The organism is Candidatus Eremiobacteraceae bacterium (assembly GCA_035710745.1).
GTDB lineage: Bacteria > Vulcanimicrobiota > Vulcanimicrobiia > Eremiobacterales > Eremiobacteraceae > JANWLL01.
Window position 1 is genome coordinate 125,344 of record DASTCX010000018.1, and the last position, 115,343, is coordinate 240,686.

The 115,343-nt window shown below is 63.3% G+C and carries 113 protein-coding genes and 1 tRNA gene (2 of these 114 only partly in view); 48 read left to right on the forward strand and 66 right to left on the reverse strand.

All coding sequences use genetic code 11. The annotated features are described in order from the left end of the window. Together VFO25_07705 and VFO25_07710 are read right to left on the reverse strand one after the other, a co-directional pair. On the reverse strand, nucleotides 1–1,504 hold the 5' portion of the coding sequence (locus tag VFO25_07705; protein HET9342781.1) for a GAF domain-containing protein. Its footprint begins 233 nt before the window's first position; only the first 1,504 of its 1,737 coding nucleotides appear in the window; the start codon lies at nucleotides 1,502–1,504; its stop codon lies off the left edge, out of view. Nucleotides 1,505–1,598: 94 nt separating this feature from the next. Further along, the gene (locus tag VFO25_07710; GenBank protein ID HET9342782.1) at nucleotides 1,599–1,823 is read right to left on the reverse strand and encodes a glutaredoxin family protein; all 225 of its coding nucleotides are present in this window, start codon (nucleotides 1,821–1,823) and stop codon (nucleotides 1,599–1,601) included. A gap of 77 nt (nucleotides 1,824–1,900) precedes the next feature. On the opposite strand from VFO25_07710, the gene VFO25_07715 reads away from it, so the two are divergent. Beyond that, complete coding sequence (locus VFO25_07715) at nucleotides 1,901–2,284, forward strand: Rid family detoxifying hydrolase (protein HET9342783.1); 384 nt, start codon at nucleotides 1,901–1,903, stop codon at nucleotides 2,282–2,284. On the opposite strand, the gene VFO25_07720 is transcribed toward VFO25_07715, so the two are convergent. Beyond that, on the reverse strand, nucleotides 2,278–3,474 hold the full coding sequence (locus VFO25_07720; GenBank protein HET9342784.1) for a tetratricopeptide repeat protein: 1,197 nt from the start codon (nucleotides 3,472–3,474) through the stop codon (nucleotides 2,278–2,280). The genes VFO25_07715 and VFO25_07720 overlap by 7 nt on opposite strands. 156 nt (nucleotides 3,475–3,630) lie before the next feature. On the opposite strand from VFO25_07720, the gene VFO25_07725 reads away from it, so the two are divergent. The 7 genes from VFO25_07725 to VFO25_07755 all read left to right on the forward strand — a co-directional run bounded on the left by VFO25_07725 (nucleotide 3,631) and on the right by VFO25_07755 (nucleotide 10,397). Then, nucleotides 3,631–3,957: a carboxypeptidase-like regulatory domain-containing protein gene (locus tag VFO25_07725; protein ID HET9342785.1), complete on the forward strand. Its 327-nt coding sequence runs from the start codon at nucleotides 3,631–3,633 to the stop codon at nucleotides 3,955–3,957. Nucleotides 3,958–3,978: 21 nt separating this feature from the next. Next, entirely contained in the window at nucleotides 3,979–4,800 is an 822-nt protein-coding gene (locus tag VFO25_07730; protein HET9342786.1) for a DNA-formamidopyrimidine glycosylase family protein, read from the forward strand. Nucleotides 4,801–4,945: 145 nt separating this feature from the next. Further along, the gene (gene glnA / locus VFO25_07735; protein HET9342787.1) at nucleotides 4,946–6,397 is read left to right on the forward strand and encodes a type I glutamate--ammonia ligase; all 1,452 of its coding nucleotides are present in this window, start codon (nucleotides 4,946–4,948) and stop codon (nucleotides 6,395–6,397) included. Further along, nucleotides 6,369–7,181 (forward strand): PhzF family phenazine biosynthesis protein, encoded by an 813-nt coding sequence (locus VFO25_07740; protein HET9342788.1) that lies wholly within the window; start codon nucleotides 6,369–6,371, stop codon nucleotides 7,179–7,181. The genes glnA and VFO25_07740 overlap by 29 nt, the downstream gene beginning before the upstream one ends. After that, nucleotides 7,178–7,645, forward strand: a complete 468-nt coding sequence (locus tag VFO25_07745) for a GNAT family N-acetyltransferase (protein HET9342789.1) — start codon at nucleotides 7,178–7,180, stop codon at nucleotides 7,643–7,645. Before VFO25_07740 ends, VFO25_07745 begins: the two co-directional genes overlap by 4 nt. Nucleotides 7,646–7,814: 169 nt before the next feature. After that, nucleotides 7,815–9,164 (forward strand): hypothetical protein, encoded by a 1,350-nt coding sequence (locus VFO25_07750; protein HET9342790.1) that lies wholly within the window; start codon nucleotides 7,815–7,817, stop codon nucleotides 9,162–9,164. A 123-nt stretch (nucleotides 9,165–9,287) separates the two neighbouring features. Continuing rightward, nucleotides 9,288–10,397 carry an amidohydrolase family protein gene (locus VFO25_07755; protein HET9342791.1) on the forward strand — a complete coding sequence of 370 codons (1,110 nt, stop codon included), beginning with the start codon at nucleotides 9,288–9,290 and terminating at the stop codon, nucleotides 10,395–10,397. Here the strand turns inward: VFO25_07755 and VFO25_07760 are convergent. After that, nucleotides 10,394–11,431: an asparaginase gene (locus tag VFO25_07760; protein HET9342792.1), complete on the reverse strand. Its 1,038-nt coding sequence runs from the start codon at nucleotides 11,429–11,431 to the stop codon at nucleotides 10,394–10,396. The two genes, VFO25_07755 and VFO25_07760, sit on opposite strands and share 4 nt — an antisense overlap. Nucleotides 11,432–11,581: 150 nt before the next feature. Between VFO25_07760 and VFO25_07765 the strand changes: the two genes are divergently transcribed. The 5 genes from VFO25_07765 to VFO25_07785 are packed head-to-tail and all read left to right on the forward strand — an operon-like array spanning nucleotide 11,582 to nucleotide 17,066. Next, complete coding sequence (locus tag VFO25_07765; GenBank protein ID HET9342793.1) at nucleotides 11,582–12,556, forward strand: hypothetical protein; 975 nt, start codon at nucleotides 11,582–11,584, stop codon at nucleotides 12,554–12,556. Then, nucleotides 12,553–13,557, forward strand: a complete 1,005-nt coding sequence (locus VFO25_07770; GenBank protein HET9342794.1) for a DUF4129 domain-containing protein — start codon at nucleotides 12,553–12,555, stop codon at nucleotides 13,555–13,557. The genes VFO25_07765 and VFO25_07770 overlap by 4 nt, the downstream gene beginning before the upstream one ends. Beyond that, nucleotides 13,554–14,792 (forward strand): DUF4350 domain-containing protein, encoded by a 1,239-nt coding sequence (locus tag VFO25_07775; GenBank protein ID HET9342795.1) that lies wholly within the window; start codon nucleotides 13,554–13,556, stop codon nucleotides 14,790–14,792. The genes VFO25_07770 and VFO25_07775 overlap by 4 nt, the downstream gene beginning before the upstream one ends. After that, nucleotides 14,740–15,705, forward strand: coding sequence for a MoxR family ATPase (locus VFO25_07780; protein ID HET9342796.1), 966 nt, complete (start codon nucleotides 14,740–14,742; stop codon nucleotides 15,703–15,705). Before VFO25_07775 ends, VFO25_07780 begins: the two co-directional genes overlap by 53 nt. Before the next feature lie 5 nt (nucleotides 15,706–15,710). Next, nucleotides 15,711–17,066 carry a DUF58 domain-containing protein gene (locus VFO25_07785; GenBank protein ID HET9342797.1) on the forward strand — a complete coding sequence of 452 codons (1,356 nt, stop codon included), beginning with the start codon at nucleotides 15,711–15,713 and terminating at the stop codon, nucleotides 17,064–17,066. Nucleotides 17,067–17,479: 413 nt separating this feature from the next. Here the strand turns inward: VFO25_07785 and VFO25_07790 are convergent, their stop codons facing one another. Then, the gene (locus VFO25_07790) at nucleotides 17,480–18,454 is read right to left on the reverse strand and encodes a stage II sporulation protein M (GenBank protein HET9342798.1); all 975 of its coding nucleotides are present in this window, start codon (nucleotides 18,452–18,454) and stop codon (nucleotides 17,480–17,482) included. A 34-nt stretch (nucleotides 18,455–18,488) separates the two neighbouring features. Here VFO25_07790 and VFO25_07795 point away from each other — a divergent pair, with 34 nt between their 5' ends. The 3 genes from VFO25_07795 (at nucleotide 18,489) to VFO25_07805 (ending at nucleotide 22,275) form a co-directional block, all read left to right on the forward strand. After that, the gene (locus tag VFO25_07795; GenBank protein ID HET9342799.1) at nucleotides 18,489–19,250 is read left to right on the forward strand and encodes an RDD family protein; all 762 of its coding nucleotides are present in this window, start codon (nucleotides 18,489–18,491) and stop codon (nucleotides 19,248–19,250) included. A gap of 59 nt (nucleotides 19,251–19,309) precedes the next feature. Beyond that, a complete protein-coding gene (locus VFO25_07800; GenBank protein HET9342800.1) occupies nucleotides 19,310–20,743 on the forward strand; it encodes an alkaline phosphatase family protein in 1,434 nt (477 codons plus the stop codon). 104 nt (nucleotides 20,744–20,847) lie between these two features. After that, on the forward strand, nucleotides 20,848–22,275 hold the full coding sequence (locus tag VFO25_07805; protein HET9342801.1) for an alkaline phosphatase family protein: 1,428 nt from the start codon (nucleotides 20,848–20,850) through the stop codon (nucleotides 22,273–22,275). On the opposite strand, the gene VFO25_07810 is transcribed toward VFO25_07805, so the two are convergent. From VFO25_07810 to VFO25_07820, 3 genes are read right to left on the reverse strand one after another with little or no spacing between them, the layout of a single operon-like run. Then, nucleotides 22,272–23,258 carry a xanthine dehydrogenase family protein subunit M gene (locus tag VFO25_07810; protein ID HET9342802.1) on the reverse strand — a complete coding sequence of 329 codons (987 nt, stop codon included), beginning with the start codon at nucleotides 23,256–23,258 and terminating at the stop codon, nucleotides 22,272–22,274. The genes VFO25_07805 and VFO25_07810 overlap by 4 nt on opposite strands. Next, complete coding sequence (locus tag VFO25_07815) at nucleotides 23,255–25,726, reverse strand: molybdopterin cofactor-binding domain-containing protein (protein ID HET9342803.1); 2,472 nt, start codon at nucleotides 25,724–25,726, stop codon at nucleotides 23,255–23,257. Before VFO25_07815 ends, VFO25_07810 begins: the two co-directional genes overlap by 4 nt. After that, nucleotides 25,719–26,222, reverse strand: coding sequence for a (2Fe-2S)-binding protein (locus VFO25_07820; GenBank protein HET9342804.1), 504 nt, complete (start codon nucleotides 26,220–26,222; stop codon nucleotides 25,719–25,721). Before VFO25_07820 ends, VFO25_07815 begins: the two co-directional genes overlap by 8 nt. Nucleotides 26,223–26,392: 170 nt before the next feature. On the opposite strand from VFO25_07820, the gene VFO25_07825 reads away from it, so the two are divergent. From VFO25_07825 to VFO25_07835, 3 genes are all read left to right on the forward strand, one after another. Next, nucleotides 26,393–28,150: a DUF885 domain-containing protein gene (locus tag VFO25_07825; GenBank protein HET9342805.1), complete on the forward strand. Its 1,758-nt coding sequence runs from the start codon at nucleotides 26,393–26,395 to the stop codon at nucleotides 28,148–28,150. A 10-nt stretch (nucleotides 28,151–28,160) separates the two neighbouring features. Next, complete coding sequence (locus VFO25_07830; protein HET9342806.1) at nucleotides 28,161–29,096, forward strand: EamA family transporter; 936 nt, start codon at nucleotides 28,161–28,163, stop codon at nucleotides 29,094–29,096. Nucleotides 29,097–29,218: 122 nt separating this feature from the next. Further along, on the forward strand, nucleotides 29,219–30,067 hold the full coding sequence (locus tag VFO25_07835; protein HET9342807.1) for a fatty acid desaturase: 849 nt from the start codon (nucleotides 29,219–29,221) through the stop codon (nucleotides 30,065–30,067). A gap of 18 nt (nucleotides 30,068–30,085) precedes the next feature. Here VFO25_07835 and VFO25_07840 read toward each other — a convergent pair whose 3' ends face one another. The 4 genes from VFO25_07840 to VFO25_07855 all read right to left on the reverse strand — a co-directional run bounded on the left by VFO25_07840 (nucleotide 30,086) and on the right by VFO25_07855 (nucleotide 34,826). Then, complete coding sequence (locus VFO25_07840) at nucleotides 30,086–31,324, reverse strand: branched-chain amino acid ABC transporter substrate-binding protein (GenBank protein ID HET9342808.1); 1,239 nt, start codon at nucleotides 31,322–31,324, stop codon at nucleotides 30,086–30,088. A gap of 821 nt (nucleotides 31,325–32,145) precedes the next feature. Continuing rightward, a complete protein-coding gene (modA, locus tag VFO25_07845) occupies nucleotides 32,146–33,000 on the reverse strand; it encodes a molybdate ABC transporter substrate-binding protein (protein HET9342809.1) in 855 nt (284 codons plus the stop codon). Between the two features lie 16 nt (nucleotides 33,001–33,016). Then, on the reverse strand, nucleotides 33,017–33,997 hold the full coding sequence (locus tag VFO25_07850; protein HET9342810.1) for an ABC transporter ATP-binding protein: 981 nt from the start codon (nucleotides 33,995–33,997) through the stop codon (nucleotides 33,017–33,019). Continuing rightward, nucleotides 33,963–34,826: an ABC transporter permease gene (locus VFO25_07855; protein HET9342811.1), complete on the reverse strand. Its 864-nt coding sequence runs from the start codon at nucleotides 34,824–34,826 to the stop codon at nucleotides 33,963–33,965. The genes VFO25_07850 and VFO25_07855 overlap by 35 nt, the downstream gene beginning before the upstream one ends. Nucleotides 34,827–34,981: 155 nt before the next feature. On the opposite strand from VFO25_07855, the gene VFO25_07860 reads away from it, so the two are divergent. Next, the gene (locus VFO25_07860) at nucleotides 34,982–35,269 is read left to right on the forward strand and encodes a hypothetical protein (protein HET9342812.1); all 288 of its coding nucleotides are present in this window, start codon (nucleotides 34,982–34,984) and stop codon (nucleotides 35,267–35,269) included. 121 nt (nucleotides 35,270–35,390) lie between these two features. Further along, nucleotides 35,391–35,948, forward strand: a complete 558-nt coding sequence (locus VFO25_07865; GenBank protein HET9342813.1) for an NUDIX hydrolase — start codon at nucleotides 35,391–35,393, stop codon at nucleotides 35,946–35,948. 11 nt (nucleotides 35,949–35,959) lie between these two features. On the opposite strand, the gene VFO25_07870 is transcribed toward VFO25_07865, so the two are convergent. The 15 genes from VFO25_07870 to rpsF form a co-directional block, all read right to left on the reverse strand. Beyond that, nucleotides 35,960–37,477: an amidohydrolase gene (locus VFO25_07870; protein ID HET9342814.1), complete on the reverse strand. Its 1,518-nt coding sequence runs from the start codon at nucleotides 37,475–37,477 to the stop codon at nucleotides 35,960–35,962. Next, nucleotides 37,464–39,092: a peptide ABC transporter substrate-binding protein gene (locus VFO25_07875; GenBank protein ID HET9342815.1), complete on the reverse strand. Its 1,629-nt coding sequence runs from the start codon at nucleotides 39,090–39,092 to the stop codon at nucleotides 37,464–37,466. The genes VFO25_07870 and VFO25_07875 overlap by 14 nt, the downstream gene beginning before the upstream one ends. Continuing rightward, the gene (locus VFO25_07880; GenBank protein ID HET9342816.1) at nucleotides 39,089–40,732 is read right to left on the reverse strand and encodes a peptide ABC transporter substrate-binding protein; all 1,644 of its coding nucleotides are present in this window, start codon (nucleotides 40,730–40,732) and stop codon (nucleotides 39,089–39,091) included. Before VFO25_07880 ends, VFO25_07875 begins: the two co-directional genes overlap by 4 nt. Then, on the reverse strand, nucleotides 40,717–42,363 hold the full coding sequence (locus VFO25_07885; protein HET9342817.1) for a peptide ABC transporter substrate-binding protein: 1,647 nt from the start codon (nucleotides 42,361–42,363) through the stop codon (nucleotides 40,717–40,719). The genes VFO25_07880 and VFO25_07885 overlap by 16 nt, the downstream gene beginning before the upstream one ends. Continuing rightward, the gene (locus tag VFO25_07890; GenBank protein HET9342818.1) at nucleotides 42,351–44,015 is read right to left on the reverse strand and encodes a peptide ABC transporter substrate-binding protein; all 1,665 of its coding nucleotides are present in this window, start codon (nucleotides 44,013–44,015) and stop codon (nucleotides 42,351–42,353) included. The genes VFO25_07885 and VFO25_07890 overlap by 13 nt, the downstream gene beginning before the upstream one ends. A gap of 81 nt (nucleotides 44,016–44,096) precedes the next feature. Beyond that, nucleotides 44,097–44,169 (reverse strand) — tRNA-Thr (locus VFO25_07895). 85 nt (nucleotides 44,170–44,254) lie between these two features. Continuing rightward, nucleotides 44,255–44,590: a hypothetical protein gene (locus VFO25_07900; GenBank protein HET9342819.1), complete on the reverse strand. Its 336-nt coding sequence runs from the start codon at nucleotides 44,588–44,590 to the stop codon at nucleotides 44,255–44,257. Between the two features lie 564 nt (nucleotides 44,591–45,154). After that, complete coding sequence (locus tag VFO25_07905; GenBank protein ID HET9342820.1) at nucleotides 45,155–45,724, reverse strand: hypothetical protein; 570 nt, start codon at nucleotides 45,722–45,724, stop codon at nucleotides 45,155–45,157. 67 nt (nucleotides 45,725–45,791) lie between these two features. Further along, complete coding sequence (locus tag VFO25_07910) at nucleotides 45,792–47,666, reverse strand: hypothetical protein (GenBank protein ID HET9342821.1); 1,875 nt, start codon at nucleotides 47,664–47,666, stop codon at nucleotides 45,792–45,794. Nucleotides 47,667–47,799: 133 nt separating this feature from the next. Then, nucleotides 47,800–49,143 carry a replicative DNA helicase gene (dnaB, locus tag VFO25_07915; GenBank protein ID HET9342822.1) on the reverse strand — a complete coding sequence of 448 codons (1,344 nt, stop codon included), beginning with the start codon at nucleotides 49,141–49,143 and terminating at the stop codon, nucleotides 47,800–47,802. A 4-nt stretch (nucleotides 49,144–49,147) separates the two neighbouring features. Continuing rightward, entirely contained in the window at nucleotides 49,148–51,010 is a 1,863-nt protein-coding gene (gene lonC / locus VFO25_07920) for a Lon family ATP-dependent protease (protein HET9342823.1), read from the reverse strand. A 77-nt stretch (nucleotides 51,011–51,087) separates the two neighbouring features. Further along, nucleotides 51,088–51,534, reverse strand: a complete 447-nt coding sequence (rplI, locus tag VFO25_07925; GenBank protein ID HET9342824.1) for a 50S ribosomal protein L9 — start codon at nucleotides 51,532–51,534, stop codon at nucleotides 51,088–51,090. A 10-nt stretch (nucleotides 51,535–51,544) separates the two neighbouring features. Next, a complete protein-coding gene (rpsR, locus tag VFO25_07930) occupies nucleotides 51,545–51,799 on the reverse strand; it encodes a 30S ribosomal protein S18 (protein HET9342825.1) in 255 nt (84 codons plus the stop codon). Between the two features lie 22 nt (nucleotides 51,800–51,821). After that, a complete protein-coding gene (locus VFO25_07935) occupies nucleotides 51,822–52,262 on the reverse strand; it encodes a single-stranded DNA-binding protein (GenBank protein ID HET9342826.1) in 441 nt (146 codons plus the stop codon). Nucleotides 52,263–52,338: 76 nt separating this feature from the next. Then, complete coding sequence (rpsF, locus tag VFO25_07940) at nucleotides 52,339–52,620, reverse strand: 30S ribosomal protein S6 (protein ID HET9342827.1); 282 nt, start codon at nucleotides 52,618–52,620, stop codon at nucleotides 52,339–52,341. A gap of 257 nt (nucleotides 52,621–52,877) precedes the next feature. On the opposite strand from rpsF, the gene VFO25_07945 reads away from it, so the two are divergent. After that, nucleotides 52,878–53,384 (forward strand): TlpA disulfide reductase family protein, encoded by a 507-nt coding sequence (locus tag VFO25_07945; GenBank protein HET9342828.1) that lies wholly within the window; start codon nucleotides 52,878–52,880, stop codon nucleotides 53,382–53,384. Here VFO25_07945 and VFO25_07950 read toward each other — a convergent pair. The 7 genes from VFO25_07950 to VFO25_07980 form a co-directional block, all read right to left on the reverse strand. Next, nucleotides 53,320–54,639, reverse strand: a complete 1,320-nt coding sequence (locus VFO25_07950) for a polysaccharide biosynthesis C-terminal domain-containing protein (protein HET9342829.1) — start codon at nucleotides 54,637–54,639, stop codon at nucleotides 53,320–53,322. The two genes, VFO25_07945 and VFO25_07950, sit on opposite strands and share 65 nt — an antisense overlap. Continuing rightward, complete coding sequence (alr, locus tag VFO25_07955; protein HET9342830.1) at nucleotides 54,636–55,724, reverse strand: alanine racemase; 1,089 nt, start codon at nucleotides 55,722–55,724, stop codon at nucleotides 54,636–54,638. Before alr ends, VFO25_07950 begins: the two co-directional genes overlap by 4 nt. Continuing rightward, the gene (dtd, locus tag VFO25_07960) at nucleotides 55,721–56,170 is read right to left on the reverse strand and encodes a D-aminoacyl-tRNA deacylase (GenBank protein HET9342831.1); all 450 of its coding nucleotides are present in this window, start codon (nucleotides 56,168–56,170) and stop codon (nucleotides 55,721–55,723) included. The genes alr and dtd overlap by 4 nt, the downstream gene beginning before the upstream one ends. Before the next feature lie 7 nt (nucleotides 56,171–56,177). Then, nucleotides 56,178–58,361: a bifunctional (p)ppGpp synthetase/guanosine-3',5'-bis(diphosphate) 3'-pyrophosphohydrolase gene (locus tag VFO25_07965; protein HET9342832.1), complete on the reverse strand. Its 2,184-nt coding sequence runs from the start codon at nucleotides 58,359–58,361 to the stop codon at nucleotides 56,178–56,180. A 37-nt stretch (nucleotides 58,362–58,398) separates the two neighbouring features. Next, nucleotides 58,399–59,430: a GNAT family N-acetyltransferase gene (locus VFO25_07970; GenBank protein HET9342833.1), complete on the reverse strand. Its 1,032-nt coding sequence runs from the start codon at nucleotides 59,428–59,430 to the stop codon at nucleotides 58,399–58,401. Between the two features lie 103 nt (nucleotides 59,431–59,533). Then, a complete protein-coding gene (locus VFO25_07975) occupies nucleotides 59,534–61,363 on the reverse strand; it encodes an ATP-grasp domain-containing protein (protein ID HET9342834.1) in 1,830 nt (609 codons plus the stop codon). Next, nucleotides 61,364–61,885, reverse strand: coding sequence for an adenine phosphoribosyltransferase (locus VFO25_07980; GenBank protein ID HET9342835.1), 522 nt, complete (start codon nucleotides 61,883–61,885; stop codon nucleotides 61,364–61,366). Nucleotides 61,886–62,056: 171 nt separating this feature from the next. Here VFO25_07980 and VFO25_07985 point away from each other — a divergent pair, with 171 nt between their 5' ends. From VFO25_07985 to VFO25_08000, 4 genes are all read left to right on the forward strand, one after another. Further along, nucleotides 62,057–62,467 carry a PilZ domain-containing protein gene (locus VFO25_07985; GenBank protein ID HET9342836.1) on the forward strand — a complete coding sequence of 137 codons (411 nt, stop codon included), beginning with the start codon at nucleotides 62,057–62,059 and terminating at the stop codon, nucleotides 62,465–62,467. A gap of 143 nt (nucleotides 62,468–62,610) precedes the next feature. Then, nucleotides 62,611–63,891, forward strand: a complete 1,281-nt coding sequence (locus VFO25_07990; protein HET9342837.1) for a hypothetical protein — start codon at nucleotides 62,611–62,613, stop codon at nucleotides 63,889–63,891. A gap of 90 nt (nucleotides 63,892–63,981) precedes the next feature. Then, entirely contained in the window at nucleotides 63,982–64,590 is a 609-nt protein-coding gene (locus tag VFO25_07995) for a hypothetical protein (protein ID HET9342838.1), read from the forward strand. Between the two features lie 313 nt (nucleotides 64,591–64,903). Next, nucleotides 64,904–65,344 carry a hypothetical protein gene (locus VFO25_08000; protein HET9342839.1) on the forward strand — a complete coding sequence of 147 codons (441 nt, stop codon included), beginning with the start codon at nucleotides 64,904–64,906 and terminating at the stop codon, nucleotides 65,342–65,344. Nucleotides 65,345–65,952: 608 nt separating this feature from the next. Here VFO25_08000 and VFO25_08005 read toward each other — a convergent pair. The 6 genes from VFO25_08005 to VFO25_08030 form a co-directional block, all read right to left on the reverse strand. Continuing rightward, the gene (locus VFO25_08005) at nucleotides 65,953–66,252 is read right to left on the reverse strand and encodes a hypothetical protein (protein HET9342840.1); all 300 of its coding nucleotides are present in this window, start codon (nucleotides 66,250–66,252) and stop codon (nucleotides 65,953–65,955) included. After that, a complete protein-coding gene (locus tag VFO25_08010) occupies nucleotides 66,218–66,847 on the reverse strand; it encodes a hypothetical protein (GenBank protein ID HET9342841.1) in 630 nt (209 codons plus the stop codon). The genes VFO25_08005 and VFO25_08010 overlap by 35 nt, the downstream gene beginning before the upstream one ends. Continuing rightward, the gene (locus VFO25_08015) at nucleotides 66,844–67,101 is read right to left on the reverse strand and encodes a hypothetical protein (protein ID HET9342842.1); all 258 of its coding nucleotides are present in this window, start codon (nucleotides 67,099–67,101) and stop codon (nucleotides 66,844–66,846) included. Before VFO25_08015 ends, VFO25_08010 begins: the two co-directional genes overlap by 4 nt. Nucleotides 67,102–67,235: 134 nt before the next feature. Continuing rightward, nucleotides 67,236–67,595, reverse strand: a complete 360-nt coding sequence (locus VFO25_08020; protein ID HET9342843.1) for a hypothetical protein — start codon at nucleotides 67,593–67,595, stop codon at nucleotides 67,236–67,238. Continuing rightward, entirely contained in the window at nucleotides 67,592–68,800 is a 1,209-nt protein-coding gene (locus VFO25_08025; protein HET9342844.1) for a hypothetical protein, read from the reverse strand. Before VFO25_08025 ends, VFO25_08020 begins: the two co-directional genes overlap by 4 nt. A gap of 74 nt (nucleotides 68,801–68,874) precedes the next feature. Further along, complete coding sequence (locus VFO25_08030) at nucleotides 68,875–69,888, reverse strand: tyrosine-type recombinase/integrase (GenBank protein HET9342845.1); 1,014 nt, start codon at nucleotides 69,886–69,888, stop codon at nucleotides 68,875–68,877. 425 nt (nucleotides 69,889–70,313) lie between these two features. On the opposite strand from VFO25_08030, the gene VFO25_08035 reads away from it, so the two are divergent. The 5 genes from VFO25_08035 (at nucleotide 70,314) to VFO25_08055 (ending at nucleotide 74,968) form a co-directional block, all read left to right on the forward strand. After that, complete coding sequence (locus tag VFO25_08035) at nucleotides 70,314–70,586, forward strand: helix-turn-helix domain-containing protein (protein HET9342846.1); 273 nt, start codon at nucleotides 70,314–70,316, stop codon at nucleotides 70,584–70,586. Between the two features lie 546 nt (nucleotides 70,587–71,132). Continuing rightward, nucleotides 71,133–72,218, forward strand: coding sequence for a hypothetical protein (locus tag VFO25_08040; GenBank protein ID HET9342847.1), 1,086 nt, complete (start codon nucleotides 71,133–71,135; stop codon nucleotides 72,216–72,218). A gap of 26 nt (nucleotides 72,219–72,244) precedes the next feature. Then, a complete protein-coding gene (locus VFO25_08045; GenBank protein ID HET9342848.1) occupies nucleotides 72,245–73,060 on the forward strand; it encodes a hypothetical protein in 816 nt (271 codons plus the stop codon). A 273-nt stretch (nucleotides 73,061–73,333) separates the two neighbouring features. Beyond that, nucleotides 73,334–73,627 carry a helix-turn-helix domain-containing protein gene (locus tag VFO25_08050; GenBank protein ID HET9342849.1) on the forward strand — a complete coding sequence of 98 codons (294 nt, stop codon included), beginning with the start codon at nucleotides 73,334–73,336 and terminating at the stop codon, nucleotides 73,625–73,627. 108 nt (nucleotides 73,628–73,735) lie between these two features. Beyond that, nucleotides 73,736–74,968 (forward strand): hypothetical protein, encoded by a 1,233-nt coding sequence (locus VFO25_08055; protein ID HET9342850.1) that lies wholly within the window; start codon nucleotides 73,736–73,738, stop codon nucleotides 74,966–74,968. A gap of 231 nt (nucleotides 74,969–75,199) precedes the next feature. Here VFO25_08055 and VFO25_08060 read toward each other — a convergent pair whose 3' ends face one another. Beyond that, nucleotides 75,200–76,801 carry a P-loop NTPase fold protein gene (locus VFO25_08060; GenBank protein ID HET9342851.1) on the reverse strand — a complete coding sequence of 534 codons (1,602 nt, stop codon included), beginning with the start codon at nucleotides 76,799–76,801 and terminating at the stop codon, nucleotides 75,200–75,202. Nucleotides 76,802–76,925: 124 nt separating this feature from the next. On the opposite strand from VFO25_08060, the gene VFO25_08065 reads away from it, so the two are divergent. Genes VFO25_08065 through VFO25_08075 form a run of 3 tightly spaced genes read left to right on the forward strand, consistent with a single transcriptional unit; the run spans nucleotide 76,926 to nucleotide 79,049 of the window. Beyond that, on the forward strand, nucleotides 76,926–77,234 hold the full coding sequence (locus VFO25_08065) for a hypothetical protein (GenBank protein ID HET9342852.1): 309 nt from the start codon (nucleotides 76,926–76,928) through the stop codon (nucleotides 77,232–77,234). Between the two features lie 32 nt (nucleotides 77,235–77,266). Beyond that, the gene (locus tag VFO25_08070) at nucleotides 77,267–78,448 is read left to right on the forward strand and encodes a PfkB family carbohydrate kinase (protein ID HET9342853.1); all 1,182 of its coding nucleotides are present in this window, start codon (nucleotides 77,267–77,269) and stop codon (nucleotides 78,446–78,448) included. 7 nt (nucleotides 78,449–78,455) lie between these two features. Beyond that, nucleotides 78,456–79,049, forward strand: coding sequence for a 7-cyano-7-deazaguanine synthase (locus VFO25_08075; GenBank protein ID HET9342854.1), 594 nt, complete (start codon nucleotides 78,456–78,458; stop codon nucleotides 79,047–79,049). A gap of 706 nt (nucleotides 79,050–79,755) precedes the next feature. On the opposite strand, the gene VFO25_08080 is transcribed toward VFO25_08075, so the two are convergent. After that, a complete protein-coding gene (locus VFO25_08080) occupies nucleotides 79,756–80,331 on the reverse strand; it encodes a hypothetical protein (GenBank protein ID HET9342855.1) in 576 nt (191 codons plus the stop codon). Between the two features lie 209 nt (nucleotides 80,332–80,540). On the opposite strand from VFO25_08080, the gene VFO25_08085 reads away from it, so the two are divergent. The 4 genes from VFO25_08085 to VFO25_08100 all read left to right on the forward strand — a co-directional run bounded on the left by VFO25_08085 (nucleotide 80,541) and on the right by VFO25_08100 (nucleotide 82,568). Further along, nucleotides 80,541–80,744: a hypothetical protein gene (locus VFO25_08085; GenBank protein ID HET9342856.1), complete on the forward strand. Its 204-nt coding sequence runs from the start codon at nucleotides 80,541–80,543 to the stop codon at nucleotides 80,742–80,744. A 658-nt stretch (nucleotides 80,745–81,402) separates the two neighbouring features. Beyond that, nucleotides 81,403–81,576, forward strand: a complete 174-nt coding sequence (locus VFO25_08090) for a hypothetical protein (protein ID HET9342857.1) — start codon at nucleotides 81,403–81,405, stop codon at nucleotides 81,574–81,576. A 145-nt stretch (nucleotides 81,577–81,721) separates the two neighbouring features. Next, on the forward strand, nucleotides 81,722–82,162 hold the full coding sequence (locus tag VFO25_08095; GenBank protein HET9342858.1) for a hypothetical protein: 441 nt from the start codon (nucleotides 81,722–81,724) through the stop codon (nucleotides 82,160–82,162). A gap of 10 nt (nucleotides 82,163–82,172) precedes the next feature. After that, nucleotides 82,173–82,568 (forward strand): hypothetical protein, encoded by a 396-nt coding sequence (locus tag VFO25_08100; GenBank protein ID HET9342859.1) that lies wholly within the window; start codon nucleotides 82,173–82,175, stop codon nucleotides 82,566–82,568. Nucleotides 82,569–82,950: 382 nt separating this feature from the next. On the opposite strand, the gene VFO25_08105 is transcribed toward VFO25_08100, so the two are convergent. The 8 genes from VFO25_08105 to VFO25_08140 all read right to left on the reverse strand — a co-directional run bounded on the left by VFO25_08105 (nucleotide 82,951) and on the right by VFO25_08140 (nucleotide 86,996). Beyond that, complete coding sequence (locus VFO25_08105; GenBank protein HET9342860.1) at nucleotides 82,951–84,159, reverse strand: TIR domain-containing protein; 1,209 nt, start codon at nucleotides 84,157–84,159, stop codon at nucleotides 82,951–82,953. Nucleotides 84,160–84,284: 125 nt separating this feature from the next. Next, nucleotides 84,285–85,187, reverse strand: coding sequence for a hypothetical protein (locus VFO25_08110; protein ID HET9342861.1), 903 nt, complete (start codon nucleotides 85,185–85,187; stop codon nucleotides 84,285–84,287). Nucleotides 85,188–85,270: 83 nt separating this feature from the next. Beyond that, nucleotides 85,271–85,480, reverse strand: a complete 210-nt coding sequence (locus tag VFO25_08115) for a hypothetical protein (protein ID HET9342862.1) — start codon at nucleotides 85,478–85,480, stop codon at nucleotides 85,271–85,273. Between the two features lie 19 nt (nucleotides 85,481–85,499). Further along, nucleotides 85,500–85,667 (reverse strand): hypothetical protein, encoded by a 168-nt coding sequence (locus tag VFO25_08120; protein ID HET9342863.1) that lies wholly within the window; start codon nucleotides 85,665–85,667, stop codon nucleotides 85,500–85,502. Between the two features lie 50 nt (nucleotides 85,668–85,717). Beyond that, complete coding sequence (locus VFO25_08125; protein HET9342864.1) at nucleotides 85,718–86,287, reverse strand: hypothetical protein; 570 nt, start codon at nucleotides 86,285–86,287, stop codon at nucleotides 85,718–85,720. Nucleotides 86,288–86,289: 2 nt separating this feature from the next. Next, nucleotides 86,290–86,628, reverse strand: coding sequence for a hypothetical protein (locus VFO25_08130; GenBank protein ID HET9342865.1), 339 nt, complete (start codon nucleotides 86,626–86,628; stop codon nucleotides 86,290–86,292). Beyond that, nucleotides 86,629–86,775 carry a hypothetical protein gene (locus VFO25_08135; GenBank protein ID HET9342866.1) on the reverse strand — a complete coding sequence of 49 codons (147 nt, stop codon included), beginning with the start codon at nucleotides 86,773–86,775 and terminating at the stop codon, nucleotides 86,629–86,631. Continuing rightward, entirely contained in the window at nucleotides 86,775–86,996 is a 222-nt protein-coding gene (locus VFO25_08140) for a hypothetical protein (protein HET9342867.1), read from the reverse strand. Before VFO25_08140 ends, VFO25_08135 begins: the two co-directional genes overlap by 1 nt. A gap of 177 nt (nucleotides 86,997–87,173) precedes the next feature. Between VFO25_08140 and VFO25_08145 the strand changes: the two genes are divergently transcribed. The 3 genes from VFO25_08145 (at nucleotide 87,174) to VFO25_08155 (ending at nucleotide 89,395) form a co-directional block, all read left to right on the forward strand. Continuing rightward, on the forward strand, nucleotides 87,174–87,503 hold the full coding sequence (locus tag VFO25_08145; protein ID HET9342868.1) for a helix-turn-helix transcriptional regulator: 330 nt from the start codon (nucleotides 87,174–87,176) through the stop codon (nucleotides 87,501–87,503). Between the two features lie 24 nt (nucleotides 87,504–87,527). Then, nucleotides 87,528–88,040: an ImmA/IrrE family metallo-endopeptidase gene (locus VFO25_08150; protein ID HET9342869.1), complete on the forward strand. Its 513-nt coding sequence runs from the start codon at nucleotides 87,528–87,530 to the stop codon at nucleotides 88,038–88,040. Nucleotides 88,041–88,528: 488 nt separating this feature from the next. Continuing rightward, nucleotides 88,529–89,395 (forward strand): hypothetical protein, encoded by an 867-nt coding sequence (locus tag VFO25_08155; GenBank protein ID HET9342870.1) that lies wholly within the window; start codon nucleotides 88,529–88,531, stop codon nucleotides 89,393–89,395. 100 nt (nucleotides 89,396–89,495) lie between these two features. Here VFO25_08155 and VFO25_08160 read toward each other — a convergent pair whose 3' ends face one another. After that, nucleotides 89,496–89,675, reverse strand: a complete 180-nt coding sequence (locus VFO25_08160) for a helix-turn-helix transcriptional regulator (GenBank protein HET9342871.1) — start codon at nucleotides 89,673–89,675, stop codon at nucleotides 89,496–89,498. Nucleotides 89,676–89,826: 151 nt separating this feature from the next. Between VFO25_08160 and VFO25_08165 the strand changes: the two genes are divergently transcribed. Beyond that, complete coding sequence (locus tag VFO25_08165; GenBank protein HET9342872.1) at nucleotides 89,827–90,927, forward strand: CAP domain-containing protein; 1,101 nt, start codon at nucleotides 89,827–89,829, stop codon at nucleotides 90,925–90,927. 45 nt (nucleotides 90,928–90,972) lie between these two features. Here VFO25_08165 and VFO25_08170 read toward each other — a convergent pair whose 3' ends face one another. From VFO25_08170 to VFO25_08190, 5 genes are all read right to left on the reverse strand, one after another. Further along, on the reverse strand, nucleotides 90,973–92,058 hold the full coding sequence (locus tag VFO25_08170; GenBank protein ID HET9342873.1) for a hypothetical protein: 1,086 nt from the start codon (nucleotides 92,056–92,058) through the stop codon (nucleotides 90,973–90,975). A 297-nt stretch (nucleotides 92,059–92,355) separates the two neighbouring features. Further along, nucleotides 92,356–93,096, reverse strand: coding sequence for a hypothetical protein (locus VFO25_08175; protein ID HET9342874.1), 741 nt, complete (start codon nucleotides 93,094–93,096; stop codon nucleotides 92,356–92,358). 112 nt (nucleotides 93,097–93,208) lie between these two features. Further along, nucleotides 93,209–93,421, reverse strand: a complete 213-nt coding sequence (locus VFO25_08180; GenBank protein HET9342875.1) for a hypothetical protein — start codon at nucleotides 93,419–93,421, stop codon at nucleotides 93,209–93,211. Nucleotides 93,422–93,559: 138 nt separating this feature from the next. Next, nucleotides 93,560–93,733 (reverse strand): hypothetical protein, encoded by a 174-nt coding sequence (locus VFO25_08185; protein ID HET9342876.1) that lies wholly within the window; start codon nucleotides 93,731–93,733, stop codon nucleotides 93,560–93,562. 767 nt (nucleotides 93,734–94,500) lie between these two features. Then, nucleotides 94,501–94,944, reverse strand: a complete 444-nt coding sequence (locus tag VFO25_08190; GenBank protein HET9342877.1) for a type IV toxin-antitoxin system AbiEi family antitoxin domain-containing protein — start codon at nucleotides 94,942–94,944, stop codon at nucleotides 94,501–94,503. A gap of 259 nt (nucleotides 94,945–95,203) precedes the next feature. Here VFO25_08190 and VFO25_08195 point away from each other — a divergent pair, with 259 nt between their 5' ends. Then, nucleotides 95,204–95,497, forward strand: coding sequence for a DUF3892 domain-containing protein (locus VFO25_08195; GenBank protein ID HET9342878.1), 294 nt, complete (start codon nucleotides 95,204–95,206; stop codon nucleotides 95,495–95,497). Nucleotides 95,498–95,568: 71 nt separating this feature from the next. On the opposite strand, the gene VFO25_08200 is transcribed toward VFO25_08195, so the two are convergent. Beyond that, the gene (locus tag VFO25_08200) at nucleotides 95,569–97,185 is read right to left on the reverse strand and encodes a restriction endonuclease (GenBank protein HET9342879.1); all 1,617 of its coding nucleotides are present in this window, start codon (nucleotides 97,183–97,185) and stop codon (nucleotides 95,569–95,571) included. Between the two features lie 204 nt (nucleotides 97,186–97,389). Here VFO25_08200 and VFO25_08205 point away from each other — a divergent pair, with 204 nt between their 5' ends. Continuing rightward, nucleotides 97,390–97,671 (forward strand): hypothetical protein, encoded by a 282-nt coding sequence (locus tag VFO25_08205; protein ID HET9342880.1) that lies wholly within the window; start codon nucleotides 97,390–97,392, stop codon nucleotides 97,669–97,671. A 103-nt stretch (nucleotides 97,672–97,774) separates the two neighbouring features. Here VFO25_08205 and VFO25_08210 read toward each other — a convergent pair whose 3' ends face one another. The 4 genes from VFO25_08210 to VFO25_08225 form a co-directional block, all read right to left on the reverse strand. Continuing rightward, nucleotides 97,775–99,841: a hypothetical protein gene (locus VFO25_08210; GenBank protein ID HET9342881.1), complete on the reverse strand. Its 2,067-nt coding sequence runs from the start codon at nucleotides 99,839–99,841 to the stop codon at nucleotides 97,775–97,777. Between the two features lie 215 nt (nucleotides 99,842–100,056). Further along, nucleotides 100,057–100,458 (reverse strand): hypothetical protein, encoded by a 402-nt coding sequence (locus VFO25_08215; protein HET9342882.1) that lies wholly within the window; start codon nucleotides 100,456–100,458, stop codon nucleotides 100,057–100,059. A gap of 3 nt (nucleotides 100,459–100,461) precedes the next feature. Then, the gene (locus VFO25_08220) at nucleotides 100,462–102,057 is read right to left on the reverse strand and encodes a PQQ-binding-like beta-propeller repeat protein (protein ID HET9342883.1); all 1,596 of its coding nucleotides are present in this window, start codon (nucleotides 102,055–102,057) and stop codon (nucleotides 100,462–100,464) included. After that, nucleotides 102,054–102,587, reverse strand: a complete 534-nt coding sequence (locus tag VFO25_08225) for a hypothetical protein (GenBank protein HET9342884.1) — start codon at nucleotides 102,585–102,587, stop codon at nucleotides 102,054–102,056. The genes VFO25_08220 and VFO25_08225 overlap by 4 nt, the downstream gene beginning before the upstream one ends. A 1,412-nt stretch (nucleotides 102,588–103,999) precedes the next feature. Here VFO25_08225 and VFO25_08230 point away from each other — a divergent pair. Further along, the gene (locus VFO25_08230; protein ID HET9342885.1) at nucleotides 104,000–105,802 is read left to right on the forward strand and encodes a recombinase family protein; all 1,803 of its coding nucleotides are present in this window, start codon (nucleotides 104,000–104,002) and stop codon (nucleotides 105,800–105,802) included. Nucleotides 105,803–106,593: 791 nt separating this feature from the next. Further along, complete coding sequence (locus VFO25_08235) at nucleotides 106,594–107,250, forward strand: hypothetical protein (protein ID HET9342886.1); 657 nt, start codon at nucleotides 106,594–106,596, stop codon at nucleotides 107,248–107,250. 1,795 nt (nucleotides 107,251–109,045) lie between these two features. Here the strand turns inward: VFO25_08235 and VFO25_08240 are convergent. The 5 genes from VFO25_08240 to VFO25_08260 form a co-directional block, all read right to left on the reverse strand. Continuing rightward, entirely contained in the window at nucleotides 109,046–109,384 is a 339-nt protein-coding gene (locus tag VFO25_08240; protein ID HET9342887.1) for a hypothetical protein, read from the reverse strand. 587 nt (nucleotides 109,385–109,971) lie between these two features. Continuing rightward, nucleotides 109,972–110,127 (reverse strand): hypothetical protein, encoded by a 156-nt coding sequence (locus VFO25_08245; protein ID HET9342888.1) that lies wholly within the window; start codon nucleotides 110,125–110,127, stop codon nucleotides 109,972–109,974. Nucleotides 110,128–110,311: 184 nt separating this feature from the next. Beyond that, nucleotides 110,312–110,677, reverse strand: coding sequence for a hypothetical protein (locus VFO25_08250; protein ID HET9342889.1), 366 nt, complete (start codon nucleotides 110,675–110,677; stop codon nucleotides 110,312–110,314). Nucleotides 110,678–111,148: 471 nt separating this feature from the next. After that, a complete protein-coding gene (locus tag VFO25_08255; protein ID HET9342890.1) occupies nucleotides 111,149–111,391 on the reverse strand; it encodes a hypothetical protein in 243 nt (80 codons plus the stop codon). Nucleotides 111,392–111,510: 119 nt separating this feature from the next. Then, a complete protein-coding gene (locus VFO25_08260; protein ID HET9342891.1) occupies nucleotides 111,511–111,870 on the reverse strand; it encodes a hypothetical protein in 360 nt (119 codons plus the stop codon). A gap of 793 nt (nucleotides 111,871–112,663) precedes the next feature. Between VFO25_08260 and VFO25_08265 the strand changes: the two genes are divergently transcribed. Together VFO25_08265 and VFO25_08270 are read left to right on the forward strand one after the other, a co-directional pair. Further along, nucleotides 112,664–113,638: a hypothetical protein gene (locus VFO25_08265; protein ID HET9342892.1), complete on the forward strand. Its 975-nt coding sequence runs from the start codon at nucleotides 112,664–112,666 to the stop codon at nucleotides 113,636–113,638. Between the two features lie 230 nt (nucleotides 113,639–113,868). Beyond that, a protein-coding gene (locus tag VFO25_08270) for a hypothetical protein (GenBank protein HET9342893.1) crosses the window boundary here: on the forward strand, nucleotides 113,869–115,343 show its 5' portion. The gene runs 436 nt beyond the window's last position; only the first 1,475 of its 1,911 coding nucleotides appear in the window; it begins with the start codon at nucleotides 113,869–113,871; the stop codon falls past the right edge of the window.

Genomic DNA, 115,343 nt, shown 5'->3' on the forward strand with positions numbered 1-115,343 from the left:
GATCGCGCGTGACGCCGCCCGCGACGTTGAGTTCCATCGGCGCGTAGTAGAACGTCTCGCGCACGAGGGTGCGCTCGTTCATCATCTCGCGCAGGTCGGCGCCGCTCACCTCACGCCCCTCGACCTCGCGCGGAAAACCGACGGCCGCACGGCGCACGTACGAGTCGCTGCCGGATCGCCGCAGCAAGATCGTGCCTGCGTTGAAGCCAAAGCTCTCGAGCATGACCGCGATGATGCGGTGGAGCAGCTTGTCAAGGTCACGCTCGACGAAGATCGCGGCTGTCAGATCGAGGATCTTCGCGACGCGCTGCATCACCTCGCGCTGCGGCTCGATCGACCCCAAGTGGACATTCTCGATCGCCGACGCCGCGATGCGCGCGAACATAGCGATGTTGCCGAGCGTCTCGACCGACGGCACCTGTCCGTCGATCGGCGCATCCGGACATAGCAAGCCGATGATCTCGCCGCTCGAGGAGGTCAAAGTGAACAAGAGCGTATCGGCTTCATGCCAAGCGCCCTTTCGCTCGCGCGGAACGAGCATCGCTTCGGGCCTGTAGCACGAGAGCGGGTCCGTATGCCACGATTGCCGCTCGATCGGTGCGTAGTACGCAGACGGGCGCACCAAGAAGCGCTCGTCGAGCTTGATGTATGCCTGCGCGAACGGCACTTCGCGCACCATGAGCCGCCGCATCTGCTCGGGCGCGTAGCCCAACGCCGACCGATACGCGAACACTTGACGGTCGCGCTCCGCGGTCAATATCGAGCCGCAGTGGAAGCCGAACGTCTGGACCGTCGCCTCGAGGATGCGGTCGAGCAGCGGCGCGAGTTCGCGCTCGCGCATGAGCGTGATCGCCAGCTCGACGACCTTGCGCATGCCGTCCGCCTGGGCTTCGAATTCCGCACGCCGCGACGTCTGCGCGTCGGCGATCTCCCGCATCGCGTCGGAGTGGGCGAGAAGCGACGCGCTTCGCGAGACGATCGATCGGTACATGACATCGACGCCGGCGGCCATGAGACCGATGATGCTGACGTCGATAAGCACGTCGATCCAACTGACGATGACGGTCGGCGGATACGCCGGCCACAGAAACGCCGCGATGACGACGATCGCCGAGACGACCGCGGTCGGGATCGCCGCACCTTGGCGGTCCTGCGTCGCGCCAAACACGACGAGCAGCAGAAAGAACGCCCAGACGTCATGGTAGAGCGGCGCGAATAGGTAGACGAGAATTGCGGTGACGAGCAGGTCGCCGACGAGCAGCACGCGAGACAGCGAGCGGATCTGCTCTTGGGTCGACGATGCTTGCAGCCAGCGTGCGGCGATCCCGCCTTGGATGACGAGGACGGCGATCGCGACGCCCTTGAGCCATGTCGGATACGGCCATTGAAGGATCGCGATGAGAATGGTGCCGGCGATGATGAAGATGAAACGCGCTAAGAGCGCGCCGGACATCAGCCAGCGTTGTTCTTGGGTCCGCGTCGAAGTCGAGATGGCATCCTGCATATCATAGGAAGGCGGTTCGAACCGCCCCTCATATGAAGTATCGGCAGGAGCAGGCTAGCGATTGATGACCGGCACGCGGTCATTCGTGGACGGTTCAATAACCGTCGAAGCCGACGGTCACCGTTCCGTTCGGGGACACTATCGTCGGGACGCGCAGCTGCGGCGAGAGGCGACGCAGCGCTTCCCGCGCTTCGCGGTCGCCGGCCGCGTCTCGCTGCCGGAATGTGACGCCGCGCGACCGCATATCCGCCATCGCCGCCGCACAATACGGACAGCCGGGTTTCGTGAATATCTCGACTTCGTCCATCGTCTCGCCCATCTTCCTCAAGGTTTTACACGCCGGCGCCCGAACGTCGCGCTCCGTTTCACCGCTATCATCCGAAAGGAACGCCGCCCGTGCCGCTTCGCTCGATTTCCACCGCGTCCGCTCCGAACCCCGTCGGCCCGTATTCGCAAGCCATCGTCGCCGCGGGCTTCGTGTTCACGGCCGGTCAGGTCGGTCTCGATCCGGCGACGGGGAAAGTCGTCGAAGGCCTCGACGCGCAGGTGAACCAGGCGCTCAACAACATCCGCGCGGTCCTGACCGCGGCGGGCCTCGATGTCACCGACATCGTCAAGGTGACGTTTTTCTTGACCGACATGTCGGCGTTCGGCGCGGTCAACGCGATATACGAGCGCTTCCTCGGAACGCACAGGCCGGCGCGCACGACCGTCGGCGTATCGGCGCTGCCCGGCGGCTCGCTCTTCGAGGTAGACGCGATCGCCGTCGCGCGTCAGTGACCGGCTAGCGACTCGACCTGCGTGAGATAGTCCTTCGCGCGAGGATCGCTCGGGTCGTACGTCATCGCGAGCTTGTACTGCTCGATCGCCTGATCGTACTCGCGGCGGTTCTGATAGTAATAGCCGAGCGCGAGGTGCAGGATCGCGTCGTGCGGATTGATCGCGATGCCTTTGATATATGCCGCATACGCGAGATTCATGAACCCGTGCTCGAAATAATCGGAGCCGAGATTGTAGTAGACCTGCGGCACGTGGGGATCGAACGAGATCGCCTGGTCGTAGAGCTCGATCGCCCTTTGCGAATCGCCGAGCGCGTCGTACGCGACGCCGAGATTCATATAGGCCATGCCGAATTGACCGTTGATCGTCAGCGACTTCTGGATCTTGTCGATCGCCGACTTCGGGTCGCCCGAGTTGATGAGCTCGACGCCCCAGTTCATCCAGCACTGGAAGCAGCTCCCCTGCGCGTTGATCGCCATCTTGTATTGCGAGATCGCGTCGGTGAAGCGGCCTACCTCGCCGTAGACGATACCGAGCCCGTTGTGCGCTTCCCAAAACCTGGGGTTGAGCTGGATGGCCTGATTGTATAGGCTGATCGCCTCCGGGTAGCGCTTCTCCGCGTCGAGCACGGTCGCGAGCTCGAAGCGCGAGATCGGATCATCCGACGGCGAGCGATCCATATCGAGCTCGTCCTGCGCCTCGAGCTCTTTGAGCCGGCCTTCCTCTTTATAGACCTCGACGAGGTTGAGCATACCCTCTTGCGACGGCAAGCTCAGTTTGAACTGCGCGATCGCGTCGTCGATGCGGTTTTCCGCGACGTAGACGCCGCCGAGACGGTTGTGCACGTCGCGATCGGACGGCGAGTTCGCGAGGACGATCTTGTACGAGGCCTCGGCAGCGGAGTAATGCTCGAGACGATATTCGACATCGCCGAGGAGCCTTTCGGCCGCCATGTTCGTCGGATCCATTGCGACCGATTGCGCCGCCTCGTCGCGGGCCTGTTGGTTGCGGCCGCTGGCGGCATCGAGCTGGGCCTGGGCGAGCAATGACGCCGATGTTTGCGGGGAGGCCGAGGGCGCTGGGGAGGCGGTCGACGACGTCGACGAGCGGGCTTCGGCGGGAGTCCCCATGAGGCCGCTGACGGTGAGCAGCGCGGCCGCGGCGACGAATGGCGTGAGGCGGTCGTTCATATAGTTAGTAGGCTCCACCAATCCCCGATGCCCGTCCTGCGTGACTTAGTATACCGCTCCCAAAGAACGGGTGCAACGACCCTCAGGTCACTGTCAGAGGTGTGCCGATGGCCCGCGCGAAGCGGTCGCCGGGGCCGCATCTCCGGAGAAAACTTCATGCGAAAGATATTCGGTATCGCCGCGCTGATCGCCGCCATCGCGCTCGGCGGGTGCCCGAACCCGAACAACATCGGCGTACAGAACTACGGCACCGTAGCGGTCACCGTCGTCGACGGGACGACCGGCAAGCCGGTGAGCGGCGCACTTGTCAGCGCGGGCAGCACGTACACGTGCACGACCGGCGCCGATGGGATCTGCACAAACCCGCTCCGGCTCCCGGTCGGGAACTGGACGATCACCGCCGTCACGGCGGGCCAAAAGGGATCGTCTGACGTCACCGTCGTGGAGAACCAACAGATCTCGACCACGATCCAGATACAGTAGGCGGCGAGCAGCCGCGCGCGCATGCCCGAGCTTCCCGAACTCGAACTGCTGCGCGTCAAGCTCACCGAGTATCTCTCGGGCCGCTCGATCATCGCCGTCGCCGTCGACCCGCGACGGCAAGTCGTTCTCCGCTATCCGCCGGCCGATTTCGCCCGCGATCTGACCGGCCGTGAGTTCGCGGCCGTCGAGCGGCGCGGTAAATTCCTCGAGTTCGCTTTCAAGGATGGCGGCACGCGCCTCATCGTCAATCCGATGCTCGGCGGACGATTCGCTTTCTGCACGCGTGCTGCGCCAGAGCTGCCGTCGACGTGCTTCACGCTGCAGCTCACGGGCGCGATGGACCTGCGCTTTCTCGACGCCGTCCAAATGGCACGCGTCTACTTGACGGATGACCCGGCGCAAGACATCCAGTCGTATTCCGATATGGGACCCGACGCGCTCGACCCGGCGCTCACCTTCGAAGAATTCGAACGCCGGCTCAAACGACATCGCGGCGAGATCAAGAACGCGCTTCGAAATCAAGCATTTGTCGCCGGCATCGGCAACGCGTATTCCGACGAGATCCTGTACGCGGCGCGGATCCGACCGCTGCGCCGCGCGAGCACGCTGAAGCCCGACGAACGCCGCACCCTGTACGACATGATGCGATCGACGCTGGGCCACGCGGTCGAGACCGTGCGGTCGCAATACGCCGCGGGCAAACATCCGCTCCACAAACAGGACCGGTCGTTCATGCGCATCCATGCCAAGAAGAAGACCGCGTGCCCGCGCTGCGGCCATCGCATATCAAGCATCCATTCGGGCGGCGAGACGACTTACTTCTGTCGCGGCTGCCAGTTATGAACAGGCCCACCGGGTTATACACAGCCTAGTTCCGACAAGAGTCCAAGGCCTCGTCTTCACGCTCCGACACCCGGACAAATGGGCCGGCACGCGCGTCACGTAGCCGCCTAGCACATCGGTCAACAGGTGTGAAGAGGAGGCTTTCGTGGCAGCAAGTGGATCGCCGGTGAAGACCGCGCTCAACTTCATCAAGAAAAGCGGCGCCAAGATCGTCGATTTCAAATTCATCGACATGCCCGGCATGTGGCAGCATACGTCCGTGCCCGCCGAGACGGTCGGTGCCGGCGAGTTCGCCGACGGCATCGGTTTCGACGGTTCCAGCATTCGCGGTTTCCAAGAGATCCAAGAAAGCGACATGGTCTTGCTGCCCGACCCGGCGACGGCGCGGGTGGACACGTTTTGCTCGGTGCCGACCGTCTCGTTCGTCTGCGATGTCTTCGACCCGCGCGAGCAGAAACTGTATCCGCGCGATCCGCGCGGCGTTGCGAAGCGCGCCGCCGCGCACTTGAAGAAGTCCGGCGTCGCCGACGTGTCGTACTTCGGGCCCGAGCTCGAGTTCTTCATCCTCGACCATCTCAGCTTCGATGTGTTGCCGTACATGAGCGGTTACCAGATCGATTCCGAAGAGGGTCACTGGAATTCGGGCAGCGCCGACGCGCCGAACATGGCGTACACGCTGCGGCCGAAGGAAGGCTACTACCCGGTCGCCCCATCGGACAAGCACATGGACATCCGCTCGGAGATGGTCCTTGCGCTCGGCGAGTGGGGCGTGCCGGTCGAGATGCACCACCACGAAGTCGCGACCGCCGGCCAGACCGAGATCGACATCCGTTACAACGATCTCGTCACTCAGGCCGACAACGTCATGACCTACAAGTATGTGACGCGCAACGTCGCGCGCAAGTACGGCAAGACCGTCACCTTCATGCCGAAGCCGCTCTTCGGCGACAACGGCTCGGGCATGCACGTCCACCAAAGCCTCTGGAAGGGTAAGACGAATCTCTTCTACGATCAGAAGGGCTACGCCGAGCTATCGAAGCTCGCGCTCTACTACATCGGCGGGCTGTTGACGCACGTCGATGCTCTCTTGGCCTTCTCTGCACCGACGACGAACTCGTACAAGCGGCTCGTGCCGCACTACGAGGCGCCGGTGAACATCGCGTTCTCGAAGGGGAACCGGTCGGCCGCGATCCGCATCCCCATCTTCTTCAAAGGCCCGCGCTTCTCGAAAGCCAAGCGCATCGAGTTCCGTCCGCCAGACTGCACGGCGAACCCGTACCTCGCGTTTTCCGCGATGCTCATGGCCGGCCTCGACGGCATCAAGCGCAAGATCGACCCGGTGAAGGCCGGCTTCGGTCCGCTCGACACGAACATCTACGAACTGCCTGCCCGCGAGGCGAAGAAGATCAAATCGGTTCCCGGCAGTCTCGACGAGTCGCTCGCGGCGCTCGAGAAAGATCATGCGTTTCTGCTCGAAGGCGGTGTATTCAGCAAAGACCTCGTCGATACGTGGATCGAATACAAGCGCACCAAAGAGATCCAAGAAGTCAAAGTGAGGCCGCATCCATATGAGTTCTACCTCTACCACGACCTTTGATCGGCAAAAGCTCCCGATCTACCAGCTCGACGCCTTCACCTCGACGACATTCGGCGGCAATCCAGCCGCCGTTTGTCCCCTTCCGACGTGGCTCGACGAGGCGAAGATGCAGGCGATCGCAGCGGAGAACAACCTAGCCGAGACCGCGTTCTTCGTTCCGGCAGGCGACGACTACGAGATCCGCTGGTTCACACCGCTCCACGAGATCGGGCTATGCGGACACGCGACGCTTGCTTCCGCATTCGTCATCTTCAACTACTTGCGGCCCGGCCGCGATCGTGTTTCGTTCGAATCGAAGAGCGGCCCGCTGCGCGTCAGCGCAGTTGACGGACGCTTGACGCTCGATTTTCCGTCGCTCCCGGCCAAGCCGGTCGCTCCGCCGGCTCGCATCCGCGAGGCGCTCGGCTCCGCACCCGAAGCGACGTTCGAGGCGACGGCGCTGCTCGCGGTCTTCCCCACCGAACGCGACGTCCGTTCGCTCTCGCCGGATTTCGCTCTCGTCAGCGAGATCCACCCGCACGGCATCGTCGTGACGGCGCCCGGTGACGACGTCGATTTCGTGTCGCGCTTTTTCGTGCCGAACTACGGCATCGCGGAAGACCCGGCGACCGGCTCGACGCATTGCACGCTCGCGCCGTATTGGGCGGAGCGCCTCGGCAAGACGAAGCTGCGCGCTCGTCAAGTGAGCGCGCGCGGCGGTGAGTTCTGGTGCGAGCTCTCGGGCGATCGCGTCTTCATCTCCGGACACGTCGCGCCGTATCTCGAGGGCCACATCGACGTATGAATAGCGCGTCCGCGAAGGCGGTCATCCGCCGCGCCACGCCGAGCGACGGCGAGGCCGTGCGACGTTTCGTGTTCGACACGCTGCGCGCGTACGGCGTCGAGCCCGAACCGCACGATCACGACAAGGATGTGATGACGTTCGGCCAAGACCCCGAGCCGATCGACGCGTTCGTCGCAGATGTCGACGGCGTCGCGGTCGGCTGCGTCATGGTGGCGCCCCGCGCGGGCCCCGTCGGTTGGCTTTCGAAGTTCTTCGTCGATCGAGCCTTTCGCGGCCGCGGCATCGGTCGTGCGCTCCTCGAACGGGCGGTCGCCGCCGCGCACGAACGCGGGTACAAGCGGCTTGCGCTCGATACGCGCACGTATTTCAAGGAAGCGATCCATCTGTACGAGACGACCGGCTGGCGGCTGTCGCCGGGTGAATCGCATCCGCCCTGCGACGCGTACTACTACCTCGATCTCTAGCCCGTGCGGGCTCTATCGGACGCCCCGTGAAGGGCGAGCCGCTCGCTGTGCGCGAACCCCGCGCCTCTATGGATAAGCCCCCCAAATTGTGGCGCTTGCTGGTGATGCTCGCCGCGGTCGTCGCGGTGATCGTCTATCTCAAGTATTTCTTGCCCGCTCAGTTGGCGAAATGACGTCGCGACCGATCGACCTCGGGATCTTCAAGAGCTACGACATCCGAGGGACCTACCCCGACGAGCTCGACGAGCGGGTCGCCGAGATGATCGGGCGCGCCTTCGTCGATCACGTCGGGCCGTCGACCGTCGCCGTCGGGCGCGACATGCGCGAGTCGTCGAAGCCGCTCTTCGATGCGTTCGCGCGCGGCGTGATGATGCAAGGCGCCGACATCGTCGACCTCGGCCTGACGAGCACGGACGAGCTGTATTTCGCCGTCGGCAAATTCGGATATCCGGGCGGCGCGATGATCACCGCATCGCACAATCCGAAGCAATACAACGGCTTCAAGCTGTGTCGAGAAGGCGCGATCGCGCTGTCTGCGGAGACCGGCGTTTTCGCGATCCGCGATATCGTCGCACACGGGGCATTCAAGTCGGCCGGGCGGCACGGAACGATGACGTCGCGCGACGTGTTGCCCGATTTCGTCGAACACTGCTTGTCGTTCATCGACCTCGACACGATCCGGCCGCTGCGCATCGCGATCGATTGCGGCAACGGCATGGGCGGCCTCATCGTGCCTGCGATCTTCAAGCGGCTGCCGGTCGAGGTCATCCCGCTGTATTTCGAGCTCGACGGTTCGTTCCCGAATCACCCGGCGAGCCCGATCGAGCCTGAGAACATGGCGGATTTGCAACGTGCGGTTCGCGAGAGCAAAGCGGACCTCGGCGCGGCGTTCGACGGCGACGCCGATCGCGTCTTCATAACCGACGAGCATGGCGAACTCGTCGGCGGCGATATGGTGACCGCGCTCGTCGCGGATATGCTCTTGCGCAGCCACCCGGGCGCGACCATCCTGTACAATCTCATCTGCTCGCGCGGCGTACCGGAGCTCATCAGCAAACGCGGGGGCGTCGGCGTGCGCACGCGCGTCGGGCACTCGATCATCAAGGCCGTGATGCGCGAGCGCGACGCCGTCTTCGGAGGCGAGCACTCCGGCCATTTCTATTTCCGCGATCACTACTTCGCCGACTCGGGCCTCATCGCGCTGCTCGTCGTGCTCGAGCTCATCTCGCGCGAGAACAAACCGGTGAGCGAGCTCTTGGCGCCGCTCGACCGCCGTTTCCGGTCCGGCGAGATCAACAGCCGGGTCGTCGACGTGCCGAAAAAGCTCGAGGAGCTCGTCGCCGCGTACTCGGACGGCGAGATCGACCGCCTCGACGGGGTCACCATCCAATATCCGCAGTGGTGGTTCAACGTGCGGCCGTCGAACACGGAGCCGCTGCTGCGCCTCAACGTCGAGGCCGACAGCCGCGAGCTGCTCGAAAAGAAACGCGACGAAGTGTTGAAGATCATCCGCGGGTAGCATTACTTTGTAGCGGTCGAGCTTCAGCTCGACCGGAACGACCGCCCCTCACTCGAGGAAAGGTCACGGCGGTCGAGCTAAAGCTCGACCGCTACACGGCACTCAACGAAAGGCCGCACGAGCATGCTCATCATCGGCCCGGCCACGATCGCGGTCGGAGACGGCACGACCTTCCAGGGATGCGTCGGCGTCGAAAACGGCCGTATCGCATCGCTCGAGGACGGCCCGCAGCACATCGACGTCGAGCTGCCCTTCGGCAGCACGATCACACCCGGGCTCGTCGACCTCCATATCAATGGATGGTCGACGTCGTGGTTCAATCGCGAGCCGGCCGAAGCCGTTCGAGCCGTGTCGTCCGGCGGCCCGAAGCATGGTGTCACGTCATTTCTGCCGTCGATCATGACCGCTCCGTGGGAGCAGATGTTGCGAGCCGCGCGCGAGACGTACAAGACGGTCGGCGTTCCGACGTCGGGAGCGCGACCGCTCGGCGTTCATTTCGAAGGCCCGTTCCTCAGCACCGAATACCGGCGCTTTCACAAGAAAGAGTGGATACTGGCGCCGACGCCTGCGATGATCGAAGCGCTTCTCGACACCTGGACAGCCGGAAGATGCCGCGTCACGATGGCGCCCGAGATCGAGGACGCACCGCGTGCCGCGGCCGAACTGCGCCGTCGCGGCGTCACGCTCGCCGCCGGGCACACCGCCGCGACGCGCGCGATGGGAGACGCCGCGATCGGAGAGGGCTACCGCATCCTCACCCATGCGTTCAACGCGATGCCGCCGATCAACCAGCGAGCGTCGACGATCCTCAGCGCATATCTGCTCGACGCCGCCGCGTTCTGCGAAGTCATCGCCGACGGCGTCCACGTCGCGCCCGAACACCTCGCGCTGCTCTATCGCTTGAAGAACGTCAACCTCATACTGACGACCGATCACATGCCGGTGCGCGAGGGCCTCGCGGAAGACGGCGGCGTCGTGCGCGACCGCGACGGCACGATCGCCGGCAGCCACCTGACGCTCGACCGCGCGGTGCGTAACCTCATGGCGGCGACGGGCATCCCCCTCGCCGAGGCGGTCTCATGCGCCACGTGGGCACCCGCGCGAGCGATGTCGCTCGACGACGAAGTCGGCAGCTTGCGCGAAGGCATGCGCGCCGACCTCGCGGTTTGGGACCGGCGTCATCAGATCTCGCACACGTTCGTCGACGGGAAGCTCGCGTACTCGAACGACTAGACCGCCAGGATCTCTCCCACGATCGCACCGGCGTGGTTCTTGACCGCCGGCCGGCGGTGCCGCTCGAGGAGCGTGGCCGCATCTTCGTCGATGGCATCAAGTTCGAGAAGCCGCTCGATGACGAAGGGCGACACCGCACGATAGTTGCCGTCGGCGACCTTGACGCACATGCCGACCTTGCGCGTGATCGATGCCGACGCGTGGAAGCCTTCCGCACCGCCCTTGCAGACGACGTTCGGGAAAGTCGCGCGCATGAGGTCGGTGTCGAAGCGCCCCGTGCCGGCGACGTATGCCGGATTGTTGACCATCGCGCGACGGACGCGCTCGATCGGGTTCCTCCAGCCTGCAGGCAGCGCGCTCGGGTCGGCGATGCGGGCGTAGAGCTGCGCGCTCTTGCGCAGGGGCACCGCTACGACGGGGATACCGCAACCGTCGACGCCGACGACCATCGCCGACCGGTCGACGTCGAAAAGTTCGGCGCACGCCTCGAGAATCGCGGCTTCGGCGGCGTTTGACGCAGACAGATAGTCCGACGTCGGCGCGCCGAGATGGGCGGCGAGCGCGAGGATCGCAGCATGTTTGCCGGAGCAGTTGTTGTGGATCGAGCGCGGACGCTCGCCGGCAGCCGCGAGCGCGGCGGCGCTCGGCTCGTGCGCCGGCGGATGCGGCCCGCACTGGAGCGCCGACTCGTCGAGGCCGGCTTTGGCGAGCATGCTTTGGACGGCCTCGATATGGTAAGCTTCGGCGCTATGCGACCCAGCAGCCGCCGCGAGCTCGACGTCGGTGAAGCCGAAGCGGTCGGCGGCGCCGCTGCGGACGACCGTCGCGCAGATGAGCGGCTTCGCGGATGAACGCAAAAACGTGGGCGCGTCGATGTCGCCTGCGGATCCGAGGATCTTGCCGGTCGGTTCGGCGACGACGAAGCGGATCGCGTGCTGGCTCTCCACGATGCCCCCACGCGTGACGACGACCGCCGCTCGTGGCGGCGACTCGATCGGCTCGTAAGTCCGGGCGAGCGGTTTCGCGTTGCGCATTGCCGCGCGCGGTTTCATGTTGCGGCGAGTGCGGCCCTGCGCATTCGCGGACCGCGACTGCGATAGACCGCACACGGTCGAGCCGAGGAACGCTGCGCCGCGTCCAAGAAGGCGGTCGCCGCCGGCTGATACGACAGGTTAGGGTTCTTCATGTCTTTAGACGCGATGCGCGATCTTCGGCCGCTCTCGATCGGCGAGCTGCTCGACCGCGCGTTCAGCATCTCGTTCAAGAACATCTTGCCGTTCAGCGCGATCGTCTTCGTCGTCGTCGTACCGCAGATGATCATCAGCTACTTCGCGATGAACGGTCCGCTGGCGGCGATAATGGATCAGGCCGCCAAGATGGGCACGACGGCCGGCTCGACGACGCCCCCGGATCCGATGCCGCTCCTCAGCGCCGAAGCGAACGCGGCACCGTACTTCGGCGCGATCCTTCTCTATGGATTGCTCGTCGTACCGCTCGCGAACGCGGCGGTAGTCTCGGGCATCTCGCGCGCGTACTTGCACATGCCGGTCCGCTTCGTCGAGTGCTACCGCGACGCGATCGGCCGCTGGGGGTGGCTCGTCCTCCTCGGCCTGCTCTGGGTCGCCACCGCCATCGCCGCCGAGATCGGCGTGACCATACCGTTCGGGATCATCGTCGTCTCGCTAGGCGCGATGGCCGGCACGCTCGGCGTGTTCGGCGCGATCCTGGCGATCGTCGTGGGGATCGCCGCGGTTCTCGCAGTGATCGGTCTCGTGTCGCTGCTTTGCCTCGCTGCCGCGTTCTCGTTCGTCGCCGCCGTGCTCGAGAAGATGTCGCCGGGCTTTGCATTCCGTTCCGGTTTTCAGCGCGTGTTCGGCGAGGGGCAGTTCTGGCGCTCGCTCGGCATCGCGGCGGCCCTCTTCGGCATCGTCATCGGCTTCGAGGTCATCGGATCGGTGATCGGGCTAATCGCCGGCGTCGTCCACAATTTCGGGCTTATCACGATCGTCAACGGCATCGTCCAAGTGTTCCTCTATCCGTTCTTGTTCGCGGTCGTCGCCGTGTGCTACTACGACGTCCGCATCCGCCGCGAAGGCTTCGATCTGCAGATGCTCGCGGCGCAGCTAGGCGGACCCTCGACACCGGCCTCCCTACCGTGACCGCGTTCCGGATCGTCGCGGCGGCGCTCGCGTGCTCGCTGCTCCTTTCGACGTTCGCATCCGCCGCGGAAGCAAGCGTGCAGCGCGGGTACGCATCGACGCTCGTCGCTGCGGCGCAGCGAATCGAACGAGCCGCGAAAGCCAACGCTCCTGTGCCTGCGATGCACATCCCACCGGCGCCGCTCGGCGGACCGCCACGCTTCTCGCCGTCCCTCGACGACTGGCTCCAGCGCTCGCTCGACGCTGCTCGCAGGACCAAGTCTGCGAAGACGCGAGCCGCTTCGCTTGCGACGATCGCTGCGTCGCTTCGCTACGTCGCGACGGGCGCCGGATCGGCGAACTCTACCGCAGCGCCGCGGACCGACCTCGAAGCTGCGGCGAAGTCGATCTTGGCGGAATCGGCGTATCGCGTCAGTGCGACGAAACCGGCGCAGCCGCAGCAGCCGACGATCTGGGACCGGATACTGAACTGGATAATCGAAAAGATCGACGAGCTTTTCGGCCGCCTTGCGACGGCGACGCAGAAAGTGCCGATCGTCGGCGTCATCATCGGATACGCGATCGTCGGCGCGGCCATCATCGGGCTCGCCTTCGTCGGCTATCGCCTCGCGCGCCGCTTGACGTCTCGCCGCGACACCGCGGTGGCCGGCGTCGGCGAGGTCTTGCCGCTTTCGACCAACCCCGACGAGCTCTATGCGCTCGCACGCGATGAGGCGCGAAGCGGCAACACCGGGCAAGCCGTGGCGCTGCTTTATCAGACCGCGCTCGTGCTGCTCGATCGCGTCGACCGGATCGCGTACGACCCATCGCGCACGCCAGGCGAATACCGTCGCCTGGTCCACCGCAACGCGCAGACGATCGCCGATGCCTTCGACGCGCTCGCGCGACTTTTCGTCGCCGTCGCATTCGGGAGAGCGAGCGCCGGCGCAGATGACTGGCGTCGGGCGGACGCGGCGTTTTCTGGGATCCGGCGCTCGCTCGGCGCTGCGCAGGCCGCATGAAGCCGCGAGCGTTTCCGTGGTTCGAGGCGATCGTCGCTTTCATCGCGATCGCCGCGATAGCAACCGCGGCGTATTTCGAGCAGGTTCGGCAGACGGCGACCACCGCGTTCGACACGCGCTCGTCGTACGACGCCGCGAGCGGCGGTTACCGCGCGTGGTTCGAGCTGCTCCAGCGCGAAGGCGTCCGCGTCGAACGCTTCGAGCGGCGGCCAGCCTTCCTCGATGGGTCGATCGACGTGTACGTCATCGCGAACGAGACGCTCGGCAACCTCATCACCACCTCGCAGGTCGAGGAGGCGCCCGACTACTACAACGACGGCGATTGGTTCGCGCTCGCGAAGTGGGTGAAAGCGGGCGGCCATCTCATCTGGGTCACGGACGGGTACGCGCAGCCGACGTACCTGAACGCGCCGGAACTCGTGGAAAAAGGGCCGGTAAATGACGACGCGGTCACCGTGACGCCGTCGTCCATGGCGGCGAATGTCCGATCCGTATCCGGAACGTCCAAGCTGCGAGTGCCATTCGATTCCGGGGGCGCGCCGCCGATCGTCGCCGACGATACCGGAGGCGTCGTCGCGACGTATCCGCTCGGCAAGGGAACGATGACGGTCGTGTCCGACGCGTCGTTGTTCGAGAACGGCCGTCTCGCGCTCGCCGATAATGCGACGCTCGCGTACGATCTCGCGACGACCGGACTGACGCAGCACGGCTCCGTCGCGTTCGACGAGTGGTCGCACGGGCATGTGGCAGGCGATTCGTGGTGGTCCGTGCTCCCGCGGTCTTTCCAGGTCGCTCTCATCGTCATCGCTCTCGCGCTCGTCGCGCTCGGCGTCGGCACCGGGCTGCGCTTCGGCCCCGCGGTGAAGCTGCCTGATGAGAGCGAACGGACCTCGGAAGAATATCTCACCTCGATGGCCGTGCTCTACCGCCGCGGCGGTGCGGTGAAAGAAGCGGTCGTCGAGATGGCGGACGCATGCTTGCGCGACGTCGCCTCCGGCCTTGGTCTGTCGGAGGGCGCGGGCGGCCGCGCGATCGCCGCGCGCGCCGGCGGGCATGGGGGCGACGAGCGCGGCGAAGCCGTCATGGAGCTCGATCGCATCCGCTCGTTCGAAGCCCCGACCGAATCAGAGCTCATCCGCGCAGCAGCGCTTTCCGTAACGCTTCGAAAGGAACTCTCACCACATGCCCGCATCGGCATCGGACGTCGCGCGACGTCTCCAAGACGGCCTTCGTAAGGTCATCGTCGGCCAAGACGAGACCATATTCGCGATGCTCTTGGCTTTGCTCGGCCAAGGCCACGCGCTCATCGAAGGCGTCCCTGGCACCGCGAAGACGCTGCTCGTGCGAACCCTCGCCGTGCTGCTCGGCGTCGATTTCCGGCGCATCCAATTCACGCCCGACCTCATGCCGTCGGACGTCGTCGGCACGACGGTGTTCAATCCGAAGACCGGCGAATTCTCGACGCGCCGCGGTCCGATCTTCACCGACCTGCTGCTCGCGGACGAGATAAACCGCACGCCGCCGAAGACACAATCGGCGATGCTCGAAGCGATGGAAGAACGACAGGTGACGATCGACGGTGTCGTCATGCCACTATCGACGACGTTCATGGTCTGCGCGACGCAGAACCCCGTCGAGTACGAAGGCACGTATCCGCTCCCGGAAGCGCAGCTCGACCGTTTCATGGTCCGTGCGAAGACCGGCTACCCCCAGCGCGACGAAGAACTGGACCTGCTCCATCGCGTCGCCGACGGCTTCGATGCGCGCCACCTCGAACGTGCGGGGATCGCGCAGGTCGTCACACCCGATGAGTTCGCGGCCGCGCGCGAAGCGGTGCGAGCGATCCATGTCTCGCCGTCGCTCCAACGCTACGTCTATGACATCGCCGCGTACACGCGGTCATCTTCCGAGGTGAGCCTCGGCGCAAGCCCGCGTGCCGCGATCTGGCTGCTCATCGCCGCGCAAGCGGCGGCGGGGATCAACGACTCAAGTTTCGCGACACCAGATGACGTGAAAGATGCGGCCCGCTACGTCCTGCCGCATCGGCTGCTCGTCAGACCGGAGGCCGAAGTCGAAGGCGTCACGGCGGACGAGGTCATCCGCCGCGCGCTCGATTCCGTGCCCGTACCGAAGGAAGCCGAGGCCTGATCCGCGTGCTCCGAGCCGGACCGAAGCGCGTCTCGTGGACCGCGTCGTTCCCGTGGGTGACGCCGCGGTTTGTGGCAGTCGCCGCCGCGATCGCGGTCGTCTATGCGCTGAGCGCGTTCGCGCCGGTGCTCGCCGTCGCCGCAATCGTCGCCGCTTCGGTCCTGATCGGTCTGCTCGCCGCCGATGGCGCTCTCGGCCCGCGCGCCTCAACCCTTACGGTCACGCGAGAGGAGCTCGACCATCTCGCACTGGGCGTGCCCGCAACGCTGCGCTACGAGGTCGCAAACCGCGGGCGCACGCCTGCGTTCTACGAGCTCTTCGAAGATCAGCCCGACGTCCTGCAGCTTCCCGAAGCGCCTGCGTCTGGCACGGTGGGCGCCGGCCGGCGCATCGACGCAACGCTCGCGGCGATGCCGATCGAGCGCGGCGACGCACGGCTCGACTCGATCTACGTCGCGGCACGATCGCCGCTCGGTCTTCTGCGGCGCCGTTGGATCGTCTCGTCGCCGGCGGAAGCACGCGTCTTTCCCGATCTCAGCGCGGTCGAGCGATACGGCGCGCTCGCGAGGCGCGATCGCCTCGTCGAGGCGGGCTTCCGCAAGATGCGGCTGCGCGGCAGCGGCGGCGAGTTCGACAGCCTACGCGAACACGGTCCCGACGACGCCTTCCGCTCGATCGATTGGAAGGCGACCGCGCGCCGCGGCAAGCTCATGGTCGCGCAATACGACGTCGAGCGAAGCCAGAACATCGTGCTCGTCCTCGACGCCGGACGACTGATGACTCCGCGCCTCGGGCCACGGCGCAAGTTCGATTACGCGGTGACCGGCGCGCTCTCGGTCGCGACGCTCGCCTCTCTCAGCGATGACAAAGTCGGATTGCTCGCTTTCGCCGGCGACGTCATCGAACACATCGCACCGCGCTCGGGCCGCCATCACGTAAACGGTCTGACGCAGCGAATCTACGGTCTGCAGCCGCGCTTCGAGGAATCCGATTACGAGCGCGCCTTCTCGTATCTGCGCCGCCGCCAGCCGAAGCGCAGCCTCGTCATCGTCTTCACCGACATGTTCGACCCCGTCGCGTCCGCGACCGTGCTCGCGAACATGTCGATTCTCTCCCAGCGGCACCTCGTCGTCTGCGTTCTCATGAACGACGCCGCGATCGAATCGGCGATCGCATCCGAGCCCACGAATCCACACGACGCCTATCGCGCGAGCGTCGCGTTCAGTCTGCTCGCCGAACGGAAGAAATCGGCGGCGATACTCGCCGCCCGCGGCGTCGCGACCGTCGACGTGCCAGCGAGCGACCTCACGGTCGCGATCATCAATGCGTACATCGAAATCAAGTCGCGCTCGCTCTTATGACGTTAATCTGTAGCGCTCGAGCTGTAGCGGTCGAGCTTTAGCTCGACCGACGCGGCGCTTCTTGCGAGGGGCCATAGCGGGGACTTCACGGCCCGCGACGCGAGGGTGTCGCTCTCGCGGGCACGCGGCGAATCGGGAAATAGTTGCCTTCCGCCGCTGTCTTCGGCCGCTCTCGCGGCCTCAGAACACCCGCTTAGAGCGACCCCTCGCGTCGCGGGCCTTGGTCAACCGCGCGGCCCGGTCTGAGCGGGCATCGCAAGGGGCTTAAGCGGGGCTTGTGAGGCGGCGAAAAGCCGCCGAACAGAGCGGCGTAGGTAAGTATGACCCGATTCGAGCCGCGTCCCCGCGATGGCCCGTTGCGATGCCCGCGCCGGTCGAGCTAAAGCTCGACCGCTACAGGTCGAGTGGCGCGATCAGTCTGTGTTGATCGGGGCGCGGTCGCGGCCCACGAATCCGAAATAGACGATCATGAGCACGATCGTCGCCGCACCGACGGTGAGGCGGACCTGGGGCGGGAAGCGCAGCGGCGAGAAAAAGCCCTCGATCGTACCCGCGACGACGAGCATGCAGCAAACGCCGAGAATGAGAATGCCCGCTCGGCGCGCGTTGATCTTGAGAGCGTCGAGGCGCCGCAATCGGCCGGGATTGAAGATCGGCGCTGCGAGCATCGTGCCGGCAGCCGCGGAGATGACGATCGCGGTGAGCTCGATGCACCCATGCGGCGCGATCGTCGCCCAAAAATCGTAGCCGAAGCCCGCGTTCGTGTACAGAGCGCCGGTACCGCCGACCATGAGGCCGTTGAACAGCAGGAAGTAGAACGTCGGGATCGCGAGCAACGCCCCGCCCGCGAACGTGATGATGGCGATGCGGATGTTGTTCGTCATGATCGCCGACGATACGGCCGGTGCTAGATCGCGGTCGAACTTGAAATTTGTGTCGTGGAGGCTGCCGTGGAGCGGCGTTATGAGCTCGGGAGGAAGCAACGCGTACGCGTTGACCGGTTTGATCGTGACGAGCCAGTAGGCGAGCACGGCGGATGACGCGAACAACGCGGCGCACGCGACGATATACCATTTGGAGCGCCGGAATTCTGCGGGAAACGCGTGCGTGAAGAACCGCCGGACGCGGTTCGGCTCGCCCGTCTTCGCCCCGTAGACGAATGCGTGGGCGCGCGCCGTAAGGCGATTGAGATAGGCGCGCAGCGTCGGATCGAAGCGATGGCCGTCGGCGTAGGCGAGGTCGGAAGTCGCCCACCGGTAAAGGCGGCCGAACTCCGACACTTCACCGGGACCGAGGCTTCGGATGCCGCGCCGGTCGAGCGCGGCGATGAGCTCTTCGAGCCGGTCCCAGCCCGCTTTTCGCCTGGCGACGAATACGGATTGGCGCACGCCGCGACGTTCGCCCGGTCCGCGGGGGACTCATTTGGAGCGCAACGTCTCGGTCCGAACGCCCGAGAGCATCGCCTTCTACTACGAACTGGCCGGTCTCGGCAGTCGCTTCTTGGCGGTCGCTATCGATCTGCTGCTCCAGAGCCTCGCTGCGATCGCCGTCTTTCTGCTCATGGCTTGGGCCCAACCCGGTACGACGGCGCTCGCCAAATCGCTCGGCTTGCACGAACAGACGATCAACGCGGTCGAGATCGGCATCGTGATCTTCGTCGTCTTCATCATATATCTCGGCTACTTCGTCGCGTTCGAGACCGCGTGGAACGGCCGGACCCCCGGCAAGCGCGCGATCGGGATCCGCGTCGTCCGCGACGGCGGATATCCGATCACGTTCATGGACGCGGTTATCCGCAATCTCATCCGGGTCGGCGAAGCGGCACTCGGCTATCTCCCGTCGATGATCAGCGCCGTCGTCTCGCCGCAGAACAAACGGCTCGGCGACCTCGCCGCAGGCACGATCGTCGTTCGCGACCGCGCATTCGAAGTGACCGATCCGGCGAAGTGGGCGGCGTCGGACGCGCCCGAAGCGGAGGGGCTCCCGGGGCTCGCGAGGATCACGGACGACGAATACGCGCTCGCCGAGCGTTACGTCTCGCGCAGCCATATGCTCGATCCGCACGCCGCGCAAGCCGCAGCGAGCCGCATCGCGAGCGCGATCCGGCCGAAGATCGGTCCTGCAGCCGATGATTTGAGCGATCACGACTTGCTCGTGCGCGTCACCGCGCGAGGTCGACGTTGATCCCAGGTCACACCCGGCCATTCACCAAAGCGCAATCAACAGTTGATATGCTCGCTTTTATGAACCGTCTACGACCGCTCGTTCTTCCGTCATGCGCGGCGATCGCCGCGGCGACGGCTATCGCCGTCACCGGTGCGAGTGCGCCGCAGATCGCGTCGCCTGTACCATCGTCGTCGCCTGAGGACATCCACAAGATCCAGCACGTGATCATCATCATGCAAGAGAACCGGTCGTTCGATTCATATTTCGGCACGTACCCCGGCGCGGACGGCATCCCGATGGAAAACGGCGTGCCGACGGTCTGCGCGCCGGATCCGCGCGCGCACGGCTGTCAGAAGCCGTTCCACGACACGCACGACCTCGATCGCGGCGGCCCGCACGGCCAGCATCCGGCGATCGCCGACATCGACGGCGGAAAGATGGACGGCTTCCTCATCCAGGCAGAAGCGCATTTCCCAGGCTGTCGCGACGTCAACGATCCAAGGTGCCCCGGCGGCGACACGCCAGACGTCATGGGCTATCACGACGATCGCGAGATCCCCAACTACTGGGCCTACGCGCACGACTTCGTCTTGCAAGACAGGATGTTCGAACCGAACGCATCGTGGAGTCTGCCGGAGCATCTCTTCATGGTCTCGGAGTGGTCGGCCATCTGCACGACGCCCGGCGATCCGTCGAGCTGTCGAGACGCGCTCGAACGGCCCGCGTACCCGATGGATTTCAACGACCCGACGTATCACCCAAAGCGGCGCGGGCCGCCGGACTACGCGTGGACGGATCTCACCTACTTGCTCCATCGAGCCAACGTCAGCTGGGCTTACTACGTCTTCGCCGGCACCGAGCCGGACTGCGAGGACGGCGCGGCGACGTGCTCGCCGAAGCCGCAGCGCGCGAAGACGCCGGGCATCTGGAATCCATTGCCGTGGTTCGATACGGTCAAGCAGGACGGCCAACTCGGCAACGTCCAGGACCTGACGAATTTCTATAGCGCAGCCGCAAAGGGAACGCTCCCAGCGGTGTCGTGGATCTGTCCGAGCGGCAAATACAGCGAACACCCGCCGGCGCTCATCCACCTCGGGCAGGCGTACGTGACGGGCCTCGTCAACGCCGTTATGAGCGGTCCGGACTGGAATAGCACTGCGATTTTTCTCGCGTGGGATGACTGGGGCGGGTTTTACGATCATGTCGTGCCGCCGCTCGTCGACGAGAACGGTTACGGGTTACGAGTTCCAGCTCTCGTCATCAGCCCGTACGCGCGTCAAGGCTACGTCGACCACCAAACGCTCAGCTTCGATGCGTATGTGAAATTCATCGAGGACGATTTCCTCGACGGCGCGCGCATCGATCCGAAGACCGACGGCCGGCCGGATCCGCGACCCGACGTCCGTGAAAACGCGACGCAACTCGGCGACTTACGCGCCGATTTCGACTTCACCCAGACGCCAAGACCGCCGATACTACTTCCAGGCGGCATCGATCCGTTGCCGCACTGACTTGAGTCGCATGCGGCGCGACCGGGTTCATCGCTGGTTCACCGCATCAAAGTATCCTGCGGCTTGTGAAACGATCTCTATCGATAACTCTCGGTCTAGTCGCTGTGATCGCCGTCATAGGACTGATCTTCCTCGTCCGCATGCAATTCGCGACGCATCCGCTCGCGTGGGCGACACCATCCGACGGCGGATCACCGACGAGCGACGACGTGGACATCCACAAGATCAAGCACGTCGTCATCATCATGCAAGAGAACCGCTCGTTCGACTCCTACTTCGGCACGTATCCCGGCGCCGACGGCATCCCGATGAAAGACGGCGTGCCGACCGTCTGCGTGCCCGATCCGAAGACGTCGACGTGCGTGAAGCCATACCACGAGACGCACGACGTGAACCACGGCGCGCCGCATGGCGCTGCCGCCGCGAGCCGCGACATCGCCGGCGGCAAGATGAGCGGCTTCATCGCCGTCGCTCGCTCCGGCAAGCCTTGCCCTGGCATGGACGTCGATCCCGAATGCAGCGGCGGGTCGCCGAACGAGATCATGGGTTACCACGACGGACGCGAGCTGCCGAACTACTGGCGCTACGCGCACGACTACGTGCTCCAAGATGAGATGTTCGAGCCGAACTCCTCGTGGAGCTTGCCGGCGCACTTGTTCTTGCTGTCCGAGTGGTCGGCGAACTGCCTCGTACCTCACGATCCGATGAGCTGTCACGACGCGCTCGATCGTCCTGGCCTACCGATCGACTTCGCGCACGTGCGCGATAAGCGGCTGCGCAAGCTCGCGGGCAAGCCGGATTACGCGTGGACCGATCTCACGTACTTGCTTCACAAGCACGGCGTCAGCTGGGGTTACTACATCAAGGAGGGACGAGCGCCGGATTGCGACGATCCGCAAGAGGCGACGTGTATTCCGAGCGACGTGAAGCCGCGCACGCCGGGCATCTGGAACCCGCTGCCGTTCTTCGACACGGTGAAGCAGGACAAGCAGCTCGGCAACATCCAGGACTTGTCGGCGTTCCTCAGCCAGGCGAAGGCAGGAACGCTTCCCTCGGTCGCGTGGATCTGCCCGAACGATGTCGTGAGCGAACATCCGCCATCGAAGCTCTCAGACGGCCAGGCATACGTCACGAGCCTCGTCAACGCGATCATGCAAAGCCCGGACTGGGATAGCACCGCGATCTTCGTCGCGTGGGATGACTGGGGCGGCTTCTACGATCACGTCGCGCCGCCGAAGGTCGACCGCAACGGCTACGGGCTGCGCGTTCCCGCGCTCATCATCAGCCCGTACGCGCGGCGCGGCTACATCGACAACCAGACGCTCAGCTTCGACGCGTATGCCAGGTTCATCGAAGACGACTTCCTCGGCGGCGCGCGCCTCGATCCGAAGACGGACGGGCGGCCCGACCCGCGGCCGGACGTGCGCGAGAACTATCCGGGGTTAGGGGATCTCGAGAAAGACTTCGACTTCTCGCAAGCGCCGCGCTCGCCCGAGCTCTTGCCGCTTCACCCGCCGACCGATCTTCGCTAGCTCGCGATCCGCTGGAGCGCGCGCCGCGCGTAGACGCGAACCATCCGCTTGCGGTATGGGATCGTCGCGCTCGTGTTGTCGAGCGGCTTTGCTGCTGCAAACGCGGCTTCTGCCGCCTCATCGAGCGCCGAAGCCTCGAGGCGCGTTCCGATAAGCGCCTTTGCGGCGCCGTCGACGACGACCGGTCGCGAACCGACGGCATTGACGACGACGCGCGCGTCGCGGCAGAGGCCTCGATCATCGGTCGACACCATCGCTGCGACGCCGACGATCGGGAAGTCGAACGAGTTGCGCAATCTCAGTTTGAGATAGGCGCTGCGGGTGCCGGGCGCGGGCTTCGGCACGAGGATACGCGTGATGATCTCGCCGGGCCGGATCGCCCACGCGCGTATGCCGTCATCGCGGTAGAAATCCGCGAAGGGGACGGTCGTCACGCCCGACGGCCCTTCGATGCGCGCGGACGCGCCGAAAGCGATGAGGACGGGTGCGGTGTCGCTCGAGTTGACGGCGACGCATTTCGGGCTGCTCGGAGCGACGCGGCAGACGTCTCCGTCTTTCTTCATGCAGTAGCCGAGCGCTTTGCGCCAATCGAGGTTTTGGTTGTAGTAGTTGCAGCGCGTGTCGACGCAAACGTTGCCGCCGATCGTCCCCATGTTCCGCAGCTGCGGTGTCGAGACCGCGCCGGCGGCTTCGGCCAAGGCGGGATATTTGGCCACGATCGCGCCGTCGCGAGCGACGTCGGTGAGGGTCGAGAGGGCGCCGATCTCGAGCCCCCGTGTCTCGTCGAAATCGATGAAGCGCAGCTCGCGGATCGGACGCAAACCTACGAGCACTTTCGGGGTGAAAAGCCGCTGCTTCATGTTCGCGTAGAGGTCGGTACCGGCGGAGACGGGCATCGCGTCGAGCCCGTGCTCCGCCAAGAGCGATATCGCTTCGGCGACGCTGCGCGCCGGGCGATAGGTGAACGGCGGCAGGCGCATCATGGCGCGACGGGCTCCCGCGGCTTCGCCGGAGCTACCGGCTTACGAAGGCGAAGGACGCCGCCGCTTGCGGCGTCGAGCGCCTTGAGGACTTTCTCCGGCGTCACTGGTGTCGAATAGACGCGCGCGCCGATCGCGTCGGCGACCGCGTTCGCGATCGCAGGAATGACGGGGTTGAGCGGACCTTGGCCCGCCTCTTTCGCGCCGAACGGGCCCTCTGTGTCATCGGTCTCGATGATGATCGACTCGACCGGCGGCATGTCGAGGATGGTCGGCGTCTTGTAATCGAGGAGGTTGGGGATCTTGTGCTCGCCGGCGCGGAAAATCTGCTCCTCCATGAGCGCTTCGCCCAGCCCCATGTAGACGCCGCCCTCGATCTGACCTTCGACGGAATCCGGATTGATCGCACGGCCGACGTCGTGCGCGAGCGTTATCTTCTCGACGGTCACCGCGCCGGTCTCGAGGTCGACGTCGACTTCGGCGACGCACGCGCTGTACGAGTATGCGGGAGACGGGCCGACGCCGGAACCCTTGAAATCGCCCGCGATGCCCGGCGGCGGCGCGTACGAGCCGACCCCCGCGATCGTGCCGAATTTCGCTTCCGTCGCTTGCGCCGCTTCGAGGAAGTTCATCGCGCTCTCGGGCTTGTCGACGTCGAACACACGCCGCAGCGCGAAGCCGACGCGATCGACTGCTATGCCGAGCTTCGCCGCCGCGACTTCTGCGATCTGCGAACGCACGCGCGATGCCGCTTGACGAGCCGCGTTGCCGGCCATGAACGTGACGCGGCTCGAGTAGGATCCGAGGTCGACCGGCGTGAGGTCGGTGTCGCCCGAACAAACCCGTACGTCCATGACGTCGACTCCGAGCGTCTCGGCGACGATAGCCGCGAGCATGTGCTCGGAACCTTGACCGCACTCGCTCGTTCCGCAGAAGACGGTGACGCCGCCGCCGCGATCGACTTTGACGATCGCGCCGGAGTGCGGCATCTCGTTCCAATAGATCGCGAGCCCCGCTCCGCAAAGATACGTGCTCGCCGCGATCCCGATGCCTTTGCCCTTGCGCTTACGCGCACGCTTGGCGGCATAGTCCGTCCGCTTCGTCGCGGCGTCGATGCATTCGCGCAGACCGCACGACGTGATGCGCAGCCCGTTGACGGTGGTCGAGTGCGGGTCGACGGCGATCCGTCGCCGATATTCCGCCGCATCGATGCCGAGCGCATCGGCGATCGCGTCGAGATGGCATTCGAACGCGTAGCGCGGCTGCGTCGTTCCGTGGCCGCGCTTCGGACCGCATGGCGGCTTGTTCGTGAAAACGCGGCACCCGTCGAACTTATACGCCGGTATCTTGTACGTGACGGTCGAGAGCGCGCCTGTGTAGTACGTCGTCGCGACGCCGTACGAACCATACGCTCCGCCGTCGAGCCAGGTCTGCAAATGGCATGCGGTGATCGTGCCGTCGTGCTTGACGCCGGTCTTGATGCGCATCTTCACCGGATGCCGGCCGCGGTGCGCGTAGAAGACCTCTTGTCGGGTCAACGTGATCTTGACCGGCCGTCCGGTCTTGCACGCGAGATACGCAGCCGCGAGTTCGTGCGCGAACGGCTCGGTCTTGCCGCCGAAGCCGCCGCCGACCGGCGGAGCGATCACGCGGATGCGCGAAGCTGGCATCTCGAGCACTTGCGCGGCGATGCGGTGCAGGTAGTGCGGCGTCTGCGTCGACGCCCAGATCGTGAGCTTCGAATCCGCGCCGAACGCGGCGACGACCGAATGCTCTTCCATCGGTGCGTGCGTGTTGCCCTCGAAGAAGTATTCGTCTTCGAAAATGCGGTCGGCGGCAGCAAACCCGGCGCCCATGTCGCCGAACTCTAGGTGCACTTCTTTATGGACGTTGTTCGTCCGGCGCGGGTTCTCGTGGATCTGCGGCAGGTCGTCGCGCAACGCGGCATCGATCGTCATGATCGAAGGCAGCGTCTCGTACGTCACGTCGATGAGATCGAGCGCTTCTTCTGCTGTCAACTCGTCGTCCGCGACGACGGCGGCGATCGGATCGCCGACGTAGCGCACGGTGTCGTAGGCGAGGACGGTTTCGTCAGGGCTCGACGGCAAGATCCCGTAGCGCACCGGGAGGTCCGCGCCCGTCGCGACCGCGACGACACCCGGCAGCTCGAGCGCGCGCGAGCAGTCGACCTTGATGAGGCGCGCGTGCGGCTTCGTGCTCCGGAGCAACTTGCCGTAGAGCATGCGCGGCAGGACGACGTCGTCGGCGAAGATCGCGGCGCCGGTGACCGCCGCGTATGCGTTCACTTTGGGCGTCGATTTGCCGACGACCGAGAAGCCTTCCGGCTTACCCGCCGGCGTCGCCGGCGCGGCTATCTCGATGCTCGACACCATCGAGTCGGCGGTGAAGCCCGCGGCGTCGATGTCGGGATTCGTCGCAGTCGAGACCGTGCGCAAATCGCGTTCAGCCACGTGTTTGCCCCGCCATGCGTCGGTTCGCGAGCGTAACGGCTTCGACGATCTTCGTGTAGCCGGTGCAGCGGCATAAGTTGCCGGCGAGTGCTTCTCCGATCTCCGGCGGCGTCAACGTCTTTCCCGCTGCTCCGTCGAGAAGCGCTGCGGCGCTCACCAAGAATCCGGGCGTGCAATAGCCGCATTGCGCTGCGCCGCATTCCGCGAAAGCCGTTTGGACGGGATGCATCTCGGCGCCGTGAGCCAAGCCCTCGACAGTCGTGACTTCGCGGCCTTGCGCCTCGACGGCAAGTTCGAGACAGCTCAGCACGGGCACGCCGTCGACGAGAACCGTGCACGCGCCGCAGTGCCCCATCTCGCAGCCATGCTTTGTACCGGTGAGGCCGAGATCTTCACGGACGACCTCGAGCAACGTCTTGCTCGGCGAAAAAGCGCACTCGACGTCGGCGCCGTTGACGCGCATCGCGAGCAACACTTTGGGCGGGGCGACGGACATTCGGACGCAGCCTCCTCGGGCAGTGGCCGTTCTGTATATCGAACGGTCGTTCTGCCGGCGTGCACGCCCAGTATAACATAGTTGTCGGAAGGCGGGCGAGAGAAGCCGCGTAAACTCCGCGCGGTGCTTGGCTCGACGTCGCTCGAGCCGGACACGATGGGGAGGGTATCGTGCCGAAATCTTGGCTATCATCAGTTCTTATCGCCGCCGCGGTTTTGTCGACGGTCGCCTTGGCATCGCCGGCAGTGGCGGCGAACACGACAGATGATTCGAAGCTCGCCGCGATCGGGCGGACGTTTTACAGCGGATCGTGGGAGTTCAGGCCCGCTGAGGCCACAGGCGCCGGCGTGCACGACTACGACTCGCAGCTCGGCAGCGTGGAGCCGGCGGCTTTTGCGGCTGAGATCGCCCGGCTGGACAAGACGCTCGACGAGCTACAGGCGATAAAAACCGATGACTTGTCGCTCGACGGACAGGCCGACCGGCAACTCCTCACGAGCGACATAGGACGCCGTCTATTCGCGCTAGAGACGCGACCCGAGTGGCGCATGTCGCCGAACTACTACGTCGATCTCGGGTCGAGCGCGGTTTTCTCCATCGTCTCGCGAGATTTCGCGAGCTTATCTGCGCGCATGGTCTTAGTCACCCAGCGCGAGAGTAAGATACCCGCGATGCTCGTGCAGGGCGAGAAGAATATCGTCCCGTCCGAGGTGCCAGCGATCTACGCACAGACCGCGCAGCTCGACGCGCTCGGGGCAGCCGACTTCCTCGAGCACGACGTCGCCGATGCGTTCGCGCCGGTGACCGGTGATCCGGCCGATAGGGCGGAGTTCGTCAAGACGAACGCCGCCGCGGCTGCGGCGTTCAGGAGCTACGCCGCCTACATCAAGCAGACGATCGTACCCGAGGCGCACGCGCCGTTCGCTATCGGCGCCGCCGCCTACGAGCATCTCGAGACGCTGCAGAACGTCGACGACATCCCGCTTCCGAAGCTCCTCGCCGTCGGCGAAGCCAACCTTGCGAAGGACAAAGCGGCGTTCATCGCCACGGCGCACGAGATCGATCCTCACGCATCGCCTACCGAGGTCGCGGGCAAGATAAAAGCAGACCATCCGACCGGAGATCGGCTCATCCCAACAGCGCAATCCGATCTAGACCAGCTAGTGGCGTTCATCAAGGCCAAGCATATCCTCGACCTGCCCGATGCGCCGGTCGCCAGGGCAGTGCCGACGCCGCAATTCGAACGCCAATTCACCTTCGCATCGATGGACTCGCCCGGACCGCTCGAGACGAAAGCGACGGAGGCGTACTACAATGTGACGCCCGTCGATCCCGGATGGACGAGCGCTCAGTCAGACGAGCATCTCGGTTTCTTCAATCGCTACAACCTGCTCGTCGTCTCCGCGCACGAGACGTATCCGGGTCACTACACGAATTATCTGTTCAACAAGCAGACGGACCTCAGCCTCATCCGCAAGCTCGAATGGAATGTCGCGTTCGGGGAAGGCTGGGCGCACTACGACGAACAGATGGTGGTCGACGAAGGGCTCGGCGGCGGCGATCCGCGCTACCGCCTTGCACAGCTTTCGGGCGCGCTCCAACGCGACTGCCGCTATATCGTCGGGATAAAAGAGCACACGCAGGGGATGACGATCGAGCAAGCGACACAGTTCTTGATGGACAACGGATTCATGGGTCGCGAGCCTGCGTATCGCGAAGCGGTGCGCGGTACGGAGGACCCGCTCTACGGATACTACACGCTCGGCAAGCTCATGCTTCTGAAGCTGCGCTCCGACTACCAAGCCAAGATGGGCTCGCAGTTCGAGCTGGCGAAGTTCCACGACGCTCTTCTGTCGCACGGGGATCCGCCGATCTACTACATCCGTCGCATGCTGCTCGGCGCTGACGACAAGGGCTCGCTCTTGTGAAAGCGCCTGAGTGACACAAGTCCCGTCGGCGCGACGACCGGCAGCGCAGCCCGCACTCGTGTGGGCTGCGCTGTTGACGGTGTACGTGCTTTGGGGCTCGACGTACCTCGCGATCCGCGTCGCGGTGACGACGATGCCGCCGCTGCTCATGGCCGGCGCGCGGTTCGCTATCGCGGGCATACTGCTCTTGGCCTGGCGTTTGCCGACGGCGATCCGCACGGGAAGGCTTCCTTCGCTCGACCAGTGGCGCCGGACACTCGTCATCGGGGCGGCGCTACTGCTAGGCGGCAACGGCGCCGTCGCTTATGCCGAACAGACGGAGCCGAGCGGCGTGACGGCGCTCGTCGTGTCGACCGTGCCGCTCTGGATGACGGCGATCGATGCAGTCTTCTTCAAGCGAATGCCGTCACGACTGGCGCTCGTCGGACTTGCGACGGGCTTCGCGGGCATCGTGCTACTCGTCGGCAAGCCCGGCGAAGGATCTATCTCGATCGCCGGCGCGATCGTGCTCGTCTTGGGGTCGCTATCCTGGGCTGCCGGCTCCCTTTACTCGCGCGCCGCAAAGCTGCCTGACGACTCTTTCCTCGCGACGGGCATGGAGATGTTAGGCGGCGGAGTCTGCCTTCTCATCGCGAGCACCGCGAGCCGCGAGTATGCCCGGTTCAACATTGGTACGGTTTCGCACAATTCGTGGATCGCGTTCTGGTGGCTCGTCTTCTTCGGCGGCATCGTCGGCTTCAGCGCATACTTGTGGGTCATTCGCAACGCGAGCACGGCGCTCGTCTCGACCTACGCCTACGTGAATCCCGTCGTCGCCGTCGCGCTCGGTTGGGCGATTCTCGGCGAGCAGGTCACTTTCCAAACGTTTCTCGCCGGAGGCGTTATCCTAGCAAGCGTCGCGTTGATAGTGTCGGCCGGCACGCGTACATCTCCAGACGACCAGTGATGAAAGCCGCAATGGGACGCCGGCGGTCTCTCATAGCCGTGGGAGCCATGAAACCTTATGGCGAACATGCCGATAGAAAAAATAGGAGCGATGTGAATCAAAGCACTGTGAGTCAAGACTCTGTGAATCAAGCCGTTGTCGTCAAGAAATTCAATTGGCCCACGTGGGGCGGCCTTGCGGTCATCCACGTCGGCGCACTCGCCGTCTTCATCCCAGGAACGTTTTCATGGAGCGCCGTCGCCGTCGCGATAGCGCTCTACTATTTGGCGGGCGGCATCGGGATCTCGTTCTGCTATCACCGGCTGCTGACGCATCGCAGCCTGAGCGTTCCCCGCTGGCTCGAGCGATTCGCAGCGTTGCTCGGCACGCTCGCGCTGCAAGGCGCGCCGATCGAGTGGGTGGCGACGCACCGCATCCACCACGCGCACACCGACACCGATGAGGATCCGCACGACGCGCATCGCGGTTTGCTGTGGACGCACGTCGATTGGCTTTACCGGCCGAACAAGAACCGCCCGAACCTGATCGAGCAGGAACGCTACGCAAAAGATCTGTGGAGCCAGCCCTACTACCAATTTCTCGCCAAGGCGCACGTGCCGCTGCAGATAGCTCTCGGCGTTGTCTTGTTCCTCATAGGCGGCTGGCCGTGGCTCGTCTGGGGCGTGTTCGTGCGTTTATCGTTCCTGTACCACGTGACGTGGTTCGTCAACAGTGCGGCGCACCGTTTCGGCTACCAGACGTACAGGACGGGCGACAAATCGACGAACTGCTGGTGGGTCGGCCTGCTGACGTGGGGCGAGGGCTGGCACAACAACCACCATGCGTTCCCGTTCTCGGCGCGGCACGGCATGCAGTGGTTCGAGTTCGATCCGACGTGGCTCGTCATCAAGACGCTGCGCGCGCTCCGTCTGGCGCACGACGTCAAGCTGCCGACGCCAGCGATGAAAGAGAAGCTCAGGCAGGTCGCCTAAGCGCTCGCGCGCTCGGTCTTATCTCGCAAAATCGCGCTGGGTGAGAAACGTCCAGCGCTTTTGCTTCGCCTTCCATACCGAGACGATCTTCAACGTCGTGTCGCCGTTCTGGTCGAACGAGAAGACGCCGAGGATGCTGTTGAAATTCGACGTGCCGCGGAGCAGGTCGAGGACTTCCTCGCGCGTCGGCATCCTGCCGCCGTCCTGTCGGACTGCTCGTGCGATAGCGTCGACGAGCACCATGGTCGCGACGTACGCGCTCGCCGAATAGGCGCCCGCCGCCTGACCGTATGCGGCTTGGTATTCCTTGACGAACGTCGCGGCGGTCGGAAGCGCATCTGCGTTCGCAGAGGCGACCGTCGCGTAGCTGTTCTCCGATTCCGGGCCCGCGACGTCGAGGAACTGCTGGTTCTGGATGCCGTCGCCCGAAGCGTAGTTCGTATGCGCGAGCGGCGTGCCGGCCATCTCTTTGCGGGCGACTGCTGCGCCGGTCGAGCTTTCGCCGCCGAAGAAGACGATGTCGGCGCCCGAAGCGCTCGCTTCCGCTATGGTCGATCTGAAATCGGTCTGCGTCGGCTGTTCGTGGACGTGATCGAGAACCGTGCCGCCTTCGGATTTGAATTCGCCGGCCCACTGGTCCGCGACACCGCGGCCGAACGTCTGCCCGTCGTCGATGACGAACGCGCGCCGCGCGCCAAGTATCTTATACGCGAACGCGGCACCGGCAGACCCTTGCACGTCGTCGGTCGGACAGACGCGGAAATACGTGATCGAGAGCGGATGCGCTTTGCGCAGTGCGAGCGCTTGCGGCCCTTTCGTCAGCTCGGGGCTCGTGTTCGCCGGGCTGATGAGCGCGAGCGAATCTTGATTCGAGATCGGTATGAGCGCTTGAGCGACGTTGCTGTTGAGCGGCCCGATGACGCCGAGATCCGCCGGATCGGCGACGAATGATTCGAAATTCGACGTGCCTTTGTTCGGGTCGTGGACACCATTGACGGCGTCGTCACGGACGTCGGCGCGCAGCGTGAATCCAGGGATGAGATTATCGTCGTTCGCGTCTTTCAACGCCAATTTGACACCGTTCGCCGTCGGAACGCCGTCGGATGCGTCGGCTCCCGACAACGGCAGATCGACGCCGACGGTTATCGAGCCGCCGGTCGCCGCGTCGGACGTGCCTGCGGCTGCCGAACATCCGACCTGCGCCGTCGTCGGCAGGAGCGCTACGAAAAGTGCTAGCGCGCGAAATGACGCTCTCATGCGGGCCTTCCTTAACTATCGGGACCTATCGGGCCGCCGTTTTAACGGCCTATTAAGGGTATCGGCCGTTTGGCACCGCCTTTTGTTGACATGCGTCACGTTTGCGTGGTATCATGGCCACTCGTAACCCATACGCACTCTTCGCCGCACGGAAAGGACGGTCCGATGATCCGACTCGATCTCATCAACCACGGCATCGCACCTCTTACGTGCGTGCTTGACCGCGCGCTCATCCGCGGGGACGTCATTTCCTGTTGAACTTCGCAGCGTAATGCGCTGCGACCGATAGACGTGACGACCCCCGCGAACGCCGCGGGGGTTTTCGTTTTGCATCATCGTCATGCTGCTGAAGGAGGAAAGGTCATGGAAACGTGGTTCATCGCCGAACACGCCCGTCGCCGCTGCGACGAACTACGTGCACAAGCCATGCGCGATCGACTCGCGCGTCATGCTCGCGCACGGCGTCCCGGCGCACGCCGGCGCTTTGCTCGCGCCCTCGTCGCGCTCGGTTCGATGTTCGTCGCCGCAGGTAATCGGGTCGACGACGCGGCTCCAGCCGCGAACTAGTGTAGCGGTCGAGCTTTAGCTCGACCGCTAAGGTCTCGCAATGCGGCGGATCAAAATAACGTCGTTCGCCGCAGGGGGACTCGCCCGAGTGGTGGGAGCGGTCGACGTTTACCGTCGACCGCCGCGGCCTTGCATCGAAGTGCGCATAGATTCGGGAGTTCTCGCCGCGTGCCCGCGAGGGCGACCCCCTTGCGGCGAACGACTCAAGGATTCCATTGGCAACAGACCGCGGCGGTCGAGCTGAAGCTCGACCGCTACAAAGTTCGACGACGTGTTTTCGATCCGTGTATCAGTGGATGGGGGTCGTAGCCGTGGCGACGGAAGATCGATTGGCCGTCTGCGCCGGTCGCCGCGTCGAGGAGCGCGCGGGCGAGATCGGGCTGCTTCGAGCCGTGAGCGATCGCGATGTAGTTCGCGGCTTCGACTTCGAAAGCGCTCGGGATCGGAACGATCTTCACCGTATCTTTGTATTTCGAGCTGACATCGGTGAAGTAGACGATCCCGCCGTCGGCTTCCCCGAGCGCCACTTTCTCGAGAACCTGCTTGACGTTCGTCTCGAACGAAACGGCGTGCCCCAATGCGCGCGAGCTGAAATCGTCGCCGTATGCTGCCGAGGCCTTCTGGAATATCCCGCGCGTGTAGATGCCGATGGGAACCGCGTCGGTGCCGAGGACGAGCTTCACGTTCTTGTCCGCGAGGTCGCGGAGCGACTCGATCCCGCCGGGATTGTCTTTGGGCACGACGATGACTTCGTGCCCTTCCGACAGCAAGCGGACGTCGTCGACGAGCCCTTCTTTCACGAGAGCATCCATGTGCTGCTTGTCGGCGGACACGAAGATATCGAACGGCGCGCCCTGCTCGGCTTGCGTCTCCAAGATCTGCGTGCCGGCGTACTCGGGCGTGACGATGACGCCTGGATGCGACTGCTCGAACGCGCCGATGACGTCGTTGAGCGGATCGGTGACGTTCGCCGCCGCGAGAGCGACGAGCGTCACCTGCCGCGTCGGATCGGCTGCGATCTTCGAGCCGTGCGCGAATCCGACGGTGATCGCGGCGAAGGCGAGCGCCGCGGGGCGCGTCAGCGCTCGTTTGAGGTCGACGACGGTCAAAGGGATACTCCCACAGTCAAGTGGTCCTAACGGCGTGTTCTTGGACCGAGGCGAATACGGTGTCGCCGACGGCATATCCCGCCCGCTTCGCATCCTCGGCGTTGATGTCGACGCGGAGCGTCGTGCCGCCGCGCGCGACGACGCGGACTTGCGCACCGAGCGGACGGATGTCGACGATCTCGACTCGCCACTCGTAGCGCGACGCGGTCGGCACCGACGACAAGGTCGCAGACCACGGATCGAATGCGATCGTCTGACCATTGTCGCCGTCGCCGCTGCGAACCGTTGCGATGTTCGTCCCTGTCAGTGCGGCGACGAAATCGTCGGCCGGGAAGCGCGCCATCTCGTCGGCGGTGCCGGTCTGCACGATACGGCCGCGGTGCATCGCCGCGATGCGATCGCCGAGCAGGCGCGCGTCGTCGTAGTCGTGCGTGACGACGATAGCCGGGATCGCGAGCCGCGCGAGGACGTCGCGCAGCTCGAGCCTGATCCGAGCTCTGCTCTCGACGTCGAGCGCGGCGAGCGGCTCATCGAGCAACAGCGCCTTCGGCTCCGTGACGAGCGCCCGCGCGAGCGCGACGCGCTGACGCTCGCCGCCGGAAAGCTCGGCCGGTCGCGCCTGCGCGACGCGCCCGAGGCCGAGGAGCGAGATCGCGCGATCGATGCGATCGGCGCGTTCCGCCACACCGACGCGAAAGAGTCCATACCCGATGTTGTCGCGCACGTTCAGGTGCGGGAACAGCGCATAGTGCTGGAAGAGATAGCCGATCTTGCGCCGCTCCGGGGGCTCGTCGATCCGCGACGCGACGTGGACGAGCGCGTCGCCATCGAGCGACACGGATCCCGAGTCGGGTCTGGTCAAGCCGGCGATGATGTTGAGGAGCGTGCTCTTCCCCGCACCCGAACGCCCGACGAGCGCGAGCGTCTGCTCTCGGATCGTGAAGTCGACGTCGAGCTCGAACTCAGGAAGACGCTTGCGAAATCGGCAGTCGAGCAATGTCGAGCGTCTCCTCGCGCCGGTGTGGAGCTGCGTCACGGCCCATGCGCCAGTCGAGCAGCCTGATGAGCAGCAGCAGCGCGAAGGCTGCGAACAAGAGCAACGCGGCCATCGCGACCGCCACGTCGAGGCCGGAGTCGAGCGCGGTGTAGATCGCGAGCGGCAGCGTCTGCGTCACGCCGGGCAAATTTCCCGCGAAGAGCATCGTCGCACCGAACTCGCCAAGTGCGCGGGCCCAACTAAGCGCGGCCCCGGCGAGGATGCCGCCGGCCGCGAGCGGCAGCTCGACCGCGACGAATGTCCGCAGCGGCGATGCTCCTAGCGTTCGCGATACGGCGACGAGGTCCGCATCGATCGCGTCGAACGCCTGGCGCGCCGCCACGATGAAGAACGGTCCAGCGACGAAAGCCTGCGCGATGACGACCGCGGCGGTCGTGAAGGCCACCCCGAGGTGGATCGATTCGAGCGTCGGTCCGAGCAAGCCGCGGCGGCCGAAGACGAGCAGCAGACCGACGCCGGCGACGGCCGGCGGCACGACGATCGGCATCTGCACCGCCGCTTCGAGCAGCCGTTTGCCACGGAAACGAGAGCGCGACAGCCAGTAGGCAAGCGGCGTTCCGAATAATATGGTGACGGCGACCGACTCAAAGGTCGTACGCAGGCTGAGACCGAGCGCCGCTACCGCGATCGGCGACGTCAGATCGGCGAGCGCCTTCGCCGGCGGGACCGCGACGAATACGGCTACCAAGGGGAGGAAGAGGAACGCGAGCGCGAGCGCGACTACCGCGCCAAGCGCGATCCGGCCAAGCGTTATCTCAAGACGCGGCATCGAGCGCCCGTTCGCTCGGGGCAGGACCGCTCCCTAGACCTGTTTTGACCGGATGTGACGCGGGTAACGCGTAACGCGTGGCCCCCGCGTCGCATCATACATACCGGCCGGCGCCGGTTTGCGCGCCGTCGCATCGACTCGAAACGAGCCATTTTTTGAAAGACCGAGTCTTCAAGACCAATCTCGACGGATCGCCCGGTTCAGGGCCCGCGAGTTGGTTCGCATTGCGCACCGACGATCCGAGATCGCTCATCGAGCATCTCAAAGACGCGGCCGGGCCCGACATCGCCGAGCACTTCGCGCGCGGCGATTTTGAGAAGTGGCTGCGCGAGCTGTACAGCCGGCCCGATCTCGCCGAAGGCGTCAAGCGCTTGCGCGAGACGTGGAACGGCCGGCACGATCCCAGGCGCGAGCTCATCGCGCTGCTGCAAGCGCTGAAATAAATAAAAACGAGCAGCCTCCGCAGGGCGAACGGGGGCCGCTCTTTTCCGTCAACGTAAGTCGCCCGCGAATCGGTTCACGCCGCTGGGATATCAAGCGTCCCACAGCCAATTCACAGGCGCCTTGACCGATCGCAAGTGGGAGATCCTCTCCTCGGAATACGTGGTCCAGTCGCCGTGGTACCGGCTGCGTCGCGATGCCTGCCGCCTGCCTGACGGCACGGTCATCGATCCGTACTACGTGCGCGAGCACGACGGTTTCGCCGTCGTTTTCGCCGTCACGCCGGACGGCGATGTCGTGTTCGCCAAGCAGTACAAGCATGGGTTCGGCGGCTTCGTCTTGGAGCTGCCCGCCGGGATGCTCGAGCAAGGCGAAGGTCCGCTCGAATGTGCTCGGCGGGAGCTCGAAGAGGAGACCGGCTATACGAGTCTGCGCTTCGAGAAGATCGCCGAGTTCATCGCCGACCCGACGAGCTCGACGGGATTGTCGCACGTCTTCGTCGCCCTCGATGCTCGGCCGGATGGCGTGCTGTCTCCCGACCCCGGCGAGGATATCGAGACGGTCCTCGTACCCGTCGACCGCGTCCTCGACGAAGTACGGTCCGGCCACATCCGTGCGCAAGGCCAAGTCGCGGCCGTCTACGCCGCGCTCGATCGACTCGGAAAACTGCGAGCGGTCTGACCCCGTCGCGGCTACGCGCGAAACCTCACCGTACCGCCGACGACGGTCGCGATGACCCTCGTGCTTCCGATCTCTTTGGGCGCGATCGAGTCGAGCGACCGCTCGAGCAACACGAAATCCGCGTCCATGCCAGGTGCGAGCACGCCGCGCCGTCCCTCGTCGAACGACAGTTTCGCCGCGTCGGAGCAATAGGCGCGCAACGCCTCTTCTACCGTGAAGCGCTCCGCTGGGACGTGATGATCGACGAGCGCTTGGATGCCGAGCAGCGCGGAAAATTTCGTCACCGGGCTATCCGAGCCGGCGCAGATGACGCACCCGGCGCGCTTGGCGGTCTTGAACAGGTTCATCTCTCGGGCGCGATCCGCGCCGAGGCGCTGCGCGTACATGCCGTCGTCGCCGCCCCACAGCAGATCGAAAACGGGCTGTATCGACAAGAGCATCCGGCAGCGCGCGGCGCGGGCGATCTGGTCGGCGCGCGCGATCTCGAAATGGTCGATCGACGGACGAACCGCGCGCAGCGGTCCGCGTTTTTTTATGACGGCTTCCCACGCGGCGATCGCCTCTTCGATAGCACGATCGCCGATCGCGTGGACGCCCACCGACAAGCCGCCCTCGGCGGCTTCGTCAAAGACCTCGGTCAGCTGCGCGCGGTCGAGATAGAGCAGCCCCGCGTCGTGGCTATCGCAGTAGTCCTTCTCGACGGCCGCGGTCCGCGAGCCGATCGAGCCGTCGACGAAGATGTCGCCCCCGAAGACGCGGCCGCCGAGCCGGCGCGCTTTGCGCACGTCCGTGGTACACGCTTTCGAGATGACGCGCAGCGGCAACGCCGCGTCGGCGCGGTATTGCGCCTCGAGCGTTTCGAGCGGCGGATCCCAGGCGATGACGTGATGGACGGTCGTGATCCCGCCCGCGAGCGCCATCTGTGCCGCTCGTTCGTCGGCGCGCCGCTTCGCTTCGTCCGGCACGGCTCGGAGGAAGACGGCCTGGCCCGCGTAGTTCGCGGGTCCGAAAAGCCTGCCGGTCGGTTCGCCGTCGTCGTCGCGTTCGACGCCCTCGAGATGGCCGACGTCGATGCGCTGCAGCGCCGCCGAGTTGACGACGCACGAGTGTCCGTCGATCCTCGTCAGGAGTACCGGCCTTGCGCCGGCGACGGAGTCGAGCTCGAGCATCGTCGGCGGCCGGCCCTCCGCGATATTGTGGTCCTCGTAGTTGCCTGCGAAGAGGATCGCGTCGCTTAGCGCCGCGACGCGCTTGAGCATCGACTCGACGTCGGGGCAATCCGTGAAATCGTGGTCGCCGGCAAGAAGGCCCGTGTCGGTGAGATGGACGTGACAGTCGTGAAAACCCGGCACGATCGCCGCGCCGTTGCAGTCGACGACTTCGACGTCTTTCGGAAGCCCGCTCGGACGCCCATCAAGAACGCGCCCTACCTTGCCGTCCTCGACGACGAGACCGCGCGCCCGCGGCATCGTCGGATCGAGCGTCGTCACGTCGGCGTTGAGATAGACCGCAGATCTACCTGAGGTCATACTCCCACGTGTTCCAGAACGTCGACACGGCACGCGCCGGGCGGTACCCGGATACGCGATCGCTCACGAGATCGGTCCGGCCGATGAAGTAGAGGAAATCGGCGGGCAGCTGTTCGGCCAGCCGCTCTTGCGCTGTCGCGTAGGCCGCTTTGCGGACGCGCTCGTCTGACGTCGACAGCGCGATGCGCTCGGCGGCGTCAAAACCGCGGTCGCACCAGTCGGTGAAATTCTGCCCGACCGGCGGCGCGTAGCCGCAGAGCCACTGGATGCTATCGTCGGGGTCGATGCCGTTGTACCAGTCGACGAACGCGAGGTCGTACTTCGCCGTCGATAGGATGCCGCCCGCACCGTATGTCGAGTAGAGAAGATCCGGCGGATAGTTCTTGACCTCGACGTCGACGCCGATGCCGCGCATCCACTGCGCGAAGAGCCCCTCGAAGTCGATGCCGTCGCGATAGCCCGACGGCGTCGAGATATCGAACGACAGCCGCCGGCCGTTCTTGGTCCGGATGCCGTCGGAACCCGTTTTCCAGCCGTCCGCGTCGAGGATGGCGCGCGCCTTTTCGGGATCGGCGTCGTATTGGGGCACGTGCGGGTCGTAGACCCACAGCCACGAAGGCTGGTCGCTCGTCGCGACCGTGGCGGTGCCGTGCGTGATGTCGGCGACGACGCGCCGCTTGTCGATCCCGTACGAGATCGCCTCGCGCACCTCGCGATCGTCGAGCGGCGGATGCCGCAGGTTGAACAGGAGCATGAAGTAACCGACGAACGGCGTCACGATCACGTGCGCGTCGCCCACCTGCGAGAGATCCGGCACTTGGCTGTCCGGAAGGTGGTAGTAGAGATCCGCCTCGCCCGAGCGCATCATGACGAGCATCGTCTCGGTATCGTGGATGGTCAGGAAGTCGACGCCGTCGAGCTTCGGCCGCCCGCGCCAGTAGTGCTGATTCGCGTGCATCGTCACGCCGGTGCCCTGCTCCCAACGGTCGACGATGAACGGGCCGGTGCCGACGGGCTTGATGTTGTACGGCACGTGGTTGAGGTCGTGATACTTGGCGAGCAGGTGCGCCGGCAGTAACGCGATGGCGTCGGCGCTCGGCGCGAAGAGCGTGTCGACCGCGGGCGCATAGGGCTCCTTCAAATCGAAACGGACGGTATGATCGTCGATGACCTTGATGTCGCGGACGCGATCGAAGCCCGTGCGGCTGGCGACATTGTTGTCCGGATTCATGATCGCGTGCCACGAGAAGACGACGTCTCGTGCCGTGAACGGCGCGCCGTCCTGCCACGTCACTCCCTTGCGCAGGTGATACGTGATCGACAGGCCGTCGGGGCTGATGCCGCCGTTGCGGAGCGTCGGCACTTCGGTCGCGAGCTCGGGGACGAGGCGGCCCTTGTCGTCGAGGTTGAAGAAATAGCCCGCCCAGAACATCGAGCAATCGACCGAGGTCTGCTCGTTCGTCAGCAGCGGGTCGAGGTTGTCGATCTCCTGCGCGCCGACGATGCGTAAGATCTTCGGACCCGAGGCGCCCGGAGCCGACGAGGACGAGACGTGCGAACAGCCGCATGCGAGCAGCGCGAGCGCGAATGCGGCGATCGTGAGCGTGGTCCTCACATGCGCCACTCCCACGGCGCGGAGAACGACGTCACGGTCGGCGCCGGCTGGTAGCCTTGCAACTCGTCGCGTACGGCGTCGTGCAAGTGCGTCCAGAAGAGGAAGTCGGCGGGCACATCTTCGTTGAGCAGCGTCTGGATGCGCCAGTACGCCGCGCGGCGGACGTTCTGATCGTTTGAGGTGAGCGCGATGCGCTCTTGCGCGTCGATGCGCGGGTCGCAGAACTGAGAGAGGTTGAAACCCTGCGGCGGCATCTGATCGCACGCCCACAGCGTGTCGTCGTCGGGGTCGACGCCGCCGATCCACCCGGTCCACAAGACGTCGAACTTGCCGTTGTTGACGATGCCGCCCGAGTTCTTCGCCGCGAACAGCAGGCTCGTCGGATACGTCTTCACCGCGACCTCGACGCCGAGATGCTTCATGTCTTGTTGGAATACCGGTGCGAACTTCACGCCCTCGGAGTAGCCGATCGATGTCACGTACGACAGCGAGAGACGTTGGCCGTTCCGATAGCGGTAGCCGTCGGGCCCGAGGCGCCAGCCGGCGGCATCGAGCAGCTTCGCCGCGCCCGCGGGATCGTACGCCGGCGCATGGACGTCGGGATCGTACGCCCACGAGTACGGCGGCTGATCGCCTTCGGCCGGCGTGCCGCCGCCGTTCGCTATCGCGCTGACGACGAATTTCCGATCGATGCCCATCGATAACGCGCGCCGGACGCGGACGTCATCGAGCGGCGGATGCTTCGTCTGGTATGCGATGTACCAGAACTCATCGAACGTCTCGTCGAGCACATGAACGCCGGGTATCTGCCGCAGCTGCGAGACGTAGTTGTCACCGGGCTCGTACCAGACGTCGGCATCGCCGCTGCGCATCTCGAGCAGACGCGTGTTCACATCGGGCACGATGATGAAGTGCACCTCGGCGACCTTCGGCGCGCCGCGCCAGTAATCCGGATTCGCTTTGAGGATGACGTCCGTGTCGGTGTCGTAACGCGCGAGCACGTACGGTCCCGTTCCGATCGGCGCGCGGTCGTATGCGGCGCGATTGATGTCGGGGAGCTTCGCGAGGATATGTGCGGGGAGGATGCACATCGGGGTGAGGCTCGGCCCGAAGAACGCTGCGATAGCGGGCGCGTACGGATGCGACAAGCGGACGATGACGGTGTACGGATCCGGCGCCGTCATCGAAGCGATGTCGTCGTAGCCGCTGCGCGTGAGGACGTTGTTCCGCGGGTTCATGATCGCGCGCCACGTGAAGATGACGTCGCGTGCGTCGAACGGCGCGCCGTCGTGCCACTTGACGCCGCGGCGCAGGTGGTACGTTATCGTCAACCCGTCTCTGCTGATGCCGCCGTTCGCGATCGTCGGGATCTCGGTCGCCAGCTCGGGCACGAGCTCGCCATGTACGCCCACGCGGAATAGCCACGCCGCCCAGAACCAGCCGATGTCCGTCGCGGCCGCATTGCCCGACAGTTGGGGGATGAGCGAGTCGATCGAACCGATGCCCACGATCCGTACGACGCCTGCGTGCAGCGACGACGAGGGGCCGATCTGCGAACCGACCTTCGAACAGCTTGCTGCGCTGAGCGTCAGGGCGGTGGCGAGAACGGCGGTCGCAGCGCGCTTCAGCGCATCTGCCATTGCCATGTGTTCCAGAATTCGGTGACCGCCGGTGCCGGACGGTAGTTCTCGAAGCCGTCGCGGACCGCATCGTCACGATTGACGTAGTACATGAAGATGACCGGTGCGTCTTGCGCGAGGAGCTCTTGCACGCGCCAGTACGCGGCCTTGCGCGTCTCGCGATCGTATTGGGTCAGGGCGACCTTCTCTGCGGCGTCCACGCGCGGGTCGCACATGAACGACTGATTCCAGCCGACCGGCGGTTGCTGATCGCACGCCCACAGCGTCTCATCGTCGGGGTCGACGCCGGCGATCCACGCCGTGTACGCGAGGTCGAAGCGGCCGTTGTTGATGACGCCGCCCGAGCCGGCCGAGCCTTCGAGCACGCTCGTCGGATAGAATTTTATCTGGACGCGGATGCCGACGCGCTGCATCATCGATTGGAAGACCGGCGCGAACTTGCGCGCGTCTTCCCACGTCGTTCCCGAGGCAAGCGTCAGCGCCAGTTCGGTACCGTTCTTCGCGCGGTAGCCCGCGGCGTCGAGCTTCCATCCCGCCTGATCGAGCAGCCGGCCCGCGCCGGCCGGGTCGTAGGCCGGCTGGCGGACGTTCGGATCGAACGCCCACGAGAACGGCGGTTGATCGGTCTGCGCTCGCGTCGCATAGCCTTGCATCACGGTGCGGATGAGGTAGTCGCGATCCGTCGCCATCGAGATCGCGTGACGGACGCGGACGTCGTCGAGCGGCGCGTGCTTCTCGTTGAAGATGAGATACCAGTACTCGTTGAAGGTCTCCGTGTTTATGTGGACGCCCGGTATCCTCCGAAGCTCGGGGACTTGCGAACTGCCGGGGTTGTAGAAGAGATCCGCTTCGCCGGTCCGCATCTGCGTCGTCTGAGTGTTCGGGTCGATGATGATCGGGAAGTCGACCTCGCTCAGCTTCGGCGCGCCGCGCCAATAGTGCGGGTTCGGCTTGAGGACGATGCGCGTGCCCGGTTCGAACGTTTCGACGTAGAACGGTCCGGTGCCGACCGGCTTGTTGTTGAACGCCGCGTGGTTGATATCGGGCAAGCTCTTGAGCAGGTGCTCAGGCAGCACCGGCATCGGCTGCAGGCTCGGTCCGAAGAACGTGGCGATCGCCGGAGCGTACGGCCTCTTCAAGGTGACGAGCAGCGTGTGCGGGTCAGGCGCGCTCATCGAGGCTATATCGTCGTAACCTTCGCGCGTGAGCACGTTGTTGCGCGGATCCATGATGAGGTGCCAGGTGAAGATGGCATCGCGCGCGGTGAACGGCGCGCCATCCTGCCACGTCACGCCCTTGCGCAGGTGATACGTGATCGTGAGGCCGTCGCGGCTCACCCCGCCGTTATGCGGCGTCGGCACCTCCGTCGCCAGCTCCGGCTCGAGATCGCCCTGCTCGTTCACTTGAAAAAACCAAGCACCCCAGAACTGTCCGATGTCGACCGATGACGCGCTCGCCGACAGCTCGGGTATGAGCGAGTCGTTGCTGCCGATGCCGACGATCCTGACGACGCCGGGAAGCGCGCCGTTGGTCGGCGACGTACCGGACTGCACTTTCGAGCAGCCGGCGAATGCTACCGTCGCGGCGAGCAGCGAGGCGAGCGCGATCCGACCTGCGCCTAGATCTCCCATTCCCACGTGTTCCAAAACGTCGTGACGGCGTGCGCCGGTTTGTAGTTCTTGAGATCCGAGTTCGCGACGTCCTGGCGCTGCACGTACCAGTCGAGGATCATCGGCTCTTGCTCGGCGAGGATCTCCTGGATCTTGTAATACGCGGCCTTGCGCACGTCCGGATCGTAGCTCGAGAGCGCGATATGCTCTTCCGCGTCGAGCTCGTGGTTGCAGAAGCGATAGATGTTCTGACCTTTCGGCGGAAACTGGTCGCACATGAAGAGCGTCGAGTCGTCCGGATCGACGCCGTTGATCCACGACAGCAGGCCGGCGTCGTACTTGCCACCCTGCAGGATGCCGCCCGCGCCGTACGTCGCGAAGAACAGCGGCGTCGGGTAGTTCTTGACGTCGACCTTGACGCCGATCGCCTTCCACTCGCTCTGGAGCACTTGTTCCTGCACGAGCGAGTCGGCGCGGCCGATGACGCCGTCGAGCGAGATCTCGAGCGTCTGGCCGTTCTTGTGGCGATAGCCGTCGGCGCTCATCGTCCAGCCGGCCGATTCGAGCAGCTGATCGGCCTTGTTCGTATCGAACGGGTATTTCTTGACGTCGCGATTGTACGCCCAGAGGAACGGCGGCTGGTCGCTGTCGGCGGGCACGTAGACGTCGTGCGAGATGTTGTGGATGAGCGTGCGGCTGTCGATCGCATAGGCGAGCGCTTGACGGACGCGGACGTCGTCGAGCGGCGGGTGCTGCATGTTGAGCGCGATCTGGCCGTACTGCGTGAACGGCGTCAGGTAGATCTGGTAGCCCGTCAGCCGGTTGAGCTGGGGCGCTTGCGATGCGGGCGCGTAGTACTCGAAGTCGATGTCGTGGGCCTCGAGCTCGGTGAGAATCGTGTTCTCATCGGGGATGATCTCGTAGTCGATCTCTTTGAGCTTCGGCGGGCCGCGCCAGTAGTTCGGATTGGCGACCATCTTGATAAGGCTGCCTTTTTGGTATTCGACGACTTTGAACGGACCCGTGCCGATGGGGATGATGTTGAACGGCACCTTGTTGATGTTCGGATATTTCGACAGGATGTGCTTGGGCAGGATCGGGTACGGCGTCGGCCCCATCGTGAAGAAGTTGTTGACGAAGGGTGCCCATTTGTGCGCCAGGTGGACGACGATCGTGTAGTCGTCGACCTTGTCGATCTTGGTGATGTACGTCTTGTCGTAGCCGACGGTGCTGCTGACGAAGTTCGCCGGATTGTTCACCTGCTGCCACGTGTAGATGACATCGTCGGCGGAAAACGGTGCGCCGTCCTGCCACTTGACGCCCTTGCGCAGGTGATACGTGATGGTCAGGCCGTCTTTGCTGATGCCGCCGTTCGCGAGCGTCGGCTCGACGGTCGCAAGCTCGGGGTAGAGCTGGTTCTGGTCGGACCAATTGAAGAGATAGCCGGCCCAGAACATCGAGAGATCGACTTCCGTCTGCTGATTGCCGACGACCGGGTCCATGTTGTCCGGCTCGGCGTTTGCGGCCCAACGAAGCACGCCCGGTTTCGTCCACGAGTTGCCGCCGCCGGCACCGGTGCCGGCTTGCGTGTTGCCGCCCTGCGAGCACGCGGTGAGAGCGGCGACGACGACGAGTGCTGCGACGCAGCGGAGCGCACGGCGTTGGATCGACATATGATTCCTTTCGTGCCCGGCTTCCAGTCAGCGCTTCAAGGGCGCACCTTGAATCGGTGGCGCCCTCGAGTCTAGTTGGTCAGCCGACGGTCAGGCTTGAACTGACGACCTGCGGTTTACGAAACCGCTGCTCTACCAGCTGAGCTACGTCGGCGCGGCGACGGCTCTGCGGCGCCCCCGCGACCCGCTTCGGCCATGTTTTTGGGCTCGCCTGCCGGTACGAGGTGTCGCCGTGCCGGCTAGGTTGTGACGTGAGCGATGACGTGACCGAGCTCTCGGCGGATCCGTTCGGTTATCACCCTGGCATTGTTGGTCGACGCCCAAAAGCCGAACGTGTAAGGGACGGGTTTTCCCACATCCGGGAACTTGCGGTCGATCGCGATGACGATCCCATAGTAAGGATCTTCGCCCTCAAGCGTCGCCCACACGGCGGCGCTCCGCTTCTCCCGGTTGGTCACCTTTATCGATAGATCGGATTCGCTCGGGCCTCTGACGTCATAGTCATCGACCAGCAGCGCCGCTATCTCTGCGAGGAATTCGACGACATTGGTCTTGGTCTCCAGTCGCCCTTCCAATGAATTGCTCCTCGACCCGAACGAAGAGGATGCCGCCTCGGTCGCTTGTGGTTTTACGCTCTCGCGTACGTACCACGATCTCATCCGCGTCGCTTCGCGAAGCAGTCGCGGCAGTACACCGGCCGGTCAGCACTTGGGATGAAGGGCACTTCTGCTACACCTCCGCAGTCGCCGCATGTCGCCGTATGGGTTTCGCGGTGCGGGCGGGCCGTCGGCGCCGAGTACGTCGGTGCGTTGCCGTTGCGCGCTTGTCTGGCCTCGCGGCACTCGGGGCAACGCCCGGGGTCGCTCGTGAATCCCCTCTTCGCGAAGATATCCTGTTCGGCAACCGTGAAGGCGAATTGCTTCGCGCAATCGCGGCATACGAGCATCTTGTCTGACATCTTATCTGAACTTAGCACTATGATTTTCTCCTTAGGTAGGTCATTCACCGAAAAACAAAACTGCCCGCAGAGATGTACGCCGTTCGGCGGTACGGGCAGTCTATTGGGAAATGCCTTGAGTCGCTGTACTGCTATTATATCACAATTTCGACCGTTTCGCCACTACGTCAAAGCCCAATGATCAGTACGGGTTCTTGAAGCGCAGGACTTTGGAAAGATCTTTTCCGCGGATGATGCCGGCGCTGTGGTATGCGAGTCCCCACGAATCGATCGACGACATATCGGGGAAGATGCACGCCTCGAGCGTCTCGTCGATCGCACCCTTCAAATACCAGCCGCCGCCTGCGCCGGACGTGCCGCCGAACTGGTCGGATCCGCCGAGCAGCGTGCAGTAGCACGACGCAGGATTGCCGTTGCAGCTCCCGAGCGGGACCTGCGCGTAGTAGGCAAGAGCGGCAAGCGTCGGCTTCTGCGAGTAGAGCGTCGTCGTCAAGAGATGGATGCGCGAACCGTCGGGCCTCGTGTACTGGCAGAACTGGCGCATGCCGTCGAGGAACAGCAGCGTCGGGCCGTTCGAGCCGTAGACGGCCACGCGCGTCTCGACCTCACCGCCCGTATTTTTGCAATAAGCCGCCGCGGCTTGATAGAATTGCGGCGAGTAGGAGGCCTGCGGAGCCGACGCTCCAAGCGCAGCCGATCCGAACAACAGAAAAGACGCGGCCGCGAAAGCGGCGATGGCTGATGATTTCACGAGGTGCCTTCCTTTCGGCATCAGAGCCGTTATTGAAGATCGGATTCCCGGCGCGGACGTCGTCGACCTACTCTCCGTGCAGGGTCCTGCGCGACGACTGCAAGCCGAACACTTCGACGCTGTTCGAAGTCCCGACGAAGACTTTACCGTCGATAACGGTCGGTGTGAGGAACGGCGGGTTGTGGAGGTTCTGCCATAGCGCCACGTTGAGCTGGATCAACTGGTGCGTCAGATCGGTCGCGTCGTACGCGCGAAGCAGCACGGGATGCGTAGCGCGGTTCGCCGGCCGCGTCGTGATCCAGACGATGCCGGTGCCGGGCATCGCGCCGTTCGACGAGACGTCTGGGATCGCGCCGCCGCTGCCGCCGCACGAACTCGACGCGGTGCTCGCGAGCGTGAGTTGCGGAACACTCGTGTCGAGCGCGTACGCTCGCAGCGGGTCGCCGGCGCCGCAATAGTAGACGAACGACGTCGTCGGACCACCATAGTATGCCGGTCCACCGACAAGTTTGTGGATCGCGAGCTGCAGCTCTTGGACCACCGCGTCGGGCCCGCCCGGCGAGTAGCCGCCGAGCAAGTCGCGGTTCAGGAGGTAGATCGTCCCTTCTTCTCCCGCGGCGACGGCGAGGTGCGGAAACGCGCCGGGCTGGTCGGGCAATAGCATGACACCGCCGGCGCCGAGATCGTGGTTCAACTGCGCGAGCAGCGCCTGGTCGGAGGGCGTAAAAGAATCGAGCACCGTCAGGCCGGCCGACATCTTCATCACCGAATCGCCCCAGTTGTTGCCGCCCGTGTTCGCGTCGAACGGCCCATCGCCGGTCGCGAATAACACGTCGCCTTGATCGTCGGCGTCCGGACCCCAACCACCGCCCCAGATGTTGCCGTTGTACTTGTTCGAGACGTCGAGCGTCGTGCAGAAGAACGACTGGAGCGTGAGCGTCGATGCGTCATAGCGGAATATCCAGCCGTGCGGCTTCGTGCTCGGGGTCTTCGTGTCGTCGTGATTGCCGAAGCTCACATAGACACTTCCGTTCGCTAGCAGCACCGAGGCGCGGTTCAACTGCGACAGCGCGTCGAAGACGACCCGCCTGCCGTTATTCAGCCTCGTCGTCGCCGTGATGTCGACCGGCGTGAGGACGTCGGCGCCGTCGGTCCAATCGACCGCGTGGAGGAACTGGTGATACGTGTACCCGCCGCCGGACACCGCTTGCTGAATCGCGGCCACGAAGTAGATCGTTCCTGTGTTCGGATCGATTACCGGCGTCGACGTGATGCCGACCGCTGGGATGATGTTCTGTGCGTTCGTGAATTGGTAGGGGATCGGCACGGCGCCGCCGGCGGGATTCGCGTAGTTCTTCTGCCACAGCTGCGCGCCCGTGTCCGCGTCGAACGCGTAGAGCGAATCATTCTCGGTGGCGACGATGGCCACGTTGTGGGTCGCCTGTCCGATCGTGACGCCGCCGACGAAAAGCGGCTGCGCGTAGACGAACGCATCGACCGGCAGCGAGAACAAGTGGACGAAGCTGTTCGGAGCGACGTTCGACGTCGTCAGCGCGGTCTCGAACGGGTTCCACCCAGTTCGCCCGAGGTCGTAGTGGTACTGCAAGTAGTCGTTTTGGACGACTGTCGACGAGCGGACGAATCCGCCGCCGGCGAGCCGACCGACCGCGGTGACGATCGTACCTGGGCGCAGCGTCGATCGAAGCCGGATCATCGTTCGCGAAGCTGTCGCCGTGTGCGCGCCCAGCAACCGTCCGCCCGCGTATACTTCGACGCGTTCACCGGGCGCGAGCGAGCCGATCGCGATGCTTTGCATCGCTTCGTCGAGCCGCCCGATGCGCGGCGACGCCTTTGAGCCTAGGGTGCCGATGCCGACGGAATGCGGGGTGGGCGTCAACGGCAGCGTGGACAGCGCGATGAGTACCGCGGCGAGGTATTGCATGGCATCCCTGATGGATAGGACAAAAGCCGAGCGCCGCGCCCGAAGAGGGCGCGCGTCTTATTGTAATATGCGACCGCTAGACCGGACGACGGCCATAAATCCCAATCTGGGCCCTAACCGCGCTTTTTGGGGTCTAGACCTCTGCGTGCTCGAGGTCGAGGTCCGCGAACGAGGTGAATTTCTTGTCGAAGCGGAGCTTCACCATGCCGGTGGGCCCGTTGCGCTGCTTGGCGATGTGGATCTCGGCGACGTTCTCCTGGTCGGTCCCCGGATTGTAATACTCGTCTCTATATATGAAGGCGACGACATCGGCCTCTTGTTCGATGCCGCCCGACTCTCGCAGGTCGGAGAGCATCGGTCGTTTGTCGGTCCGCACTTCGAGCGAACGGTTGAGCTGCGCGAGCGCGATGATCGGAACGCGCAGTTCTTTTGCGAGCGCTTTCAATCCACGGCAGATCTCGTCGATGATCTCGACGCGGCTCATCACGCGCGGGTTCGTCGAGCGCATGAGCTGGAGGTAGTCGACGACGATGAGGTCGAGGCCCGATCGCGACTGGAGGCGCCGCGAGCGCGAGCGCACCTCGGACGTCGACAGCGCCGGTGCGTCGTCGACGTAGATCGACATCTCGGCGAGACGCCCCATCGCTTGGGTGATCTTGCCCCAGTCCTCGTCTTGCATGTTGCCGGTGCGTAGCTTTTGCGCGTCGATGCGCGCGTCCGCGCTGAGCAGGCGCTGGACGATCTGCTGGTCGCTCATCTCGAGCGAGAAGATCGCGACCGTCTTTCCGGCCGAGCGCGCCGCGAATGCGGCGGCCCCGAGCGCGAACGCCGTCTTGCCCATCGACGGGCGCGCGCCGACGACGATGAGCTCGCCTTTCTGCCAACCTGCGGTGTAGTGGTCGAGCGACGCGAAGCCGGACGGTATGCCGGTGATGTTGCCGCTCTGATGGTAGAGCTTGTCGATCTGCTCGAATGTCGGTTTGAGCAGGTCCTTAACGAGGGTGAAACCCGCGGTCTGGCGGCGCCCGATGTCGAAGATCATCTGCTCGCACTGGTCGAGCGTCTGGTCGACGTCTTCGGTCGGCTCGAAACCCATGACCGAGATGCGCGAGCCCGCGGTGATGAGCGCCCGCAAGAGCGCTTTCTCCGCGACGATCTTCGCGTAGTACTCGACCGATGCGGTCGTCGGCACCGCGTCGAGGAGCTGGGTCAACAGGTCGAGGCCGCCGACTTCGTCGAGGACCTTGCGCCGGCGCAATTCTTCCGCGACCGACACCTTATCGATCGGCTCGCCGCGTTCGTAGAGCGAGTGGAGCGCGTCGTAGATCGTCGCGTGGTGCGGCGCGTAGAAATCCGAGGTGACGACGATCTCGGCGACGACCGGCATGAGCTCGCGGTCGACCATGAGCGCGCCGAGGACGGCTTGCTCGGCGTCGAGGCTCTGCGGCGGAATGCGGTCGATAGCGGTGAGCGCCACGCCGCTAGCCTGCCGCCGGCGAGATTTGCGCGGGCGCGCTCATATCGAGCGCGGCGAGCGCTTCGAAGACGTCGCCTGCGGTGACGATTTCCATGCCGGCCAGACCGGTGGGTACGTCTTTGAGATTCTCCTTCGGCACGACGACGCGACGGACGCCGGCCATGCGCGCCGCGAAGATCTTCTCGGGTATGCCGCCGACCGGGCGGACCCGGCCCTGGATGCCGACCTCGCCGGTGAGCGCAACGTCTTGCGGCACCGGTTCGCGCCGCAGCGCGGAGTAGAGCGCGGCGAAGACGGCCAGACCCGCGGATGGCCCATCGACGGCGCCGCCGCCGATGACGTTGACGTGCAAATCGTAATCAGCCGGGTCGACGCCGGCGAGGGCGCGGACGACGGACGCCGCGTTGAATACCGAGTCGCGAGCCATCGAGCCGGCGGTGTCGTTGAAGCGCACGGTCCCTTTGCCCGGCTGCGACGCGCGAAATGCGACCGCCTCGAATTCGATGATCGAACCCGTGAAGTGATAGACGCCGAGGCCGAACGCCTTACCGACCTCGCAAGCCTTTGACGCCTTGACGTGCGTGTGCTGCGAAAGGCGGCGGCTGCGTACGACGTCGAGCACGTCGCTCGCAGCGACCGGAATGCCGGAGTCGGAGGCGCCTTGCGCGCGATATAGAGCGAGACCGAACGCGTCGGCCAGGATCTGGACCGCGAGCCGGCCTTCGAGCGTGTACTCTGCGATGAGATCCGCGACTCCATCGTCGAGCGCCGCGTGGAGGCGCTTGGCGGCGTGGTGGACGATCGACGCGATCTGCTCCTGGTTGAGCGGCGTGAAGAAGACTTCGGCGCATCGGGAGCGCACGGCCGGATCGATCTCGTCAGGCTGCCTCGTCGTCGCGCCGATGAGGACGAAATCCGCGGGCGCGCCGCTTGCGAAGAGGCGCTTCACGTAGGCGGGCACGTTCGGATCGTTCTCGTCGTAGTACGACGATTCGAACGTGACGCGCTTGTCCTCGAGCACTTTGAGCAGTTTCACCTGGAGCATCGGATCGAGCTCGCCGATCTCGTCGATGAAGAGGACGCCGCCATGCGCGCGCGTCACAAGCCCGAGTTTCGGCTCGGGGATGCCGCCCTCGGCGAAATCGCGCCGGCTTCCTTGATATATGGGATCGTGCACCGAACCGAGCAGCGGATTCGTCGTCTCGCGCGGATCCCAGCGGATCGTCGAACCGCCGACCTCGACGAACGGCGCGTCGGCGCCGAACGGCGTGTACGTCGCGTGCTTCGCGCGCTCGAGCGCGAGCCGCGCGACGGTCGTCTTGCCGACGCCCGGCGGTCCGTAAAGTATGACGTGCTGCGGGAACGGCGAGGCGATCTTGCCGAGCAGCGCGAGGATCGCCGCGTCTTGGCCGACGACTTCGTCGAGGGACGCCGGCCGCAGGACGCTCAGCGCCGATGACGGCAGTCCGCGCCGCTCGAGGGCCTCGAGCTCTTCCTGTTTCTTGAGCGTCGACGACGTCTCGGGGCCGCCGGTCTCCTTGAGCGCCTCGAGTTTCAGGTCTTTGACGTACTCGAAATGGCGCGCCGCCATCTTCGCGTTGACCTTCTTCTCGATGCTCTCTTCGACGGTGCGGTGGGCGATGAGTTCGGCGAGCTCTTCTTCGACGGCCGCGAGCGCATCGGCGTAACCGGAGCGCGACGGCGTCCGCGCGAGCGTGGGGTCCTCGAAGACGAGGCGCCGAAGCGCGAGAACGCGATCGCCGAGGTCGCGGCTGCGCATGAGCTTGAGCGCGTCGAGCTTGCCGGCTTTGAGCACGAGCTTATCGGCGCCGACCAGGTTCGAGAGCATGTCGAATAGCGCGGTCACTTGACGCCCGATCGCCGCCTGGGCCGAAGGCGGAGCGCCGGGCCGGCGATTCCGGCGCGGAGCGGACTTACCCACGATCAGCCCGTGACGACGCGGACGGCGATCTTTGCCGATACGCCGTGCGCGAGCTTGGCGACGCAGGTGTGGTCGCCGGCCGACTTGATCGGTTCGGCGAGTTCGAGTTTGTGGCGGTCGAGCGCGACGCCGAATTCGGCGTGCACGGCTTCGGCGATCTGCGTCGTCGTCACGGCGCCGAACAGCTTGCCGTGCTCGCCTCCCTTGGCTCGAACGACGACCGGTTTCGCCGAGATCGTCGACGCGAGCGCCTTCGCTTCGGCGAGACTCTTGTCGTCGCGCTTCTGCTTGGCGGCGCGGCGGCCTTCGAGCTGCTGGAGGTTCCCTGCGGTCGCTTCTTCGGCCAATCCCTTCGGCAGCAGGTAGTTCCGCGCGTGACCGTCAGCCACGTCGAGAATGGAACCTGCTTTGCCCACGCCCTTGACGTCGGCTTTGAGGATGACCTTCACCGCCGTCGCGTCAGTCCGAGGCGAAAGGCAAGAGCGCGATGACGCGCGCGCGCTTCACCGCCGCCGTCAGCGCACGCTGGTGCCGCGCGCAGCTTCCGGAGATGCGGCGCGGCAAGATCTTGCCGCGCTCGGACACGAACTTGCGCAAACGCGGCGCGTCTTTGTAGTCGATGTGCTCGACCTTGTCGACGCAGAACGAGCAGACCTTACGTTTCGGCTTTCGATCCTTCGCCGCGCGCTTTTTTAGTTTTGGCCTTGGTGGCATCTGTCTTCCTTACCGTCTCTGATCAGAATGGGACTTCTTCGTCGGCGTCGCTGTGGAATTCGTACTCCGGCAGATCCGACGATGCCGTCGATGTGGTCGACGCCGCTTGTCGCGGCGCGCCGCCGTTGTCGCCGGCCGGCTTGCTGTCCATGAATTGGAAGTCGTCCGCGCTCACCTCGACCGCGGTGCGTTTGTTGCCCTCGCGATCCGTGTATTCGCGGATCTGCAACCGCCCCGAGACGAGAACGGGTCTGCCTTTTTGGAGATACTTCGCCGCAGCTTCGGCGCGTTGGCGCCAGACAGAAACGCCGAAGAAATCGGTCTGCTCCTGGCCGCTGCGACCCTTCGGCCGGTTGACGGCGATGCGGAACGACGTGACGGGAGTCCCGTCCTGCGTCTGGCGCAGTTCGGGATCCGCGACGAGGCGGCCGACGAGCACGATGTGGTTATAGGATCCGGCCACGATGACACCTCACAATTCGCTTGTTCTGGAAACGCCGGTCGAGCTAAAGCTCGACCGCTACAGACCTAATCACGGGCTAGACGCGGACGACGAGCGCCCGGAGGATGTTCTCGTGGAGGCGCATCTGGCGCATGACCTCGTCGGCGCATGTCGCTGCGCCTTTGAACTTCATGACGACGTAGTGGCCTTCGCGCACTTTTTGGATCTCGTAGGCGAGGCGCCTTTTGCCCATACGCTCGGCGCCGATGTCCTCGCCGCCGTTCTGCTTGGCGACGTCGGAGAAATGCGCCGCTACCTCGTCGACCTGCGGGTCTTCGAGAAGCGGACGGACGATATAGGTGATCTCGTATTGCGACACGGGCGTCGCTGCCTCCCTTCGGGCGTTAGGCCCGTCCTGTACGCTGCCGCGAAACGCGGCAAGCCGGACGAGCAGGAAGGAAATGCGGGAGCTTTGTAGCGGTCGAGCTTTAGCTCGACCGGGCCGCTCCACGGCAAGCTCCCACAGTCTATCACAGTGCTCGAAGCGGTGACAAGCAGGGTTCAGACGTTCGTCGCGCCATGCGAGTAGTGTGCATACGGGACTATGGCGCCGTCCGAACGAAACGTGCCAAGACCATGACCCGTTTCATGCCGGCCGCGTGTGCGTTAGCGATCGCCTTGACGATCGGCGGGTGCGGCTTCCACTTGCATCCGTCGGCGACCGTCGGCAAGCCGCTTCCCGACCTCAGCTTTGCGACGCTTGACGGCTCGACACAACGGCTGGCGCCTGCGCCCGGCAGGATCACGTTCGTCAACGTCTTCGCCACGTGGTGCCCGCCGTGCAAGGCGGAGACGCCCGATCTCGTCGCGTTCGCGGGCGCCTGGAAGAGCCGAGGCGTCGACGTCGTCGGCGTCGATCAAGAGGAGACGGCGCCGCTCGTCGAGGCGTTCCGGGCGCGTTACCATATCGCGTACCCGTTGCTCGTCGACTCGAGCCATCAGACCAAAGACCTGCTCGGCGCACGCGTCATCCCGCACACGATCGTCGTCGACGGTTCGGGCGTCGTACGCGCGATCGTCAGCGGCCCGATGACGCGCGCCCAGATGGACGATCTCGCGGCAAAAGCCGGCGCAGGGTCTTGAGATCCTCTTTTTTGACGATCCACACGTCGACCCAGTTCAATTTCGTCAGCCTGCAGAAATAGATCGTCACGATGATCGCAGACGCGATATACGTCGACGTCGAAGCGATCGCCGCACCTGCGAGCCCGTAGAGCGGCACGAGCCAGAATCCAAGCCCGGTCTGCAGTGCGATCATGCAAAGCGACATGTAGACGACCACGATCGGGCGCCCCATCTGGAACGTGAAGAACGGGCTGAACAGCCCGACCGAGACGAAGAGCACGATCCCCGGGAGAAGGATCCGCAGCGCCGGCGCGGCTTCCGCGAACTGCGGGCCGTAAAACCACTGCACGAGCCACGGCGCCAACACGTAGAGCGGCAACGTCGCCGCGACGACGATCGCCGTGCACGTCCGGATCGATCGGGCGGTCGTGACCGCCGAGTCTTCGAAGGCGGACGCTCCGACGCGATACGTCGTCGCGGTCGCGACCGCGCGCGGGATGCGGAAGAGCACCTCGCCCGCGGAGACGGCGACCGAATAGACGCCGAAGCCCGGCGCACCGAGAAACCCGATGAGCACGAGCGAGTCGATCCGGTAGTTGAAGAAGCCGAGAATGCTGCCGACGGTCGCGCCGCTCGCGTACTTCGCGATCGAACGCAGCGCTTCGCGAAAATCCCATGACGGCTTGCCGCGGAGGAGGTTCGCGATACGGAGCATGACGACAGCCGCCGCTCCGTATGTCGTCAACGCCCACGCCCACAGCGCGCCCGCCAGGCCGAGATGCAGCGCGAGCGCCGCTCCAACCATGACGAGCAGGAAGACCGCGAAGCCGAGGATCTGCGAGTTGAGGCTCGTCACGCGGTCGAGCCCGAGATAGATGCCCTGCTGCCAGGCGACGATGACCGTCGCGGGCGATGTCGCCGCGAAGACGACGATCACCGGCGTGAAGCCGAACCGCCATCCCCAGAGCAGGAGCACGATCGGCTGGACGACCGAGATGATCGCGAACACGAGGACCAAAGGTCCGAAGAGGTCGACGGCGGTGCGCTTGTGGCGCGATAAGAAGTAGGTGATCGACGCGCCGAAGCCGCTGATCGCGGACGAAGCGCCGGACTGCAGCAGTGCGAGCCCGGAGAAATAACCCTTGCCGGCCGGCCCGAGCGCCTTCGCGACGACGATGCCGGTGACGATGCCCACGGCAGCGGCCGCGCCGTTGAAGAACAGCGTGCGCATGGCGTCGCGGCTGGCCGACCGCGGTTTCGGATCGTCCGTCATGCCGGCGAGCCTATCCGGCGCACGCCGATGCCGCGCGCGAGCGAACAGAGCAGGTGGTGCGGTACGGTCGCTGCAGCCGCCGCTACCTCATCGAGCGTCGTTCCCGTCATCGCGCCGATGACGATCGCCTCGTCGCCCGGCGCCACGTGCGTATGCGCCGGCACCCGCACCATCGTCGTATTCATGCCGATCGCGCCGGCGATCGCGCAACGCGCTTCGCCGATCGTGACGGCGCCGCCGGCGCTGAGCGACTTCGGCAACCCATCCGCGTAACCGATGCGCAGCGTCGCGATAGTCTCGCCTTGCTCGGCGACCGACTCGCCGCCGTACCCGAGCGGGGTCGCCGCCTCGAATGTCTTCACCGCTACGACGGTCGCTCGGACGTCGACGGCTTGACGAAGCGCCGGCGCCTCACCCGACGGAGTCAGCGTCGCACCGAAAAGCCCGATGCCGATCCGCGCCGCGCCGGTCGCACGTCCCCACAGCGCCGGCCCGGTGCTCGCGATGTGGATGACCGGAACCGCCAGGCCTTCCGCGCGGAGAGCGGCGACCGCGCCGGCGAACGCACGCATCTGACCGTCCATCGATTCCTTGCCCGCGATGTGCGTCCACGCCCCCTCCCAGGTGACGCCCGACAAGCCGCTCACCGAGCGCGCGAACTCGTACGCCGTCGCCGCGGGCACGCCGCTCCATCCCGTGCCAGAGTCGATCGCGACGTGAACCGCGATGCGCCGGCCGCGCCAATCGCCGAGCGACGCGACGGCGCGCGCGGACGCTTCGTCTTCGACCGTCGGCGTGACGCCGAGGAAAACCGCCGTGTTGAGATCGTCGCCTCGCGCGGCGAAGACCTGGACGATCGGCGCGCGGATCCCGGCCGTGCGCAAACGTTGCGCTTCGGCGACGTCGAAGACGACCAGCCGGGCTGCGCCGCCCGCGAGCGACGCACGCGCGACGTCGAGCGCTCCGCATCCGTATGCGTCCGATTTGACGACCGCCCACAATCCGCGGTCTGCGAGCTTCGAACGCCAGGCTGCGGCGTTGTGTCGCACTGCTTCGAGATCGAGCACGAAGCGGGGCGGGTTCAAAACGTCTTCCTCGAGTCGATGAGAATCGTGACCGGGCCGTCGTTCGTCAGCTCGACCTGCATCGATGCGCCGAAGACGCCGGTCTCCACCACGACGCCGTCGCGCCTGAGCAGCTCGACGACGCGGTCGAAAAGCGCCTTGGCAGACTCGCCCGGCGCTGCGTCGACGAAGGATGGCCTGCGGCCTTTGCGCACGTCGCCGTAGAGCGTGAACTGCGAGACCGCGAGGATGGAACCGCCGGCGTCGAGCAACGACCGGTTCATCGCTCCGTCGTCGTCGTTGAAGACGCGCAGACCGGATATCTTCGCCGCCGTGACCCGCGCGTCGTCGTCGACGTCGTCTCGAGCGACGCCGACGAACGCGAGCAGACCTTTGCCGATAGAGCCGACCGTCTCGCCGGCGACCTCGACGCGTGCCGAACTCACGCGCTGCACGACCGCCCGCACGCGAACCTTAGACCGAACCGCCGGCGCGCGCTTCGCGCTTCGTGACGCGATACGCCGAGCGGACGTCGCGCACGCGCGAGATCTTCGTCAGGATGCGGCTGAGGTGTTCGAGGTCCTTGATCTGAAGGCTGCACGAGATCATCGCGGTGCGATCGCGCTTGACCTTGGCGGTGACCGACGTCGCGTTCGTCTTGTGCTCGGACAGCACGCCCATGATGTCTTGCAAGAGTCCGGGACGGTCGATCGCGTCGACCTCGACGTCGACCGTGTGGGTCTCTTCGCGCGCAGTATCCCACGCGACGTCGATCATCCGATCCGGCTGCGCGCCGATGTGACCGACGTTCGGGCAGTCGACGCGATGGACGGAGACGCCGCGGCCTTGGCTGATGAAGCCGATGATCGGATCGCCGGGCACCGGCGTGCAGCAGCGCGCGAAGCGCACGAGCACGTCGTGGTCGCCGCGTACCGCGACGCCGGATGCCGCTCGTCGCGCGGGCCGCTTGCCGATCGTCCGCGCCATCGGTAGCGGCACGACGTTGCGCTTGCGCGCCTCCTCCCGCAGCTTGCCGACGATCGATGCGATCGAGACGTCGCCGAAACCGACGCCTGCGTACATGTCTTCTATGCTCGCGCAGTTGAAGCGCGGCGCGAGCGAGGCCAAGAAATCTTGCGTCGCGATCGCAGCGAGCTGATTGCGCGCGATCTCGCGCTCGAGCGCGTCGCGTCCGGCGGCGATGTTCTCGTCGCGGCGGTTCTTGCGGAACCACTGCTTGATCTTGTGCTTCGCGCTGCTCGTCCGGCAGATCGCCATCCAGTCGAGCGACGGGCCGGCGCTGTTCTTGTTGACGAGCACTTCGCAGATGTCGCCGTTCTGCAAGGTGTAGCCGAGCGGCACGATCTTGCCGTTCACCTTCGCGCCGACGCAGTGGTGGCCGACCGACGTGTGGACGTGATAGGCGAAGTCGATCGGCGTCGCCGACGCCGGCAGGCCGAAGACGTCGCCTTTCGGCGTGAAGACGAAGACCTGATTGTCGAAGAGGTCGAGCTTGAGCCGCTCCATGAACTCGCGGCTGTCGCGCATGTCCTCTTGCCACTCGAGGAGCGAGCGCAGCCACGCGAGCTTCTGGTCGTAGTCGTCCGCCCGGCCGCCCTCTTTGTAGCGCCAGTGCGCGGCGATGCCGTACTCGCTCGTCCGGTGCATCTCCCACGTGCGGATCTGGATCTCGATCGGATCGCCGCCCGGGCCGATCACCGTCGTGTGGATCGACTGGTAGCCGTTCGTCTTCGGCATCGCGACGTAGTCTTTGAAGCGGCCAGGGAGGGGCGTCCAAAGGCTGTGGACGATGCCGACCGCGCCGTAGCAATCCTTCACCGAATCGACGACGACGCGGATCGCGATGAGATCGTAGATGTCGGCGAACTCTTTGCCGCGCTGCAGCTTTTGGTAGATCGAATAGAAATGTTTCGGGCGGCCGGAGACGTCGGCTTGCAAACCCATGGCCTCGAAGCGCTTTGTCACTTCCCCGATGACCGCGTCGACGATCCGCTCGCGCTCGGCGCGGCGTTTGCGCACTTTCTCCGCGATGTCGCGGTACGCAGGCGCATCGAGGTAGCGCAGGCTCAGGTCTTCGAGATCCCATTTCATCTTCGAGATGCCGAGCCGGTGCGCGAGCGGCGCGTAGATCTCGAGCGTCTCCTCGGAGATCGCGCGCTGTTTCTGCTCGCCGAGGCTGTCGAGCGTCCGCATGTTATGCAGGCGGTCGGCGAGCTTGATGATGATGACGCGGATGTCTTTGGCCATCGCCAAGAACATCTTGCGGAGGTTCTCGACCTGGACGTCTTCCTTCGATTGATAGGGGATTTTGGTGAGTTTCGTCAGACCGTCGACGAGCCCGGCGATCTCCGAACCGAAGCGGCGTTCGACTTCTTCGAGCGAGACGCTCGTGTCTTCGACGACGTCGTGGAGCAGGCTCGCCGCGATCGTCGGCGGATCGAGCTCGAATTCGGCGAGGATGGTCGCGACAGCGAGCGGATGCGAGATGTAGCGATCGCCCGATGCTCGCGTTTGGCTGCCGTGCGCCTCTTTGGCAAAGGTATAGACGCTCTCGAGCCACCCCTCGTCGAGGTTCGGCTGATACGTCTTCACTTTTGCGAGGAGGCCCTGGAACGTGGCGGCCATGCGTGAACTCACCTGCGGCCCGTCCCGCTGTAAATGCGGTGGGTCCCGCTTATCGTTCGAGCCGCGCCGCGGCCGCCCTTTTGCGCTTCGGCGTCAGCCACGCGCGCAGCGACGAGAAGAGCGCGTACGACGGACGTTCGCACCGCCACGTCGAGTACAGGACGGTTTGCGCGCCAAGACCTTGTTTGAAGCGCGCGACGCCTGGAAGGCCCTCGCTCTCCCCGAGGTTGTACCAGCGCACGCCGCGCTGAGCGGCCGCAGTGATGAGGGCCACGTTGAGCGCGTTGCTCGGTCGAAGCGTGCCGAAATCGGATCGCATCGCTGCGCTCCAGAAATTCGCCTCGTCCGATCCGTACAGCATGACGCCGCCGGCGATCGGCTCGCCTTCGAATGTCGCGAACCAGATCTCGACGTCGTCGCCGCCGCGCGCGACGAGCGCTTCGAGCAGACGCTTCGGAAACGTCGGACGTTCGCGCCCCCACCTGATCGCGGACTCTTCGAGCATCGCATAGTAGCGATCGATCGCCGCCTCGCCGCGCGCGCGTTCGCACGTGACGCCGCGTCGCTGCGCCTGACCGGCCATCCTGCGCGTGTTGCCGTCCATGCGCGCGAGCGCCGCTTCGACCCCGCCGGAGAGATCGATGACCGACGTCTCGCGTTTGACGACCTTACCCGGCAAGCCGCTGAGGTCTGCTTCGCAAAGCGGCCACGGCGTGATCGCGATGCTATGGATGCCGGATGCGAGCACGGCGGCGTACGAAGCCCTCGCGCGCGCCGCACCGGCGGCGCTTCCATCCGCATTCAGCACGACGGTATAGCCGCCGAGCGGCGTGCCGGAGTAGACGCGCCATCCGAGCCGGCCTCGCACCCGCACGAGCGGCACGATGGACTTCGATCCGTCCTCGAAGATGCAGGCGAGCGGGCTGGGCGTGAGGGACGCGTTCGAATCTGCGAGGGCGAGCGCCCATGCAGGCCGCGCTTGAAAGGTCGGCGTGCCGGCGCGATCGAGCGCCGTCCACGATGCGACGTCGAACGGCGTCACGCGAACCACGCGAGGTCGAGCGTCTGCTATACTCTGCACCGCGTTTTGAGGCTTCTTTCACGCTCGCCGACACCCCCTGCGGTCGCAACGTCACATCGACGCTGGCACGGCGTCGCAGCGAAGCAGAGCAACCGCGCGGCGCTCAACCGGCAACCTTCGTCGAGGGAACGGGGGAGTCGTTTGCCGCCGCATCGGCGAGCGCCGCGGCCCGCTCTCTGACGAGCGCGAAGATCTCGCGACGTTCGTCGTCGCCGGCGCGGCTCGGATCCTCGATCTCGACGCGCGAGAAGCCCAGCAGGCACGCGCCGAGCAGGTACGTCTTGCCCGCGGCGCGTGGATGGCGCTTTCCGATCTCGAACGCTTGCAGCCGGTCCATGACGAACACCGCGTCGAACGCGTCGAGGTCGACGGCGTCGACGTGTTTCGATCGATGCGCGGTGACGTCGACTCCGGCTTTGTCTGCTTCCGCAAGCGTCGAGTCGTGGGCGGGGAGATCGGGTCGCGCTCGAAGCCCGGCCGACTCGGACGTGACGACGATCCCCCGTGTCGCGAGCGCCGCGCGGAAGACCGCTTCGGCGAGGACGCTTCGCATGATGTTGCCGCTGCAGACGAAGAGCACGGAACGCGGCGCGAACGGCCTCGGCAGGAGTTCGGATCGCAGACCGAGCGCGCGAGCGATCGCGAACATCGAGTAGCGCAAAGCGCCGCCCGTGCCGAAGCGCCGCCGGGCGCGAAGGAAACGGCGAGGCACGAGCGGTTTGAAGACCGCACCCGCCGCGCTTGCGAACAGGCGGCTCAAACCTGGCAATGCGTCCATGATCGCGGGCAGCGGTTCTCGCCAGGTCCACATCGCGCTGCGGACGTCGCGAGCGAGATCCTCGGCGAAAAAACTTCGCAGCTCTTGCGCCTTCGTCAGCCGGCGCGTGCCGAACGCCGTCGGTTCGAACAGCCGCTCGCGCAGCCGCAAGAGGGAACCGCGCGTCCATCGGACGCGCCTGCCGACGACGTACTCGGCCGGCACATCAGGCTTTCGACCGTGGATGATCTCCCACTCGTAGAACGGGAAATCGACACCTGCGGCGATCGCGGTCGGGAGCGAGCCCCAATAGCGGCCGTTCACCTCCATGAGCCAATCGGTACCGTCGGCCGCGCGCCGGAACTCGACGAGCGCGACGCCTTCCCATCCGATCGCGCGCAACAGCGCGATCGCTTTTTCGGTGAGCGGACGATCGAGTGCGGCCGATTCCGAGACGACGCTGACGCCGCCCGATGCGGGCAGTTCCTTGACGCGGCGATGTACGAACGTCGCAAGAGGCTCGCCGTCGTGCATGAGCGCCGCGACGCCCATCCCCGCTCCGGGCACGAACTGCTGCACGATGTAGCGCGCCTCGAACGCGGGGTCGTCGGCGAACGCGGCTTCGAGCTCGTCCGGTCCTGTGAAATAGCGGATGCGGATCCCGCCGTGCGCGGCATGGTTTCTCGGCTTCGCGATGACGGGATACGCCATGAACGCGGCCGCCTCGTGCGGGGTCGACGTCGCACCGACCTCATAGGTCTCCGGGATGTCGATGGCGAGCGTCTGGGCGAACCCGATCGTCAGGCTCTTGTCGAGCACTCGCTCGATGATCCCCGGCGACGGACATGCCGGCGTCGCCAGCGAGCGAAGTCGAGCGTCGTTGCGCGCGATCGCGGCGAGTGCGGTGTCTGAGCAGGGGATCAAGACGCCGGCCCCCGAGCTTTTCACGACGCGTTCGAGACCCTCGTCGAAGGCATCGGGCTCGTCGCGCCCGTCGGGGAGGGGATAGTAGCGGGCTATCGCGCGGGTCGCAAGCGGACCCTCGTCATCCGTCGACGGAACCGCGAACACGGTGATGCCGCGCGCGGCGAGCGACCTCGATACCGCGAGCGCAAGACGCGGTGCGGTGCCGACGAGGAGCGCGGAACGGCGGGGCTCGCTGGCCTGCGCTTTCAATTAATAAGTTATGAACGAGCGGACGTCGGCGCCCTCGAGCTTGCTCCGGCCGCCGAGCGCGGTCAGCTCGATGAGGAAGGCGATGCCGACGACGTTCGCGCCGAGCCGCTCGAGAAGCGAACGGGTAGCGGCGGCCGTGCCGCCGGTCGCAAGGAGATCGTCGACGAGGAGCACGCGATCACCGGGTGCCAGCGCGTCTTTGTGCATCTCGAGCGTATTCGTGCCGTATTCGAGCGCGTAGTCGACGTTTATCTTCTCGTACGGAAGTTTGCCCGGCTTGCGGACCGGAACGAAGCCGGCGCCGAGCTTGTACGCGACCGGCGCGCCGAGGATATAGCCGCGAGCCTCGATGGCGACGACGTGATCGATATTTGCGTCCGCGAACGCCCCGGCGATCATGTCGATCGCTCCCGCGAACGCCCGTTTGTCGTGCAGCAACGGGGTGATGTCGCGGAATAGGATCCCCGGGATCGGGAAGTCCGGGATGGCGCGGACGAACGATTCCATCTCCGCGAGTTCCAAGGATGCTCCTCTCGAGCGGTCGCGATGACCGCTGCGGCCGAGCCTTTACCAGTAATCCAGCTCACACCTAGGGTGCTCTGTTTAGCACGGGACATTTTGAGGTATGTGTAATGCGGATGGAAGCGCGTCAGTCACATACGAGACTGAACTTCGCTTTGGGCATGAGGCCATATGCAGCTCTTCGACACGGTATCGCGGTGGTTCTCCGACATCCCGGCTGTACGCCGAGCCCGTAACGGCCGCAGAGTCGCTGTCGAGAAACAAGCGCAGCTCCGCGTCGAAGGCGTCGACACGACGCATGTCGTGCTCTTGCGCGACATGTCGATCAGCGGCGCGTGCATCCGGGCGGATCTGCGGCTTTCGCGCGGGGACGTCGTGTGGATGCAAGTCGACGTCGACGAGAAGCCGTTCGAATTCACCGCGAGCGTCGTCGAAGTGCGGTCCGATCCCATGGGCTTCTTCTCCGACTATGGGCTTCGACTCGTCGAGCTGAGCTTGCCGTCTGCCAGGACGCTCGCCGCTTTCATAAGCCGCCGCCTTGCCGCCGACGGCAACGCGTCGAACGGCAAAGTCTCTCGGTAGGGACTTTTTTCCCGGGTTGAGCCGCGGGGCGAATGGGTGTACCATATGGTACGCCCTGCTTGCGCTTTAACGAACGCTGAACGGGTAACTACGGGGCACTAATAGCCTCGTCTTTTCAGCCCGCGCGCTTCCGGTGGACTCTATTGGATGATCGCAACTCGCGCCTAGCAGGGCTCGCCACCCTATCTCTGCTTCTAGCCGCCTGGCTCGCCGGATGTGGCTCGCATTCGATCCAAGCGCCGGTCGCGGCACCCGGCCTTGCCGCGCGGGGGAACGTCGCGAGCCCGCCGCCCGGAATCCTCGCCGACACGTGGTCGGGCATCCACGCGTTCCAAGTCTTCGACGCGCACATCCCGCCGTTGCGGGCGACCGCCCACGCATCGCGCTACGAGCTCGTGTGGGGCACCCGCGACCCGCAAGCCTGGCTCGCGGGCAACCCAGCGATCATCGCGACCTACTACGCACCGTTCGACTCCGATTTCACGAAAGTCCATGGGCTCAAGTGGTGGCAGGGGCATCACCCCGATTGGATCCTCTACAAGTGCGACGAGAAGACGCCGGCGTGGCCGAGCGGGCTGAAATACGTGCCGCTCGACATCTCGAATCCGGCGGTCGTGCAATGGCAGATGGCGACGTATGCGCCGGTGATGGAAAACGGCGGATATAGCGGCTTCGGCGCGGATCTCGTGAGCCTCGACAATGCGACGCTTGGTTGCGGCGTGTTCATCCACGGCGTCTGGACGCAGAAGTTCTCCGGCCAAAATGTGGACGAGGCGTGGGCGCAGGCCGTTCTCGCGTGGACGCAGGCAGTCGTCAACGCGATGCACTCGCAGCCGCGCCCGCTCGTGTTCGGCGCGAATCACGTGCCGGAGAGCCGTCCGTTCGGCGACGCGGATGAGGACGCGTTCTTGAACCTCATCGACTTCGACGACGACGAGAGCGCGTTCACGAACTACGGGCAGCAGCCCGTCACGACGGCGAGGCTCACGTTGATCGTCGAGTGGATGAAATACATCCAAGGACTCGGCAAGGCGTTCGTCGTCGACGACAAGTGGAACACGCCGACGACCACGCAGCAGGAGCTCGGCTGGTCCATCGGCACGTATCTGCTCGGCAAGTACCACCAATCGGCGCTCTTCACAGACCATCTGCCGGGCTACGGTTACGAATATTATTTTCCGCAGTACAATGCGGCGGTCAGCAAGCCGTGCGCCGACATGGTACCCGATCCGAACGACAAGGGCATCTTCACGCGCAAGTATGAGGGCGCGTACGTGGTGGTCAATGCATCGCTGAGCCAGACGTTCAGCGTGACGTTGCCGAAGCCGTCATACAAGTCGATCTTCGGGGATATCGTGACGAGCCCGGTGACGGTACCGCCTGATACCGGCGACATCTTATTGACCTCTCACGGCTGCCAATAGCCGCGGCCGTCTTGGCCGCCGGTAGCGGCTGCTAGACGCGCTCGACGCTCGCGTGAACGCACTTCTGTCAATGATGGAGGTGCGTTTTTCATGGATCCGGCAGCGCTATCGGCGCACGAGCGTCACCCGGTCGTCTTCGGCGTATACCGCGACGGCGACAACAACCTCGACCAGGCGCAAGAGCGAAATGTCACCGACTTCGTTTCGGCGACCGCGCGCGATCGCGCGCTGAAGGTCGTCGCCGAAGATACGACCTCGCTGCCGCGATCGTCGTTCGGGATCGGCGAGCTGCGGACCGAGTCGTCCATCATCGAGGGCGGCGACCAGCGCGTCGTGCGCGTCACGTCGCCGGTCGACATGTCCGATCGTTCGACGCTCGCGGCCTTCGTCGAGCGCACGCTCGATGCGCGAACGTCCGACCCGAAGTTCGCACGCGCCGACGTGTGGCTCGACCTCGTCGATCACGGCGGCGGCGACGGCGGGGGCCTTGAAGCCGATTCGAGCGGCGGCTTCATGTCGATCGGCGACATCGCGGGCGCGATCGCGGACGGACGCGCTCGCTTTCGAGCGGAGCATCCCGGCGCGGATGACCGCGTCACGGGCGTGGTCGCGAATCAATGCTTGATGAGTTCTTTGGGCTTCGCAGACTCGCTCTCACGCGCCGGTGTCCGTTATCTGTGCGCCTCGCCGGAAACATGAGGTCGCATGCGCCCAGGAGTTAGTGGGCTCATTCCGTCGCGAGGGTACTGATATACTTGGCTCAAATCCGGTCTGTCCCGTATACGGTCGTATGAGCTACCCCTGGATTGGTGGCGGATGGGTCTCAATTCGTGACTCTATAATGGTAGCACGAGTTACCGTGCCGGGGTCACGTTGCGGAACGGAAACTAAACCGATCTTGCGAACGTACCGACGTAGGGGATGTGGTTCTCAGAGGGGTAACACAAACCCAGGCGCACAGGCTTAAAGCCACGATGCGCTATGTGCCGTCGCCTCAAAGGGGCAATTTGTGGTGGACACTGTGACCGAATCCGTAGCGGCCACTGAGTCAGTCGAAGAGTCAGTAGAAAAAATCGATCTAACCGTTTTCGTCCGTCCGTCTTACGTTGACGACGGCTTCTTAGCCATTTGCTATCAGTGGAATCTCGCAGCAAGCGGTAAAACTCCCTACGAAGCGTTTGAGAATCTTCGCGATGTTGTCATGACCGCCGCTGAGATAGCCGAAGAGGGTGGCGAAGAGTCATTTGACGCCTTCGTTAATCAGAAACCAAACGCCGCCACGATTAGAGAGTTTACAACGTTCAAAATCGTTTGGGCGATAACACTCGTCTTCGCGGTTATTCTCATGCCCGCCGCTCTAGTATTTATGGGAGTGAAGCTCTTACAGGAGAGTTTGCAGAGCCGCTTCAGGAAGTATAGCGTTCCTGCGAACATGATGCTTTGCCACTCTTAGGATATGGATGGGCAAACGTTGGCCGCCGATCAAGAGGCGAGACTGGGTTGAAATCCTAGAGAACCTAGGACTCATGCCCCGTGCGGCGAGGAAGTCCGGCCGGGGCGATCACCGGGTCTATCACGGTCAAATCAACGGGCGTTCGGTTATGATACCCGTGGATTGGAACGTGGAAGAAGTCGACTACTACTACGTCGGCCAGCTGGAAGATCAGTCGGGCCTGACCAAGGCGGAAATCTACGGTCGGTGCAAGCGGACGGCCCGGTCCGCGTCGGTACCATGTCTGCTCAAGGCTGAGCCGGAACCTACTGACGGGTAACATCCGCCTCAAGGCGAAGTAAGGGCTAGTCCCCGCGTGAGCGGGGCACCGCTATAACCCGGTAACTATATGGCGCGGTCGGCACCATATCTTACCCCTCACTCGGCTGTTCCGGAACGCTCGCGATCCTCCGTGCCCGACGGCGGGACCTATTGGTATCGCGAGTCCATAACCCAAGGCACCGACAAATGCATCGATGGGGGCACGATTCAAATGCATGTCCTTCCATTGGGTGACGGCACATCTTGGGACTGGAAATGGGATGGATCGGACATTTCCGTAAGAGGCGTCAGCGGTACGCCGAACAATCAATAGCGATTAGACGTGGGGTGGGTCGAGGATCGCCGACATGAACCGATGCGGGCGACGCGGCATGCGGCCTCGTGTCAGCCGCCGGCGACGAAGGCGCGCACGACTCCTTGCCGTCAATCCACGCCTGGACCCGGTCGGTCTGCCGCCGGCGCGCGATGTACGCCGTCAACTTGAAGCCGATAGTATCGGCGAGATAGCGCACAATTGCGGAGAAATCGCGGCCGAGCGATTCGCGATACGACTCACGGAGCAGATCGTCGATAGCTGTACGGCTCACCGATTATCGGCGGCCTTAGCCACTCCGGGGCGGATGGCCAGAGCGCGACGTCGTGGCGCTCGAAGAGGTCGCGCAGGAACGCGCGGGCGGCGTAGACGTCGCGCGGCGACGGAAGTCGTTCGGTCGTGCGACTCAGTATCTGCACTAGCACGATGTCGGGCCGTCGAAAGCCCGGATACGCGCCGGTGAACCTCGGGCCGTATACGCGCATGATGCGGCGCAGAATCGCACGCGCGGAGATCCGGACCGGGAGCGGAGCGGCGAGCCCGAGGGGAGGCAACGTCGCGCGCGCTTGCGACGGCGCGCGCAGCGGCAGCACGACGACGAGGCCGATCGGACCTCCGTGCCGCAGCGCGACGTACGCCGCGCATACGGCGTCGAAGAACTCCAAGCGGGATGCGCGCTCGACCCTGACTGGCAACGTGCCGAGCAGATCGGTTTCAATCGAGACAACCTCCAGATTTGGATGCGAGGGCGCCTCGAAACGCTCGAGCCAGCGCAGCCACGTGCCGAGCGAGCCGACGAGGCGAAGAAAGCGCCCGTCCGTCGGCGCCACCCTTGCGCGCGACAGTCGACCCGTCGGATCGTTTTTCACTTGGTCCTTTCCAAAAAGCGACGCGCTTCATGGCGCGCGCGCTCGACGATCGCGTCGCGAAGGCGCGCCGACAACAGGCTCAGCCTAAAGGCCCAGTCGGCCGCAAGTTGCGCGGCGCCCGTCGCATCGCGATAATCTTCTGACGCGAGGAGCGCCTCGACCACGCGCGCGGCGGCGACGAAGTCGGAACCGACCGCACCGAGCCGGTGCGCCCATTCGAGCATCTTCGGGCCGGAAGGCCCGTCGTCAGGCATCGCCAGCGCCTCGCAGCTCGGCGGATGGACTCGTCAACCTATCGTGACGCGCGACGGCACCGCCGAGGAGGTTGATAGCACGTTGGACCATCCGTGCCGCGCGCTTCGCACGCGCGACCGACCGCCTTTCATCACTATGCATCTTCTTCGTCGTCCCCGCCGTTAGGCAGCTGGAAATTTCGAATCAGCTTCTTCTTCTTCGGTCGCATTGCGCCGTTGCGATCGAGCGCGCCGGACGTCGGATCCGCATGTCCAACGATCAGGTGCGCGCGGCGTATGGCGCGGAGCAGCGGCCGAACGCCGTGCACGCCGAGGTACGGCAAGAATTCCTCGACAAGAAGCGCGACGGTCGACGGATCCGCTGGCAGCGAACGAAGCCGTCGCAGGTCGCACCAGGCGCGAAATGCTTGGAAGCTGCCGATGCGGAAGGCGTTCTCGCGCGGGAGATGCGCGCGCCCGGCGACCGCAAGAGTTTCCGAACGATGCTCGTTCACGTGCGCGCTCCTCGGCCGGCCGGCGCCGAGCGACCTCGCTGTCGAAGATGACGCAAGCGCAATTCTCGCGTCGATTGGAGCGCCCGGCCGTACCCGTCGATGATGCTTTGCGCGCCGGCATACCCCGCGGCAGCCGCCACGGCGACCGGCCCCAACTTTCGCGTCGCGTCGACGACGAATCCCTTGCGGATCGCGGCGACGCAGACGCCATGATGCGGAATCCCCGCGTTCTTCGCGAGCCGCCGAAGCGTCACGGCAATCGCGTGCGACGACATCGGCTGGTTCGCGAACCCCGACGGAGTGTGGCTCGGGAAGAGCGGGCCTGGTTCGACGCCGATGACCGCCGACCACCGCCTGAACCACGTCTTGACGGACAAATCGGGATCGCCGCACTCCCATATCTTCACCTCGCGCATGTGACGCATGCCGATCGTGAAGACGATTCCGTCCTCTTCCGCGCGACAGCGTGAGACGTCCATGGCCCGAACGTGGCGCAGCGCCAAGCCGCCGAGCGCGAGACAGACCAGCAACAGGCCGTTGCGCGCCCCGAACGCCGACCGTCGATTCATGCGCTCGAGCATCAGGCGGACGTCTTTGAGGCGGATAGACCGCATCTGCGCCCGCGGCCGCTCGCGACAGAGTCCATCGACAATCGCCTTCACTTGCGGATGGACGGCGAGGTCGCACGCTCCGCCTTTGCGGAAGTAGTGCGACAGCCCATGGAGTCGGTTCGCCACGGTCTGGGCGGCCAAGCCAGAAGCCACCACGTCGGCGACGTACCTCTTGAAATTCGGCAAACCCGGCTCGAGCGGATCGACGCCGCTCTTCTTCGCCCACTCCACCCAGAGTCTCGCCGCGAGCGTGTACCCCTTGCGGGTCGACGGGCTGTAGGCCGCCGACGCCATGCGCTTGGCCCGTCGTCGTCGAACCGACAATCCGGCAACCGGTCGGGCCAGCGGATCATCTTGCGGCGCGATGTCGAGCAAGTCTATTGCCTCCGCGACCGCGGGATCGTCGACGAGCACGGGCACGCCCTCTTCGCGGAAATACCAAGCGATGGCGTGCGACGCCCGACGCGCGTCGTTCGGAATCGAAAAACGCCGAAGGTACGCGACGAGATAGTCGATCGGCGGACGGCGCGGATCGAGTCCGTCAGCGACGGCGGCTCGTTCCCAGGACTTCGCTCGCCAACGGTATGTCTTCACCGTGGCCGGCGTATAGCGTTCGACCGCCCCGTCGGGCGCTCGAGACAGCGACGCTTGACGACCGCGGAAAGCTCTCATGAGAGAAGCGCCCGGGCGATGTTGACGCGACGCTGGCGCGGACGATAGTAGGCTTGCAGCGACTGCAAGCTCGCGTGACGGACGTGCGCGGCGATGACGACGTCGTCGACGCCGCGTTCCTTCAATTCCGTCACGCAGCCGGCGCGCAGCGAGTGCGCGCCGACGTCGGCGGGAGAAAGACCCACCGCCGGAGCGAACCGTTTGACGTACTCGGCGACGCTCCAGGCGCTCAGGCGGCCCTGCACCTGGTTGCCCGGGTAGATGCGTCGGAAGAGCGGACCGCTGGTTTCGCCGAGGACCTCGAGCCAGGCCTCGACGGCGGCGACCGGGCAGAGCTGCGGATCGTCGGGCAGACGCTCGATCACGACCTCGGCGCCGCGCCCGTACTGATCCTTCTTGCTCTTGATGAGATGAATCGTCAGCCGGTCGGACGCGAACTCGAGATCCTCGACGTCGAGCGCGACCGTCTCCTCGCGCCGCAACCCGCAGAAGAACGTCAGCGCGATCACCGCCCATTCCTGGATGCCGTGCGGCCACGGCCGCTTGGCCGCGGCCGCCGCCATGCCGCGCAGCTCGTCGGCGGTGACCGCCAGCTTCTGCCGACTCGGCGAGCCGCCGTAGAGCCGAGAGATTCCCCGCATGACGTCGCGGACGAGAAGGACGTCCGTCGGACTGGGCAGACCGGCCAACCGATGCGCCTTGGCGATCACGCTCAACGTGGCGCGAATGGTCGAGGCCTCGTACCAGTCGTCGGCCATCCCCGCGATGAGATCCGCGGCGACCGTCGGCGCCATCGGCAACGGACACACGTTCCACCGCTCGCATCGCGCCACCACCTGACGCCATGCGCTGTTGTACGAGCGGATCGTGTTGCGCGCCAAGCTTTGACACGCGTAGAACGCGGCGCGAGAGACGGCGCCGTCAGCGTCGACGAGAGCGGGCAACCCGAACTCGACTTTCGCAGAAGCGGGGACCGGCAGCTTGGGGAGGCGCGGCTTCGCTTGTTTCATTCGTTGCGCGCCGTCATCGTTTGTGCCAAAGGATTGAGTCGATGCTCCATCTATTGGCATAGCACCTTCCGCCGCAGCGGCGGCCGCGAGAATCCATTCGGGGACGGCTGGCTCGCGACGACGTCGACGAACTTGTGGGTTTCGATCGGTCGGTTTCAAGACGATGCTCCTTCGTGCTATGCGTTGGTGCTCGGTGAGTCTTGATGAGCGACGTGATGCGCGTCACGTTTCGGTTTGGATGTTTATCGGTGGATGCCGTATGTCGCCACTCTAGGTGCCACTCTTTGCCGCGCCCTTGCCGCCCGCGAAGACGCGGGTACCAGAAGTGACGGAGCCCGGACGACGACGACGCTCAATGTAACTTGGAACACGCAAACGACCTTACGCGCCAGTGCTTGACGAGGGAGAAGTCCGACGTGGGAGCCATGAAGATCAACCGCCGGCCTGTGGCCAAGAGCGGAGTCAAACCGCCGAACAGACGGCCTTACGAGTCGGCCGAACCCGCGGTCCTCACCGTCGAAGAGACGGCCGCGTACCTTCGGATCTCGCCCCACTCGGCCTACATCATGAGCCGGAACGGGCTGCTGCCGATCGTCCGTCCGCTCAAGCGACGGACGCTCGTCATCAAGAAGCTGCTCGACGAGGCTATCGTGGACCGCACGCTCGGCACGAGGATCTTCGAGCCGGCCGCATCGTGACGCTCACATGGCAGGCCAGGGACCGGCTTGCCGCCTGTAACACAATCAACCAAACGCGCCCGTCTCCATCATGCGTGAATTGAGTCAGAGTTGCTCTAACGCGCCCGACACACAGAGGCTAACGTCCGCCCGCTTGAAGTAAGCCGCTGCCCCTCGACGAGCCCGACAGATGAGCAACGTCCGTCGTCGTGTCAGGGACCGAGTATAGGTCCGCCCCGCGCATTTCGTGGGACTTTACCGCGCTGGCGACCTCGACTACAATGAGGCCGAGCGAATCGACTCAATCGGCCTGGAAAGGCCGATCTGGCCCTGCTCTTAGTGGGGGCTATTTCGATGTCGAACATTCGGGTTTGGTTTCTAGTCGCGGTGCTCGGACTGGCGTGCATCGCAGCAACTGCGCCGTACTTACCCCCGCCTACCGTTAGCGCGTTCGGTTCCCAAGTCTTCACGGTCAGCTGGTTACAATCTCCGGCCCCAAATCCCAGCCAGGCTTCGGAGTGGAGCCCAATCGTCTCGTGCGGGCAGTCCAATTCGGCACCCACGTTGATGTACGCGGACGATCCCGAAACATGGGATACAGTTCCCGGCGACAATTCATGGGACTACAAGAACCCCAACACTCCGCAGCCCAGCACCGTCAATAACCTCTTGCTGGAGCAAGGCTCGCTTGGAGACGGCGCGGCTGGTTATATCTACTTCTACTTCGATAACAAACTCGGAGTCACGGCGCGCCTTTACATCGGGGGTGTCGGTCCAGCCTCCTTGAAGTATATGGTGTCGGAGACAACCGGACCTGACTCCGATACGCTTAGCAGAGACGGGGCCATGCAGACCGCGGCATTCTTATCAAATCTCGTGCCCGGCAACGGTCTCCAGCAGAAAACGCTCGGTCCGCCAAGCGTCACCGGTCTACCGACGCAGATTGTCAGCTATTCGGTCAGCAACAATACACTTATACAAGGCGAAATGTTCGTCACAGGACTCACGGCGGCGGCGACGTTCGATGTCTATGCTGACGACTGCACCGGGACTCCGTGTCCGAGCACTCACAACAAAAACCTGACGGGCGATTCGCACATGCGTCGGGGGAATTTTGCCAACGCGGAATACGATCTCGACCATAACGATACGACGTCGATTGAGACAACCGGCGGATTCGCCTGGTACGACGTGGTCGGGCCGAATAGTTGCGTCGGCGCGATAAATGGGGTAGACCCATTCGGACAGTACACCCCAAGAAACACCGGCGATTACGGCGTTCCGATAATCATCACGGGCACACCGTCAACCACGCAGTATTGGTTTCTCATGGGCTCTCCGGCCGGAATGGCACCCGGGACCCCTGACGCCTTCTCGGTTTACGTCAGCGGGCTGACCGATCCGGCCACAGGCGTCGACGTCACGGGCGCGTGGGCCGTCGCGTTCCCAACGTCCAATCCCCCGACCCCCTCGCCTCAGCCTACCGACACGCCGCTCATATGTTGCGCGCAGTCAGCGGTCCTGGGAACCAGCGCAACACTTCCGCGAACGATAGAATGGATTCCGTCCGGTGGAGAAGCCCTACCGGCGCGATTCTGGTACAACGTTCCAGTTCCTAAAAAGAACATACGAGTCCAGAGGTCGCACAGATGAAAGTAAGGACTATCCAAGCGGTTGTCGTGATCATCGCCACTATCGCCGTTGTCGCCGTCGTCGCGACATCGGCGGTCGTCATGGCACACCGAAGCGCCGCCGAAAGCCCATCGACACCGCAGCGCCAATACGAGCAATCGCTGGACCAACAGCTCAGATGGAACAGTGATTTTAGGGCCAATTACGCGATCCACGTCAGGATGATGGACTTGTTCGACCGTTTTCCGACTTTCGATCGCGCCAACTTCGGCCCGGGCGTTCGAGTTGTTTATTGGCGGTCGGTCAAATGGGTTATCAAGTCCGTTTACCAGGACCAAAACGGCAATCAGATCGTACACCTATCGTACGGCGGTGGCCCTGGCATAGACGAAGACTACACAGCGAGGTTGGTCAATGGTCGATACGACGGGCATCTAAAGGTCGACTGGGCGTCGCTCGCTCGAGACCCAAGATTCGCCGACGGCTTCGCCCCTTGGAACTCACTGCACTTTGTCTGTCGCGACGTACGTTCGAACGGATCGACCCTGGCGGTTGCTCCTCTCGGTCCCGGTGGTCCAACCATTACGAAAGCCCAGCTATCCGAAGCAACCGAAGGTGTATCGGACCTCGCTGGGACGTCCGTTGGTTGCTACAAATTCGCGGGAAGGACCCTCGTCGGGTTCTCACACGAAACCACCGGCGTACTTTTCCAAATGTCGAATGGTATGCTCGTACCGCTTGTCAGAGGCAACATAGCGTTGTCAGATTCACGCGGCAGTTTTCTGGTCGTCGCCGTTAGCTCGGGGTACACCGAAAACGACTTACAGCAAACCGATTATCTCGAAGCGTTCGCGCCTCGTTAGCTAGACGCGTCCATCGCATGGCGCGTAGCGTCGCCCATCTTGGAAGCGGACTCCGTTTTTCGATGACCCGTATGTCCGCGCGATCGTACGAGCCTACTCATGGCGAAGAATGCCCCCCGCTCGAGTCTTGCGTCGCGAATCGCATGTGGGAGTCGTGGATGCTCAAGGACTTTGCGGACGCCCCCGACCAGTCCCAGTCCGACTAAGGGTCGTTGTATGGCCCCAATAAGCTTGCTTAGGAATGAGCGATAGGAAGCGTCTCGCCGTCGCTCGCTGCGTCGCCGGACTACGGTTGCCTCGCCAGATTGTCGCAAACGCCTCGGCCGCGTCACGTCTTTCGGAGCGCGAGTCGGCGACGAGCGGCGTACCGAGTCGCCCTTCCTCACCGTCGCGGAGACGGCGGCCTGCCTCAAAGTGTCGCGGCAGACCGTGCGCAACCTCATCGAGCTGGGCCTTCTTCCGGTCGTCCGACTCTCGCCGCTGGGCAGACGCATACTAACGAAGAAACTCGACGAAATGGCCGCGGGCGGCTCGCTCGGGATGCTCGCACCGCGAGTCGATGATTGACGGTTTGACCTTCGGATTAACTTGGAACAAGCACGACCTTACGCGCAGCCGCGTCACCACAATAGCCCAATTGTGGTGAGTGGGGCCTGGTGTCTGGAATTGTGGTGAGTGACCTTCGCGCCCAAGGGTCGAACGCTGGTCCGCAGAACCGCATCGCAAGTGAAAAATCGGGATGCGAATCTCGCGGTCGTGGCGGGGGCTGTGACCTTAGCCCTTGCCGTCTTGCCGATGGCCTGGATTCTGCTGGAGAAAGTCCTTGGACTTGAGCCGCCGGACGTCGCGGAGCTGGGGGCGATTGCTGGGGCGATATTCACCGCTGGTGGGCTGGTCATCGCCATCGTATCGATCTACTCGATGATCAACGTTCAGAAAATCGCTCGCAACGAAGTGGACAGGCTGCTGGGAACGCTCAGTCGCCAGTTTGGCGAACGCCTTCAAACTTACTTGCGGGCCTTCGACAGGTTTCTTGCAGCGCGCTCGGTATCGGAGCATCTGGGCTTCGACGACATGTCCGCCATCGAGCACCATATCAGGAGGGCGCTCGAGATTGACAAGGAGTTGGTCGGCGCCCGGCGTTGGATCGGCGACATGTACTACACGATCGCTGGCTCGCAGTTCCTCGAGCAGCATCGTGGAAGGACGATTACGAACCCTAGCGGCGCCACGGCCGCGAGTGCCGCCGCGGATGTATCGCGGGCGATCAACTGGCTTGTCGAAGCGAGAGCGTACGGCGATGGTGACGAGGTCGAAGCGACTGCTCGACTGGCCGAACTTTATGGTATGACCGGCGGCTTTGAGCGAGAAATGTTCTCGTGCGTCTCAAGCGTAGTGGCCTCAGGCAGGCCTCAGTCATTTGAGCACAATTCGAGCCGCGCATTCCTGGTTGCAGGATGCAAGGACGAAAAGTCGGTGCGTGATCTCGCGGAGTTGCTCGGCGCAACCTTCCCGTGGCGCCGCGAAGATCTTGACCGTGAATGGCAAGCGTTCGTTCATGGCGACCTGGCGATACACGGGGCGACCACGCCGGCCCCGACCATTTGGGTCCTTCCGCGAGGCCGGCGACGGCTTGATGATCCCAAAGGTCCGGGCGAGGTTCGACTGTTACCACACCGCGACGGTGTCGGCATTAGGGCGACGTGGGTGACGATGTTTCAAGTACCAGGCCAAAACGTTAGGCATGGCGGGATTCCGTCTATCTCCTACGACTCCAACGGAACGCCGACCGAGGCACCAGAGCCGCCTCCGGCCGAAGAAGTCTTCTCAGAACTCCTCGATCGGTTCCATGTGATCGGTCGCTCGGAATCTTCCCGGTTCCCAGAGCGAGGAATCGAACTGGATTGATAGGTGCGTCATGCCGGGGCGGCATCCTCATGATTCGGATGTTCCCGAGCAGACGTCAGTCTTGCTGAGACCGACTGGCTGAGCGGCTTGTCGACACCTAAGCCGACCCTCGATTCCGGCCGAGACAGTCATGGGCATGAAACGAGACCTGCGAAGGCCTCCTTACTGGCGCGCGGCTGGCGATGGCGGCCGCGTCCGTTTGATCGTAAGTCTTCCCTCTCGAGGCGCTGGTCAGGCGGGCGGTCTTTCCGTTCTTCTGGCGCTCGATCGTTCTTCCAATATATCCGACCCGAACCTCGCCCGAGCTTCGGGTTCGTCTGCCGACGACGTTTCGCGCGGGGGCGCCGCTTCAACCAGCGCGATGAGGCGTTCCGCGGTCAGATCGTAGACCGGACTGGCGCCAGCGTGAAGCAGGTCAAATAGTCCAGGGTGGGACGCCCAGATATCCATGCCCTCGCCGAGACGCAGCATGGATTCGGCCGATTCCGGGTGCGCCGCGAACTCCTGCGCGAACGTCGGCCATTGGATCTGGAGTGCGAGCCACTTCGCAAGCACTCTGGGATGTATGTTGGAGCCCGACGGAACGCGCGCTTCGAGAAGCCCCGTTTTCTCGGCGACGAGGATGTACAGGCGATACAAATTCACGAGTTGTTTGAGCTTTCGGGGATTCGAATCGAGGAGTCGTGCGAGCAGAAGTATGAACTCGCGATCCTCCGACAAGTCTCGGTGCGGCGAGTTGGCGGCGCTGTGCGTCGGTTCGTTCGACTTTCCGACGCCGAAGTGGAGGGTCTGCAGCAAATGTCCGAGATCAGCGGTCTTGGGCGTCGGCACCTGGAACGGGGCTTGGACAAATTTGTCGACGAACGCGTAACCAAACCGAAGGGCGACATCGGTCGCGTCTACCGGAGAGCGATACAGGTATTTTAGCTGCTGCTCATGTCGCGCGGCGAGCGCGGCGGAAACGATTGGGCGGTCGATCGCGACGACGAAGATCAGTCTTGACGTCCGCGACGGGTCGGCGGAGTCTGCGGTGCTTAGAAGATTCAGAGCGTGCACGATGTCCGCGATCTCGTCCGGAGCGCAACGATCGATGTCGTCGACGAATACGTAGACGCGTTCGTCTTTGCCGACGTAGGCGTCGAGAATTCGCCCGAAGTCGCGTCTGAACGTTTCGACGAAGGTTTCGCGTGAACGATAACGTGGATCCGACAAATAATCTTTCAAGTCGCTTTCGAAGGGGTTCCCCAAGAGGAACGTCGTGGCGCGCAGGGCGGCGAGCGCGACAATCGCGATGGCGAACGCTCCGGCGCTCGTCGCCAGGAACTCGAGCAACGATTGTGGTCCACCGGAAAATGCTTTCGCTACCAGGTGGCCGGACAGGAGCGTGGCGATGAATTGTGGCCCCTGCGTCCAGAGGGCGTACGCTTCGACGAAGAGCGCCGTGACGAAGACTGCGATCGAGACCAAGAACGCTCCCAAGCGCGGAAGCGCGCGCCAGAAGTCGTAGCGCATGAAGAAGAGCCGGACGTTCGCTGCAATTCGCCGACCGACATCGAGGTCATTTGCGAGTTCGCGCATCAGCTGGAGGGCGAAGCTTGCCCAAAACGATTCGCCGACGCCGTGCAACCATGGGTCGAACCATGCGGTCCGACGACCGGAGCGCTTGAGAGCGTCGCGGAGCTGCACGGCGAACGACGACTTGCCCGAGCCCCAGCGGCCCTCCAACGACAGCGTCAACGGTGCCTTCGTTTCCGGCGCCGAGAGAAATTCGGCCACAGCCTGGACGTATGGGCTGAACCCGAGCGCGTCGGTCGTCGCGACGGCGTCGCCCACGGCGGCCGCCCGGTTTCGCCTGGTCGTATCGCGGTTCAACGGTAAATACCAAGAGAACGTGCTTCGCGCTTCGTGAACGTCGCCTCCAAGGACACATCCGGCGGCGATAGAACGGTTTCCCGTCATGTCAGGCGGCGGTTTTGAATCAAACGACGGATCGGGCGAGGTCAACTGCGACATCGTCGCGGACTTCGTCTTGCAGAATCCGGACGTCAGTGTCCTCAGACGCCTCAAGCAAGGGGACGATCTTCGCGTCACCCTCATAGGTTCGTCCCCGGTCGTCGTTTCCGGAAAAGACGTGGTCGGCAGCTTGCTCATAGCCGAGGCGGCGGCGCTCATCCGCTGCATCCGCGAGGGCCACGCATATCGCGCGCTCATCACCGCCATCGACGTGCGAAAATCCGAGTGCCACGTACAGATACGACCGCGCTGACGATCGTCGGCGGAGCATACCGCGAGGTGTGCATGCGTCCGCAGCGCGACACGTTGATGGGATCCGGAGTCCGTGCGGCGGGCGTCATGCGCTTCTCGGACGACGTGCGCGTCACGCTTCGCACGCGCGCGAAGCGTAAAGACGAAGAAACCATCCGGAAGAAGATCGGCAATGCCGCGCTCGCGCGCGAAGACACCGCCCAGACGATTGCCTTCGACTACGTGACGCCCCTAAGCGTGCCGGTCATATCACCGCGGGTCGACACGATTGACTCCGTGCCGGTGCGCGTCGAGGCCGGGAACGCGCTCGTGTTCGGCATGCTTGACTGCGACGTCAATGTGCAGGCCGATCGGGTCGTGTTCGATCCGCAATCTCCTGCAGCCCCGAAGTTCTTTAAGGCGAACGGTAGTCGGGCGCGTGAGCTGGTCGTTGTCCTAAACGAAGCCGAAGCGCGGCGGTTGGCCGGCGAGAACGATCTGGAGGCGGCAGCGAAAATGATTCTGTCGAAAGACGATGCTGCCGCGGTCGTGGTCAAACGTGGATTCAGAGGTGCGGACGTCTATGTTTCAGGAGGCGCTTGCCACCACGTTTCTGCGTTCGAGACCGCGATGGTCTTTCCAATCGGCTCAGGAGACGTATTCAGCGCAGCCTTGGCGTACCAGAGCTTGGTCAAGGGTTCGGATCTGGTCCGTTCAGTCGAGTTTGCGGCGCGCACGGTCGCCAAATATTTCGACAACGGCGGTTTTCTGGACATTGCCATCGACGAAATGTCGGAACACAAGCCGCTTGAATTTCGCGGTGGAATCGTCTACCTCGCGGGCCCGTTTTTCTCGGTGCCGGAAGAGTGGATGGTTTCCGAAGTGCGGCGGTGGTTGATGGGATCAGGCCTCGAAGTAAAGTCGCCCTTGCATGACGTGGGGCGCGGCGGCGACGAAGTCGCGGCGAAGGACCTCGCCATGCTCGATGAATGCGATCGCGTCTTCGCCATCCTCGACAACATCGATCCCGGAACCGTTTATGAAATTGGATACGCGCAGAAGGCTGGAATACCCGTCGTCGGCGTTTACACTGCCGGGAAGCCCGGCGACAGGTCGAGCCGGCTCGAGACCCCCGACGAAAGGCTAAAGATGGTCGTCGGCGACGCGAAGAATACGTACGTGTACGCCGACCTGGCGGCGGCGCTCGCCAAGGTGTGTTGTGTCTCCAAGGCCTGACGGCGCCGTGCTCTTGTTGTCGGGCGGGATCGATTCGAGTGCGCTGGCCGTTTGGAAGCGCCCGAAGCTGGCGTTGACCGTCGACTATGGACAAAGATGCTTCCCGGGTGAACTGAGGGCAGCTCGGCAAGTAGCGGCGTTCCTGGGCCTGGAGCACGAGGTCGTGCGTTCGGATATGGCCAGGTTCGGTTCGGGCGACATGGACGGCTCCCCGCCGGCCGAGTGCGCGCCGGTGAACGAATGGTGGCCGTTTCGCAATCAGCTCCTCATCACGATGGCGGCCGTCGTCGCAATCAAACGCGCGTGCTCCGAAGTGATGATTGGATGCGTCGACGGCGACGGCAGGCACGTCGACGGATCGCCGCCGTTCATCGAGGCAATCGACGGTTTGGTCGGCATGCAGGAAGGACAAGTCCGCGTGACCGCGCCGAGCATCGGGCTCTCCACCCTTGAGTTGCTGAAAGCGTCGCGCCCGCCCAATAACGTATTGCGGGCAATGTTTTCCTGTCACAGGGCCGAGTATGCGTGCGGCGTTTGCGCGGGCTGCAGAAAGGCGATCGCGACGCTGACCTCATTCGAAAGCCTTGGCTCGCCCGCATAGGGAACCTGCGCCGCGCAGCGACAGGCGCGACCCGGTCGCAACCAAGACGTCGCATTGCGCGCGACGTTTGATTGGCCCGATCGGCGTCGACCCGATCGACTTCTTCGACGTGTTGCACGGTCGGAACTCGTCGCCGCCGTCGCGCGCGTTGACCCACCGAGCCCTTTCGCTCTTGTTGTGGCACGCTGCGGCGATTACGCACACCGGCGCCGACGCCGCGGGGCGCCCCGTGCGCCGGCGAGCCGCTGCTTCAGCAGGCGGAATCCATCCGATTGACATCTACGTCGAAGACGATGTCAACGTTGTAATGCGCTACGATCCTCTGCGCCACTGCCTGGGGCTCGTGCCGGGACTCTCGCGCCGGGAGTGGAGACGAAGGCGAGCCGAAGTCGCGCGGGCCATGCGCGGCAAGGGCGGCACGATGATGCTCTTGGTCGCAGATGCCGCAGCGGTCGCGGCTAGGTATCGTAATCACGAAAGTCTGGTCTACAGAGACGCCGGGTGCATGATCGCCACGCTTCAAATGACAGCCGAAGCGCTCGGCCTCCGTTGCGTACCTCTCGGGTTCCTAGGTGAAGCGCTCGTCAAGACGTTGCGACTGGATGCAAAGCGATACGTTCCGTGCGGCGTGTTATGCGCCGGAATGCGTACGAAGGCGCGTCGGAGCGCCGCTACCGGCGGCGGTTAGTTACGGCGGCCGACGGACTCAGGAAGCGGTCCGAACGTCATCCAAGGCATCGCCCACGATTCGCAGCTGACGCCACATCAGATTGTCAAGGATCGAGGGCCGAACTTCGAGGCAGGCGGCGAACCGCAAGAAGCGTGACTCCGCCTCGAAGTATGTCATCTTCCTGGTTCGATCGAAAACGCCCCATCGTTCGCACCAGCGCACGATGTGGACGTCGAGAATGGCGATGTCGTCGCATCCGAAACGGTTGCGCACGATCCACGACGCGGTCTTGGGTCCGACGCCGGGCAACTTGACGAGCGCGTCGCGCAGTTCGAGCGGACGATCGATGCCGGTCAGTTCGCGGACGCCGACGAGCGCCAGGGCGAGATGCTTGGCTTTGGACGCCGGGAATCGGTAGCGCAGTTCGCGCAACGTCACCTCGATTCGTAGGCGATCCGGTCGTTCGATAAGCCCGGCATCCCTAAGTCGCCTGAACGCCGCGGCGCCCGCTTCGGCGCGGATGCCGAATCCGGAGAGCATGCATATCGCCAGCTCTTCCGTCAGGCTGCGTCCCAGCGGACGCGGTGCGTATTCGCCCTTCGATTGATCCAACCACGCCTGCGCTTTCCAAAAGGCGGGCGTCGCGAAAGCCGTTGCTTCGCCCCACTCCGTCTCCCCGTAAACCCGATCTCCTGGGTCGGGCATGGTGAGCCAATCTGGTCGCCCTTCGTTCAGTCGCACGACGCGTTGCATAAAACAAGTATACCTGTTAACAAGGTTTTGTCCCTCCGGCATGCCAATGGTCGAGCCTCCGAAACGACATGAAAGTGACCTACGACATCCCGGAGCGCAGCAAATATGCGCTTGAGGAAATCAAGGCGAAGCTACGGCGCCAAGGGCTCCGAGGCGTGTTCGAGCGCGCCATTATCGCATTTCTGATCGACGAAGCGAGTCTGCCCAGGTTGGCGCAACATTTCACCGCTGTTCCGAGAGCGCGAGGGCGGACAATGAGAAGTGCGCGGTGACCCGATATGACAAGGCTTTGCACTCAAATACGCAATCCCGGGACGCTACCGATGGAATTTGTGTGCAGGTCGAGTCATTTGCGTGCAGACTCATGCGCGGCATCCTTCGGAGTTCGCCGACGCCTCATCTCTCGGCTAGATAGGTACCGGCCGTGTCAGCCGAAGTAAAGCGAGCTAGGACAGCGCGCGAAAAAATCAACGATTCCGCTCCCCGATTTGACGCCGCTTTGCGAATTGGTACTGACAATGGATGGAAAAGGCCGTTACGACAAGACCAAACGTAGCCGGCAAGCTCGGACAGTGGCCCGATCGACATGTCAAGGCCATCCTCGCTTGTGGCGGTGTGATTAAGGCGCAACGCTGAGTGGCGGATACGAAGCGAACTTCGAGCGGCTTTCGAGATCTCCGCGAGTGGAGGTTTACTAACGGATCGTTTCCGGAACTTGTTGGGGTCGCCTGTGCATTCGCGCTCGCAACATTTTCCGACCTCAATCCCGCTGAGCACCGTTTGCACCTGTACGCCTATACAGATGAAGAACGATGCGACGTCACGCGCTACCTGCGCATCTCCGGTAAAGGGCCCGAGGCCCGACTTGGAATCGCAATCCTCCGGTGGTTCGGTCTTCGTATCGCGACGGGCTCGGTCAGTATTTATTGCATGATCCCGTCTCAGGCACCGGCACGCGTCGTCTTCGCCGCTCGCGCCGCCGTCGTCGACTTCTTCGTCAACAAGGGGCTGACCGTTCCATACGATGCGCCCAACTGGCTGGTGACGGGGAAGAAAAACCGCCACGATTGCAACACGCGATTCTCCGAAATGGTCGTCGGATAGACTGGCTCGCACCGCATCAACTCTTGCGCTCCCCGAGACCGTTCGTGTTCGTCTCACAGCCCAACGCCGTCGGATCCCCGTCGGTGCGTTCGACGGATCCAAGCCTGGATGTGCCATCCCCATCATCGGAGAATGGTTCCGGCCCATGTCCGGATTGAACGAGTCGCTTCAAAAGATCATTGATGCCCAGCGAATCCAGGGGCAACGCTTTCATAGCATGCAAGTGCAGATGAAGAGCGTGCACGAAGCTGTCGAAAACAGCCTGCGCCAAGCTTGCCTTCAAAGGCACCCGGTGACCAACAAGGAGCTGGTATCAGTTACGGTCGCCCCTGATCGAGACAAACCGACGCATGTGCTGATCCGGGCGTTTGACGGCAAGTCGATAGACTTTCGGCTGCTGCCGACCGGCAAACTCGAAGTGACGACGCCCGACTTCAGCATCGGCATCGTCGAGTTGAGGGTGAGCGGCGGTTCAGCCGGCATGACGGACGTGGATTTCGTGACGGCCGAGGAGAGACGGTTTGGTTTAGGAGACGTGCTCAGTCGATTCTTCAAGACCGTGCTGGACGACCTCGAGGATGCCTGAAATGTCGGATTTGGAAAAACTGATCGACTCCGGCGGCGACGGCTCGCTCATCATTTTCGGGCCATCACCTGGGCCGCCTCGTGCTGGCCGCCAACATCTTCGCGACATTCGAAAAGAAATCGCATCCGCGGAAGAGCCGGCACCCGAGAGCGAAATTCCTGGACCTGCCGAGCACGCAGTCCGATCGAGCCGCATTCGCAAGAATCTCGACAAGGCGCTCGACGCATTAAGAGACGTCTTTCAGTCGAGCGTCGGCAAGAAGATAGGCGAATTCGAACTTGACGAGATCGAGGTCGGCCTCGAGATCTCGACGGACGGCAAGGTCGGCGTTCTCGGGGTCGGCATCGGCGTTTCCGGCAAGAGCAACATCACGATCAAGTTCAAAAGGGCGGGCAAGTCCGAATGACGCTCGCCGAGGCACGAACGCTATACGAGGAGTTGTCATCGCGAGTCATGCGCTCAGCACGAACGCCCTGGGGAACCAGTCGACCGAGCGAGGAATACTCTTCCATCGGCACGTCTCTTGGGTACAACGGCCGCGACGGCTGCGTCGAACTCGTCCGAGATCACGTTTATTGGCATCCAGAGTACGGCGTCGAAGCCGGTCTTCACATCGACCTACCAAACGACGTCGAATCGGCGTGGAAAATAATCGAGGCCGGCTATCCCGAGCGGCTCCGAATGCACCGAAGCTGATTCGCAGTGAGGTCCGCCGCCATCGACTTGCGGACCCACGCGAACCCGACGCCGGCAATCCGCTGGACGCCCCGACGGAAACGACTACGTCGTCATGCCGACGATGCCCGAAGCGGACAACGACCAGATACCTCGATGCGGGTCGCCTCGACGTTGGAGAATAGTTTGCGACGGACGCCTTCGAAATCGACAACAACCGCGTCTTCGGCCGACTCGAGAGTAAAGCGATCGATTCTTTCAACGGTGCCACTGAGCACGAGACCCGTGACGCACGCGAGGCGGGCGATTTCGATGAACTCGTCGGAGCGCGGATCGTACTCGGCTGCAAGCGGAGGTATCGGCGAGCACTTCACGATCAGGCGATCCGAAGTCGAGTGACTTCCATCGAGGAAACTCTCGAACGTCGTCGCATTCAGGCGGTCGACCATCCTATCCGTGGACCTCGACGCCGGGCGCTCATCGAGCAGGATCCGGCGCGCCCGCATCAGGGCGAACTCGTCGGCCGAAACGCCGTTGAACGAGAAATCGTCCATATATCCGCCGTCGGCCTGCCGCTCTTCGAGGGTCAGTTCGACGCGATCATCCGAACCGTCTATCAGCTCGCGATAGTCCCTCACGGTCGCGAATAGAGCCGTCTGCGCGTAGGCCACTGCCATCGGTCGGCGTTCGTCGCGGAGCGCCTGTAGGCGCGTCAAGTCAGCGTGGGATTCCGGGCGCAAGATTAGCTTCAGGGCCTTTCCGCGATCCACCGAGGACAGCCGAAATACGAGCGCCGAGCCGCCGTGAGGCTGGATCAAAGCGAACCGAGGCATGGGACGGCGACTTGAAGGCACGGGCCCTAGCGGTTTTATCGAACCGAGAGGCGGCCGCGGATGCGCGGGTTGGTCCGTGAGACGACGATAGAGCTTCTCGTACCCGTCCGGTCGGCTCAGATCGTAACGCGCTACGCCGCGCAAGAACTCCGGGATGAATTTCTCGTCGGACGCTTTGAGAAGGACGGGGATGATCGCGACATTCGAGCCCTGCTCCTCCACCGCGCGTTGGACGAGCAGGCCGCTCTCGAACGTCGCCCCGAGTCCGACCCCGGGAGCGTCCTGAAGCGTGAACCTCCGGTAGTATCGTTCGGATGCGATGACCAACACGGTCCGCGTCGTCATCATCTCCGTCATCCAGCGGCCCCAACCTTGAGGGGGCGCATCGTCGTAAGCGTCCACCTCGCAGTCGACGCCCTCGGAGCGAAGGCGATCGCTCAGCTCGACGACTTGCGCGTCCGACGGACCGTGCGCATACGATATCGCCACTTTGGGGGGTTCCCGTTGCACAATGCGTCATCCGGCGCTGTCCAGCGCGATTCCTAGGCGATGCCAGTACAGTGCTCGACAAGGTCGACGCACTCGGCGCCGTGGCTTGCCGGCGGCCGACACGGCTACAAGATCACGCCGAGCACGACGTCGTACACGGGCATGAAGTTGATGTTACAGAGCTGCAGCCGACCGACGACGTATTGCGTGCGCGGATTCTTGAGGTCGATCTCCTTTCGGACGTGAATCGCATGCCGGCGCTCCTGCGGCAGCACCAGGTCGGGCCTGAGCTGAGGGCCGCCGATGAAATATCGTCCCCATGAGTTGTCGCCTCGGGGGGACGTAATGTAATCCAAGATGAGCGGCCTGAAGCGCTCGACGTCCAGATAGATCGCGAAGCAGTATGCGATCTTGGCGAGCATCTTCATCAAGTTTTCGTCGTCGCGGCGCGAAAGAAGGCATGTACGTCTCCGATCCTCCGCGAGCAGGGCGCAAAGCCGCGATTCGGTCTCGGGCTTCGTGCTCGTGATGTACTTGAATTTTGGCCGGTAGTCGAGAGGCCATCTGCGGCCGTCGGCGAGGATCTGCGGACCCTCGTCAAACCGAGGCATCTCCAAGAGATAAGGATGGCGGCTGACAGGGATCTCGGCCGTCTCGACGGTCCCGTCTCGAAGGAGAAACCGTTCCTCGATAACCGGGTCGTCGGGATTGCCGCGAGGGTGCTCGCGGCGGTAGCGCCTTTTAAAACGAGACCCGTACAATTTATCGTGCAGGCGCGCCGGATGCAACGGGCCTTCGAGCGCCTTCGTCTCGATGTACGACGTCAGCTTCTGGTGCGTGACGCACGTAGCCGCAAGCAGCTCCCACTTGCCCATCAAACCGTCCGGCGCACCATGCTCTCTCGTCAATTTGTAAAACGGCGGCGTGAGTTCGCAGTAGATGCAGCGACCGATATACTCGGCTCCCTCAGCCGGCGTTCGGGAGATCGTGAGCGGCTGCTGCAGCAAGATCGAGAGAGAATCAGTCACGGCTCATCGCGCATGTCCTCCAGTTTCGCCCGCGTCGGGTGACTCGATAAGGTTCACGCCGCGCCGCACGTGCTTGTCCGACCCTAAGGCATCGGCATCGTGAACGTTTGGTCCCCTCGGATCGCGTCGGCTGTCGACGCAGACACGTCGACGACGAGCGTCGTTGAAGGAAGAGGACCGCTTCCCAACCCAGGCGGCAGCACCGGATCGTGGCGCACTTCGAACCTTACCGCACGAAGGTCGGCGCGGCTTCCGGTCGAGATTCCGGTCACCTTGAATACGAGTTGCGTCATCGCTCCGTCCTCGACCCGACTAGTCGATGTATTCCCAGGTGCAATCTTTCCCGTGATGATCGCCCCAATGGTCGCAAGGCGCGAACTTCGTCCCCTTCTTCACGCTGTCTCGGGTTCCGTTGAACTGCTTGCACTCGACGCGACCGTCGCGGGGGACGATCTCGCCGGGCTTGTATTGCTGAGCCATCTTCTCTCCTCTTATTCTCTGGTTTTTGGCGCCGGACGGCGCCTTCACGATTAGCGGCGCGCAGCCGTCATACGCACGACGGCGTCGTAAAAATCAGCGACGTCCTCGACGATCGACTCCGCGACTTGCTCCGACGTCAAGAACGACTCGCCGCCACCGCGCCAACGGATTGCGAACCCGTCCTTCGCGCTTACGGCTATCGGATGCAGTGTGCGTGACCTTTGACGTGGCACACGCGGCCTGAGGGCGTCCGGCAGCATCGAGTGCAACGATCCGACGGGGGAGGCGCCATAGACGACGATTCTCAATTCTTGTGATCCGGCATTCGTAATGAGCTGATAGTACATCACCTCGGCGGCGGCGATACCGCGGCGCACCTTCTCAGGGCTGTTGCGCGCGAAGGCGAACGGCACGGCTTCGGGACGCAGAACCGCGTTCGCCTTGGCGACGAACTCCCCGATTAGATCAAAAAGCCGGTTCGCCTCGGCAGGCGCACTGGCATAGCAGAAACGTTCGGCCTCGTCGCGCTCAGCTCGAGCGGTCGCGTCCGCCAGTCCTTCGAGCTTGCGGCTCTCTTCGCGCCGCCGCAGCCGGTCTTCGAACGACTCTTTTCCAGGCATGGCTACCCTTGGATGGCGTCGCCGTCGTCCGGCATCGCCGTGGCTATCGCATCCCCGATCATCTCGTCAAAGTGCACGAGCGCCATTTCGATGAAACGGCCATGATAAATCCCATACACTTCTTTAGACAAGTGGACCCCGACGGGCGCGAGTATGTTGAGAAGGAGAGCTTCGTCTTCGACGGTCGGGCGCAGCCAGGCGTCCTCATCCCACTGATCGGCCGAATGCGTGAAGTCGCCGTCGTCATCTCGATCCCACGTTTCGATGTGGCCCTCGTCGATAGCGTCGTTGATCGCGTCGAGCAGCTCGCCCGGATCCTCCGTGTAGAGCCGGATCGCCATCTAGAACAGGCTCGCGACGTTCACCGCCGCCAGCGCGGCCTTGACTCCTCGGCCATACGTCGGGTGTTGCTCAAAGCGCTTAAGCGCCACGTAGAGCGTCAGGAGAGCGAGAGCCGCATAAAGCACGTGCTCGGCCTTCATCGTCATCACCTATGCTTTCGGACCAGTTGGCTTAGAGAATCGACCCCTTTGCGGTCGAGCAGCGTGTCGAGCTTCATGTCGCTCCGCACGCCCGGCGCGAAGTCGTCGCCGTAGATGTCGCGCAGCGTGCCAACGAGCGTGCTGCCGTTCTTCCTCCGAATCTCGCCGGACTCGTCTCGGCAGCGGCTGTCAAGGCCGGTACGGCATCCTCGTGCATTTCTAGCCATGTTGCTTGACCTCCGTGTCGCGCCAGCCGGCGCGCGTCGACCTAAATCCCCTGTATTCTAGCATGGACGCTCGGTAGGGTCAACAATAGTGTCTCTCAAGAGAGATGGCGACAGCATCACAAACTGTGGCGAAGCCATCATTGACGACCAGCGACGAATTGTTGTAAAATTGAACGAGTGTCCGCCGCCACGCAGCCCGACCCGTACGAAGCCGTCGGCCGATCGATCGCCGCCCGGCGGAATGCGGTCGGCATGTCACAAGCCATCCTCGCCAGCGCGATCGGCCTGACCCGAACATCGGTCAGCAACATCGAGGTCGGCCGACAAAAACTTCTTCTCCACACGTTCCTGGCAATCTGCATCGCGCTGAAGATGAAGCCGAACGACCTGTTGCCTTGGCTCGACGAGACCTACTCGAGCGCATCCGACGAGCAACTCATTCCCCGCAACCTCTCGCCTACGGCCCGTGCGTCAATCCTAACGATGATCCAGAAGGCCAAACGGTGACGACCGTACGGCACGGTGCGAACGGTGCCTAGTCGCATCGAGCGAATCGCCGAGAAGACTCTCGCAGCGTGCGGAATCGGCAAGCCACCCGTAGACCTGCGGAAGATTACCCGGCATCTCGGGCTAGCCGTCCAAAAGGATTCCTTGCCTCCGGAGATCTCCGGTTTCTTCTACCGCAAGGGCACGCACAACATCATCGGCGTCAACAAGAAGCACGTCCCAGCCCGCCGCCGATTCACCGTCGCTCATGAAATCGGCCACTACATTCTCGGGCACGCGCACGACGAGGTCCACGTCGACCGCAACTTCGGCTTTATCTTCCGGGACGAACGATCGAGCCGAGGCGTCTCCAAAGAAGAAATCGAGGCGAACGCGTTCGCGGCGGCGTTGCTCATGCCGGCGAAATTCCTCATGAAGGATCTGTCAACAAACGCCTTTGACCTCGTCGATTCCGCCGTCGTGTCGCGGCTCGCGCACCGGTATGGCGTCAGCGTACAGGCGCTGAGCATCCGACTCGGGGCGTTGGGCCGCTCGTAATAATCCGAGATCGAGTCGGCCAGTATCGACGCACCGGTGTCGCAATCCGAATTTGCGCGTCGGTGGAATACTGGCGCCGGATCGCATGGCGAACGGCGGCGCTTCGATTCGCGTGAACACGCCAGGCGACGAGAAGGAAGCGAGCTCTGAGCAGGCGGCGGTGAGAATTTCGTCGCCGGCGTGAAGCACGGTTCAAGTAGCATGCGCATCGTAGCATGTCCTCGCCATCGTGACGAACTGCAAAACAAGAAGAAGATTTCGCGCAAACCGCCGGGCGTCGTCGCCATGCTCGCTCGGCGACCTCCTCTTCACAAGGAGCCTAGGCGCGCCTCGGCGGCCGTCCATCGAAGGCACCGCGGATGCTCCGCCGAATAGCGCCCAACTCAGAGGCGTGAAGCATAATGATGACGGACCTTATCAAGAACGTTCGCGAGTGGGCGCTCCGACTAGGCAACGGGATCATCGACCTGGCGTCGCTCGCGACGGTCATGATCGACGAAGTCTATCGGCTATTCGAGGCCCTTGCGGTACTAGCTTCGCGCTACGGCTGGGCATTGACGCCGTCCATCGATGTGCCGGTCATCCTCGTATTGGCCGCCGCGGCGCGGGACTCTAAGGCTCCGCACCACGCCATTTACCGACTCGTGTGCGAGCACCTGAGGGACAACGACTGGTTCCATCTTCATCGTATTGTCGAGGAGATGCGCGATTACAGCATCGTAACGCCGCGCCGATTCAAGATTGTTCGCGACTGCGTCGGCACCATGTCACGACATGGCGAACGCGGATACAACGCGGCGAATCTCGTCGTGCCGACGTTGTTCGCCCAAATAGACGGCATGCTGACCGAATTCGCCACTGAAGTGGGCATCGACCGATGGGCATCCAATAAGAACAAGCGGGCCTTGCGCTCGGAGTTCGAGCGCGTCACATATCGTTTCGACCAACCCGCGCTCGAGTTGCTCTTCGACGTGCTGTTCGCGCCGGCGAAACCGGGCGTGGAGCAAGACAGACGCAAGCTCAACAGGCACAAGATACTCCACGGCGAGTGGTTGGCCTACGGCCGGGTTGAGCACGTCTTGCGCACCCTGCTGATCGTCGACTTTGTCGGTTACGTCGTCGAAGAGCATCGCCAGCGTAGCGCGGCACACGATTGGGACGATCCAGTCACGGCCAAGTCGCAGATCTCAAAAATGCTGAGCGAGAATTTCGTTGCTGGAGCCGCCGAGATCGCGCGACGTCGCCTGATGGACAGAGCCTCAATCTTGCCGCAGTTCGCCCTTCCGTCCGTATCGCCGTTCCATCATTCGGAGGGCGCCGGTACGACCGAAAACGGGCTCTATCTGCCCGGCTGACGGCACTCTCATCGATTCGACGGCGTCATGTCGCGGTATCAACGAAGACTCACTCCGCTACCGCCGGCCGAACAGAGCGTCGCCGGGTGCATCCGCGCTGCTAGACGCCCTTGACCAATTCGCTGGTCGTCACGCCCAGCGCCTTGGCCAGCTTGACGATGTTGCGCAACCCGACGTTGCGCTCACCGCGCTCAATGCCACCGACGTAATTGCGGTGCAGATCCGCTCTTTCGGCGAGAGCCTCTTGCGAAAGACCGTTCTCCCGTCGCAGACTAGACACGCGACGCCCAAACTTAACCTGCTCTGAACTTCGGCCCACAAGAGGACTTTACGTCCCTGCACACTATCAGTTCTACACACTATGAGTGTGATGGCGTCGGGCGGGCGGAATTGAGATTTCAATGAGTATCGTGCATTCCAAATCGAAAGTCGTGGCGACAACGATCGCGGCGGCCGCGGTTGTGAGCGCCTGTGGAGGGGGCGGCGGCGCCGTTTCGGGCCCGCCGACGGGCGGCTCTCCTTCTCCCACGCCGAGCCTCTCGCCGGCGACCGTCACCGGCACGGTAACCGATTTCGACTCCGGCTCGCCCCTCGTCGGCGCGATCGTCAAGGTCGCGGGCCAGACGACGATGACCAACGGTTCGGGCGTCTACGCCGTGAGCGGCATCGCCGGCGGCTCTATCCTGCAGTACCTGCAGATCGCCGACGGCTCGTCGTATGCGACGTACAACGGCGGCGTGCTCGTGACCGCCGGCCAGACGACGACGCGCAACGTCAAGCTCATGAATCCGTCGACGAACTGCCCGGGCTGCGCCGCGTGGCTCGCGCAAGTGAACACGGATCGCGCGAACAACGGCGCGGGCTCCGTCGCTTTCGACGAAGCGGCGATGGAGACCGCGCGTCAGCACGCGACGGACATGTTCGCGCAAGGCTACTTCGCCGACGACGATACGAACGGCACGAGCTGGTACGCGCGCTACGCGCAAAAGGGCGGCGTCGGCCTGGACGACTCGAACATCGGCCTCAACACGACCTGGCAGAACATCGAGTCCTCGATGATGGCCGAAGGCCCCGGCGGACCGCACCACGACAACATCGTCAATCCACGTCACCAGTGGGTCGGGCTGTGGGCGACCGCGACCGGCTACCAGGGCGGACCGAATCTCGTCGGCGATCAGGAATTCGTCGACCTCTACGACGTCTTCGATCCCGCCGAGGCGGGCAACTCGGTGACGTCGGGGACGCAGGTCTCGGTCCACGTGCTCTCGCTGGGTTCGCCGTCGCTGTTCTTCCAGATGGGCAGCCTGCCGCTGCCGTCGCCGATGACGCCAGGGCAGCTGAACACGTGCGACGCCAACAACAACTGTCCGCCGGGCTTCCCGGCTTCGTTCTCGTCGATCGGCGGAGCCGGCGTGCCGGGCGTGCCGAACCTCTACAAGGAGACGGCGACGCTCTCGCCCTCGGGCCAGTACTTCATGCTCAGCGCCTCGGGGACGCATTTCCTCGGCGTCACCTGGATCGAGGCCCGTTGACGAAGGCGATGCGTTAACGAACCGATTGGAGCCAAAGCGTTGTGCCTATGGGCTTAGAGTCGCGTTGGAGAACAGATAGTTATCGCGATATAGCACTACCTGATCGGCTGGATCAGCCTCCGGTCCGACGCCGTAGTGAGACAACGAGAGTCTCCCCTTTTGCGCAGCCGAGTATCGAAAAAGAGCATTGGCCGCGAAGACATATGTCTGGACTGACGTACCGGCGACGTTCTTTCTGCCACCGTGGGCGACGCCGTTGCGCAGCTTGTAGAGTTCCAGAACGAGCGTGACCCAGTCGGTCGGAACCTCGGCCGGTGAGTATGTTGCTACGTCATCCATTCCTAACCGTTGCGGCCAGTTCCTGAGCTTCACCTTGAACCGATCCCAGTCGCCATCATCGGCGATGAATGCCGCTTTGTCCGGGGTCGATGGAGTGCTCTTCGCCGCAGCGGCCAAGAGGTTCGTTAGCTCGATCTCACAAGCGACACCGAGTTCGAGCAACGCCTTTATCTCATCGCCTGCGACGACGCTCAATAGGGCGTCGCAGAGTATCGATTCAGAGAGCGGAGGGGTCGCGCGCGTCGTGATGTCCTTTCCAATGTCAGCCCACATTTCTCGGGAAAACGGTCGGACGACAATCGTCGGACCGCAACCGACGAAGTTGTCCATTCGCCCATGCTCGATCTTGGAACCTCGGAAAGTGGCGCCGAACCCGGTTGATCCGTGCAGCAGCCAGTACTGCCTGGAGCGCACACGAATCCACGCCAATATGACTTCAAGGAGTTTCCATAGCGGCTCTGGCGAGAGCGAGGCCGTGACCGGCATCGTCGCACGTATAATCGTGCAATAGGCCTCAGGAGATTCGTTCCCAAGCCGACCAATAGGCTCGAAGGCGCCCACGGCACCAACCGGCTTATAGATCTCGACGGGTGTTCCATCGACATCCACGTGGAGCGGCGGCCACTCCGCACGATCTACCATTAGAATGGGGTAGGGCACGAGGAATTCGAAAATTCGACGATCGGCAGGCGACATTTGCGGCACGGCAGCCGGCGGCGTCACTACCCTAACCGGTCCGTTCCAAATCGGGACCTTGCCCTTATCCGCGTAGATGCGTGGATCCGAGAACACAAGGCCTCCCAGCTTCCGGTTGCATTGCCTATCGCAACCGCGAATTTCGCTTCTGATCCTTTTCGTGGCCGCGTAGGCCATCCTCCGCCAATCAGCGCCGCTTTGTCATCGTCACGGAGCATCAGCGACATGCATCATTGACGTTACGCCTAGCGCATTTGATCTGAGTGGAGATCATATCCGCGCGCACAACTTGGCGACCGTCATGGACGGCTTCGCGACCGCGCCCAGCACCTGCGCCTTTCATGACGGTTGGTTCACCACTCGGCTGGCGTCGGGAATTTCGGGCCGCCGCGCCTACAGGAGTGCCGGCCGGTTGCGCGCGACCGACATGCACTGGCGGTAGTATGTGGCCAACGCCATCGATCGAGGCGATATGTCGGGCGCGAACCACGACACTGTGGCCCTGAGGGCGGAGACCAAGCACAGGAAATCCACGGCGCCCAGGACCTTGTAGTAACCGATGGCGTCGCCGTAGTCAGCGTCTACGTATGCGCCATGCAAGATCCCGTGCCTGTTCGTCTTGTCCGAGAGCGGGTACGTCGTCGAATCAACATACAGATAGGATCCGGCGAAGACATCGAACGACTCGAGCATGGGCACGAGCTCGTCCACAGCGCCGATCTGTTTCTGGGTGACCTCCTGAATGCAGTCCTGGGCGAGGGTCGTAAAGGACGCCCTAATCGTCTTTGCCGAGAGCCCCCGGCTGTCCAGGAGCCGCCGCGCAGCGCCTTCGATCACGGGGGTCAACCCCGCCACCGCAACGTGGCCGAGGCCGGCGAAGAACGCTTCGGCCGACTCGGCGATCGTCGCGCGATACTCTTGTATGCACGGCGTCATCGGATAGCGCTCGCAAACCATCGCAGCCACGCTGTCCGGAGTGAACAGCGGTCCGAGACGACGCTCTAGCTGACGTTGATTGGCGATTTTCCCTGCTTCGATGTCGGTCTTCAGTTCGGTCAGAAACCCGACCTGGATGTACGGGGGGATAAACCATCCAACTGAGTTGAACGCATTTTTGTAGGATGTCAGGTCCATGGTCGCGCCCTTCTGTACGATGTCGTGACGACAGGCGCTTCGATCGTGCGGACAGCTGTGGGTCCTTGGTTGTCGACGAACGGCGTTGGGCCCCGGCACCTTCGAGCGGCGCTCAGACCTCGACGAGCGCCTGCGTGACTCCGAAGAGCTGGCCATCGGCGCCAGTGTAGACCGCTTTAAGCTCAAACCCCTCGTTGCCGGCATTGATGATCTGACTTTGAAATCCGGCGAGGTCAAGTCTGACCTTGCCTGTAGGGACGCCCCCGGCGCCCGTGAGCGGAATGAATGCCGCCATGATGATCTTCGTATCGAAGTGCCTAGCCATCACCACTTCTTTCTCCACACGTTGTGGGCTTTTTCGGGCGAATGCGCCGCAGCGTCATCAACAGGCTCTAACCGTACTTCAGAGCGGCTGGCATCGTATCACCGCTGACCGGATAGTCGGCGACGCTATTCCGTCTTATTACGATGACACCGTCGCGGTCACCGGACCGCTCCCATCGCCGGATATGATCGCGTTGACGACCTTGCCGTCGTCTGTCTCGATTTGCAGATACAATGCCAAAGGCGGCGGCCTTAAATCGTCGCCGACGAGACGGCGTACCAACTCATCGGCCGACAAAGTGCGGTCAGGCATCACGGTTCCATTGACAAGGCTGGTCTTCAAGATGATTCGAGCCATTTTCGTCCTTCGATTCCTACATGGACCCACTCGCCGACTTCGGCGCACCGCCGCGGCTAGATCCTGGCGGACCGCACACGCCCCAGCCCACAAGGCTAGTTCCTATCCCCAGGCTATAGCGCGGAACGAAAAGCCTGGGAATTGCTTGACGAATAATATCATTGCAGGCCTCGGCAAGTCGCGGTGCTTCTCCCGTGACGATGCACTGTCACTAAACGCGATACATGGTAGCGTTGGCTCTACCTACTCCGCACGCGTGCCTGCGCGCCGCGAATGCGCCAGTCCGGTCGACGATCGCGACGCACCGCCGGTCCGTCCTAGCGCCTACGAATGCGCGAGATAGCCTCCCTAGCAATCCAGCTTATCAGCGCCGGCACAATCAAGTTAGTTACTATTGGCGGCAACCGTTTCAATGTGCACCTCCTGTGCGCGATTCAGAACTTGACATTCCTCAGCCAGCCGTTGCGCTGGTCGCCTAAGTATAGCGAGGCCCAATCCCCCTGCAGCCTACCTACAAATAGCACGTCGCCGGGTCGCAGAGCCGCCTTTATCTCGTCGCGAACCTGAGTTGCGTTTTTCGGCGTACTTACGAGCCAAACCGAGCGTTCGATGTGCGCCCAGCCACCGAAGGACGTCTTGATCGTTGCCATGACCCTGTCATAATCGGTCGGCGTGTCATTCGGTTTGCGCAAATCGTATGTCACGATGTGTATCATCTTGCCCTAGCAGCCGGTCGTTCTGGATGACGCCTCGTTGCCGGCGTCGTTTCGCTCATCCAATCCTGCAGCGTCGGGCACAAGCGGGTGCACAGGCTTCAACCTGTACTTGCCTCGAGACTCACGCTCAATCAGGCCGGCTTTTTCCGCCCGCAACAGACGCGTCGCCGCGACGGCGGGAGTGATGCCGAGTTTGTCGGCGATATCCGAGATGCGAGCGGGGCCTTCGCGCAGGCTGTCGACGACGGCCTTAACCGCCTCCGAAACCTCCTCGTCCGAAGCATCGGGCAAAGACGAAAGGCCCTGGCCAACTACCGAGTTGTAAGCCCGCAAGCGCTTACGAAGCTGATCTCGCTGGGCGGTCAATTCTTCGATCTCTCGCTGGAGCAGTCCAATCCGCTCCGAGATGCGCCCGAATTCCTTGAGGTCGTTAGAAAACTGATCTGGCACAATCCAATACTAGCACGGACATGAGCAAGACGTCAAATGCGTCAAGATGAACCATGACGCGTCTGAAGGATTAGTCGCGAGTTGGGATAAACCGGGACGACAAGGACCCGACGGCGTTGAGGGCCGGGCGGGTCCCTTGAGCCGGGGCAGTTCCCCGGCAACCGACCACCCGGCGATTTCCGGGCGCGAAGGTACAGCAGTCGTTCCGACTTCGCCGAGTGGTCTCCTCGCGGGCATCGCCCGCGCGAAAGAACGAGACATGCCTCTCAAATGCATCGCTCGTCGCATGGCGCCAAGCGGGCAACGGCACGAGCATATCAGCAATCTATGGACTCGCGACAACGACGGAGCGGGTCCGGAAGCCGTTCGGACACGCGCCGAAATGGTCACATACGTCGAGCAACACGGCGACGAGTCGGTGTGGTGCCCGGATCGAGATCCGGCAAGGAAGAGCGCGTGGGTTCACGTCAACCACATCGGCGATACGAAGTACGTCCAGACGTACGCCGACGGGCGCTGGTCGGACAACCTGCTCTCGTTGCCCGAGCGCTAAGGGCGGCGATCGACCGAAGACGGCCAGCGAGCCGTCTTCTTTTTTTCAACGTCGCTGGATTGCCGCGCGCATCACACCTTCAGATCCACGGCCTCCGCGGGAAGTTCGGGCGAATCGGGGACCGGATCATTCCAATCGTCGGCGAACTCGATCTTTGCGTCGACGTCGGCGTACTGCTTGAGCATGTAGATGAGATTTTCGCCCGTTAGCAGCTCGAGCGGTTTGTTCTGCGCGAACTCGTACGCCGATTTGCCGTAATGGCTCGTCGTGACCAAGATGCCCTTCGCGGCGCCTTCGTTGATCATGGTGCCATAGAGATCGCGAACGGCCCCGACGCCGACCGTGTGCCGATAGCGCTTGGCCTGGACGACCACCTTGCCTCCGAGGATCTCGCGCTTGTCCCAAGCGACGCAGTCGACGCCGCCGTCGCGCGAAGGACGGGTCAGGCGCGTCTCCAGACCCATCTTCTCGAACAGGTTGGTCATGAGCGCTTCGAAGTCCGACGGGGTGAGCCCGGCGAGGTTCGGACGTTGGTCGAGGCCGTCGAGCACGTCCCTCTTGTCGATGAAGCGCGGATCGACCATCTTGAAGTTCACGACGGGCTGGACCGGAACGAGCTCGTGCGGGCTCGGCGACACGCGCGCGCCGAGCGAACGCAAACAGGCAGTCGGTTCGACCTTCGAGAGATCGATCGCGGCGAGCGCGTCGCGCGTCACGCGAAAGCTCAGCAGGCACGGCCGAATCGCCTTGCCGGTCGCCGGATCAATCGTGTCGACGTAGCAGTTCAGCACGAGCACGTCGACGGTTGCCGCTTCGTCCGCCTTGTAGACGACGTATGCCGTCGCGAGGGCGAATTGGGCTACGAACGATGCGTAGACAGCGCGAACCAGCGATTGAGGACGCGCCTTGGCCTCGATGCGATCGCCAGATTTGACATAACGAAACGATTGCGACTCCGGCACCGCGTCGATCGTCGGCATTTGACGCTCGACCACCAACTGCTTCGCATCGGGAGCATACGCAGCTCGGACTTCCTGAGGGAACTCTTCAGGCAGGCGATCTTCGCCAAGGACGAGTTCGAAGTATTGATCGACGGCCTCGGGCACGCACTTGCGATAGTCTTCGCGGAAGTCGTCGATCTCTTTGTTCTGCGCCGCCGCTTCGGCGGCGACGCGATCGCACGCCGCTCCGTAGGCCTCTTTGCGAGACTCGAGCTGTTTCGCGCGCAACGCCGTCGCGGCCGCGTGCCTGGCGCGCGCTGCATCGTGGTCGCGCATCGCGGCCGCCACCGCATCCTCGTGACGACGCATGAGCGGCGGGATCAGTCGGACCAAGAAATTCGGCGCGAGCGGCAACACGAGGACGGGCTCGGGGAGCGGCGCATCCAGGCCCCCCGCATCGAACTTGGGCATGGCGGGCGTCCGCTTCAACCGATCGAAGTCGAGGGCATAGACGGCGAATTTGGCGGCCCGCGAGGCGAGGAACGACTCGAGGGCGGTCATCTGTTCTTGAACGTCGGCGGTCTTCTCGTCCGCCTCGTGCTGTCGTCGCTCGACGAGCGCCGACTGCGCGGCACGATCCGCGCGACGCCGCTCCTTCTCCCGCGCGTTCGCCTGCTGTTCCTGGGCCCTGGCCAGCGCGGCACGCTCCCTTTCGAGCTGCGTGGCATACGAATAGACTCTCGGCACGACTTCCTGGCACTCCCGTAACGATAAAACCGCCCGGCCGTTGAGCCGGAACGAAGGTCGGACCCGCCACTTCTGCCGGCGCGCCGTTCTCGCCTTGCAGAACACCCTCGTAGTGGCCGTCCTCTTGCCGGGCGAACGGCCCGCGGCGTCTAGGCCGTCGCACCCCAAGTTGCTTGCACCGCCGCGACACGGTATCTTCATCTTATGAACGAGACGAGCGAGGCGACCCCGGTCCGCGAGGGCGCCAAGAAAGCCAAGATTGTTATCGAGGTCCGCGGCGGCGTCGTTCAGGCGGTGCTCGCCGATCGCAGGCTGGCCGAGCGCGAAGCGATCGTCGCCGAGATCATCGACTTCGACGACCTCGAAGACGACGCCGATTGCAGATTCGATTGGGCGGACGTCGAGACGGCTGAGGGCGAAAGCATTTACCGAATGAGGGGATTTGCTGATCTTCCTCTGCAAGGCTGTGTCAAGGGTTGGCGGTAAATTTCAGCGACCGACGCGTTTGGGCGACTCACTTCGCCTGGTCGAGAAAGTTGCGCGCGACGTGCCCCGGCCCATTTCACGACGGCTGGCGAACGCCGCCGCCTCAACTGTCGCCGCGTCTTAGCCAACCCGCCATCGACCCCACAAAGACAGGCACTATTATCCACCCGATGAGCTTGATTGCGTCGGCGAAGTAGTCGGCCTCGCCAAGCGGTATGACGTAGCCAGTGACGATCGAGATTCGGACCGGCGAGCGGGTCGGCCGGAGCTCGTCGAAGACAGGAAGATCGAAGGGCAGTAGTAGACGGGTCGAATAGGCGAGCGACTCCGCAGCAGTCAGCTGCTTGTTCGTCCTACAACCATCTCGGTTGTTCGTACAGGTTGCGTTCGGCGACAAAAATCCAAGTGTCGCGATGAACGCAACCAGGACGGCGATGCGCAGAAGATATTGCGGACGCACTCCGTAGCCCAAAATCCTCCAGACCCGGTCGGCGGCCAGCCGACCGAGTTCAGACAAGAACGATCCGCCAAAAACCCCCTCGTACTTCGGACGTATGAGATTTCCGCTAACGCGGTGGCCCTCGAAATGAACGTCGCGCGCCAACCCCTCTTCGCCGGCGCTTTTTACGATGGCTTCGAGTTGCGTGTAAGGCCTATAGTCGAACACGGTCTGCTTGTTGAGCAGCGGTTCCCAGTAAGCTGCGATCTCGGCATACGCACATCCGCGAAGGTCGATCGACGCGATCCTCGTCACCGAGCATCGCCCGGCCGGCGGTCGTCGCGCGAAGGATTCGTCGATCAACAAATGCTGAACCGAAGCCGATCTCAAATCAAGCGTCTTCGCAACGGAAACGCCCACGAGCGAGCAATCCCCGTTAATCCTTGCTCCCAGCAACCCCAAGCCGCCGCCGATACGGGCATATCTCAAGAATAACGTGTTGGCGACTTTCGAACGATTTAGAGTCAGATCACCTCCGATGTTGGCGCGCATGAGATCCAAGTCGTCCTCTACTTGCGCCAGTAACAGCGACGCGTCCATCCGGACCGAAATCGACTCCGCGAACACGCCTTGACCAGCCCGCAAACCCTCGATCGCCACGCTTGAAAGAAATCGTGCACCCTCGAGTTGGGTCTGTCCGCTTATCTGCGCGTTAAGCATTCGAGCGTCTAGATCCGCCCGCGCTCGATTCATCGAGAAGTCACCGCCAACTTGAATCCCGTCCAGCGAGAGTTCGCGCGACGAAAAAGAGTCGGCCATGGTCAGGTCTCCCCCGACCGTCGCGCCGTTCAGGCTTACATTGCGAGAGAATTGGGCCGAATCAAGCACAAGGTCGCCTTTCACGACCAGGCCTTCGAAGCTCATGTCTCCGCCAAACGCGGCGGACCGCATCGAGACCGACCCGTCTATCGTGGCAGGCCCGACTTTCGAGCGGGAACTCGTCGTTATTTCATCGGCCCATATGCTGCCGCCGATCTTCGCGGCGATCAGGCCCAGCTCTCGAATGAGCGCCCTTGAAAACGATATATCAGCGCCGACTTCCGTATTTCGAAGGACCGCCTTCCTGCAAAATACCGTTGACCCAAAAAGAAGATTTCCGACGACCTTCATCCCTGAGAACGTCGCCGATTGGACAAACGTCGAGTTGACGAAGTTCGCGTCCAGTTGCACTTGCGTTCCGTCCATCACCAACGCATTCCGGAATGCATTGTCGTGAAGCCGTAGCCCTTTGCCGACTTTCATGCCTTGGGCCATCACGACGCCATGGAAGCAGCAGTTATAGGCATTCCAACCCATTTGCACTTCCGCGTTTGTAAGCGTCAGGCTCTTGTGACATGTCAGTCCGTTCAGCACGAGATGTTTTACGAAGGACGCACCCGTGAGATCGATCGCTCCGACCACAGTGGCGTTCAGCATCCGAAAGCTGTTCTTGAACTCGGCATTCCTTGCAGTGAACGATTCCAGGCGGACGTCCTGAAGAGAAATGGGCGTCGTGATGACCATACCGTCAAGCACGAGAGGCTCATCGATGAGTCCATTCGTGATTGCGACCGACTTGCCAAGCTGTATGGCCTCGCGAATCCAACCCGCAGAAATCCGGCGATCCTCTAGTGGGTCGTCGACGCCGAGCAATACCGGCTGACCCTCAATGAGGGCGTCTCTGATATTCATCAGTTGACGGGTTGCGGACTTGGACGTCGAACGCGCAAATGGTTCACCGACCGTCCTCATATTCGCCGGCACGCGGGCGCGGGCCGGCGAACAATGTCGACCGAATTGTTCCGGACGTTCTCACGAGCGACCGAGCCATCGTAGACGATACGGCCCCGCACCGGGTCGGGCCTTCGGCTTCGATGACGGCATCAAGCCGAGCTGGGCCAAGCCGCTCAGGGAGCTACTGGCTGCGAAGCAATCGTCTCAATAGTCGCCGTCTCGCCGCTCACCCTGATCTCGAGCCGCGCCCCGACCCTCACGGACCAGTAGGCGTCGTGCCTCCGCTCAACCGAGCGGCCGGATTCGACGGACGACACCCGACCGGCGAGGACGTGCACGACGGTGAAGCCCGCCGTCGGTATCGTCACGGTCGCGCGCTGCGCGTAGATCGTCACGTCGCGTATCGCGACGTGCACGCGGGTCGCGCCCTTGATCGTCACGATGCCGTCGAAACGCGTCAGGTACGAAACCCCTGGCGTCGGGCCAGGCGCTGCGGCTGCGAGAGCGTTCGACGAACCGGCGACGGCGCCCACGGCCAGCGCGACGAATACGAACGCGATCAATCGCATCTTCATCACCTATGGGTCCAACATGTACAACGACCCGGCGCTGGTCGACACGTAGACGTTATGAAACGCAATGACCGGCTCGCCGACGATCCCGCCGTCGAGCGCGATGTTGGCAAGGACGTTGGGCGCGGGAACGAGCTGGAATCCGCTCGCCACGCACGCGGCGTTCGAAATCCCGTCCTTCGTGCACCGAAAATGCGTCGGCGGCACCTGCGAGATGCTCGGGTCGGCGACGACGACCAAGTGACCCGTGTCCGTCCCGACGTAGACCATGCCGTTGGTTATGGTCGGCGGGCCGAGCGACGGATCCCCGAACGTCGACGCGTCCGGCACGTCCAACATCCAACGGACGCGGCTCGAGTCCGGCGCGCAAGCGTTGAGCGCGTGCAACCGGTGCTCGCCTTGGAAAACATTCGAAATCGTGTCCTCGCCGCCGTCCATGGTGACGTAAACGTCGCCCCATGCCGCGCCCGGCCTGATGTAGCGAGAGTCGCCGTGAACGGTACCGTCTTTGGGAGCGAAGCCGTTGATCCAAGACGGGTTGTCCGACGGAAAGACCCAAGCCGGCGTGCCGGCATCGCGCATCGCCCACGTCCAGCCGTCTTTCTGCGTCGATACGATTAGGTTGCCGCACGATGCCTGCATGTACGTCGGCGTGGCCGACCAATCCGGATCGCCGTCGAGAACGTACGGAACGGGCTGCTTCTGCCAAGTCACCGCACCCGTCGTCGGGTCGAGGCGGAGCATGCTCAAGCCACGGCTCGGCGACGGCTCTGCTTGCCCGTTTGCCTGGTTGCCTGTCGTCACGTACAGCGCGCCGCCGCCTTCCGCGACCGAACCCCAGACGTCGCCGCCGGGCGGGGACGTATTTCCCGGGCGCAATCCGTCGGCAAACGAAAACGCGCCGTCGATCGAGCCGTCGGCGATGTTCACTGCGACGACGCGACCCCACTGTATCGGGTCGTCGCAATGGTTGCCGATTCCGACGTAAACCTCGTTGCCGTAGATGAGCGGCGACGAATACCCTATCTGCTCGTGCTTCTCGGTCACGCTGCCCTGCGTCAGTCCGGTGATGTGCGCGAGCACGGGCGACTTCCAGACCACGTCGCCGTCGTTCGCGTTGAGAGCGAAAAGACGGCCTTCGCCCAGACGCGTGCCAATCGATTGATCCGGCGCGGCGAAGATGACGACCGGGGTGACGCCGATGAAAGTGAACGTCGCGCTCGAGGCGATGCCGAAGCTGGAGGGGTTGCACGTGAATTGCGACGTTAGGATCCCTTTCCCCGGGTAGTGCCACTTCTCGACGCCGGTCGAAGCATCGACCGCATAGAAGATGCCGTCGCCGTTGCCGATGTAGACGTTGCCGTTGAACGGCACGATTGGCGACGATGTGAAACCGATCGCGCCGGGAGGATGAAACCGCCAGACGACGTGCAGACGGCCGACGCGCGACGGGTCGGAAAGGGCGTCGACCACCTGCTGATCGCCCGTGCGCGATTGATCGTTCCGAAAGGCCGTCCACGTTTCGCAGGCGGCGGTCGTCGACGCGACGAGCGCGACCGACGCCAGCAGCGCGAGAAGTCGACCCTGACCGACGCCAATCATTTCGGCACCGAACTTGGCGCGAACACGAAGACGCGCAGCTCGGCCGAGCGCCCGCCCGCATTTTTCAACGAAAGGGGCTCGCCGGCGGCGAAAGGCGCGACGCCTGACGCCTGCACGAGCTTCGCGCCAGCAGAGCCTTCGAACCCTGAACCCGTCAAGTTCTCGACGACGACCCCGCCGGGCAAGGACGCGATCGCAAGCGAGCGCTTCGGAGGCACGATGACTTCCCGTATTTCGACCGTGTAACCAAGGCCGCTGTCCGTCTTGTAGAGCGTCCTTGACAGCGAACCGGATGGCGCGGCCGTGTAGGCTGCGCGGAAGCTCGTCGCGCCTACGTATGCCTGCGGCGGCGGACTGCCGAACGGGCCCGTATCCAGCGACTTCGAGCAGCCGACCACCGACATCAGGACAAGGGCCGAGGATGCAAACTTGACGAGCCACGAAAGACGAGGCTCCGCGTCCGTCGCGGGATTCACGAACTTCGGGCGTCGCGCCAAGCATGCGAGAGCGGCCATCGTCGGAACTTGCACGGAGAACCCCCTTCCGGCCTATCCCGGCCAGCAAGGGCGAGAACGCTTGGGCGAAGACGGTATTCGCAGAGTATCGCGCGGCCGACCGTTTCCTCCAACGACTAGGGTAAATCCCAGTGTACTTTCGGCCCATTTTTGTTATGTGTATAATGTGGTGAGTTTCGCGCGATCCCGCCGGTCCGGAGCCGATCTCGGACTTTGGCGCGCGAGAGCCTCGGCGTTCATGCCACGATGCTACTGCAACAGGATGCGGAATCGGGCACCACAGGCGTGTAGCGGACTACGGCTTGCCGCGCCGTCGACGAGCGCTGCGTGCCGCCCGCGGACGAGACGATGAACCCTCGAACCCGTCCAGGGCGACCTCGAGCTCGCGAGCTGACGTCGCTATGGCCCGCTGCACTCGCCTAAGCGTCGAAGCCAAGCCGGCGGTGCGAGCGTCGCCACCGCCTTCGGCCGTCAGGCCGCCTGCAGACCGGCTCGATCCGGCCGCGAGCTCATCCAAAGAGAGGCCGAGCACCGCGGCGAGGCGCGCCACAGTCGTGAAGCGCGGGCTCGCCTTCTCGCCGTTCTCGAGTCGCGCAACGTGATTGGGCGCAAGCCCAGCGCGCGCCGCAAGCTCCGTCTGCGTAAGGCTGAGCGCGAGTCGCGCTTCCCGCAAAGCGGCGCCAAGCGGCTTCCTCGGTGTGCGGCTCATTTTCGTCCGGCGATTTCGGCAAGCAAAGCAGCAGCGTGCGACAAGGCTTTCCTGATCTTGTCGAGGTCGGCATATGTCGGTCCGCGGTCGGGCAACTCGGCCCTACGACGGCCGCCGACCAAATCGTCGAGCCGCAGACCGAGGGCGGCGCAGAGCCGGGCGGCAACCGAGATTCGAATGTCCGACGTCCTGCCTCGCTCCAAACGCGAGATGAGAGACGGATCGACCTTCGCGACCCGCGATAGCGCCTGAAGGGTCAGGCCCTTTCTCCTCCGCGCGTCGGCGAGGACGTTCCCGATAGGCTTCGCCACAGCCGGGCCTTTAGCGCAACCGCGACCGGGTTGCCTGTAGAAGTAATGCAAAGAGTTTTGCACGCGTTGCAGAATCGCAATTTCGTGAACACGAAGCCGGCGTTGAACGCGCCGACCAGTCCCGTCAGGTCGCGCTTGTCCGAAGACGCCGCTCGATGCGCGAGCGAAGCGCAAGGAGGCTGGCGACGATGCGCGCATCGCTAATTCTCCTGGCACCATCGGGCTTGGCGAATCCCCGCGGTTTCCTCACGAGCGCGAAATACCATCGCTATCGCACGCGGACAAGGCGATCGCGTAACGCTTCGTCCCGGAGCATAGCTTTACTCCGAAACCATCTGACGGTCTTTACCAAGAAGACGCCTCAAGGTATTCGGCGCAGCGATGAATGTTAAGACCGGGCGGCACCTATGATCCCCAACCTCTCTCAGGTTCGCGACGCCGTGGCGCTCTATCGCGTTTCGACGCGTCAGCAGGAACGAAAAGGCGAGTCTCTGCCCAATCAACAGCGATCGGTCCGTGCGTGGGCCGGGTCGCACAACGTGAAGATCGTGGACGAGATTCGGTCCGCAGAATCGGGCAAAGGCGCCGTCCGACTCGTCGGCACGTCGATCACCCTAACCGGCAGGCAGGCCTATTCGAGGCTCATCAGAGACCTTCAACAAGTTCCGCAGTCGAAAAGGCCCGATGCGGTCGTCATCGATTGGACCGACCGCTGGAGCAGGAGCCTGCTCGAGTACGTCGCCGTCATCGAGGCCTTTCAGCGCCTCAACATTCGGATGCTCTCGATCGGCGACGACGAGGATCTTACGGATCCGAAGAACGCGCTCGTCCTCCACATCAAGTCCGCCATCGCCCAAGAGCAACTTCGGATAACTTCGAACAAGGTGAAGGAGGCGAGGCGCTCGCGCCGGGAGCGCAGACTGTGGCAAGGCGGCCTCGCGCCGGACGGATATCGAACTCACCTGCCCGATTGCCCCGGACCGGCGGCAATCTCAAGGCAGGGAGTTTTCGGCCTGCAGTCCTTCAGCCAGCGCGCCTGCAGCTGCCGACCGGATGTGTTATGCCAAGACCCGTCGAGGGCGCCAATCATCCGCCTCGTATGGCAGCTCCTCGAATCGTCGCCATTGTCGTGGGAAGCCCTCGCCGAGGCCATCAACGAGCAGGGTCATCGTCGACCGAACGGACGACCGTGGCACTGGAACGATCTCTATCGGATCGGTCAGAACCCCGCTTATTGCGGCATCCTGGCGACGAACCGTTCCTTCCGCGACCTCAGCGATGGACGCATTATCAGGAGGCGCCCGCTGAAGGAGCAGCAACTCGACGAGGCACCGGAGGCGATTCCCGAGCCCTTCGTCAGCGCGGAGACCTTTTGGAAGATTTGGGAAAGGCGCTATCACAAACAGACACGGCACCTTCCGCGCGCCAAGAACGGGGCCTCGTGCGAACTGACCGGAATGCTCGCATGCCCCGCGTGCGGAGCGATCATGACGCCAGTCTATTGTCTATCTTCGATGATCTGCGGCAATGGCAAGCCGAGGAAGTCGCCGCGCAAGAAATACGTCTATGCGACGTGTCCGAACGCGACGAGAAGCAAGAGCGCGGGGCCGTCGTCGTGCGCGAACAGGCAGCGCGTCCGCGTCGACATCATCAGCAAACTCCTCATCGAGAGGCTGGCCGACACGGTATCTTTGTCCGACGATGCGATTGCCGAGGCGTTCGCACTGGAACGCGCATCTTCAATCGACGTCGACGCGCTCGAAACTGAGCGGCGAACGCATACTCGCGCCATCAAAGATTCGGAACACGTTCGTCATGCGCTAACTCGACAGCTTGTTGTCGGCACCTTGACGGATGATGAGTACCAGAAAGAAATATTCCTGTTTCGACGCGACGTCGCGCTGGCCCAGACAAGGTTGAACGAGATCGACCGGCAACTGAGGACGGCGAGCGCGCGGCCAAACTTCGAACGTGCCAGGTCGACGGTGCGGTGGTTGGCCGAGCGGTGGGACGCAATCAATGTCCCGGAGCGAGCCGAGGCGCTTCGACTACTCGTCGATCGCGCAACGTACTCTCCGAGCGGAACTACCCGCGTCGATCGTGTCCGGATTGTCGCGGCCGGAGCGGCATTCTCCGAATTCCGCGTCGCTGATGAATGCGCGGCGCGCGTGGATGATTTGCGATCCGTGCCGTCGCAGGTCAATCTCTGATGTCGTCGCTCGCTTTCAAGCAGGGATACTACATAAGCGAACCGAGATGTCCTATTCGTTTCGTTCGTCGGCACGTGAGGCACCGGGGCGTAGACAAACCTCATGCCAGACGCCGGGAACGTCGCTTAGCCAATACAGCGCGTCCCCTCTGTGGTAAAAACCGACGTCCACTACTCGTGCCAGCTGATCCGCATACGCCAATTGCTCCTGAGTAAGCGGATGATGATAGTGCCACGTCGCCATGAAATCGCTTAACGCCTGCGCGTTCGCGACACGTACAATTGAACCGATAGGGTAGTCTTCGTTATAGCCAGGCATGATATCGAGGTCGAGCTGTTCGGCGGTGAAGCGAATAGTGCCCTCGGCCCGAATAGCACTAAGAAAAGGGTTGGGTCGAAAGTCCGTATCACGAAACTCTTTGGTGCTTGTGCTGCTTGTGGTACACTAGCATGCGATGAGATCAGCGGGCGCAGCCAAACCGGCGTGCCTACAAAACGTGTCGGGGAAAGTGGGGCAGAGCCATGCGAGCTAGGTTCCAGGTGGTCATCGGCGCTTTGATCTCAGGAATCGCACTATTGGCGGGATGCACCGGCTCTGGCTCGACGCAAGCTGTGCTCGAGTCGCATATGAATCGATTCTCAACGCATCCCAGCGTTTCAAGCACACTCGTCTACACGTGTGCGGACGGCATAAGCACGTGCGACTGGTTTCCGCTGAAGAGGCACACGATTGCGGGCATGCTAGTTTCCCCAGACGTTTCAGGAAACATCGGTGTTGACAGCCTTGGTAACGTGTATATAACCGGGCGGGATTCCGCGGACATCGAAGTCTTCCCGAAAGGTTCATCGACGATACTCAAGACGTTATCGGATCCTGGGGAGCGCCCGATCGACGTCGCAATCGCGGGTGATGGTACCGTATACGTTGCAAGTTCGCAGAACTTGAACAGCGGCAACGGCAGCGTTGCTGTTTTTCAAAGCGGCGTTCTCAAACGGATAATAAGCGACCCGAACTTCCACCAGGTTTCATCGGTCGCCGTAGACGAGCATCACCTTCTTATCGTCTGCTGGATAAACGGCGGCACGGGCGGTTGCGATGAATTTCCGGGTGCGAAGGGCAGTGGTACCTCAGTCATTTCGGGGGCTGGCATCTTTCCGGGCGGTGTGAAGTTCGACAAGAACGAGAACATCGTGATCGAAAACAATTCCTCGCTCCAGGTCTATCCACCGAGCGGCGGTTCACCGTGCAACACGATTCCGCTGCAGAACTCGCCGAATTTCTTCGCGTTCGACCGCTCTCAAATGCATTTCTTCTACGCCGACCGCAATAACGACGCGATCGTCGAAGAGACGTACCCCGGCTGTGCTGGGACCGCTTCTGTCGTCTTCACGTACAACACGGGTTGGGTACCCGTCGGCGTCGCGGTGGATCTAGGGCCAGCTCCTTAAATAGTGCCTCGGACTTCGTGGCGTTCCATTGCTCGAAAGCGGCACCGGAATTTTACGCCGTCGGCGGCGATACCGCGATGCCCGCAGCGGCGATAGCCGAGGCAGCTTAAAAACCAGAAGCGGTCACCGGAAGAACCGGGACCGCTTCCCTACTGAGGATGATACGAACAATTGTCCCTATGGGTGCAAGTTTATTGTGTCAGTCTCGACGTTCGGCGAGACAAACTGAACAATCACCCTAGGATTCGGTGAGCTTGAGTCGTTCGGCCAGCTTTGATAACCGCCGGCAGTCCACGGGAACCAACTAAAGTATGGTGTGCCCGTATATTGACCCAATTCAACTTGACCGCTACCGCCGCCATTGTCATAGCAGCCAGTCACGCACGGTCCCCACGTAAACGGGCCAAACGTTTCTCCGCTGGCGAAATTATTGCAGCCCCACTGGGTGCATGAGTTTTCCTGGGCAATGCTCACCATCTTCTTCCATACGCAGCAATTGCCAGCCCAGCCAAGGCCGTTACTGCCGTAGTTGACCGCCATCGAAGGGTCTGGACTGCCGCATGAAAAGGCCTTCGTTCCGTTCACAAAGATTTGTACGTAGCTAAAAGTCTGTAAAGGGACCGTCCTCACGTCGAGGGTAACCGTTTGGCCCGCCGCATAAGTGCAGCCTGTCAGGATACCCTTCGGCCCTGACATGTACGTGGTATAGTCGTTATACGTGTTGCTGTACTGGAACCCGGCGTCGATTGGGAGAGCCCAGAGAGAATTTGCAACCTGCGCCCAGCCGGCCCCATAGAGGTAGCCAGTATCGCGGGGGAGCATCGACGGCAACGGCCCAGGAGGTAGCACAATGTTGACTTGCATTTCAGCAAACGATGGCGGGGAGAAGACGCGGCGGAACGCGCCAGTATTCGTGCAGGGAATCGGTGTTGCGGACGTCATCTGGTTGCCATCGAGGCTGCAGTACCAGGGGTTCGGTGTGGGCGTGGGCGAGGGCTTGCTGAATGGCCCCGCGGTGGGCCGTGTTAACGGAGCATACGCGTCTGTCCATTCTATCGGGGCTGTAATGATCTCGCCTCTTACGGTATAAAATTCATTGCGAGTCCCGGGTACGCGCCTAAGCCAAGTGCCGTGCTCTCCGACCTGAAGGTTCGGGGACGGGTGACCGCTCGAATTCTTTCCTACGGTTGATACGGACGATACCTGTTGGCAACTCGTGGCAATTGTTGCGGCAACAAGGAACGCCAATGCGAAAAGGCCGCGGGTTTGAATAGACAACTTCCGCCCCCTTTTTAGCCGTCAACGGTGCGAGGTCAGATCGACGACTATGAGGCAATTGAGTTGAAAGGGGGTTTGAACCTTCAGTGCGGAGGAGGAGCCGCGATAATCTCACCGCGGGTCGTGTAGTACAGGTTCTTTGTGCCCGGCACTCGCTTCAGCTTAGTGCCGTGTTCAGCTGGATAGGGTGAGTAGAGTGCCCGATTGCGCATAGCGGCTGAGATCGTAGCTTTCGGGGCGGGTTGAGTCGTCGTCACCGGCGTCGAGTGACAACCGTTCAGGATAAACAGAGCTAGGAGCATGACTGGGTACCGCAATATCGGGCGCATGCTTTGGATTTCGGCACTTGACGGGTTGACACCCGGTGGGCAGCGTAGGAATAGGCCCAAATCAGGACATCTGGCCGGAATAATACGCGCTTCGCCGCTCACAAACTTGACGGGACGTGGCAGGGCTCAAGCCCGCGGCGATGCCGGCCGACGTTGGCAACGATGTGCGATAGCCCGACGACGCGGAACTATGCGGCGCCAGACTCTCGAGAAGACAAGTGCCCTAGCACGAATCCGACGGTGCCGCTTAGAATCGCGCCAGCTATGTTGCTTTCCATCCGCCCCGCTAGACTGAGCACGGTCACCGCCGCAACGACGCCGATCACGGCAAGCGCCCTGAAGAACGCCGCCTTTCCTAGTATCTCCGCCACCGTTTCCTTCTTCTGGACCCAGACGATTGTCCAGAAGGCCAGCCACATCACTACGATGCCGACCGTCGCCAAAAGAGAAAGCGTCACGATCTGATCGGACGTCATAATCGTCGGTGCCGTCGTAACCGACGGAATTGGCGGTGGCGATCCTTGCATGGTCGTAGTCTCCGTCCTACCCTCGTGTCGGGGCGGACACCTCGATTGGAAGCGCCGTTCCCCAAGAGAAGGGCAACGTGTGACGAGCACTCAGCGCAGATTCAAGTCGCCACAGCGATATCCGAAACATCGCCGTGACCATCCACATCGATGTTGGTTCTCTGTCTGGCCGTTTATTTCCGTCACGGCGCGAATTCCGATTCCGGCCAGGAACGCGAGGCGATGCCTGTAGGGGCCGCGTCACCACGATTGGTCTCATTCACCACAATTCGCGCCACTCACCACAACTAGGTCGTCACTCACCACATTTCACGGAACGAAGCGAGTGGATGCGCATATACTGCGGTTCAACAGCCGCACGATGTGAGACGCGGTTGGTTTTTTAGGCGCTCGGACAGGTAACGGGTCGTCGCCTCGCTTTGGTATCACTCACGCGCAAGAAAAACAAACAAACTTTCCTTTTCGTCGTTATCTCTCGCTCGCGATCGAGTTGACTTTCAGACTTGATGCATGAGCCGGCGCCTTAGCGACGACCACCATCATTGACGCCAATCCGGCATCACGCGTTGCGGCGACGCGACTCAGCCTTACGTCTTGTCGGCATCTTCGGAATCATCGGGCTTGAGCAGCATCGGAATCATTTTTTCAACATCGGGGCTTGGCGTCGCAAACAAGCTCCTGGCTACGACGAGCGCAAAGGCGACAAGTTGGGCAAACACATAGAGCATGAACGTCTTGTACACGTCGTCATCGAGCTGAAAGGTCCAGGGCCACTTGAATCCTTCGAAAAGGGTCACCAGGCTTGCAGTAGCGGTTTCGAAGACGAGAAGTCCGAGCGCCCAATTCGCATACGCACGTCGATGTCCGTGCTGTTGCGTGTGACGATCGTAATCGTCACGCCTTCGCTAAGCGATGTAGCAATCTCGCCTATCGCAATTGAGGATAGCTTCGCTCGATTTCCGCTGACATCGCCTGCGCCCGACGCTCGAGGTGCGGGCGGAGCTTCGCGATGCGCCGCAGGAGCGATCGCAGCTCGCCGGCCGCGAAGAACGCCGGATCGAGCCGATAGACCGGCGTCGTCCCTTTCACGGTCATCATCATCAACTTGGCCGACACGAGCGATCGCAAGAGAAGCGACGCGACGTTCTCGGCGCAGCCGAGTTGGCGAGAAAGCAGCGCCGGCGCAAGACGCCCGACCAGCAACGACAGGACGAGCGTCTTCGTCCGCGATCGCGGACCCAGCGTCAGACCGACGTCGGGGGCGCCGACGCCGCGAATCGGCGTTCCGGACATAGGCGCTCGTCGCGATTTCAAGCGCTTTACGGGCGTGTCATCGTCGATTCGCCGCAGAAGCCGCGTCAGTTGGCGGATCGCAGGATGTCGCGCATTCACTGGACGCGCGCGCTCCACGCCGAGTTCTGTTTTCTCTCCGTGACGACGCCCATGGCCACGGTGAGTCCGTCGCGGTCGCAGCGACGGACGCGCGTCGCCGGCGCGGCGCAGCGAGGGTCCAGGCATGGATCGACGGCAGGAATCGTACGGCGACATCGAGGCGAGCCTCCGTCTGGCGTTTAGCGTCGTGAGGCTTTTGCGGGTCGCGCGATGAGTCGCCGGTCGTCGCCGCGTGGTTGCAAGGTCTTAACTCGGGACGGGGCGGTCGCGCGCCGCTCGGCGTATTGCGCGAGGGAGCGCCTAGGCCGGAGGCAAGTGCACGCAGAGGCACGCGCGTTCGTCGCCGGCGGTTGACCGAAGACCGCTTGACTCCTAAGGAAGTACCCTGAATCGGAAGCCGTCTGGACTTGTCGGCGCCGTGCCAGATACGAGCTTATACTCCAAACCTTGCGTGAACTTTATCGGCGCATCGTGGTAGACGAAGCCCGCGCCGATCTGGCCGCTGCTGTACAGAATCCTCGAGCTGCTGCAAACGCTCATCCCGGTCGTTCCGTCGTACAGCTCCAGCGTCGAACCCGACGGCTGGTTATTGGGATCGATGTAGTATATGGTCAAGAGCACTCCGCTTCCCGACACGACATCCTGGCAGGATCCGGCGGTGTTGAGCGGGTTGGTCCCGGGCGCGGGCGTGAGGGTGCCTTCGGTATCGTCGACGGCGAGCGCTCCGTCCCCATTTATCGCCGCGTGATTGCTCGCGTCCCCGACCCGTCTTGAAGCTGGATGAGCGATCCGTTGTCGTCGACTTTCACGTCGATGTCGTGGTTCGAAGTCACTGTCGCGCATTGTCCGCTCGTAGTGGTGTCGCATATCTTCACCTGCTGGCTGCCGTTGCTGTCGATCGCCGCGCAGTGCGTCCCCGTCGTGGGATCGCACGTCTTCGTCTGCAGGTTATGTTGCGAATCTACATCAGCTGGCGTTGCATTCACGCCTGGATCGACGATGACGACATTGCTGCTAGCGGCTCCGGCTACGGACGCCATCGAGATCGCGAGAACGACGCCTGCGGCTAGCAGAACAAGCCTCGATTGATACACGCCGATTCTCCTTACGGACAGGGAATGACACGTGATTAGGTCGATTATTTCTGATTTCCGTCGTTTAAGCGTTGCGAGGTAACGCTCCGTCGGAGTGCGCATAACGAACTGGACGGAAAGTTTTCCGCCTCGCTACCGAGGGTTCGATTCTACACCTGCAGTCCTCGGGTGTCAATCTTGGCGTCGTCATGCGAGCCGTGGATCAGTCCTCGGTCGTATTGTCGCCAAGCGCGAGTCGGTGCTTTGGTGCCGCGGGTTTCCAAAGGAAGCTACTGCGGCTGGATGTCGATTTTGAACGAAGATTTTTCGCGGCGAGACGTCGGTCGCTCCGGTCTAAGACAGGCGCGATCCTACTGCCAAAACGACTCCTTCGCTTTGGGCGCGGCCAACCGTCATTGACAGACGACACGCACAATTGTAGAATCGGAGCCACGACAGTCACGGCAACGTCGGGCGTTTCGTATTTCTTGCGCCGTTTAGGAAGACCGTTGTCTCCCGACCATCACGACGACTGGTTTTCGCGCGCTCGGAACAACGCTTGTCCGGAAAACGCCAAGTTGCGATCGTAGACTGAAGCCTATTTAATGGAGAACGGACGGCTGCGCCCATGCCTGGTTCTCCGACGAGAATTTGCTCCAGGAGGCGGAACATGCGCGTCGTCGTTTTCATTTGCGCCGTAATGCTCTCCTTAACGACGCCAAGTCAGGCGGATCTGCCGCAACCCATTTCAGCCGATCCGCGCACCGTTGGTGAGCGACTGGTAATCGACGGTCACCTCGTCGAATTCGCATCGATGTCTCCGACGCTCGCCAGGTTGCTGCCGCGGAACGTCTACATTTATCGCGTGGACGACCAGCAACCAAGGATGGTCGCGCTTGCCACCACCGATGCAAATCAGGGCACGGGGAATTTTGCCGGCGTCGTTTCGGTCGGACTGGGCGCTTCGGGCAACCTCGTTTTCGCCACCGGCAACACCGACGCCGCCCCGATCATCGACCTCAACAACGGGATCGTCCTCTCGAGCAGCGCAGCCATCTCCTTCACGAACACCACGGCGCCGGTCCTTACCTCGCAGTCCTCCGGGGCCGCGTCCATCGGGTTTAGCTTTCAGAGCCAAGGAACGTCGCCCGAACGCGATTTCGTCGTGAACTCGACGAACGGCGGTTCGACGTCGCTCGCGGAATTCGACGTCGGCACGAGCACCAAACTTCTGCTCGACAAGAACGGCAATTTGACCGTTTCCGGAACGACGCCCCTGACGTTTTCGAACGCGACCGGAACAACGACGATATCCTCGTCCACGACGGGAACGACCGAGCTGGACGCAGCCGGCTCGACTGCGCCGGCTATCCTCTTGAAGGCGACGAGCCTGAGCGGCCAAAATGCGGCGGTTCAAATTGGCGGATCGGGCACCGTTTCTCTCCGGGCGATGGCGAACGGAAATCTCGTTCTGAACGGCGATCTTCAGCTGAATAACGGGAATGCTACCGGCGGTCGCATCCTGCAGTCCGCAACCGGTTCTCTCGGAAACAACACGACATGCAGTACGTCGTCGATGGCGGGGCCCGGCTGCACAGGAACGGCGGCGGGAAGCACGCTGACCTTTACGTTTTCGCCCGCGTACAACGTGACGCCGACGTGCGTCGTTTCCGACGAAACGACCGCCGGCGGCGCGCGCATTAGCACTAAGTCGGCTTCATCGATCATCGTAACCACGTCCGGCGCAACAGATGTCGTGGACGTGGTATGCGTCGGCAATCCGCGTTGAGACCGATCAATCTGGGCCGCTTGTGCCGTCGAGTCAGCGGTGGTATGAGGAGTCTTGGCCGCTCTGCGCTGGAGCGGTGTTCGGCGATTGGCCGATCGGCGGGGCTTCTCGCCGTATTAGCAGTTTGCTCCGTAGCTCTGACGGCTCAGGCTACGGCCACGCCCTCATGCCCCGGACTATGCCGGACGGGATCGCCGCCGCTCGTGCAAGTGCCGAAGCATATCCTCGCTATGAGCGATGTGGGCCAAGGCGTCGGAATCAGTCTGACGTCGACCGACTTCGCGTCGAATGTATCGATGACGAAGGACAGTCGCGCGCTCGCCGTAGACTGGAGCTTGACCCGCTGCCAAGGTGAATCGGCCCTTTCCGGCTCTGGACCAAGTCTTTGGCCGTCCATATTCGGGGGCACGGATTGCATCGGCGGGCAGTACATTCCCGTCGGGAATGTTTCGCAATCCTACGTCAATACTGATCTCAGCAACTGCACCGAGACGCACAATTCGCAGCCGTACGACCTCGAGTGGGATTTCCTGAACAACGCTGGAGGCGTGCTGTCGAACATGCAACCCGGGACCGGGCCAGAAGTTTACTCGGTCGTCTTGCACAGCGCCGTAATCGGCGGGAACGTCGACACGTCCCGAGCGTTCAAAGTCGGAGATACTTGCGACTCCATTATGCCGAAGAAGGCGAAATATGTGGCGAATCCGGCTTCCATACTCTACGCCATCGACGTCGACGAATACGCTCAAGGTCAAACTAGTCTGAGCGCGCCCGCTCTGTCCAGCGTTACGCTCACGTGGGCGGCGATGGGCTGTGGGAACTCTTGCACCGAGCCCTCCGACAATTTCAACGGATACGGAATGATGCAGGCCGACACGGAATCGAACAACCTGCTTTGTCCGACCAGCACGCAGGGCGGCTCGATCGAACTGGACCCGACTCAGAACGCCGCGGGCACGGCGTATTACTATCAGCCAGGTCTCGAGGCCGGCCGAAGGCGCATCCTGGGCCAGCTGCGCCACCGCGACGGTACGCCGTGGCTCGTTCTCGCGAACGGCGCCGACTGTCAATCCACCAAACTCCCCGTGTACGACTACGACCGGGGCAATGACACGGGGAATGGCACCGACCATGCGCTTTGGTTGGCGGATGTCGGAAACGTCATCGGGATGAACTTCGAGAATCAAGAGGCCGGAACGTGCAACCAGTGGACCGCCGGTTTGACGGGCGCCGAGCCGGCTAGAACGACCGATACCGTTTTGGAGGGTTTGAACTCCGCCACCAAGTTCTACGCGGCAAAAAAGATGTTTGCTTGGCAGCAGCTGTGCGACGAGACGAACGCGGGCAACGTCACCTTTCAATCTCCGGCGGGCGGACCCCAGACGATCCCTGGTTGGGGATGGTTCGATATCAGCCTACGGCTCTTCCACGAAGCGGTCCTTGGTATAACGTTTCAGCCCCAGTACACGATCGGGCGCGGAGCTTGGTACGAACTGAACGCGCCGGTTCCTTACGGTCTGGATGTCGACCCGACTACGCAAATTTACTTTTTGAATCCCATACATCCGATGACCTCGTACGTGCCCGGGCCCAACCCGAGCGGCGACGGGTGTACCGGCAACGGTCCGGCGTCCACCGCTGGAAACTACGGATCCATGGAATCCGGAGGTTTGCTCGACGTCGCAGTCGGTTTCTCGGGGACGAT

Bases quoted from the DNA above. Each gene is read 5' to 3' on its own strand.
- VFO25_07710 (HET9342782.1), bottom strand. From the start codon at position 1,823: ATGGGCGAGACGATGGACGAAGTCGAGATATTCACGAAACCCGGCTGT.
- VFO25_07720 (HET9342784.1), bottom strand. From the start codon at position 3,474: ATGAACGACCGCCTCACGCCATTCGTCGCCGCGGCCGCGCTGCTCACC.
- VFO25_07725 (HET9342785.1), top strand. From the start codon at position 3,631: ATGCGAAAGATATTCGGTATCGCCGCGCTGATCGCCGCCATCGCGCTC.
- VFO25_07730 (HET9342786.1), top strand. From the start codon at position 3,979: ATGCCCGAGCTTCCCGAACTCGAACTGCTGCGCGTCAAGCTCACCGAG.
- VFO25_07740 (HET9342788.1), top strand. From the start codon at position 6,369: ATGAGTTCTACCTCTACCACGACCTTTGATCGGCAAAAGCTCCCGATC.
- VFO25_07745 (HET9342789.1), top strand. From the start codon at position 7,178: ATGAATAGCGCGTCCGCGAAGGCGGTCATCCGCCGCGCCACGCCGAGC.
- VFO25_07750 (HET9342790.1), top strand. From the start codon at position 7,815: ATGACGTCGCGACCGATCGACCTCGGGATCTTCAAGAGCTACGACATC.
- VFO25_07755 (HET9342791.1), top strand. From the start codon at position 9,288: ATGCTCATCATCGGCCCGGCCACGATCGCGGTCGGAGACGGCACGACC.
- VFO25_07760 (HET9342792.1), bottom strand. From the start codon at position 11,431: ATGCGCAACGCGAAACCGCTCGCCCGGACTTACGAGCCGATCGAGTCG.
- VFO25_07765 (HET9342793.1), top strand. From the start codon at position 11,582: ATGTCTTTAGACGCGATGCGCGATCTTCGGCCGCTCTCGATCGGCGAG.
- VFO25_07775 (HET9342795.1), top strand. From the start codon at position 13,554: ATGAAGCCGCGAGCGTTTCCGTGGTTCGAGGCGATCGTCGCTTTCATC.
- VFO25_07780 (HET9342796.1), top strand. From the start codon at position 14,740: ATGCCCGCATCGGCATCGGACGTCGCGCGACGTCTCCAAGACGGCCTT.
- VFO25_07800 (HET9342800.1), top strand. From the start codon at position 19,310: ATGAACCGTCTACGACCGCTCGTTCTTCCGTCATGCGCGGCGATCGCC.
- VFO25_07810 (HET9342802.1), bottom strand. From the start codon at position 23,258: ATGATGCGCCTGCCGCCGTTCACCTATCGCCCGGCGCGCAGCGTCGCC.
- VFO25_07820 (HET9342804.1), bottom strand. From the start codon at position 26,222: ATGTCCGTCGCCCCGCCCAAAGTGTTGCTCGCGATGCGCGTCAACGGC.
- VFO25_07840 (HET9342808.1), bottom strand. From the start codon at position 31,324: ATGAGAGCGTCATTTCGCGCGCTAGCACTTTTCGTAGCGCTCCTGCCG.
- VFO25_07855 (HET9342811.1), bottom strand. From the start codon at position 34,826: ATGCCGCGTCTTGAGATAACGCTTGGCCGGATCGCGCTTGGCGCGGTA.
- VFO25_07870 (HET9342814.1), bottom strand. From the start codon at position 37,477: ATGACCTCAGGTAGATCTGCGGTCTATCTCAACGCCGACGTGACGACG.
- VFO25_07880 (HET9342816.1), bottom strand. From the start codon at position 40,732: ATGGCAGATGCGCTGAAGCGCGCTGCGACCGCCGTTCTCGCCACCGCC.
- VFO25_07885 (HET9342817.1), bottom strand. From the start codon at position 42,363: ATGGGAGATCTAGGCGCAGGTCGGATCGCGCTCGCCTCGCTGCTCGCC.
- VFO25_07890 (HET9342818.1), bottom strand. From the start codon at position 44,015: ATGTCGATCCAACGCCGTGCGCTCCGCTGCGTCGCAGCACTCGTCGTC.
- VFO25_07910 (HET9342821.1), bottom strand. From the start codon at position 47,666: ATGCAATACCTCGCCGCGGTACTCATCGCGCTGTCCACGCTGCCGTTG.
- rpsR (HET9342825.1), bottom strand. From the start codon at position 51,799: ATGCCACCAAGGCCAAAACTAAAAAAGCGCGCGGCGAAGGATCGAAAG.
- VFO25_07945 (HET9342828.1), top strand. From the start codon at position 52,878: ATGACCCGTTTCATGCCGGCCGCGTGTGCGTTAGCGATCGCCTTGACG.
- VFO25_07950 (HET9342829.1), bottom strand. From the start codon at position 54,639: ATGACGGACGATCCGAAACCGCGGTCGGCCAGCCGCGACGCCATGCGC.
- VFO25_07985 (HET9342836.1), top strand. From the start codon at position 62,057: ATGCAGCTCTTCGACACGGTATCGCGGTGGTTCTCCGACATCCCGGCT.
- VFO25_07995 (HET9342838.1), top strand. From the start codon at position 63,982: ATGGATCCGGCAGCGCTATCGGCGCACGAGCGTCACCCGGTCGTCTTC.
- VFO25_08015 (HET9342842.1), bottom strand. From the start codon at position 67,101: ATGCCTGACGACGGGCCTTCCGGCCCGAAGATGCTCGAATGGGCGCAC.
- VFO25_08030 (HET9342845.1), bottom strand. From the start codon at position 69,888: ATGAAACAAGCGAAGCCGCGCCTCCCCAAGCTGCCGGTCCCCGCTTCT.
- VFO25_08035 (HET9342846.1), top strand. From the start codon at position 70,314: ATGAAGATCAACCGCCGGCCTGTGGCCAAGAGCGGAGTCAAACCGCCG.
- VFO25_08040 (HET9342847.1), top strand. From the start codon at position 71,133: ATGTACGCGGACGATCCCGAAACATGGGATACAGTTCCCGGCGACAAT.
- VFO25_08065 (HET9342852.1), top strand. From the start codon at position 76,926: ATGTCAGGCGGCGGTTTTGAATCAAACGACGGATCGGGCGAGGTCAAC.
- VFO25_08070 (HET9342853.1), top strand. From the start codon at position 77,267: ATGCGTCCGCAGCGCGACACGTTGATGGGATCCGGAGTCCGTGCGGCG.
- VFO25_08085 (HET9342856.1), top strand. From the start codon at position 80,541: ATGAAAGTGACCTACGACATCCCGGAGCGCAGCAAATATGCGCTTGAG.
- VFO25_08090 (HET9342857.1), top strand. From the start codon at position 81,403: ATGATCCCGTCTCAGGCACCGGCACGCGTCGTCTTCGCCGCTCGCGCC.
- VFO25_08095 (HET9342858.1), top strand. From the start codon at position 81,722: ATGTCCGGATTGAACGAGTCGCTTCAAAAGATCATTGATGCCCAGCGA.
- VFO25_08115 (HET9342862.1), bottom strand. From the start codon at position 85,480: ATGACGCAACTCGTATTCAAGGTGACCGGAATCTCGACCGGAAGCCGC.
- VFO25_08120 (HET9342863.1), bottom strand. From the start codon at position 85,667: ATGGCTCAGCAATACAAGCCCGGCGAGATCGTCCCCCGCGACGGTCGC.
- VFO25_08125 (HET9342864.1), bottom strand. From the start codon at position 86,287: ATGCCTGGAAAAGAGTCGTTCGAAGACCGGCTGCGGCGGCGCGAAGAG.
- VFO25_08130 (HET9342865.1), bottom strand. From the start codon at position 86,628: ATGGCGATCCGGCTCTACACGGAGGATCCGGGCGAGCTGCTCGACGCG.
- VFO25_08135 (HET9342866.1), bottom strand. From the start codon at position 86,775: ATGACGATGAAGGCCGAGCACGTGCTTTATGCGGCTCTCGCTCTCCTG.
- VFO25_08140 (HET9342867.1), bottom strand. From the start codon at position 86,996: ATGGCTAGAAATGCACGAGGATGCCGTACCGGCCTTGACAGCCGCTGC.
- VFO25_08155 (HET9342870.1), top strand. From the start codon at position 88,529: ATGATCGACGAAGTCTATCGGCTATTCGAGGCCCTTGCGGTACTAGCT.
- VFO25_08175 (HET9342874.1), bottom strand. From the start codon at position 93,096: ATGGACCTGACATCCTACAAAAATGCGTTCAACTCAGTTGGATGGTTT.
- VFO25_08180 (HET9342875.1), bottom strand. From the start codon at position 93,421: ATGGCTAGGCACTTCGATACGAAGATCATCATGGCGGCATTCATTCCG.
- VFO25_08185 (HET9342876.1), bottom strand. From the start codon at position 93,733: ATGCCTGACCGCACTTTGTCGGCCGATGAGTTGGTACGCCGTCTCGTC.
- VFO25_08195 (HET9342878.1), top strand. From the start codon at position 95,204: ATGCCTCTCAAATGCATCGCTCGTCGCATGGCGCCAAGCGGGCAACGG.
- VFO25_08205 (HET9342880.1), top strand. From the start codon at position 97,390: ATGAACGAGACGAGCGAGGCGACCCCGGTCCGCGAGGGCGCCAAGAAA.
- VFO25_08210 (HET9342881.1), bottom strand. From the start codon at position 99,841: ATGAATATCAGAGACGCCCTCATTGAGGGTCAGCCGGTATTGCTCGGC.
- VFO25_08215 (HET9342882.1), bottom strand. From the start codon at position 100,458: ATGAAGATGCGATTGATCGCGTTCGTATTCGTCGCGCTGGCCGTGGGC.
- VFO25_08220 (HET9342883.1), bottom strand. From the start codon at position 102,057: ATGATTGGCGTCGGTCAGGGTCGACTTCTCGCGCTGCTGGCGTCGGTC.
- VFO25_08230 (HET9342885.1), top strand. From the start codon at position 104,000: ATGATCCCCAACCTCTCTCAGGTTCGCGACGCCGTGGCGCTCTATCGC.
- VFO25_08240 (HET9342887.1), bottom strand. From the start codon at position 109,384: ATGCAAGGATCGCCACCGCCAATTCCGTCGGTTACGACGGCACCGACG.
- VFO25_08250 (HET9342889.1), bottom strand. From the start codon at position 110,677: ATGTCCGGAACGCCGATTCGCGGCGTCGGCGCCCCCGACGTCGGTCTG.
- VFO25_08265 (HET9342892.1), top strand. From the start codon at position 112,664: ATGTCTCCGACGCTCGCCAGGTTGCTGCCGCGGAACGTCTACATTTAT.